The organism is Agromyces neolithicus (genome assembly GCF_039529735.1).
In the GTDB taxonomy this organism is placed as follows: domain Bacteria; phylum Actinomycetota; class Actinomycetes; order Actinomycetales; family Microbacteriaceae; genus Agromyces; species Agromyces neolithicus.
Genome location: NZ_BAAANJ010000001.1, coordinates 1 through 113,783, shown reverse-complemented (window position 1 = coordinate 113,783; position 113,783 = coordinate 1). Strand labels below are relative to the sequence as shown.

At 70.3% G+C, this 113,783-nt stretch carries 106 protein-coding genes (1 of these 106 running past the window's edge); 56 read left to right on the top strand and 50 right to left on the bottom strand.

Annotated elements, in window-relative coordinates; all coding sequences use genetic code 11:
* The 7 genes from ABD164_RS00525 to ABD164_RS00495 all read right to left on the bottom strand — a co-directional run.
* On the bottom strand, positions 1-905 hold the 5' portion of the coding sequence (locus ABD164_RS00525; RefSeq protein WP_344292322.1) for a hypothetical protein. 325 nt of this gene lie to the left of the window's left edge; 905 of the gene's 1,230 nt are visible here — the first part of the coding sequence; its start codon is at positions 903-905; its stop codon lies off the left edge, out of view.
* The gene (locus ABD164_RS00520) at positions 895-1,458 is read right to left on the bottom strand and encodes an RNA polymerase sigma factor (RefSeq protein WP_344292320.1); all 564 of its coding nucleotides are present in this window, start codon (positions 1,456-1,458) and stop codon (positions 895-897) included. The genes ABD164_RS00525 and ABD164_RS00520 overlap by 11 nt, the downstream gene beginning before the upstream one ends.
* A gap of 134 nt (positions 1,459-1,592) precedes the next feature.
* Positions 1,593-2,360: a Gmad2 immunoglobulin-like domain-containing protein gene (locus ABD164_RS00515; protein WP_344292318.1), complete on the bottom strand. Its 768-nt coding sequence runs from the start codon at positions 2,358-2,360 to the stop codon at positions 1,593-1,595.
* A gap of 193 nt (positions 2,361-2,553) precedes the next feature.
* Positions 2,554-3,837 carry a serpin family protein gene (locus ABD164_RS00510; RefSeq protein ID WP_344292316.1) on the bottom strand — a complete coding sequence of 428 codons (1,284 nt, stop codon included), beginning with the start codon at positions 3,835-3,837 and terminating at the stop codon, positions 2,554-2,556.
* A gap of 67 nt (positions 3,838-3,904) precedes the next feature.
* Complete coding sequence (locus ABD164_RS00505) at positions 3,905-5,326, bottom strand: aldo/keto reductase (RefSeq protein WP_344292314.1); 1,422 nt, start codon at positions 5,324-5,326, stop codon at positions 3,905-3,907.
* 291 nt (positions 5,327-5,617) lie between these two features.
* Positions 5,618-6,637, bottom strand: coding sequence for a chaplin family protein (locus tag ABD164_RS00500; RefSeq protein ID WP_344292312.1), 1,020 nt, complete (start codon positions 6,635-6,637; stop codon positions 5,618-5,620).
* Positions 6,638-6,737: 100 nt separating this feature from the next.
* Complete coding sequence (locus ABD164_RS00495) at positions 6,738-7,676, bottom strand: hypothetical protein (protein WP_344292310.1); 939 nt, start codon at positions 7,674-7,676, stop codon at positions 6,738-6,740.
* Positions 7,677-7,851: 175 nt separating this feature from the next.
* On the opposite strand from ABD164_RS00495, the gene ABD164_RS00490 reads away from it, so the two are divergent.
* Entirely contained in the window at positions 7,852-11,190 is a 3,339-nt protein-coding gene (locus ABD164_RS00490) for an efflux RND transporter permease subunit (protein WP_344292308.1), read from the top strand.
* Positions 11,191-11,265: 75 nt separating this feature from the next.
* Here the strand turns inward: ABD164_RS00490 and ABD164_RS00485 are convergent, their stop codons facing one another.
* The 3 genes from ABD164_RS00485 to ABD164_RS00475 form a co-directional block, all read right to left on the bottom strand.
* Positions 11,266-12,576, bottom strand: coding sequence for an RNA polymerase sigma factor (locus ABD164_RS00485; protein WP_344292306.1), 1,311 nt, complete (start codon positions 12,574-12,576; stop codon positions 11,266-11,268).
* Between the two features lie 22 nt (positions 12,577-12,598).
* A complete protein-coding gene (locus ABD164_RS00480; protein ID WP_344292304.1) occupies positions 12,599-13,030 on the bottom strand; it encodes a YciI family protein in 432 nt (143 codons plus the stop codon).
* Between the two features lie 233 nt (positions 13,031-13,263).
* Positions 13,264-15,477: a heavy metal translocating P-type ATPase gene (locus tag ABD164_RS00475; RefSeq protein ID WP_425545893.1), complete on the bottom strand. Its 2,214-nt coding sequence runs from the start codon at positions 15,475-15,477 to the stop codon at positions 13,264-13,266.
* A 292-nt stretch (positions 15,478-15,769) separates the two neighbouring features.
* Here ABD164_RS00475 and ABD164_RS00470 point away from each other — a divergent pair, with 292 nt between their 5' ends.
* The 8 genes from ABD164_RS00470 to ABD164_RS00435 all read left to right on the top strand — a co-directional run bounded on the left by ABD164_RS00470 (position 15,770) and on the right by ABD164_RS00435 (position 20,975).
* Positions 15,770-16,756, top strand: a complete 987-nt coding sequence (locus ABD164_RS00470) for a Rossmann-fold NAD(P)-binding domain-containing protein (protein ID WP_344292301.1) — start codon at positions 15,770-15,772, stop codon at positions 16,754-16,756.
* 105 nt (positions 16,757-16,861) lie between these two features.
* Positions 16,862-17,404 carry a GNAT family N-acetyltransferase gene (locus tag ABD164_RS00465; protein ID WP_344292299.1) on the top strand — a complete coding sequence of 181 codons (543 nt, stop codon included), beginning with the start codon at positions 16,862-16,864 and terminating at the stop codon, positions 17,402-17,404.
* A gap of 107 nt (positions 17,405-17,511) precedes the next feature.
* Positions 17,512-18,468 (top strand): arginase family protein, encoded by a 957-nt coding sequence (locus ABD164_RS00460; RefSeq protein ID WP_344292297.1) that lies wholly within the window; start codon positions 17,512-17,514, stop codon positions 18,466-18,468.
* A gap of 55 nt (positions 18,469-18,523) precedes the next feature.
* Positions 18,524-19,009 carry a SixA phosphatase family protein gene (locus ABD164_RS00455; RefSeq protein WP_344292295.1) on the top strand — a complete coding sequence of 162 codons (486 nt, stop codon included), beginning with the start codon at positions 18,524-18,526 and terminating at the stop codon, positions 19,007-19,009.
* 22 nt (positions 19,010-19,031) lie between these two features.
* Positions 19,032-19,622: a sulfite oxidase-like oxidoreductase gene (locus tag ABD164_RS00450; RefSeq protein WP_344292293.1), complete on the top strand. Its 591-nt coding sequence runs from the start codon at positions 19,032-19,034 to the stop codon at positions 19,620-19,622.
* Positions 19,619-20,389: a ferredoxin reductase gene (locus ABD164_RS00445; RefSeq protein ID WP_344292291.1), complete on the top strand. Its 771-nt coding sequence runs from the start codon at positions 19,619-19,621 to the stop codon at positions 20,387-20,389. The genes ABD164_RS00450 and ABD164_RS00445 overlap by 4 nt, the downstream gene beginning before the upstream one ends.
* Positions 20,389-20,667, top strand: coding sequence for a DUF6510 family protein (locus ABD164_RS00440; RefSeq protein WP_344292290.1), 279 nt, complete (start codon positions 20,389-20,391; stop codon positions 20,665-20,667). The genes ABD164_RS00445 and ABD164_RS00440 overlap by 1 nt, the downstream gene beginning before the upstream one ends.
* 11 nt (positions 20,668-20,678) lie before the next feature.
* Positions 20,679-20,975: a DUF503 domain-containing protein gene (locus tag ABD164_RS00435; RefSeq protein WP_344292288.1), complete on the top strand. Its 297-nt coding sequence runs from the start codon at positions 20,679-20,681 to the stop codon at positions 20,973-20,975.
* A 23-nt stretch (positions 20,976-20,998) separates the two neighbouring features.
* On the opposite strand, the gene hutI is transcribed toward ABD164_RS00435, so the two are convergent.
* The 4 genes from hutI to hutH form a co-directional block, all read right to left on the bottom strand.
* Positions 20,999-22,249 (bottom strand): imidazolonepropionase, encoded by a 1,251-nt coding sequence (gene hutI, locus ABD164_RS00430; protein ID WP_344292286.1) that lies wholly within the window; start codon positions 22,247-22,249, stop codon positions 20,999-21,001.
* A gap of 134 nt (positions 22,250-22,383) precedes the next feature.
* On the bottom strand, positions 22,384-24,081 hold the full coding sequence (gene hutU / locus ABD164_RS00425) for a urocanate hydratase (protein WP_344292284.1): 1,698 nt from the start codon (positions 24,079-24,081) through the stop codon (positions 22,384-22,386).
* Between the two features lie 87 nt (positions 24,082-24,168).
* Positions 24,169-25,620 carry a M23 family metallopeptidase gene (locus ABD164_RS00420; protein WP_344292282.1) on the bottom strand — a complete coding sequence of 484 codons (1,452 nt, stop codon included), beginning with the start codon at positions 25,618-25,620 and terminating at the stop codon, positions 24,169-24,171.
* A 279-nt stretch (positions 25,621-25,899) separates the two neighbouring features.
* Positions 25,900-27,471, bottom strand: a complete 1,572-nt coding sequence (gene hutH, locus ABD164_RS00415; protein WP_344292280.1) for a histidine ammonia-lyase — start codon at positions 27,469-27,471, stop codon at positions 25,900-25,902.
* 205 nt (positions 27,472-27,676) lie between these two features.
* Here hutH and ABD164_RS00410 point away from each other — a divergent pair, with 205 nt between their 5' ends.
* Positions 27,677-28,468 carry an IclR family transcriptional regulator gene (locus tag ABD164_RS00410; protein WP_344292279.1) on the top strand — a complete coding sequence of 264 codons (792 nt, stop codon included), beginning with the start codon at positions 27,677-27,679 and terminating at the stop codon, positions 28,466-28,468.
* A 130-nt stretch (positions 28,469-28,598) separates the two neighbouring features.
* Here the strand turns inward: ABD164_RS00410 and ABD164_RS00405 are convergent, their stop codons facing one another.
* Together ABD164_RS00405 and ABD164_RS00400 are read right to left on the bottom strand one after the other, a co-directional pair.
* A complete protein-coding gene (locus ABD164_RS00405; protein ID WP_344292277.1) occupies positions 28,599-29,198 on the bottom strand; it encodes an antibiotic biosynthesis monooxygenase in 600 nt (199 codons plus the stop codon).
* Positions 29,199-29,251: 53 nt separating this feature from the next.
* Positions 29,252-29,500, bottom strand: a complete 249-nt coding sequence (locus ABD164_RS00400) for a hypothetical protein (RefSeq protein ID WP_344292276.1) — start codon at positions 29,498-29,500, stop codon at positions 29,252-29,254.
* 162 nt (positions 29,501-29,662) lie between these two features.
* Here ABD164_RS00400 and ABD164_RS00395 point away from each other — a divergent pair, with 162 nt between their 5' ends.
* On the top strand, positions 29,663-30,073 hold the full coding sequence (locus ABD164_RS00395) for a DUF4383 domain-containing protein (RefSeq protein WP_344292274.1): 411 nt from the start codon (positions 29,663-29,665) through the stop codon (positions 30,071-30,073).
* 9 nt (positions 30,074-30,082) lie between these two features.
* Positions 30,083-30,646 (top strand): hypothetical protein, encoded by a 564-nt coding sequence (locus tag ABD164_RS00390; RefSeq protein WP_344292272.1) that lies wholly within the window; start codon positions 30,083-30,085, stop codon positions 30,644-30,646.
* Positions 30,647-30,656: 10 nt separating this feature from the next.
* Here ABD164_RS00390 and ABD164_RS00385 read toward each other — a convergent pair whose 3' ends face one another.
* The 3 genes from ABD164_RS00385 to ABD164_RS00375 form a co-directional block, all read right to left on the bottom strand.
* A complete protein-coding gene (locus ABD164_RS00385; RefSeq protein ID WP_344292270.1) occupies positions 30,657-32,018 on the bottom strand; it encodes an acyltransferase family protein in 1,362 nt (453 codons plus the stop codon).
* 197 nt (positions 32,019-32,215) lie between these two features.
* Positions 32,216-32,887, bottom strand: a complete 672-nt coding sequence (locus ABD164_RS00380) for a response regulator (RefSeq protein WP_344292268.1) — start codon at positions 32,885-32,887, stop codon at positions 32,216-32,218.
* Positions 32,884-34,167 (bottom strand): sensor histidine kinase, encoded by a 1,284-nt coding sequence (locus tag ABD164_RS00375; protein WP_344292266.1) that lies wholly within the window; start codon positions 34,165-34,167, stop codon positions 32,884-32,886. The genes ABD164_RS00380 and ABD164_RS00375 overlap by 4 nt, the downstream gene beginning before the upstream one ends.
* A gap of 174 nt (positions 34,168-34,341) precedes the next feature.
* Between ABD164_RS00375 and ABD164_RS00370 the strand changes: the two genes are divergently transcribed.
* Positions 34,342-35,937 (top strand): sodium-dependent transporter, encoded by a 1,596-nt coding sequence (locus ABD164_RS00370; protein WP_344292264.1) that lies wholly within the window; start codon positions 34,342-34,344, stop codon positions 35,935-35,937.
* A complete protein-coding gene (locus ABD164_RS00365) occupies positions 35,934-36,101 on the top strand; it encodes a methionine/alanine import family NSS transporter small subunit (RefSeq protein ID WP_344292262.1) in 168 nt (55 codons plus the stop codon). Before ABD164_RS00370 ends, ABD164_RS00365 begins: the two co-directional genes overlap by 4 nt.
* A 59-nt stretch (positions 36,102-36,160) precedes the next feature.
* On the opposite strand, the gene ABD164_RS00360 is transcribed toward ABD164_RS00365, so the two are convergent.
* The gene (locus ABD164_RS00360; protein WP_344292260.1) at positions 36,161-37,198 is read right to left on the bottom strand and encodes an alpha/beta hydrolase; all 1,038 of its coding nucleotides are present in this window, start codon (positions 37,196-37,198) and stop codon (positions 36,161-36,163) included.
* A gap of 123 nt (positions 37,199-37,321) precedes the next feature.
* Here ABD164_RS00360 and ABD164_RS00355 point away from each other — a divergent pair, with 123 nt between their 5' ends.
* Together ABD164_RS00355 and ABD164_RS00350 are read left to right on the top strand one after the other, a co-directional pair.
* Positions 37,322-37,594 (top strand): antitoxin, encoded by a 273-nt coding sequence (locus ABD164_RS00355; protein ID WP_344292258.1) that lies wholly within the window; start codon positions 37,322-37,324, stop codon positions 37,592-37,594.
* Complete coding sequence (locus tag ABD164_RS00350) at positions 37,591-37,953, top strand: type II toxin-antitoxin system PemK/MazF family toxin (RefSeq protein ID WP_344292256.1); 363 nt, start codon at positions 37,591-37,593, stop codon at positions 37,951-37,953. Before ABD164_RS00355 ends, ABD164_RS00350 begins: the two co-directional genes overlap by 4 nt.
* Positions 37,954-37,988: 35 nt before the next feature.
* On the opposite strand, the gene ABD164_RS00345 is transcribed toward ABD164_RS00350, so the two are convergent.
* Positions 37,989-38,522, bottom strand: coding sequence for a GNAT family N-acetyltransferase (locus tag ABD164_RS00345; protein ID WP_344292254.1), 534 nt, complete (start codon positions 38,520-38,522; stop codon positions 37,989-37,991).
* Between the two features lie 271 nt (positions 38,523-38,793).
* Between ABD164_RS00345 and ABD164_RS00340 the strand changes: the two genes are divergently transcribed.
* The 6 genes from ABD164_RS00340 (at position 38,794) to paaZ (ending at position 47,184) form a co-directional block, all read left to right on the top strand.
* A complete protein-coding gene (locus ABD164_RS00340; protein ID WP_344292252.1) occupies positions 38,794-40,917 on the top strand; it encodes a DEAD/DEAH box helicase in 2,124 nt (707 codons plus the stop codon).
* A 250-nt stretch (positions 40,918-41,167) separates the two neighbouring features.
* Positions 41,168-41,887, top strand: a complete 720-nt coding sequence (locus ABD164_RS00335; RefSeq protein ID WP_344292250.1) for a hypothetical protein — start codon at positions 41,168-41,170, stop codon at positions 41,885-41,887.
* 163 nt (positions 41,888-42,050) lie between these two features.
* Positions 42,051-43,247 carry an acetyl-CoA C-acyltransferase gene (locus ABD164_RS00330; RefSeq protein ID WP_344293345.1) on the top strand — a complete coding sequence of 399 codons (1,197 nt, stop codon included), beginning with the start codon at positions 42,051-42,053 and terminating at the stop codon, positions 43,245-43,247.
* 153 nt (positions 43,248-43,400) lie between these two features.
* The gene (locus ABD164_RS00325) at positions 43,401-44,177 is read left to right on the top strand and encodes an enoyl-CoA hydratase/isomerase family protein (protein WP_344292248.1); all 777 of its coding nucleotides are present in this window, start codon (positions 43,401-43,403) and stop codon (positions 44,175-44,177) included.
* Positions 44,174-45,061: a 3-hydroxyacyl-CoA dehydrogenase family protein gene (locus ABD164_RS00320; RefSeq protein WP_344292246.1), complete on the top strand. Its 888-nt coding sequence runs from the start codon at positions 44,174-44,176 to the stop codon at positions 45,059-45,061. The genes ABD164_RS00325 and ABD164_RS00320 overlap by 4 nt, the downstream gene beginning before the upstream one ends.
* Before the next feature lie 26 nt (positions 45,062-45,087).
* Positions 45,088-47,184: a phenylacetic acid degradation bifunctional protein PaaZ gene (gene paaZ / locus ABD164_RS00315; RefSeq protein WP_344292244.1), complete on the top strand. Its 2,097-nt coding sequence runs from the start codon at positions 45,088-45,090 to the stop codon at positions 47,182-47,184.
* Positions 47,185-47,226: 42 nt separating this feature from the next.
* Here paaZ and ABD164_RS00310 read toward each other — a convergent pair whose 3' ends face one another.
* Together ABD164_RS00310 and ABD164_RS00305 are read right to left on the bottom strand one after the other, a co-directional pair.
* Positions 47,227-47,637 (bottom strand): type II toxin-antitoxin system VapC family toxin, encoded by a 411-nt coding sequence (locus ABD164_RS00310; protein WP_344292242.1) that lies wholly within the window; start codon positions 47,635-47,637, stop codon positions 47,227-47,229.
* On the bottom strand, positions 47,637-47,921 hold the full coding sequence (locus tag ABD164_RS00305; protein ID WP_344292241.1) for a ribbon-helix-helix domain-containing protein: 285 nt from the start codon (positions 47,919-47,921) through the stop codon (positions 47,637-47,639). The genes ABD164_RS00310 and ABD164_RS00305 overlap by 1 nt, the downstream gene beginning before the upstream one ends.
* A 7-nt stretch (positions 47,922-47,928) precedes the next feature.
* Here ABD164_RS00305 and ABD164_RS17990 point away from each other — a divergent pair, with 7 nt between their 5' ends.
* Both ABD164_RS17990 and ABD164_RS00300 read left to right on the top strand, forming a co-directional pair.
* Positions 47,929-48,165 carry a DUF6228 family protein gene (locus ABD164_RS17990; protein WP_425545873.1) on the top strand — a complete coding sequence of 79 codons (237 nt, stop codon included), beginning with the start codon at positions 47,929-47,931 and terminating at the stop codon, positions 48,163-48,165.
* Positions 48,166-48,192: 27 nt separating this feature from the next.
* Positions 48,193-49,137, top strand: coding sequence for a DUF1254 domain-containing protein (locus ABD164_RS00300; protein WP_344292239.1), 945 nt, complete (start codon positions 48,193-48,195; stop codon positions 49,135-49,137).
* 305 nt (positions 49,138-49,442) lie between these two features.
* On the opposite strand, the gene ABD164_RS00295 is transcribed toward ABD164_RS00300, so the two are convergent.
* Both ABD164_RS00295 and ABD164_RS00290 read right to left on the bottom strand, forming a co-directional pair.
* Positions 49,443-51,590 (bottom strand): RecQ family ATP-dependent DNA helicase, encoded by a 2,148-nt coding sequence (locus ABD164_RS00295; RefSeq protein WP_344292237.1) that lies wholly within the window; start codon positions 51,588-51,590, stop codon positions 49,443-49,445.
* 108 nt (positions 51,591-51,698) lie between these two features.
* On the bottom strand, positions 51,699-52,778 hold the full coding sequence (locus tag ABD164_RS00290; RefSeq protein WP_344292235.1) for an LLM class flavin-dependent oxidoreductase: 1,080 nt from the start codon (positions 52,776-52,778) through the stop codon (positions 51,699-51,701).
* 82 nt (positions 52,779-52,860) lie between these two features.
* Here ABD164_RS00290 and ABD164_RS00285 point away from each other — a divergent pair, with 82 nt between their 5' ends.
* The 5 genes from ABD164_RS00285 to ABD164_RS00265 all read left to right on the top strand — a co-directional run bounded on the left by ABD164_RS00285 (position 52,861) and on the right by ABD164_RS00265 (position 55,729).
* A complete protein-coding gene (locus tag ABD164_RS00285; protein ID WP_344292234.1) occupies positions 52,861-53,313 on the top strand; it encodes a DUF2871 domain-containing protein in 453 nt (150 codons plus the stop codon).
* 94 nt (positions 53,314-53,407) lie between these two features.
* Positions 53,408-53,581, top strand: coding sequence for a hypothetical protein (locus ABD164_RS00280; RefSeq protein WP_344292232.1), 174 nt, complete (start codon positions 53,408-53,410; stop codon positions 53,579-53,581).
* Between the two features lie 26 nt (positions 53,582-53,607).
* The gene (locus ABD164_RS00275) at positions 53,608-54,189 is read left to right on the top strand and encodes a TetR/AcrR family transcriptional regulator (protein ID WP_344292230.1); all 582 of its coding nucleotides are present in this window, start codon (positions 53,608-53,610) and stop codon (positions 54,187-54,189) included.
* Entirely contained in the window at positions 54,186-54,932 is a 747-nt protein-coding gene (locus ABD164_RS00270; protein ID WP_344292228.1) for an ABC transporter ATP-binding protein, read from the top strand. Before ABD164_RS00275 ends, ABD164_RS00270 begins: the two co-directional genes overlap by 4 nt.
* The gene (locus ABD164_RS00265; protein WP_344292226.1) at positions 54,929-55,729 is read left to right on the top strand and encodes an ABC transporter permease; all 801 of its coding nucleotides are present in this window, start codon (positions 54,929-54,931) and stop codon (positions 55,727-55,729) included. The genes ABD164_RS00270 and ABD164_RS00265 overlap by 4 nt, the downstream gene beginning before the upstream one ends.
* Positions 55,730-55,763: 34 nt before the next feature.
* On the opposite strand, the gene ABD164_RS00260 is transcribed toward ABD164_RS00265, so the two are convergent.
* The 3 genes from ABD164_RS00260 to paaI all read right to left on the bottom strand — a co-directional run bounded on the left by ABD164_RS00260 (position 55,764) and on the right by paaI (position 58,310).
* Positions 55,764-56,393 carry a TetR/AcrR family transcriptional regulator gene (locus ABD164_RS00260; protein ID WP_344292224.1) on the bottom strand — a complete coding sequence of 210 codons (630 nt, stop codon included), beginning with the start codon at positions 56,391-56,393 and terminating at the stop codon, positions 55,764-55,766.
* 37 nt (positions 56,394-56,430) lie between these two features.
* On the bottom strand, positions 56,431-57,690 hold the full coding sequence (gene paaK, locus ABD164_RS00255) for a phenylacetate--CoA ligase PaaK (RefSeq protein ID WP_344293343.1): 1,260 nt from the start codon (positions 57,688-57,690) through the stop codon (positions 56,431-56,433).
* A gap of 158 nt (positions 57,691-57,848) precedes the next feature.
* Positions 57,849-58,310 (bottom strand): hydroxyphenylacetyl-CoA thioesterase PaaI, encoded by a 462-nt coding sequence (gene paaI / locus ABD164_RS00250; protein WP_425545872.1) that lies wholly within the window; start codon positions 58,308-58,310, stop codon positions 57,849-57,851.
* Between the two features lie 140 nt (positions 58,311-58,450).
* Here paaI and paaA point away from each other — a divergent pair, with 140 nt between their 5' ends.
* The 6 genes from paaA to ABD164_RS00220 all read left to right on the top strand — a co-directional run bounded on the left by paaA (position 58,451) and on the right by ABD164_RS00220 (position 63,452).
* Positions 58,451-59,434 carry a 1,2-phenylacetyl-CoA epoxidase subunit PaaA gene (gene paaA, locus ABD164_RS00245; protein ID WP_344292222.1) on the top strand — a complete coding sequence of 328 codons (984 nt, stop codon included), beginning with the start codon at positions 58,451-58,453 and terminating at the stop codon, positions 59,432-59,434.
* On the top strand, positions 59,434-59,739 hold the full coding sequence (paaB, locus tag ABD164_RS00240) for a 1,2-phenylacetyl-CoA epoxidase subunit PaaB (protein ID WP_231045818.1): 306 nt from the start codon (positions 59,434-59,436) through the stop codon (positions 59,737-59,739). The genes paaA and paaB overlap by 1 nt, the downstream gene beginning before the upstream one ends.
* Entirely contained in the window at positions 59,736-60,602 is an 867-nt protein-coding gene (gene paaC, locus ABD164_RS00235) for a 1,2-phenylacetyl-CoA epoxidase subunit PaaC (protein ID WP_344292220.1), read from the top strand. The genes paaB and paaC overlap by 4 nt, the downstream gene beginning before the upstream one ends.
* A gap of 158 nt (positions 60,603-60,760) precedes the next feature.
* A complete protein-coding gene (paaD, locus tag ABD164_RS00230; protein WP_344293338.1) occupies positions 60,761-61,261 on the top strand; it encodes a 1,2-phenylacetyl-CoA epoxidase subunit PaaD in 501 nt (166 codons plus the stop codon).
* Positions 61,261-62,535 carry a 1,2-phenylacetyl-CoA epoxidase subunit PaaE gene (gene paaE / locus ABD164_RS00225; protein ID WP_344292218.1) on the top strand — a complete coding sequence of 425 codons (1,275 nt, stop codon included), beginning with the start codon at positions 61,261-61,263 and terminating at the stop codon, positions 62,533-62,535. The genes paaD and paaE overlap by 1 nt, the downstream gene beginning before the upstream one ends.
* Positions 62,536-62,666: 131 nt before the next feature.
* Entirely contained in the window at positions 62,667-63,452 is a 786-nt protein-coding gene (locus tag ABD164_RS00220; protein WP_344292216.1) for an enoyl-CoA hydratase/isomerase family protein, read from the top strand.
* A gap of 91 nt (positions 63,453-63,543) precedes the next feature.
* On the opposite strand, the gene mnhG is transcribed toward ABD164_RS00220, so the two are convergent.
* From mnhG to ABD164_RS00190, 6 genes are read right to left on the bottom strand one after another with little or no spacing between them, the layout of a single operon-like run.
* A complete protein-coding gene (mnhG, locus tag ABD164_RS00215) occupies positions 63,544-63,897 on the bottom strand; it encodes a monovalent cation/H(+) antiporter subunit G (RefSeq protein WP_344292214.1) in 354 nt (117 codons plus the stop codon).
* Positions 63,898-63,949: 52 nt separating this feature from the next.
* Positions 63,950-64,222, bottom strand: a complete 273-nt coding sequence (locus tag ABD164_RS00210; RefSeq protein WP_344292212.1) for an MrpF/PhaF family protein — start codon at positions 64,220-64,222, stop codon at positions 63,950-63,952.
* Positions 64,219-64,872 carry a Na+/H+ antiporter subunit E gene (locus ABD164_RS00205; protein WP_344292210.1) on the bottom strand — a complete coding sequence of 218 codons (654 nt, stop codon included), beginning with the start codon at positions 64,870-64,872 and terminating at the stop codon, positions 64,219-64,221. The genes ABD164_RS00210 and ABD164_RS00205 overlap by 4 nt, the downstream gene beginning before the upstream one ends.
* Positions 64,869-66,455, bottom strand: coding sequence for a Na+/H+ antiporter subunit D (locus tag ABD164_RS00200; RefSeq protein WP_344292208.1), 1,587 nt, complete (start codon positions 66,453-66,455; stop codon positions 64,869-64,871). The genes ABD164_RS00205 and ABD164_RS00200 overlap by 4 nt, the downstream gene beginning before the upstream one ends.
* Positions 66,452-67,003 (bottom strand): NADH-quinone oxidoreductase subunit K, encoded by a 552-nt coding sequence (locus tag ABD164_RS00195; RefSeq protein WP_344292206.1) that lies wholly within the window; start codon positions 67,001-67,003, stop codon positions 66,452-66,454. Before ABD164_RS00195 ends, ABD164_RS00200 begins: the two co-directional genes overlap by 4 nt.
* A complete protein-coding gene (locus ABD164_RS00190; RefSeq protein ID WP_344292203.1) occupies positions 67,000-70,065 on the bottom strand; it encodes a Na+/H+ antiporter subunit A in 3,066 nt (1,021 codons plus the stop codon). Before ABD164_RS00190 ends, ABD164_RS00195 begins: the two co-directional genes overlap by 4 nt.
* Before the next feature lie 117 nt (positions 70,066-70,182).
* On the opposite strand from ABD164_RS00190, the gene ABD164_RS00185 reads away from it, so the two are divergent.
* Positions 70,183-71,400, top strand: coding sequence for an ATP-binding protein (locus ABD164_RS00185; RefSeq protein ID WP_344292201.1), 1,218 nt, complete (start codon positions 70,183-70,185; stop codon positions 71,398-71,400).
* A gap of 93 nt (positions 71,401-71,493) precedes the next feature.
* On the opposite strand, the gene ABD164_RS00180 is transcribed toward ABD164_RS00185, so the two are convergent.
* From ABD164_RS00180 to ABD164_RS00160, 5 genes are all read right to left on the bottom strand, one after another.
* Positions 71,494-72,198, bottom strand: coding sequence for an ABC transporter ATP-binding protein (locus ABD164_RS00180; RefSeq protein ID WP_344292199.1), 705 nt, complete (start codon positions 72,196-72,198; stop codon positions 71,494-71,496).
* Entirely contained in the window at positions 72,195-74,243 is a 2,049-nt protein-coding gene (locus ABD164_RS00175; protein WP_344292197.1) for a branched-chain amino acid ABC transporter ATP-binding protein/permease, read from the bottom strand. The genes ABD164_RS00180 and ABD164_RS00175 overlap by 4 nt, the downstream gene beginning before the upstream one ends.
* Before the next feature lies 1 nt (position 74,244).
* Complete coding sequence (locus ABD164_RS00170) at positions 74,245-75,114, bottom strand: branched-chain amino acid ABC transporter permease (RefSeq protein ID WP_344292196.1); 870 nt, start codon at positions 75,112-75,114, stop codon at positions 74,245-74,247.
* A 10-nt stretch (positions 75,115-75,124) separates the two neighbouring features.
* The gene (locus tag ABD164_RS00165; protein ID WP_344292194.1) at positions 75,125-76,321 is read right to left on the bottom strand and encodes an ABC transporter substrate-binding protein; all 1,197 of its coding nucleotides are present in this window, start codon (positions 76,319-76,321) and stop codon (positions 75,125-75,127) included.
* Positions 76,322-76,566: 245 nt separating this feature from the next.
* On the bottom strand, positions 76,567-77,364 hold the full coding sequence (locus tag ABD164_RS00160) for a class I SAM-dependent methyltransferase (protein WP_344292192.1): 798 nt from the start codon (positions 77,362-77,364) through the stop codon (positions 76,567-76,569).
* Positions 77,365-77,487: 123 nt separating this feature from the next.
* On the opposite strand from ABD164_RS00160, the gene ABD164_RS00155 reads away from it, so the two are divergent.
* Positions 77,488-78,471, top strand: a complete 984-nt coding sequence (locus ABD164_RS00155) for an FKBP-type peptidyl-prolyl cis-trans isomerase (protein WP_344292190.1) — start codon at positions 77,488-77,490, stop codon at positions 78,469-78,471.
* A gap of 73 nt (positions 78,472-78,544) precedes the next feature.
* Here ABD164_RS00155 and ABD164_RS00150 read toward each other — a convergent pair whose 3' ends face one another.
* On the bottom strand, positions 78,545-79,447 hold the full coding sequence (locus ABD164_RS00150) for an energy-coupling factor transporter transmembrane component T (RefSeq protein ID WP_344292189.1): 903 nt from the start codon (positions 79,445-79,447) through the stop codon (positions 78,545-78,547).
* Positions 79,444-81,168 (bottom strand): ABC transporter ATP-binding protein, encoded by a 1,725-nt coding sequence (locus tag ABD164_RS00145; protein WP_344292187.1) that lies wholly within the window; start codon positions 81,166-81,168, stop codon positions 79,444-79,446. Before ABD164_RS00145 ends, ABD164_RS00150 begins: the two co-directional genes overlap by 4 nt.
* A 303-nt stretch (positions 81,169-81,471) precedes the next feature.
* On the opposite strand from ABD164_RS00145, the gene ABD164_RS00140 reads away from it, so the two are divergent.
* A complete protein-coding gene (locus tag ABD164_RS00140) occupies positions 81,472-81,888 on the top strand; it encodes a transferase (RefSeq protein ID WP_344292185.1) in 417 nt (138 codons plus the stop codon).
* 64 nt (positions 81,889-81,952) lie between these two features.
* Here the strand turns inward: ABD164_RS00140 and ABD164_RS00135 are convergent, their stop codons facing one another.
* Complete coding sequence (locus ABD164_RS00135; protein ID WP_344292184.1) at positions 81,953-83,002, bottom strand: LLM class flavin-dependent oxidoreductase; 1,050 nt, start codon at positions 83,000-83,002, stop codon at positions 81,953-81,955.
* A gap of 235 nt (positions 83,003-83,237) precedes the next feature.
* Between ABD164_RS00135 and ABD164_RS00130 the strand changes: the two genes are divergently transcribed.
* From ABD164_RS00130 to ABD164_RS00120, 3 genes are all read left to right on the top strand, one after another.
* Entirely contained in the window at positions 83,238-84,746 is a 1,509-nt protein-coding gene (locus ABD164_RS00130) for an FAD-binding oxidoreductase (protein WP_344292182.1), read from the top strand.
* Positions 84,747-84,832: 86 nt separating this feature from the next.
* Positions 84,833-86,020, top strand: a complete 1,188-nt coding sequence (locus ABD164_RS00125) for a hypothetical protein (protein WP_344292180.1) — start codon at positions 84,833-84,835, stop codon at positions 86,018-86,020.
* A gap of 322 nt (positions 86,021-86,342) precedes the next feature.
* Positions 86,343-86,549 (top strand): cupin domain-containing protein, encoded by a 207-nt coding sequence (locus ABD164_RS00120; protein WP_344292178.1) that lies wholly within the window; start codon positions 86,343-86,345, stop codon positions 86,547-86,549.
* A gap of 59 nt (positions 86,550-86,608) precedes the next feature.
* On the opposite strand, the gene ABD164_RS00115 is transcribed toward ABD164_RS00120, so the two are convergent.
* A complete protein-coding gene (locus ABD164_RS00115; protein WP_344292177.1) occupies positions 86,609-87,766 on the bottom strand; it encodes a PucR family transcriptional regulator in 1,158 nt (385 codons plus the stop codon).
* A gap of 127 nt (positions 87,767-87,893) precedes the next feature.
* On the opposite strand from ABD164_RS00115, the gene ABD164_RS00110 reads away from it, so the two are divergent.
* From ABD164_RS00110 to ABD164_RS00075, 8 genes are all read left to right on the top strand, one after another.
* A complete protein-coding gene (locus tag ABD164_RS00110) occupies positions 87,894-89,216 on the top strand; it encodes an MFS transporter (RefSeq protein ID WP_344292175.1) in 1,323 nt (440 codons plus the stop codon).
* A gap of 21 nt (positions 89,217-89,237) precedes the next feature.
* The gene (locus tag ABD164_RS00105) at positions 89,238-90,566 is read left to right on the top strand and encodes an ArgE/DapE family deacylase (protein WP_344292172.1); all 1,329 of its coding nucleotides are present in this window, start codon (positions 89,238-89,240) and stop codon (positions 90,564-90,566) included.
* Between the two features lie 225 nt (positions 90,567-90,791).
* Entirely contained in the window at positions 90,792-92,171 is a 1,380-nt protein-coding gene (locus ABD164_RS00100) for an MFS transporter (protein ID WP_344292171.1), read from the top strand.
* Entirely contained in the window at positions 92,168-92,557 is a 390-nt protein-coding gene (locus ABD164_RS00095; RefSeq protein WP_344292169.1) for a RidA family protein, read from the top strand. Before ABD164_RS00100 ends, ABD164_RS00095 begins: the two co-directional genes overlap by 4 nt.
* Positions 92,550-93,215 (top strand): RraA family protein, encoded by a 666-nt coding sequence (locus tag ABD164_RS00090; RefSeq protein ID WP_344292166.1) that lies wholly within the window; start codon positions 92,550-92,552, stop codon positions 93,213-93,215. The genes ABD164_RS00095 and ABD164_RS00090 overlap by 8 nt, the downstream gene beginning before the upstream one ends.
* Positions 93,212-94,933: a thiamine pyrophosphate-dependent enzyme gene (locus ABD164_RS00085; protein WP_344292164.1), complete on the top strand. Its 1,722-nt coding sequence runs from the start codon at positions 93,212-93,214 to the stop codon at positions 94,931-94,933. Before ABD164_RS00090 ends, ABD164_RS00085 begins: the two co-directional genes overlap by 4 nt.
* A 35-nt stretch (positions 94,934-94,968) precedes the next feature.
* Positions 94,969-96,273: a M20 family metallo-hydrolase gene (locus tag ABD164_RS00080; RefSeq protein ID WP_344292162.1), complete on the top strand. Its 1,305-nt coding sequence runs from the start codon at positions 94,969-94,971 to the stop codon at positions 96,271-96,273.
* The gene (locus ABD164_RS00075; RefSeq protein WP_344292161.1) at positions 96,270-97,655 is read left to right on the top strand and encodes an NAD-dependent succinate-semialdehyde dehydrogenase; all 1,386 of its coding nucleotides are present in this window, start codon (positions 96,270-96,272) and stop codon (positions 97,653-97,655) included. The genes ABD164_RS00080 and ABD164_RS00075 overlap by 4 nt, the downstream gene beginning before the upstream one ends.
* Before the next feature lie 9 nt (positions 97,656-97,664).
* On the opposite strand, the gene ABD164_RS00070 is transcribed toward ABD164_RS00075, so the two are convergent.
* Positions 97,665-98,006, bottom strand: coding sequence for a hypothetical protein (locus ABD164_RS00070; protein ID WP_344292159.1), 342 nt, complete (start codon positions 98,004-98,006; stop codon positions 97,665-97,667).
* 125 nt (positions 98,007-98,131) lie between these two features.
* Here ABD164_RS00070 and ABD164_RS00065 point away from each other — a divergent pair, with 125 nt between their 5' ends.
* Positions 98,132-99,136, top strand: coding sequence for an LLM class F420-dependent oxidoreductase (locus ABD164_RS00065; protein ID WP_344292157.1), 1,005 nt, complete (start codon positions 98,132-98,134; stop codon positions 99,134-99,136).
* A 21-nt stretch (positions 99,137-99,157) separates the two neighbouring features.
* Positions 99,158-100,042 carry a hypothetical protein gene (locus ABD164_RS00060; RefSeq protein WP_344292156.1) on the top strand — a complete coding sequence of 295 codons (885 nt, stop codon included), beginning with the start codon at positions 99,158-99,160 and terminating at the stop codon, positions 100,040-100,042.
* Here the strand turns inward: ABD164_RS00060 and ABD164_RS00055 are convergent.
* The 4 genes from ABD164_RS00055 to ABD164_RS00040 form a co-directional block, all read right to left on the bottom strand.
* Positions 100,013-100,579, bottom strand: a complete 567-nt coding sequence (locus tag ABD164_RS00055; protein ID WP_344292154.1) for a hypothetical protein — start codon at positions 100,577-100,579, stop codon at positions 100,013-100,015. The two genes, ABD164_RS00060 and ABD164_RS00055, sit on opposite strands and share 30 nt — an antisense overlap.
* Positions 100,580-100,727: 148 nt before the next feature.
* Complete coding sequence (locus tag ABD164_RS00050) at positions 100,728-101,009, bottom strand: glutaredoxin family protein (protein WP_344292152.1); 282 nt, start codon at positions 101,007-101,009, stop codon at positions 100,728-100,730.
* Between the two features lie 89 nt (positions 101,010-101,098).
* Positions 101,099-101,407: a hypothetical protein gene (locus ABD164_RS00045; RefSeq protein ID WP_344292150.1), complete on the bottom strand. Its 309-nt coding sequence runs from the start codon at positions 101,405-101,407 to the stop codon at positions 101,099-101,101.
* A 97-nt stretch (positions 101,408-101,504) separates the two neighbouring features.
* Positions 101,505-104,366: an AAA family ATPase gene (locus tag ABD164_RS00040; RefSeq protein WP_344292148.1), complete on the bottom strand. Its 2,862-nt coding sequence runs from the start codon at positions 104,364-104,366 to the stop codon at positions 101,505-101,507.
* Between the two features lie 244 nt (positions 104,367-104,610).
* Here ABD164_RS00040 and ABD164_RS00035 point away from each other — a divergent pair, with 244 nt between their 5' ends.
* Entirely contained in the window at positions 104,611-104,934 is a 324-nt protein-coding gene (locus ABD164_RS00035) for a hypothetical protein (protein ID WP_344292146.1), read from the top strand.
* 43 nt (positions 104,935-104,977) lie between these two features.
* Entirely contained in the window at positions 104,978-105,412 is a 435-nt protein-coding gene (locus ABD164_RS00030) for a YdeI/OmpD-associated family protein (protein WP_344292144.1), read from the top strand.
* Positions 105,413-105,624: 212 nt separating this feature from the next.
* On the opposite strand, the gene ABD164_RS00025 is transcribed toward ABD164_RS00030, so the two are convergent.
* Both ABD164_RS00025 and ABD164_RS00020 read right to left on the bottom strand, forming a co-directional pair.
* A complete protein-coding gene (locus ABD164_RS00025; protein WP_344292142.1) occupies positions 105,625-109,173 on the bottom strand; it encodes a TM0106 family RecB-like putative nuclease in 3,549 nt (1,182 codons plus the stop codon).
* Between the two features lie 297 nt (positions 109,174-109,470).
* Positions 109,471-110,103 (bottom strand): TetR/AcrR family transcriptional regulator, encoded by a 633-nt coding sequence (locus ABD164_RS00020; RefSeq protein ID WP_344292140.1) that lies wholly within the window; start codon positions 110,101-110,103, stop codon positions 109,471-109,473.
* Between the two features lie 90 nt (positions 110,104-110,193).
* On the opposite strand from ABD164_RS00020, the gene ABD164_RS00015 reads away from it, so the two are divergent.
* From ABD164_RS00015 to ABD164_RS00005, 3 genes are all read left to right on the top strand, one after another.
* The gene (locus ABD164_RS00015) at positions 110,194-111,783 is read left to right on the top strand and encodes a purine-cytosine permease family protein (protein WP_344292138.1); all 1,590 of its coding nucleotides are present in this window, start codon (positions 110,194-110,196) and stop codon (positions 111,781-111,783) included.
* Entirely contained in the window at positions 111,780-112,814 is a 1,035-nt protein-coding gene (locus ABD164_RS00010; RefSeq protein WP_344292136.1) for an agmatine deiminase family protein, read from the top strand. Before ABD164_RS00015 ends, ABD164_RS00010 begins: the two co-directional genes overlap by 4 nt.
* 107 nt (positions 112,815-112,921) lie before the next feature.
* A partial coding sequence (locus tag ABD164_RS00005; protein ID WP_344293336.1) for an amidase family protein occupies positions 112,922-113,783 on the top strand: 862 nt, incomplete at its 3' end.

Sequence of the window (113,783 nt, the reverse complement as noted above, 5' to 3'; positions counted from 1 at the left end):
CAGCCTCCGGAGCCGATCATCACCTGCGCGCCCGGGGTGGAGGTGATCGAAACCACCTGGTCGACGGGGATGATCGCGTCGCAGTCCTCAGGCCCTGGCAGGGTCATCCGCTCGGTGACGGTCGGTGCGGTAGCCGGCCCGGCCGCGCCGACCGCGACGATGACCGCGTCGACGAGCGACTGCCAGCCCGACGCGTCGGCCGCGAGTTCGGCTCCGCCGTACGCCGAGAGCGTGACCCAGGCGTCGCCGACCGCTGAGCTCGCCCAGCACCACGTGTCGGCGCACTGACTCTCGTCGGCAGGCATCGCGTGCTGGGTGGCGTACTCGCTCCAGCCGGCGGCCGGGCGGGGGACGACCGCGATCGTCACGCCCACGTAGTCGGGCTCGACGCCGTACTGCTCGTTCATCGGCACGCCGTTCGACCACTCGCACACCGAGCCGCCGACGGCGAGAATCGCCGCTCGCCTCGGAATCGCGATGCCGACCCCCGACTCGGACACGATCGGGTCGACCGCAGCGACCTCGCTGCCGAACAGGCCCGACACCAGCGCGGGATCGACCAGGGCGGCGCAGTCCAGGCCGTATCGTGAGGCCGGCTGGCCCGGCGTGACCGCGTATTCGCTCGCCGCGGGCGCGGTCGGCTGCGACGCCGTCGACGGCGTGTTCGGGGCATCCGTCGCCACGGTCGCCGCGTCGTCATCGGGTGCGGTGATCACGCCGAGCGCGAAAGCGGCTCCCGCCCCGACACCGAGCAGCGCGGCGACACCGAGCCCGAGCCCGAAGATGTGGCGCGCAGACTTCCGCTTCGCGGGTGCTGGTTCCTGTGCGACCCGTTCGAGCACGTTGCGCTTCATCGAGCCGAGGAGGCGCGTCAGTTCGTCTCCGGTGGGAGGTTCAGACTTCATCGAGGGTCACCGCCTTCTTCAATCTGGCCCGGCTTCGGGACACGCGTTGCTTGACAGCGCCGACACTGAGGTCGAGCCGCTCGGCCGCCTCGGCGTAGGGCAGGCCTTCGACCAGGCAGAGCTCGCACACCTGCCGGTCGATCGGTTCGAGTCGTTCGATCTCGTCGAGGACCCAGCGCAGGTCGTCCCGCGCCGCCTCGGCATCGTGATGTTCGCGGACGACGTCGGCTCCGCCCTGCGGGGCGTCGTCGTCGAACTGCTCGGCCCGAGCGCGGGCCGCCTTCCTCACGGCGTTCATTCCGAAGTTGCGGCACGTGACGAGGAGCCACGGAAGCAGCGACGCCTCAGCGATCATGATCTCCGCCGCCTTGCGCCAGACCGTGAGGAACGTGTCCTGCACGATCTCCTCGACGTCCATTCGGCTCGGCGCGATCGCCCACGCGTACCGCGTCACCGCCGGGGCATGCCGATCGAACACGACCGCCATCGCCCGTTGGTCGCCGCTCGCCAGGCGCTCGAGGAGCTCGGCGTCGGTGCCATCGCTCTCGTCCACGTGCACACCCCCCTTCACTCTAGGAATGTCGCGTCATGAGGAAAGGTCACAAAATGGCATCAAGTTGGCGGGCCGGTGCGGGACCGTACCCTGCTCGAGAACGCGCGCGCTCCGCCGCAGCATTCATGCCAGACCTACCCGCGGATCTCGATCTGCACCGGGAACTCGTTCTCGACCCTGCCGTCCTTCGCGCTCAGGCTGTACGCCACCACGTCGTAGAGGCCGGGCCGAATGTCATCAGGCAGCATCAGCCTCGAGTCGAAGTTCGACTCGACGCAGCACTCTTCGGCCGTCACCTGAAGCGTCGCGACGGTCGTGCCCGACGCATTGCGCACGTCGACCGTGAGCGCGGCTTCGAAGAGGTTCGCCGTGCCGGTCACCAGCATGAGGCCTCCTACGTCGTACACCTGACCGCATGAGGGACTCGTCATGATGATCGGCGGCCGATCGGGCGAGACGGTGATCGGATACTCGACGAGATCGACGACCGAGCCGTCCTTCGCGCTGTGCGTGTACGCCCGCAGCATGACGGGCAGGGCGTTCTCCTCCGGCCCGAAGGCGAGTGTGGCCTCCCACGTGCCGGGGGTGCCGGACCCCGACGTCGCCGTGACGTGGCGCACACACGCCACCATGCCCGACTCGTCGACGGCGTCGACGGTGAGCGCCGCCTCGAAGGTGTTCGCGGTGCCGCTCACGGTGAACGGTACCGAGACGGTCGCGTCAGCGACCGGGCTCCCGATGGTGATCTGCGGAGGCTCCGACGGGGTCGGGGCCGTGGACGTCGCCGGGTTCGAGACGGGCGACGGACTCGGGTCGGGGCCGGACGTCGGACCGGACGCGCACGCGGTCACCGCCAACACCACGGCAACCACAGCGAACGTGTGCAGTGAACGGACCACCATGATCGATCACCTCTCCCCTGTGCGCTTCGCACTCGCGGACACGCGATGTCGTTTGCCGCCGCTTTCGTCCGCGGGCCCTCTCACTGAGGAATGTCGCCGAACCCGCAGAAGGTCACAACATTCCAGGATTGTCGCTGACAGCGAGGTAGACGATGGTCAGGGTCCCTGATTCAGGAGCCCTGGTGATGGCGTGTCAACCGCGGGGATCGTGAACGCTGCCGAGGAAGAGCACGGCGCCGGTCTCGCGGTCGCTCACGGTGAACGCGAACGGCCGGTCGACCCGGAATGGCGGCGGTCCCGCGGACTCCGCCATGACCCCACCCGTGACCGCCGCCGCCTCGGTGCCCTTCTCGTCGACCCGGATGTGGGTCTTCTGCACGACGGTGTCGAGGAACGGGTCGGCCGACGACATCGGGGTGAAGTCCCCGCCGCCGAACGCAGACACCATCCCGAGCGATTGCAGAACCCCGTTGAGGTTCGCGTCCCACTCGAGCTCGAAGCGCGGCAGCGCGATCTCGGAGAGGGTGGCTGTCTCGAGGCCGTCGACCGCGTTCTGCCAGACCTCGGCGTCGAGGTCGTCGAGAAGCTCGTCGAGGGCCACGTCCTCGTCGGGCAGCAGCACCTCCATGCCGAAGCGCTCGTCGTCGCCGTAGGCAAGCCGGAGCATCTGGAAGCCATCACCGAACGACGTCTCCACTTCGGCGGCGCTGCGATGCATGGTGGGCACCACCACCTCATCGCCGCCGGCCAGGGCGAATGGCGTCGCGCGGGTGTCGCCCTCGTCGAATGCGGTGGTCCAGGTGCCCATGAAGTACACCGTGTTGAGCAACACCAGCACCGCCTGCGGGTCGGGCAGGCCGAGATCCGCGGCGATCTGATCGATCAGCCCCTCGGTGCCTTCATCGACCCAGTCGTCGATGGCGTCGGCGGCATCCTGCGAACCGAGGTCGACCTCATCGAGCGTCGCCCCGTAGGTGTCCTGCACGAACGAGACATAGTCGTCCTCGAACGGATAGCCTTCGGCCGCCCACAGCGAGTTGGCGATCGCCAGCGTGACGTCATCGGTACCGACCAGATCGGCGAGCAGAGCCGCATTCCGTACGTCACGCGGGCCGTCGAGACCCAGCAGTTCGGTCATCTCCTCGGCGTTGTCGCCGCCGGCGCCGGCGGCCACCATCGCCAGCAGCACCGACGCCGACAGTGGCGAGGTGACCGTGTTGTCGCCATCCTCTGCGACGGCGGTGTGCAGATCGAAGCCGAAGGCGTTGACCGCGTCGGCCGCCGCGGCAGCGTCCTCGGCCGACAGGCTGCCCGCGAGATCGGCGTCCACGCTGTCTCCGGCGCCCCCGCCCGGCTGGCCGACGACCCCGCCACAGGCGGTGAGGACGAGCGCGACCGCCACGGCGAGCCCCGCCCGCCACGCGTTGCTGTGTCCAGATACGCGGAACTCTGCGGCAGCCGGGGCATCTCGGGTCATACCCAGATTGTGTCGAAAGGTCGGTGATGCTTGCAGTGATCTTGTCCACAGCACCTGACGGCCCGAGTCACGTCCAGTCGCGCGCGCCGCGCGCCGCCCAGTAGGCCCATGTATTCTCAGCGAGCGCGGCGAGGGCCGCGGCATCCATCGACGGGGCTCGCGACGCGAGGTTGGAGTCGAGCTGACCCTGCGTGACCGCACCCGAGAGCACGAGGTCGCACCACGGCCGCGACCGGGCGACGCCGATCGCGAACGCGTCGACCGACTGCCCGTCGGATGCCGCGACCGCAGCCGCCGCCGGCTCGTCGGCCGCGCCCTCGGGGCTCAGCCGGCCGTTGGCGACCGCCTCCTTGACCACGACGAACCATCCGGCGTCGTGCGCTCGGGCGAGTGCCGGCCCGGCCGACGGTTCGAGCAGGTTCCACGTCGCCTGCACGGCGCCGAACGGCGAGCTCTCGAGCTCGCGGGCGGCGTCGAGCGCATCTGCCTGATGCGGGCCGCTCGTCGAGATGCCGACGCGCACGCCGATCGCCGCGAGCGCGCGCAGTTGGTCGAGCAGGGCTGCGTCGCCGAGTGCCGGGCTATCGGGCGTGAGCGAGTGGATCAGGTACAGGTCGGGTGCACCGCCGAGCGCGGCGAGCGTCTCGGGCCACTGCCGCTCGAACATGTGGAGCGAGTGCTCCTTGCGCTCGTGCACCTCGGCGTCCATGCGCCATGCACCGACGTATTCGTAGCCCCACTTCGACTCGATCGTGAGCTCGGCGCGCCGCTCGGGGTGCTCGGTGAGCCACGACCCGAGGAACTGCTCGGCGAGACCGTACGAGCGCGCAGCATCGAAGAAGCGGATGCCGCGTGCCCATGCCGCGTCGAGCATGGCGTGGGTGTTCTCCCGCATCGAGGCCACCGTGCGGTCGCCGCCGAGGTCGACCCTGCGACCGGTCGTGATGTACGCGGGGCGCCCGAGCGCGGCCAGGCCGAGGCCGAGCGGGGCGAGCACGGTGCGAACCATGCGGATCACGCGCACGCCGAACTCGACGCTCACCGTCCCGTCCGCGACGAACCCGTGCTTTCGATAGAAGGCCTGCGCCCGGGGGCTCGGATCAGCGACCCACAGCACCGCCGATTCCCGCGGGCCGAGAACGGCATCCAGCAGGGCGGCGCCCGCGCCCGACCCGTGCTCGACCTCGACGACATACAGCACGTAGATCTGTACCCCCCACGCCGAATCGGAGTCCTGCGGAGGTGCCGCCATCGCGATGCCGATCAGGTCGCCGCCGCGTTCGGCCACCGCGACGCGGTTCGCTCGGTAGCGCTCGTCGGTGAGGATGTCCCTCCAGAACTGTTCGCGGATTCCCGGCAGCTCCGGGTCATCGAGCACCTCGTCGCGCATCACTCCGCGGTACGTCTCGCGCCACGACCGCACATTCACTCGCGCCATCTCGGCAGCGTCGTCGACTCGCGCGGCTCGAACGCTCAGCGGGGAGCCCATGCCGGAACCCTACTCGTCGATGACCCGGCGCGCGGCCGGCGGCGCGGCAGGTGAGTCGCCGATCGATCGGGAACGGGGTGGCCGACGTCGATGGACGTCGACCACCCCGTTCGTGCCGCGCCGACCCGTGCGGCCTGGCCGAACGCCCACCCGAAGACGATCGGCGCCTGCACGTTCCCCCAGGGCGCGGCGTTCCGCGCGGCCGGCCCGAATCGGCGGCGCGGAAGTCGTTTGCGTCGTGCGTGCTGGTCGGCGACCCGGCGCCGGTAGGGCGGCGCCGGGTGCGCCCGACTAGCGGCGGATTGCGAAGCGGCGCAGGCCCATGAGCAACAGCCCGCCGAGCAGTGCACCGAACGCGAGCCACAGGCCCGTGAGATCGGCGCCCGTCGAGGCGAGCGTCGAGCCCGAAGCCATCACCGTGGCGCCACCCGTTGCGACGGTCGTGCCGTCGCCGTCGTCGCCCGGGCTACCGGGGTTCGTCGGGTCCGTCGGATCCGTGGGATCCGTCGGGTCCGTGGGATCGGTCGGGTCCGTCGGATCCGTCGGGTCCGTGGGATCGGTCGGGTCGGTCGGGTCCGTGGGATCGGTCGGGTTGACGATGGTCGTCGCCCCGTCGGTCACACTGTCGCCGATCACCGAGATCGCGTTGCCGCTGATCGTGATGGGCAGGGACAGGTTCGGAATGAGCTGTGTTCCTCCGAGCAGCCCATCAGACCCATCCGTCACCGCGGAACCGCCCCCGGTTCCCGGAGCCACGACCGTCGTGGCGTCCTTCGACGTGCTGTCACCGATCCCCGAGATCGCGTTGCCGGCGATCGTGATCGGCAGGTCGAGATCGCCGATCAGCTGGGTGCCGCCGAGGATCGAGTCCTCGCCCGAGGTGGTCGCGGTGCCGCCGTCGGCAGTGCCGGAGTCGCCGGTTGCGACCTCGGTGGTCGCGTCCTCGCTCGTCGAGTCGCCGATGATGCTGATGGCGTTGCCGCTCACCGTCACGGGAATCGCGACGTCGATGAGCGCCTGCGTACCCGAAGCGATGCCGCCGTCGCCCGACGTGACCGCGACCGGGTCGGCGCTGCTCGCGCCGTCCGTCGACACTTCGGTCGCGGCATCCGTCGACGACGAATCGCCGATGATCGAGATGCCGTTTCCGCTCACGGTGACGGGGAGTTCGATCGAGATCGCGGCCTGCGTTCCCGAGAGGATGCCGTCGTCGCCGCCCGTTTCGGACGCGTGTGCAACGCCGGCCCCGAGGAGCGTGAGCCCCCCGGCGAAGAGGGTCGCGTACAACGCCCTCAATGCCAATTTCTTCATGATCCAGTCCTCCTGACTGATGGGAGATGTCGCTCCCGGGCAGGGAGCGATGACCGTGTCCGCGAGTGCACGCCGAGTGCGTGCAGGCGGAACGGCCCCGTCAGTCAGGGGTGGAATCGGTGTCGTAGACCGGCGACGACGGCAGCGCGTCGTCGACCGAGTGCAGCACCAGCGACGCGCGCGCGTCGAGTTCGAGGGCGGCGAACGCCGTGTCAGAGCTGGCGGATGACCCGCCGGGGCCCGAGCCGGACGCGCCGGTGCCGGTTGAACCACTGCCGGGTGGCGCGAGCGCGGGTGGCGCGTCGCCGGGTGAGCCCACGGGACTGGCCGGCGAGGTGGCGCTGCCGATGGCGCCCGAGAGTGGCGCGCCGACGAGGTCGACCCCGCCAGCGGAGCTGGTCGAAACGCCAGCGACGACGGGGATCGGCGCCGCCGTGGCGGCGGGGTCGAGGCTCGCGCCGGGTGCGGGCGACTCGCCCGGTAGCTGGGGGGTCGAGCCCGAGTCGCCGCCGGGAAGGTCGATGGGCGAACCGACGATCGTGCCGAGTGCGTCGTCGACGATGCCCGTGACGGGTGAGACGACGCTGCCGACCGTGTCGTCGCCGACGATGCCGCCGACGATCGGCAACGATCCGGCGACCTGGTCGACGATGTCGACGAGGGGCTTCGTGAGTTCGCCCACGCCTGCGGGCACGACGGCCTCGACGAGACCGCCGACGGGTGCGGGCACAACGGTCTCGACGACCGGATCGACGACGGCGGCCACCGGCGCGAGCACCGGCTCGACGACCGCGTCGACCGGCTCGATCACCGTGGCGACGACGTCTCCGAGGGCGTCGCCGGGCGTGCTCGAGGTCTGCGAGACACCCCCGACGACGGAGCCGAGGGTGCCGAGCAGCGACGACGGCTTCGCCTCGTCGGCCGATGCGCTCGACACGCTCGAGAACAGGCTGATTGCGAGCCAGAGGGCCGAGAAGGCGAGTGCGAGCAGGGCATAGCGAAGCCACCGGCCCCGCCACGCGTCATCCGCCCTGATCATCGCCCCCGCCTTGCACGTTGATCAGCAACATACCGACTCAGCGGTCGCCGTGGCTACCCGTATCGCGAGTGTCGCGTGAGGGACCTATGAAGTATTCCGCTCAGAGCGCACCGGACGTGCTCGGAAATCTCCATGCGATGACATTCGTTGCGGTCATGGCTGCGAGAATCGTCGAATGCACCTGCTCGCCGCGCTCAGCATGAAGAATCGCGCGCTCATCGCCCTGATCACCATCGTCGCCGCGGTGTTCGGCGGCATCGCGCTGACGAACCTGAAGCAGGAGCTCGCCCCGTCGATCGCGTTCCCGCAGCTCTCGATCGTGACGAGCTACCCCGGAGCCTCGCCCGACATCGTGAACACCGACGTGTCGACGCCGATCGAGACCGCGATCCAGGGCATCACCGGGCTCGAGTCGACCTCGACCACGAGCTCGACGGGGCTCTCGCGGGTCACGGCGAGCTTCACCTACGGCACCGACCTCGCGTTCGCCGAGCAGAAGCTGCTCTCGTCGGTCAACCGCATCGCCGGGCAACTGCCCGAAGACGTCGACCCGCAGGTCATCGCGCTGAGCCTCGACGACTTCCCCGTGCTGCAGGTCGCGGTCACCGGGGTCGACGACATCAGCTCCCTCTCCGACGAGATCGAGCGCACCACCCTCGGCGAGATCACCGACGTCGACGGGGTGCGCGACGCGACGCTCATCGGCGAGATCGGCCAGCGGGTCACGATCACGCCCGCACCCGAGCAGCTCGCCGCGTTCGGCATCACCCAGCAGGCGATCCGCGATGCGCTCGCGCAGAACGGGTTGCTCGTGCCCGCCGGCTCGATCACCGAGGGCGACTCGACGTTCGCGGTGCAGACCGGCTCGCGGCTCGGCAGCGTCGACGAGATCGCCGCGCTGCCCGTGCTCGGGGCCACCGAGACGGCACCGCTGCCCGACGAGGAGTTCCCCGAGCCCTTCGAGGGCCCGATCCCCGAAGGGGCGACCGACGCAGAGCTCCCGTCAGCAGGCCCGGTGAGCAGAATCCCCGCGGCCGCGACGATCGCCGACGTCGCGACGGTCGAACTCGCCGACAACCCGGTGACGAGCATCTCGCGCGTGAACGGTGAGCCGGCCCTCACGATCTCGGTCACCAAGCTGCCCGCCGCGAACACCGTCGAGGTGTCGAACGCGGTCACCGCACTGCTGCCCGGCCTCGAGGCATCGCTCGACACCACCAACCCGGGCGCGTCGTTCACCGTCGTGTTCGACCAGGCGCCCTACATCGAGCAGTCGATCGAGTCGCTCGCGACCGAGGGCATGCTCGGCCTGCTCTTCGCGGTGCTCGTGATCCTCGTGTTCCTGCTCTCGGTGCGCGCGACCCTCGTCACCGCGATCTCGATCCCGACGTCGGTGCTCATCGCGTTCATCGGGCTGCAGGCGGCCGACTACACCCTCAACATCCTCACGCTCGGTGCGCTCACGATCGCCATCGGCCGTGTCGTCGACGACTCCATCGTCGTCATCGAGAACATCAAGCGGCACCTCGTCGAGGGTGTCGACAAGGCGGCCACCATCGTGCACGCGGTGCGTGAGGTCGCCGGAGCCATCACGGCTTCGACGATCACCACGGTCGCCGTGTTCCTGCCGCTCGCGCTCGTCGAGGGCGTGACGGGCGAGTTGTTCCGCCCGTTCGCGTTCACCGTGACGATCGCGCTCGTCGCCTCGCTGTTCGTGTCGCTCACGATCGTGCCCGTGCTCGCCTACTGGTTCCTGAAACCCGCCAAGCTGCACAAGCACGAAGACGAGGCCGAGGTCGCCGCCGCCGCGTTCGTCGACGACGTGTGGCTCGCCCCCGAACTGCGCGGACCCGACGGCGAGACGGGCCTCGCCGGCGGACGCGACGGCGAGACGGGCCTCGCCCAGGCCCGCTCGGCCGACGAACTCGAGCACCCGTCGCGCCTGCAGCGCGGCTACCTGCCGATCATCGAGTGGACCCTCAGGCACGGCGTCGTGACGATCATCGTCGCGGTGCTCATCCTCGGCGGCACGGTCGCGCTCGTGCCGTTCATGAAGACGAACTTCCTGGGATCGTCGGGGCAGAACACGTTCCAGGTCTCGCAGGTGCTGCCCGTCGGCACGAGCCTCGACGCCATGGACGCGGCATCCGAACCCGTCGAAGGCGCGATCCGCGCCACCGAGGGCGTCGAGATCGTGCAGACCTCGATCGGCACCGGCTCGAGCCCGCTCGCGGCGGCATTCGGCGGGGGCGGGGCGACCATCACCTATTCGGTGACCACCGACGACGACGCCGACCAAGAGGCGCTGCAGGCCTCGGTGCGCGAGTCGGTCGACGAACTCGACGACGTCGGCGAGGTCACCCTCACGGCGGCGAGCGGGTTCGGCGCGTCGAACGACATCGACGTCGACATCACCGCCTCGAACGCCGAAGACCTGCAGACCGCCACCGACGCGGTCGTCGAAGAGCTCGACGGCGTCGACTCGATCACGCAGGTCTCGTCGAACCTCTCGGAGTCGCGCCCGTACATCGCCGTCGAGGTCAACCGAGCGGATGCCGCGGCCGCGGGTTACTCCGAGGTCGCACTCGGCGGCTTCGTGTCGGCCGCGATGGCGCCGCAGACCGCCGGTTCGGTCGTGATCGACGAGAAGAACCTCACGATCTACCTGGCCACCGAGAACCCGCCGACCACGATCGCAACGCTCTCGGCACTCGAGGTGCCGACGCCCACTGGGCTCGTGCGGCTCGACACCCTGGCGACGGTCGCCGAGGTCGACGGGCCCGCCTCGGTGACGACCGTGCAGGGTCTGCGCAGCGCCACCGTGTCGGCCACCCCTTCGGGCGATGACCTCGGCACCGCGAGCACTGCGGTCTCGTCGGCCGTCGCCGCGGTCGACCTGCCCGCGGGCACGACGGCGTCGCTCGGTGGTGTCACCGCCGACCAGACCGAGTCGTTCTCGCAGCTGGGCATCGCGTTGCTCGCGGCGATCCTCATCGTGTACATCGTCATGGTGGCGACGTTCCGTTCGCTGCTGCAGCCCCTGCTGCTGCTCGTGTCGGTGCCGTTCGCGGCCACCGGCGCGATCGCGCTGCAGGTCATCACCGGGATTCCGCTCGGCGTGGCGTCGCTCGTCGGCGTGCTCATGCTCGTCGGCATCGTCGTGACGAACGCGATCGTGCTCGTCGACCTCGTGAACCAGTACCGGGATCGGGGCATGAACGTGCGAGATGCGCTCGTGCACGGGTCATCCCGACGACTGCGCCCCATTCTGATGACCGCCCTCGCGACGATCTTCGCGCTGCTGCCGATGGCCATCGGCCTCACCGGCACGGGCGGGTTCATCTCGCAGCCGCTTGCGCTCGTCGTGATCGGCGGACTCGTGTCGTCGACCGCGCTCACGCTCGTGGTGCTGCCGGTGCTGTACGACCTCGTCGAGGGCGGGCGCGAGCGGCGTCGGGCGAAGCGTGCGGCACGCGCCGAGGTCGCCGGTGCGGCGGAAGCGTCGGTCGAGTAGGCGCGCCGGCGGCGTATCGAGACCCGGTGACCGCCTGTCGAGACAGGGTCGGGGTCTCGATACGCTCCTTCGTCGCTACTCGACCGACGCCTCGAGCGCGGCGGCCTTGGCGAGCAGCGCGGCCCGTTCGCGCTCGTTGCCCGTGAGGCGTGCCGCGAGCTCGAGCTCGGCGCGGGCCTCGTCATTGCGTCCGAGGCGTGCGAGCAGCTCGCCGCGCACGGCCGGCAAGGGCGCATAGCCGGCGAGCTTGCCGCCGACCGCGAGCTCGTCGACGATGCGCAGCGCCGAGGCCGGCCCCGTCGACATCGCCACCGCGACCGCCCGGTTGAGCTCGACCACGGGTGACGGTGCAAGGCGTCCGAGCGCCTCGTAGAGCAGCGCGATGCGCGCCCAGTCGGTATCGGATGCCGTCGGCGCGACAGCATGGCACTCGGCGATCGCCGCCTGCAGCCCGTACGAAGCCCGGCCCCGCCCGATGCGATCGGCCCGGGCGAGGGCGGCCGAGCCGCGAGCGATCTGCGCACGGTCCCACCGCGAGCGATCCTGCTGGTCGAGGGGGATCGGCGTTCCGTCGCGCGCCGTGCGCGCAGCGAAGCGGGACGCCGTGAACTCCATGAGCGCGACGAGTGACTGCGCCTCGGGCTCCTTCGGCATCAGCCCCGCCACGACGCGCGCGAGCCGTAGGGCCTCGCCCGAGACATCCGGTCGCACCCACTGCTCGCCCGAGGCGGGCAGGTATCCCTCGTTGAAGATCAGGTAGAGCACGCTCAGCACCGATCCGAGCCGTTCGGTGTACTCGTTGGGCTTGGGCACCTCGAACGGCACCTTCGCGGCGGCGAGGGTCTTCTTCGCACGCACGATGCGCTGCTGAATGGTCGCCGTCGGCACCAGGAACGCCCGCGCGATCTCGTCACTCGAGAGGCCGCCCACGATGCGCAGCGTGAGCGCGATCTGCGCCTCGCGCGAGAGCACCGGGTGGCACGAGACGAAGATCAGTCGCAGGATGTCGTCGTCGATCGTGTCGGGGTCCCAGAACATGTCGGATGCCTCGCCGCCCCGCTGCTCGAGGTCGCGGGCCATCGCCGCATATCGCTCGTCGAGGCGCTCGCGCCGGCGCCACCCGTCGATCGCCCGGCGCTTCGCGACCGCGGTGAGCCAGGCTCCGGGGTTTCGCGGCACACCCTCGTCGGGCCACTGCTTGAGCGCCTCGACGAGGGCCTCCTGCGCGAGGTCCTCGGCCTGGCCGACATCGCCGACGAAGCGGGTGAGCGTCGCGACGATGCGCGCCGACTCGATGCGCCACACCGCGGCGACCGTGCGCCGGGCGCGGTCGGCGACGTCGGTGTTCGGCGCATCGACCGTGCCCGGGGCATCCGTCTCGTTCATGGGTTTTCTGGGAGCCGGGCGGTCAGCCGTTCGTGCCCGCCTTGTGCTCGAGCTCCTCGCGCCAGCCGGCCTCCTTCTGGATCCACTCGTTGTCCTGCGGGAAGTCCTCGAGCTCGGTGACGCGACGCACCTCGAGGCGCGTTCCGGGGCCGAGCGGGCAGCGCTTGGCCCACTCGGCGGCCTCCTCCTTGCTCGAGACCTGGATGATCCAGAAGCCGTTGAACAGCTCCTTCGCCTCGGCGTAGGGACCGTCGGTGACCACTGGCGGCGTCGAGTCGAAGTCGACGACGAAGCCCTCCGCCGCGTCGGTGAGCCCCTCGCCCGCGAGCAGCACGCCCGCCTTCATGAGCGACTCGTTGTAGGCGCCCATCGCGGCGATGATCTCGTTGAAGTCCATCTCCTCGTATGCCGCGGTCGCCTCGTCGGTCGCCCGCATGATCAACATGTACTTCATGGTCGTTCTCTCCTTGTTCGGGAGCGGGCGCGAGTGCCCGCCTCACTTCGACGTCGAACGGGGATGGGCCCGATCGACATCGGTCGGGAAGTCTCCTCGATCCATGCTGGCATGGTGGTCGCCGCAGGACATCCGCAACTCAGGAGAATGGGCCCGATCGCCGCTGTGAGCGCGGGATGGGGCCCAATCTCCTCAGCCGTGTACGGCAGCCGCGCGGATGTCGCGGGCGGCGCTCAGCGCGCCCGCTCGAGCACGTCGCGCGTCGACGCCTCGGGCCGCAGGTCGAGCCGGCGCAGCAGCTGCGCGTTCGCGGCGACGATGATCGTCGAGAGCGACATGAGGATCGCGCCGACCGACATCGGAAGCACGAACCCGATCAGCGCGAGCACACCCGCGGCGAGCGGTACCGAGATGAGGTTGTAGCCCGCGGCCCACCACAGGTTCTGCTTCATCTTGCGGTAGCTCGCGCGCGACAGCTCGATGACCGAGAGCACCGACCGCGGGTCGGATGACGCGAGGATGACGCCCGCCGACGCGATCGCGACATCGGTGCCCGCGCCGATGGCGATGCCGACATCGGCCTGCGCGAGCGCGGGGGCATCGTTCACGCCGTCGCCGACCATGGCCACCGACAGGCCCTCGGCCTGCAGCTCCTGCACCTTCGCGGCCTTGTCTTCGGGGCGCACCCCGGCGAAGACCCGGTCGATGCCGAGCTGTGCGGCGACCGTGCGGGCGACGGGTTCGGCGTCACCGGTGATCATGACGACCTGCACCCCGATGGCGTGCAGCGCCTCGACGGCCTGCTTCGATTCGGGTCGCACCTCGTCGGCGAGCGCGATGGCGCCTGCCACCTCATGCCCGACGATCACGTGCAGCACCGTGGCACCGGCGTCTGCCCAGGCGACGGATTGCGGCAGTGGGTCGGCGCCGCGGCCCGCGAGCAGCGACGGCCCGCCGACGTGAACGGGCACGCCGGCGACGATCGCGGTGACGCCGAGGCCGGGTGCAGCCGCGAAGTCGGTGACCGCCGGGATCTCGAGTGCCTTCGCCTCGGCGTGCGCGACGATGGCACGGGCGAGCGGATGCTCCGAATCGCGCTCGACCGCGGCCGCGATCGCGATGACGCCGTCGAGATCGAAGCCTGGAGCGGACGCGGCATCGGTCACCGCCGGCTCGCCCTTCGTGAGCGTTCCGGTCTTGTCGAACAGCACCGCGCCGACCGTGCGCATCGTCTCGAGGGCGAGGCGGTCGGTGATGAGCACGCCACCGCGCGCCGCGCGCTCGGTCGCGATCGACACAACCAGTGGAATGGCCAGGCCCAGCGCGTGCGGGCAGGCGATGACGAGCACGGTGATCGTGCGCACCACGGCATCGTCGGGGTTGCCGAGCAGCGTCCAGACGATCGCCGTGGTGACGGCGGCGGCGAGCGCGAACCAGAACAGCCAGCCCGCAGCGCGGTCGGCGAGGCGCTGCGCGCGAGAGCTCGAGGCCTGCGCCTGAGCGACCAGGCGCTGGATGCCCGCGAGCGCCGTGTCGTCGCCGATCGCGTCGACCTGCACCCGGATCGCGGTGTCGGTGGCGACGGTGCCCGCGACCACGTGGCCACCGGGGCCGCGGCTCACGGTCGTCGACTCGCCCGTGATCATCGACTCGTCCATCGCGGCCGTGCCGTCGACGACCTTGCCGTCGGCGGGAACCCGTGCGCCCGGCCGGACGATCACGATGTCGCCGAGCGCGAGGTCGGCCGGCGAGACGGTCTCGGTGCGAGGCGTGCCGTCGGCGCCGTCGGTGACCCGTTCGGCCTCGTCGGGGAGCAGGGCCGCGAGGGCGTCGAGCGCCGACGAGGTCGCGGCGATGGAGCGCATCTCGATCCAGTGGCCGAGCAGCATGATGACGATCAGGAGCGCGAGCTCCCACCAGAAGTCGAGGTGGTGGTCGAGCAGGCCGAGGGTCGCGCCGAGCGACGCGAAGTACGCCACCGTGATGGCGAGGCCGATGAGCAGCATCATGCCGGGCTTGCGGGCCTTGAGCTCCGACCAGGCGCCGGTGAGGAACGGGCGGCCGCCCCAGAAGTACAGCACCGTGCCGAGTACGGGCGAGATCCACGGGATCAACGCGTTGTCGGGCAGCGAGTAGCCAATGATGTCGGCGAACATCGGGCTGAAGATGATCGTCGGGATGGCGATGACGAGCATGATCCAGAACAGGCGTCGGAACTGGCCCACGTGATCGCCATGGCCGGCGTGGCCGCTCATGTCGTGGCCGGCGTGGTCCGCGTTCATGTCGTGGCCGGCGTGCCCGCTCATGTCGTGGCCGGCGTTCATGTCGTGGCCGGCGTGCCCGCTCATGTCGTGGCCCGCGTGGTCCGCGTGCGTGTCGTGCCCGGCGTGCGTGTCGTGATCGGCGTGCGCCTCGTGATCGGCGTGCACCTCGTGCCCCGCGTGCATCTCGTGATCGGCGTGCACCTCGTGCCCCGCGTGTATCTCGTGATCGGCGTGCACCTCGTGCCCGTCGGCCGCTTGGGCGTCGTGCCCCGCGTGCATGTCGTTGGTGTCGCGCTTCATATTCATCGATCGTCCTCCCTCTCGCCATTCTGAACCATATACCCCACTGGGGTATTCCGAACCGCCCGGGGTCCCCAAACGCCGTATCCCTTGCTCGCGGCTCGAGTCCCCCCGCGGCCGTTCGCGCTACGAGAACACCCGCGCCCGCGGCATCCGATCATGCTGTGATGGCGGGATGGACGTGCTCATCCTCGGTGGAACTCAGTGGCTCGGTCGTCGGCTCGCGCAAGAGGCCATTGCTCGGGGGCACCGGGTGACGGCCCTCGCCCGTGGCGAGGCCGGCCCGATCGCCGACGGGGCGGTGCTCGTGCGTGCCGATCGCTCGCAGCCCGGAGCGTACGACGAGGTCGCGCGCCACGAGTGGGGTGCCGTCATCGACGTGACCCGCCAGCCCGGGTTCGCACGTCGCGCCGTGGCCGAACTCGGTGCGCACGCCGCACATTGGACGTTCATCTCCTCGGGCAACGTGTATGCGGTGCAGAACGAGCCGGGCACCGATGAGTCGGCCGCACTGATGGCGCCGCTCGAGGCCGACGAGTCGACGCCCGAGACGTACGGCGAGGCGAAGTCGGCGATCGAGCTCGCCTATCGCGAGGCGCTCGGTGACCGGCTGCTCGTGATCCGGCCGGGGCTCATCGCCGGCCCCGGCGATGCATCGGGTCGCGGTGGCTACTGGGTGGCCCGGGCAGCGCGCGACGACGAACCGATGCTCGTGCCCGACATTCTCGCCACACCCGTGCAGGCAATCCATATCGATGACCTCGTGCGCTTCGCGCTCGACTCGGTCGAGCAGCGAGTGACCGGCGCGTTCAACGCGGTCGGTGATCGGGTGACATTCGGTGACTGGCTCGAGGCGTCGCGTGAGGTCGGCGGGCACCGGGGCGAGGTCGTCGCAGTCTCGCCCGACTGGCTCGAATCGCAGGGTGTCGCCGAGTGGTCGGGGCCCGAGCCACTGCCGCTCTGGATCATCGACCCCGAGTGGAACGCGTTCCAGAATCGTTCGAACGTGGCGGCCGTCGCCGCAGGACTGCGCCTGCGACCGCTCGAGCAGCTGCTCGCCGAAGTGCTGCAGTGGGAACGCGGCGAGGGGCTCGACCGCGAGCGCGGCGCCGGGCTCAGCGCCGCGCGCGAGCGTGAGCTGCTCGCTGCGCTGCCGGGTTGAACCGCGCTCGACGTCTGCGCGAACCCGTCGGGCCGCTGACCTGTCGGGCCGCGCGCAACGAGAGTACGCTGCCGGCATGATCCAGCGGCGGTGCGGGGTGGCACGATGCTGACCGGCGATCGAGTGGTGCTCGCCCCGGTGCGCGAGGTGGATCTGCCGGCGTTCTATGCGGCGCACGTCAACATTCGCAATCGCGGCGCCTACTTCCCGCTCGGCGTGCTGTCGGAGTCGACCTTGAAGTCGCGGTTCGCGCAGACCGGATTCTGGGAGAAGGAGGAGGGCACCCTGCTGATTCGCAATGCCGAAGGGCAGCTGGTCGGCCACATCGAGTTCTTTCCGCCGGTCGGCTACTGGGACGCGTTCGAGCTCAGCTACCAGCTGTACGACGACGCGTACTCGGGCCGCGGATACACGACCGAGGCGGTGCAGCTGCTCGTCGACTACCTCTTCGGCGCGAAGAAGAAGCATCGCATCCAGCTCGTGATCGTCCCTGGGAATGCGGCGAGCACGCGGATCGCCGAGAAGTGCGGATTCGTGTACGAGGGTCGGGTTCGGGGCGCGTTCTTCAACGACGGGCGCAACCACGATGTCGATCTCTTCGGCCTGGTGCGCACTGACCCGCGTCCCTGGCACGCGACGGGTTCCTGATTCGCGCGGCCCGCCCGCCGCGCCGGCTTCCACCGTGTCCGGGATCGCAGACGCGTTCGGTGACGGATGCCTCGCCGCCGGGCATCCCGCATTGCTAGCTTCGAGGCATGTCGACGCTCTCGCACGATCCCCTCTGGCCACGCGCGGGCGGCTGGCCGCCGCTCAATGAACTCGAGCCCGGGGCCGCCGTCGATCTCGCGATCCTCGGCGTGCCGGCGTGGCGCACGTCGCTCTCGCCGACCAACGCGCACGCGACTCCCGCGGCGATCCGGACGGCCCTGTTGAGGTACAGCCCCGCACTGATGCCCGATCGGCGCCCCGCCGTCGACCGCGGCATCGGCGCCGGGGCATCCGACCCGATCGATCTGGGCGAGCTGCGCGTCGCCGACGCCGGTGACATCGACGAACCCGACGGGCCCGAGGGTGAGGCGCGCACGATCGCCGCAGTGTCGTCGGCGCTCGACCTGGCCACGGCGCTGATCGCCCTCGGCGGCGACAACTCGGTGACCGTCGCGACCGCGCTCGGGGCATGGGGCGGCGACCTCGCGACTGCCGGACTCGTGACGATCGACGCGCACTACGACCTGCGCGACGGCGTGAGCAACGGATCGCCCGTGCGCCGGCTCGTCGAGGCAGGGCTCGACCCGCGCCGCATCGTGCAGATCGGCATTGCCGACTTCGCCAACTCGGCCGCGTACGCGCGACGCGCCGCCGACCTCGGCATCACAGTGATCCACCGCGACGAACTGCACGGCCGCGACCTCGCCGGCGTCATGGCCGAGGCGATCGAGATCGCCGGCGCCGCCGGCGGGCCGGTGCACCTCGACGTCGATGTCGACGCGTGCGACCGTTCGGTCGCGCCGGGATGCCCCGCCTCGGTGCCGGGCGGCCTCGCGGCGTGGGAGCTGCGGGCGCTCGTGCGTGCCGCGGCGTCGGACGCGCGGGTGCGCAGCGCCGACCTGGTCGAGATCGACGCGACCGCCGACGCCACCGACGGGCGCACCGTTCGGCTCGCGGCGCTGTGCGTGCTCGAGTTCGCGGCCGGACTGCGCGCACGAGCCTGACGCATCGCACAGGCGGCCCTCGCGCGATCTTGCGCACGGTGGCAGACTCGGCACCATGAAGACGCTCGTACTCGTGCGTCACGCGAAGTCGAGCTGGGACGAGCCCGGCCTCGACGACCATGAGCGCCCGCTCAACGAGCGTGGGCTGCGCAACGCGCCGCTGATGGGCCACCGGCTCGCCGAGCGCGGTACGGTGCCCGACCTCATCCGATCGAGCACGGCCGTGCGAGCGCGCAGCACCGCGCAGCTCATGGCCCGGGCGATGGGGCTTGTGCACGAGCACGTCGAACTCGACGAACGCCTGTACGGGGCGTCGCCCGAGACGATCCTCGACATCGCCGGCGAGGTCGACGACACCGTCGGCACAGTGATGATCGTCGCGCACGACCCCGGCCTCTCAGACCTCGCGTATTCGCTTTCCGACAGCACCATCGAGCACATGCCGACCTGCGCGGTCGCGGAGTTCCGCTTCGACGTCGAGAGCTGGCGAGACGCGGTCGAGGCTGAGCCAGTGGACTCCTGGTTCGACACGCCCAGATAGCCACGACGCCCCGAGGAGCCCCATGTCATTCATCACCCGAGGATTCAGCGGGCGCAGTCGTGAGCGCGACGACCGGCTCCCGCCCGGGCAGACGCTCGTGCACGACTTTCCGGTGCTCTCGGCGGGGCCGACCCCCGACATCGATACCGCAGACTGGGAGTTCACCATCCGCACCGAGACGGGCTCGCAGTCGTGGAACTGGGACGAGTTCATGGCGCTCGACATCGACGAGGTCTCGACCGACATCCACTGCGTCACGCACTGGTCGAAGCTCGGCACGAGCTGGCGCGGCGTCTCGCTCGACACCATCTTCGATCACGTCGAGACCGAGCTCGACTACGTCATGGCGCACAGCTATGGCGGCTACACGACGAACGTGCCGCTCGACGAACTGCTCGACGGCAAGGCGTGGGTGGCGTTCGAGTTCGACGGCGAACCGCTCGAGGCCGAGCACGGCGGGCCCGCGCGTCTGCTCGTGCCGCACCTCTACTTCTGGAAGAGCGCGAAGTGGCTGCGCGGGCTCGAGATGATGTCGAGCGATGAACCCGGGTTCTGGGAGCAGAACGGCTACCACATCCACGGCGACCCGTGGAAGGAAGAGCGATATTGGTGAGCGACGCCGTCGGCACGGCGCCGCCCGCCACCACGGTGCCCCGTGCCGGATGGCACGTCGGCACGGTCACTGCCGCGAACCGCGAGACGCCGAATGCGGCTCGCCTCGAGATCGAGGTCGACGGATGGCCCGGCAACGCGCCGGGGCAGCACCTCGACGTGCGGCTCACCGCCCCCGACGGGTACACGGCCACCCGCTCGTACTCGATCGCGTCGTCGGGCGACGCGTCACGCGTGGTGCTCGCCGTCGACAGGCTGCCCGACGGCGAGGTGTCGCCGTTCCTCGTCGACGAGGTGCGAGCGGGTGACAGGCTCGAGGTGCACGGCCCACTCGGCGCGTTCTTCGTGTGGCGGCCGGGGGCCGACCCGCGCCCCGTGCAACTCATCGCGGGCGGCTCGGGCGTCGTGCCGCTCTACGCGATCGCGAGCGCACGCGCAGACGCCGGCGACGAGACGCCGTTCCGGTTGCTCTACTCGGTTCGAACGCCCGACGACGTGTACTTCGCCCGCGAGCTCGAGGCCCTGGCCGGGACATCCGCCCCGCTTCGCCTCGATCTGGTCTACACGCGCCGCGCGCCCGAAGGCTGGCCGCACCCACCTGGGCGCATCACCCGCGAGCGGCTCGAGGACGCGGTGCTGCCCGCGGTGCAGTATCCGCTCGTCTACGTGTGCGGTTCGACGGGATTCGTCGAACGCGTCGCCGGCTGGCTCGTCGACGCCGGGCACGATGCGCGGTCGATCCGCACCGAGCGATACGGAGGCACGTGATGCAGCATCTCGACGGCAACGCGCTCGCGGGGCCACTGGCGGAGTTCTTCGCCTTCGACGTGACCATGGCGGTCGCGAAGTGCGAGGGCTGCGGTTCGATCGCCGAGCTCGCGCGGGCGATGGTCTACCCGAGCGGCGCCGGCACGGTCGTGCGATGCGGCTCGTGCGGCCGGGTGCTCATGACGCTCGTCGAGTCCGAGGATCGCGCCTGGATCCGGTTCACGGGGATGGGCGCGATCGAGGTGCGGCGGGGCGCTCCTGTCGTGCCCGAGGGCTGAGGGTTCGCCCGATGTGGATCGGCTGGATCGAGTTCGACCTGTTGCTCGGCGATGTGCACTCGCTGAAGGAGAAGCGGGCCGTGCTGCGACCGCTGCTGGCCGACCTGCGGCGCACGACCGAGGCGAGCGTGGCCGAGGTGAGCGATCACGACCTGCACCGGCGCTCACGTGTCGGCGTGGGTGTCGTCGCGGCGCACGCCGAACGGGTGACCGACGCGCTCGACGGTGCCGAGCGACTCGTCGCCGAGCGTCCCGAGATCACGCTGTTGTCGGCCCGCCGGCGATTGCGCCGCAGCGACGACGACTGACGGCGAGGCCGGGCCCCGGGCGGCTACGCGACGAGTGCCCCGTCCTTCCACACGGAAGCCACGAGCGGCACACCCGGCCGATACGCGAGGTGCACGTGGCTCGGCGCATCGAGCAGCACCAGGTCGGCGCGGGCTCCCGGGCGGATCGCGCCGACATCCGTTCGCCGAAGCGCCGCTGCGCCGCCCGCCGTCGAGGCCCACACCGCCTCGGCCGGGGTCATGCCCATGTCGCGCACGGCCACGGCAATGCAGAACGGCATCGAGCTCGTGAAGCTCGACCCCGGGTTGCAGTCGCTCGCGAGTGCGACGGTGACCCCGGCGTCGATGAGCCGACGCGCATCGGGGTACGGCTGGCGAGTCGAGAACTCTACGCCCGGCAGCAGGGTGGCCACGGTGTTCGATGCCGCGAGTGCCGCGACATCGTCATCGCTCAAATAGGTGCAGTGGTCGACGGATGCCGCGTCGAGATCGACCGCGAGCCGCACGCCCTCACCGGGGCCGAGCTGGTTGCCGTGCACCCGCACGCCGAGCCCCGCGGCGGCGCCTGCTTCGAGCACGCGTCGTGATTGCTCGGCCGTGAACGCGCCGCGCTCGCAGAAGGCATCGACCCAGCGGGAGTGCGGGGCGCATGCGGCGAGCATCTCGCCGACCACGAGATCGACGTAGACGTCGGCGGCGCCGTCGCCGAGCGCAGGGTCCTCGCGGAACTCGAACGGCACGACGTGGGCGCCCAGAAAGGTCACCTCGTCAGTGACTTCACCGGCGAGCCGCACGAGACGCGCCTCGTCGGCGACGCTCAGTCCGTAGCCTGACTTGATCTCGAACGTCGTGGTGCCCTGGGCGTGCAGTTCGGCGACGAACCCGGCGAGGCGGGCCCGCAGCTCGTCATCGGTGGCGGCCCGAGTCGCGGCGACGGTCGAACGAATGCCGCCCGCGGCATATCGCTGACCCGCCATGCGTGCGGCGAACTCATCGGCCCGGTCGCCACCGAAGACGAGGTGCGTGTGCGAATCGACGAATCCCGGAATCACGGCGCGGCCGCCGGCATCGACGACGCTCATCGCCGAGTGGGCGAAGTCGGCGGTTTCCGTGGCATCCGAGCCGCCAAGATCGCCCACTCGACTGGCAGCGTCGGCGGTGCTGCCGACCCAGGTGACGACTCCGTCCTCCACGAGCACGGCGGCGTCGCGGATGATGCCGAGCGGGCCGTCGTCGCGGCCTTCGGCCGGGTCGTTCGTGACGAGCTCTCCGATGTTCGTCAGTAGCAGGCTCATGATCCCTCGCATCCGTGACATGGCGTCGCCGATCGTAGTCGAGTGAATCGAGTGGGCAGAGATGGTGCTTCATCGGCGACTAGAAGGCCGATATCCGCCCACTCGATCGGGGTGGTGGTCGCGGGGCGTCGCGCCTACTCCATCATCGGCACGCGCAGGCCCCGCTCGCGAGCGACCTCGACCGCACGCTCGTAGCCCGCGTCGACGTGCCGCATGACGCCGGTGCCCGGGTCGTTCACGAGCACGCGCGCGATCTTCTCGGCCGCGAGATCGGTGCCGTCGGCCACGATCACCTGGCCCGCGTGGATCGAGCGGCCGATGCCGACGCCGCCGCCGTGGTGGATCGACACCCAGGTCGCACCCGACGCAGTGTTCAGCAGGGCGTTGAGCAGCGGCCAGTCGGCGATCGCGTCGGAGCCGTCGGCCATCGCCTCGGTCTCACGGTACGGGCTCGCGACACTGCCCGAGTCGAGGTGGTCGCGCCCGATCACGACAGGGGCGCTGAGCTCGCCTGTGGCGACCATCTCGTTGAACTTCAGCCCCGCGAGGTGGCGCTCTTTGTAGCCGAGCCAGCAGATGCGCGCGGGCAGCCCCTCGAAATGCACCTTCTCGCCGGCCTGGGTGATCCAGCGGCGCAGGTGCTCGTCGTCGGGGAACAACTCGAGGATCGCGCGGTCGGTCGCCGCGATGTCGGCCGGGTCGCCCGACAGCGCCGCCCACCGGAACGGGCCCTTGCCCTCGGCGAAGAGCGGGCGGATGTACGCGGGCACGAAGCCCGGGAACGCGAACGCGCGGTCGTGCGCCAAGCCCCCGAGCTCGGCCTCGGCGCGGATCGAGTTGCCGTAGTCGAACACCTCGGCGCCGGCGTCCTGGAAGTCGGCCATCGCCTGCACCTGCTTGGCCATCGATGCGCGGGCGCGATCGGTGAAACCCTCGGGATCGGATGCCGCGAGCTCGTGCCACTCGTCGACCGTGACGCCCTCGGGCAGGTACGAGAGCGGGTCGTGCGCACTGGTCTGGTCGGTCACGATGTCGATCGCGACGCCGCGCGCCAGCAGCTCGGGGAACACGGTCGCCGCGTTGCCGACGAGGCCGACGCTGAGCGGGGTGCGCGACTGCTTCGCCGCGAGCACGCGGGCGGTCGCGTCGTCGAGGTCGTCGGTCATCTCATCGAGGTACCCGTGGTCGACGCGCCGCTGCAGTCGGGTCGCGTCGACGTCGACGATGAGCACGACGCCCTCGTTCATCGTGACGGCGAGCGGCTGCGCGCCGCCCATGCCGCCGCAGCCGCCCGTGAGCGTCAGCGTGCCGGCGAGCGTGCCATCGAACGACGCGCGGGCGATCGCCCCGAAGGTCTCGTAGGTGCCCTGCAGGATTCCCTGCGTGCCGATGTAGATCCACGAGCCCGCCGTCATCTGGCCGTACATCGTGAGGCCCTGCTGCTCGAGCCGGCGGAACTCGGGCCACGTCGCCCAGTCGCCGACGAGGTTCGAGTTGGCGATGAGCACGCGCGGCGCCCACTCGTGCGTGCGGAACACGCCGACGGGCTTGCCCGACTGAACGAGCAGGGTCTCGTCGGCCTCGAGGCCCTCGAGGGTGCGCACGATCGCGTCGAACGCCTCCCAGTTTCGGGCCGCCTTGCCCGTGCCGCCATAGACGATGAGGTCTTCGGGGCGCTCGGCGACCTCGGGGTCGAGGTTGTTCATGAGCATGCGCAGCGGCGCCTCGGTCTGCCAGCTCTTGGCGGTGAGCTCGGAGCCGCGCGCGGCGCGCACACTTCGGCCGGGCTCGGTGCGGACGGTGCGTGCGGGGGCGGTGGGTGCGTCGGTCATGATCCGATCACACACCACACCGCTGCCGCCGACAACGGATGTCGCGTGCCTCGCGTCTGGGATACCGGACGTGCGGTTTGGGCGTGGTCAGCCGAGCGCCACGCCGCGCGCGGCCATGAAGGGAACCGCATCGACCGCGGTGCCGTCGATACGCACCTCGAAGTGCAGGTGGCAACCCGTGGAGGCGCCCGTCGAGCCGACGGCCGCGACGAGCTGCCCGGCCGCAACGGTCTGCCCGGGCGTGACGACGGTGCCGCCGTCGATCAGGTGGGCGTAGCCGGTGGAGATGCCCGAGCCGTGGTCGATGCGCACCCAGTTGCCGTAGGTGCCGTTGGGACCCGTCTCGACGACCGTGCCCGCTGTCGCGGCGAACACGGGCTCGCGGCATCCGGCGCTGATGTCGGTGCCGCGGTGGAACTCGTTCACTCCGGGCAGCGGCTTGTTCGGTCGCGGGCCGAAGCCATCGGTGAGGTCGCCTGTCACCGGCACCGACCAGCCCTGGTCGCTCAGGAGCCCGGAGTCTTGTGGGAGTGTCTGCAGGAACTCCACACTCGCCGACGCGACTCGCGTCTGCAGTCCCGAGAGCGCCCGCCGGGCCGAGGTGACTGCCCGCTCAGCCCGGTCTACCTTCTTCTCGAGGGCCTCGATGTCGATCTCGTCGACCGCGGCCCATGCCTCGACCGCGCGCGCTTCGGCCGCCTCAGCCTCGGCGTCGCGCTCGGCGGTGATCTCGAGCAGTTTCTCGGCGTCGCCGGCGATCTGGGTGACGCGGGCGACACCGCTGAGGCCGGCCAGGAGATCGCGCCCCTGACCGAACGCCGCCTCCATCGAGTTCAGCGATGCCTCGCCGCCCTTCGATGCGGCGAGATAGGCGCGTGCGGCGGCGTCGGCATCGACCCGGGCAGCGTCGGCGAGGGCCTGCATGTCTTCGGCGATGCCACGGGTGACCTCACGGGTCGAGCGCGCCGCCGTGAGTTCGGCCTCGGCGTCGCGGAGCGAGGCGACCGCGCGATCGAGAGCCGCACGGGCCCTGGTCATCGCCGCGAGATTCGAGGATGCGCCCGTCGTCGACGTCGACACGATGCGCGCGACCGGCCCGTCGCCCACGAGGATGACCGGGGCGCTCGGTGTGCCGACCGGTATGGAGGTGCCCGGTGTGGGCGTCGGGGTCGGGGTCGGTGTGGGCGTCGGTGTGGGCGTCGGGGTCGGGGTCGGGGTCGGTTCGGGCGTCGGTGTGGGCGTCGGCTCAGGCGTGGGCGTGGGCGTCGGCTCAGGCGTGGGCGTGGGCTCAGGCGTGGGCGTGGGCTCAGGCGTGGGCTCGGGGGTCGGCGACGGCTCAGGCGATGGCTCGGTCGTCGGCTCGGTCGACGGCTCAGTCGTCGACCCGGAATCGGTCGTCGGTTCTGCGGGGTCGGTCGGCTCTGTGGCGACCGTCGCCGAATCGGTCGTGCCGGACTCTGTCGGAAGTACCTCTTCGGCGCTGGCCGGCGCAGCCCCAGCGACCCCGAGCACGATCACCGCTGCGAGAGCGGTGACCATGAGCCCACTTGGCCGGGCACGGCGCGCTCGGAACCACTCACGGCCCGCTGGGGCGTCTGGGTTCCACTTCATAGAGCTTCCGTTCGGATCGGCGGCCACACCTGACGGGTCGGGTCTCCGCTCGACTCCCCACAGTCTGACACCGCCATCGCGAGGTCACAACACCCATCTGGGGGTGCCAGGCTGCGCCGGCGCCATGGCGGCGCCATGGCGGCGCCATGGCGGCGCCACGCCGGCGCCACGCCGGCGCCATCGGAAGCCGCGACGCGGCACCATCTGTCAGTCGAGTGGCCCCGCCACGACCGCCGCTCGCGCGGCCAACTCACCCGACGCGACGGCCTCGGTGATCGCCTCGATCTCGGGCGAGAGGAACCGGTCGGGCCCGGGTACGGCGCCGACCGACGCCGCGAGCGACACGACCGCGCCGGTCGCCGCTCCCGGCGAAAGGGGTGCCCGCAGCGCGAGCCCCCGCGCGGCGGTCATGACCTCGATCGCGAGCACGCGCGTGAGCCCGTCGAGCGCGCGGCGCAGCTTGCGGGCGGCCGCCCAGCCCATCGACACGTGGTCCTCCTGCATGGCCGACGACGGGATCGAGTCGACCGATGCGGGCACGGCGAGGCGCTTGAGCTCCGACACGATGCCCGCGGCCGTGTACTGGGCGATCATGAGGCCGGAGTCGACGCCGACCTCGTGGGCGAGGAACGGCGGCAGGCCCTGATTGCGGGCGCGGTCGAGGAACCGGTCGGTGCGCCGCTCGCTCATCGACGCGACATCCGCCACCGCGATCGCCAGGAAATCGAGCACGAAGGCGACCGGCGCGCCATGGAAGTTGCCGTTCGACTCCACGCGTCCGTCGAGGGTGAGCACCGGGTTGTCGACGGCGCTCGCGAGCTCGGCCTCGGCGACGGATGTCGCGTGCGCGAGCGTGTCGCGCGCGGCACCGTGCACCTGCGGGGCGCAGCGCAGTGAGTACGCGTCTTGCACGCGGGTGCACTCGGGGCCCTTGTGGCTCGCCACGATGGGGGAGCCTGCGAGCAGGCGCCGCAGGTTCGAGGCCGAGACCGCCTGCCCGCGCTGCGGGCGCAGCGCGTGCAGGTCTTCCGCGAACACGGCGTCGGTGCCCATGAGACCCTCGACGCTCATCGCGGCGGCGATGTCGGCCGTGGTGAGCAGCAGGCGCAGGTCGTCGATCGCGAGGGCGAGCATGCCGAGCATGCCGTCGGTGCCGTTGATGAGGGCGAGGCCCTCCTTCTCGCCGAGACGCAGGGGGGTGATGCCGGCGGCCGAAAGCGCGGTCGAGGCATCCGTCGCCTCGCCGCGCACGTCGCGCACCTCGCCCTCGCCCATCGCCACGAGCGCGCAGTGCGCGAGCGGAGCGAGGTCGCCCGAGCACCCGAGCGAGCCGTACTCGCGCACCACGGGCGTGATGCCGGCATTGAGTATGGCCGCGTACGTCTCGGCCGTCTCGCGGCGCACACCGGTGCGGCCGGTCATGAGTGTCGAGAGCCGCAGCAGCATGAGCGCGCGAACGACCTCGGTCTCGACCTCGGCGCCCGAGCCGGCGGCGTGCGAGCGCACGAGGCTCGCCTGCAGCTGCGCCCGGCGGTCCTCGGCGATGAAGGTCGTCGCGAGGGCGCCGAAGCCCGTCGAGATGCCGTAGTGCGGCTCAGGGTCTGCGGCCAGCGCCTCGATGATCGCGCGGCTCGCCGCGACGCCGTCGAGCGCCGCCGGGTCGAGCACGACGGATGCCCCGTGGCGGGCGACCGCGACGACGTCGGCGATCGAGACGGGGCCGGTGCCCACGGTGACGGATGTCGCAACGGGGCTGGGTGCAGGCGCGATGGTGCTCATGCTCCGATTCCACACCGCGCCCACGCGCGAGGGAACGCCGTGGCCGGGACATCCGTCTGTGATCCCAGACTCGGCGTACGCTGGGGGTACCCGGCCCACGGCCGGATCGCGTGGGAGCAAGGTTGGCCGCCGGGCGCACACTTCGAACATTGCGCCCAGCGGACAACTTTGCTCCCACGAACCACGGCAAAGGATGAGGAGCGCGATGCAGCCGTCGAAGGTGCCCGCGGCCGACCAGACGCTCGCGATCCTCGCGCACCTCGCGACGCAGCGCGGGCCCCTGCCGGCCGCGACGATCGCGACCGCGCTCGACCTGCCGCGCTCGACGGTCTACCACCTGCTCGCGGTCATGCAGGAGCGCGGGTTCGTCGTGCACCTGCCCGAAGAGCGCCGTTACGGCCTCGGCATCGCCGCGTTCGAGCTCTCGAGCGGGTTCAGCAGGCAGCAGCCGCTGGCCAGGCTCGGGCGTCCGCTCGTCGCGGGGCTCGTCGACCGACTGGGCGAGTCGGGGCACCTCGCCGTGCTGCACGGGCGCGACGTGCTCTACCTCGTCGAGGAGCGCGCCCCGCGCCGACCGTCGCTCGTCACCGACGTCGGCGTGCGGCTGCCCGCGCACCTCACCGCGACCGGCCGGGCGATGCTCGCCGAACTGCCGCCCGCGCAGCTGCGCGCGTTGTATCCAGATCGGGCGGCGTTCGAATCACGGCAGCCGCAGGGCGAGTCGGATGTCCCTGACTGGAGTTACGGCCGCCTGAAGCGCGTGCTCACCGAGGTGCGCACGCGCGGCTGGGCCGACGAAGACGGAGAGGTCACGGTCGGGCTCGCCTCGGCCGGGGCACCGGTGGTCGACCACCTGGGATGGCCGGCCGCTGCGATCGCGGTGACGTTCCCCGACGACGCGTCGGCGCAGCTGCGCGAGTCGGCCGTGGCCGGGGTGCGCGAGGCCGCCGCGACCCTCTCGCGCCGCATCCGCGGCACCCGAACGCCGGTCGAGTAGGCGCGTCAGCGCCGCACCGAGGCCCCGTGGGTGGTCTCGATACGCTCCTCCGTCGCTACTCGACCGACGGGTGCGGGTGCACCCTCGCCGGTCGAGACCCCGTGGGTGGTCTCGATACGCTCCTCCGTCGCTACTCGACCGACGGGCGAGGGTGCAGCCAGCGGCGCAGCCAGTGGGTGACCCACGGCAGCACCCAGAACACCATCACCGGCGTGAGCACGAGGGTCGTCACGAGCACACGCAACCAGATCGGCAGGTCGCCCCAGCCCGGGACGGATGACGTCAGGTAGGTGAAGAGCAGGTTCACCGGGAAGAAGCCGAGCCAGATCGTGACGGCCTGCTTCCACCTCGGCGGCGCAGGCACAAGCGTGTCGGAGATCGCCGCGCCCGAGGCATCCGTCACCGGGATCGAACCCGTCGCAGGGTCGTCGAACCAACCCTCGATGCCGGTGCGGCGCTTCACCCGCTCGGACCGCACGAAGCGCTCGCCCATCGACAGCCACCAGGCGCGCTCGGGCGAGCGCTCCCAGGTGTCGAGGGCCTCGTCGCTCGCGAAGCGGTAGAGCATGTGCCACACCTGCGAGGTCTCGCCCGCGCGCACCCACCCCGAGCCGAGGAACCCCGGGTACTTGTTCGCGAGGTTCACGCCGGTCTGCACCCACGCGGTCGCCTCGGAGATGTGCGCGGGGTCGACCTCGCGGCGGATCGAGACGGTGATCGGTTCGGACATGCCACCATCTCACCGCATCGGCGTTTCATGCCGGTAACGGAACTGGGTTGGGCCTACTGGTCGCGGCGAACGAACTTGCCGTGGCGCTCGCTCGTCGGGTGCGTCGGCCCCTCGTCGTTCGCGTCGGTATAGCTGCCCTCGCGGTCGGCCTCGGGCCCGTCCTTGTCACTGCGCGTGTACTGGCCGTGTACGGTTCGCTCGGGAACCGGCTGGCCGTTGGACTCGGTGTACTCGCCCTCGAGGTTGTCGATGGGGCTCTCGTTCTGCTCCTGCTCCCATGAGCCGGGTTCGTGCGCGTTCATCGTGTGCTCCTCTCGCCGAACTGACGGTCGAGCTCTCCTTCCACCATACGACCGGAATCGACCGAGCAGCCTGTGAGACCGCACAACCAATCCACCCGTGCGGGTGCTCCGAACCCCTGTTCAGACGCGCGACCGCCGCGCTCTGAACAGGGAGGTACCCCCATGCGAAACTCTCCGAACCGCATCGTCGCGACCGTCTTCGGTGCCGTCTACGTACTCGTCGGCCTGCTCGGCTTCGCTGTCACGAGCGGTGTCGGCTTCATCGCCACCGAGGGCGGGCTGCTGCTCGGCGTGTTCCAGGTGAACCCCTTGCACAACATCGCCCACATCCTCATCGGCGCTGCACTGCTCGTCTCCGGCCTCATGTCGGCAAGCGCGGCGAAGGCCGTCAACGCGACCGTCGGCGCGGTCTACCTGCTGCTCGGCATCGTCGGGTTCTTCCTCGCCGGCACCGCGGCGAACATCCTCGCGCTGAACACGCCCGACCACTTCCTGCACCTCGCGAGCGCGATCGTGCTGCTCGGAGTCGGCCTCGGGTTCGAGCGCTCGTCGAGCCGCGTGGCGACGGCATAGGGGCCGGCCATGCGTGCACTGGCGGCGGCGACCCGCAGTTGGCCGATGCTCGCCGCCGTCGGCGCAGGGCTCGTGCTGCTGGCCGTCGCCGCCGGTGCCGGGGGGATCGTCGGGCCCGTGGCCGCGGCCTTCGGCGTGGCCGCCCTGGCGTGGAGCATCCTCGCGCTGCGCGCCGGGCGGCTCGTCGCGCCGGCCGCGACGCTGGTCGTGGGCAGCGCATCGCTCGTGGGGGCGGGCGCGTTGGTGGCGACCGGCTGGGCAGGGCGATCGGATGTCGCGGCGGGACCCATGGCCGCGGCATCCGTGTTCCTCGTGGTCGTCGCAGCATCCTGCGCGCTCGCGCTGCGGCGTGCGCGCGTGACGACGACCGCGCCCGCGCGGGCGGCCCGACCCGATGGGTCGCCCGCCGCGGGGTCGCCTGCCGCGGGATTCGACCGGCGGTCGCTCGTCGGGCTCGTCGCGGGCGCCGCGCTCGTGGCTGCGCTGGCGACCCCCGCGCTCGCCGCGACCCCCGCAGGAGGCCAGGCGGTGCCGCACGGCGAGCACGTCGAGCAGTCGCGCCACGGGCACTGACGGTCCGAACTCAGGAGATTGGTCGCGATGGTGTGCTCAGAGCGAGCATGGCGCCCAATCTCCTGAGCTGCGGACGCCACGAGTGAAGGTGCCGGCTGCCGACCAGGGCAACGGTGAGCAGCGCGATCGCGATCAGCGCCGGCGGCCCGAAGCCGGCCACGAGCAGCACTGCGATGCCTGCGACGCCGCAGATCGCGTCGACTGCTGTCGAGGCGGGGGATGTCGCGGCCGGGGCCCGCCCGGAATCCCCGCGCCGCCCCCGCTCGAACCGAGCGAACACGAGCACGACCGGCACGACCGCCGCGGCCGCGACCACGAGCCACACCGGCCGCGTCACCCACCACTCGAGGCTCAACGGCCCGGGCAGCGGCAGCGCGATCGTGGCGTTCGCGACGAGGCTGAGGCCTGCGAGCGCGACGAGCACGGGCATGTGCCACAGGTACACGGTCATGGCCCGCTCGCCGACCGCGGCGACGAGCCGCGAGGCATCCGCTCGCTCGACGAAGGCACGGATGCGCGGGCGCGCCAGCTGGAACAAGGCGAGCTGGGCGACGCCGAGCACGACGAGCGTCATGGTCGGCGGGTTGAGGTTCACGAACATGTCGGGGGGGTACGGACCGGCGACGGTGAGCGTCACCAGAAGGGCGAGTGCGCCGCCGGCGGTGCCCCAGAGCGCGCCGCGGCTGAGCCGGTCGAGGCCGCCGTCGGCGAGGTGGAATCCGAGCTGCTGCACCAGCAGCCACACGAGCAGCAGGTTGAGGAACCCGATCGGCTCGGCACCGGTCGTGAGGCGGGTGATGTCGACCGCGACGACCGCGGCCAGCAGCACGACCGGGGTGAGCAGCCGTGCGCGCTCGTGGGCGCGCACCATGACCGGCACGAGCGCCGAGATCGCGATGTACACGCCGAGGAACCACAGCGGCTGGCCGATGCGGAAACCCGCGGTCGCGACGAGCTCGGCCGGCAGGCCGGCGACGGCGAGCGCGGCGAGGCCGGCGGACACGACGACCACGAGCGCGAGCGCGGGGCGCACGAGCCGATCGAGGCGCGCACGCACGTAGTCGGATGCCGTCGCGCCGCGCGACCGCATCGATCGCCAGTGGTGGAAGCTCGAGAACCCGCCCGCGATGAAGAACAGGGGCATGATCTGCACCACCCAGCTGATCGGTGCGAACCACGCCTGCCCCTCGAGGGCGTTCTCGAGCACGGGCCCGGCGGCGCCCACGCTGACCCCGCACATCATGGCGTGCAGCGCGAAGACGACGACGAGCAGCACGATGCGGATCGCGTCGACGCTCGAGTCGCGCGCGACTCGGGTGCGAGTGCCGTCGGATGTCGCGTGGCGGGCCTGGAGCGTGTGTGTCGTAGCCATGCCGGCAGGTTAGGAACGCGGTTCGGGCGGGGACATCACCCGGCGGAGCCGTTCCGCACCCCTACCGCGGTACGGGTGCGGGCCGAGGGTCGAGTAGGCGCGCCAGCGCCGTATCGAGACCTGGTGGGCGAATTCGGCGACCCGGTGGCGAGGTCTCGATACGCTCCTTCGTCGCTACTCGACCGACGAGGCGTGGCCTAGGCGCCCGGTTGCACGAGTCCGGTGTCGTAGGCGAGCACGACGGCGTGCACTCGGTCGCGCAGCCCGAGCTTCTGCAGGATCTTCGACACGTGCGTCTTCACGGTCTGCTCGGCGATGAACAGCGCACCCGCGATCTCGGTGTTCGACATGCCGCGGCCCACGAGCGTGAGCACCTCGAGCTCGCGCTCGGTGAGTGCCGCGAGCCGGGTGCCCGACGGCTTCGGCGGCGGCGATGACCGGGCGAAATCCTCGATGAGCCGGCGGGTCACGCTCGGTGCGAGCAGCGCGTCGCCGCCCGCGACGATGCGTACCGCCGTGACGAGCTCTTCAGGCGTCGCGTCCTTCAGCAGGAACCCGCTCGCCCCCGCGCGCAGCGCGTCATAGACGTACTCGTCGATGTCGAAGGTCGTGAGCATGAGCACTTTCGGCACGTAGTCGGAGCTGCGCGGCGGCGTCTGCAGCGCGCGCGTGGCCTCGATGCCGTTCTGCCCCGGCATGCGCACGTCCATGACGATCACGTCGGGACGCAGCTCGTGCGCGAGCGACACGGCTTCGAGGCCGTCGGCCGCCTGCCCCACGACCTCGATGCCCTCGTGCGCAGCGAGCACCGCGGCGAATCCGGCGCGCACCATCGCCTGGTCGTCGGCGATGAGCACCGAGATCGTCATGCCGTACTTCCTCCGTGGCCGTGGCGGGGGTCGTGCCCGTCGCCGCCGAGCGGCAGCGTCGCGAGAACACGATAGCCCCCGCCCGGCAGCGGCCCGTGCTCGGCGCGCCCGCCGAGCAGGGCGGCCCGCTCGTCGATGCCCACGAGACCGTGGCCACCGCCCTTCGCGTCGGGCCCCGGGACATCCGTCGCCTGGTCATTCTCGACGCTGATCACGAGGTCGCCGGCGAGCACCTCGACCGAGACGTGAGTGGGCGCCCCGGGTGCGTGGCGCACCACATTGCTGAGCGCTTCTTGCACGATGCGGTAGGCGGCGGTCGAAACGAGCTTGTCGGTCGCCAGGTGCGTGCCGAGTTCGAGGGTCACCGGCACGCCGGCACGTTCGACGGATGTCGCGAGCGAGCCGAGCTCGCCGAGGCCCGGTTGCGGCGTGGTCTCAGCCGCGGAGCCCGAACTGCGCAGCACCCCGAGCAGCTGGCGCATCTCGGTCATCGCGGTGCGCGACGTCGCGGCGATCTCGGCGAACTCGGTGCGCACGTCGTCGGTCAGGTCGGTGAGGCGGTAGGGCGCACTCGTCGCCTGCACGTTGATCACCGACAGGCCGTGCGCGACGACGTCGTGCAGTTCGCGCGCGACTCGGGTGCGCTCTTCGACGAGCACCCGTCGCTGCTGTTCCTCAGCCGAATGCTCGCGCTCGCGGAAGAGCTCGGCGCCGATCTGCCGGCGCTGGGCGATGAGCAGGGCGATCGCGAGCGCGAGCGACGTCACTGCGGCGGCCGTGATCCAGTTCGCGAGCGCGCCGCCATCGACGAGCGCGAACGGCATCGTGACCGCCACCGGCACGAACCACGCCGCGAGCACGCCGATCCAGTTGAGGCGCAGCAGCCCCAGCACGACGAGCAGGGCTCCCTGGCTGATGATCGTCGTGACCGGCCACGGCCACGGCGCCCCCTCGGAGCCGGCCGAGAGCAGGGCGAAGACGACGATGCCGACGACCGAGAGCCCCGCCGCGACCCACGGCCACTTCACCGCGAGCGGCAGTGCCCCGGCGAGCGCGAGGCTCGTGGCGAATGCCGCCAGCAGGTGCACGCCGTACAGCGTCGCCGCGAGCGGCACTGAAACGGCGACGAGCGCGAGCGCGAGCAGCGATGTCGTCACCCACAACCACGCCCGGAACTCGCGCTCGTCGATATTGCGCACGCTGCGCGGGGTCGGCGGAGCCGGAGCCTCCGGCGGTTCTGCCGGGGCTGAGGTCTGATGCGGCACTCTGAGGTCGTCCATGATGCCAGTCACTCTGGCACGGCCCCCGCCCCGCGACATCCCCCCGGCGAGCCATTCGCCTCTCGTACCGTCGTAGGGGCCGGGGGGCTCGCGGCTCGGGCGCGACCGCTGCTACGGTGCCGCTAACGGACGAGGTTCGTGCAGTGGCGCGCGAACCGCTCGAAAGGGGTCACCGTGTCTGATGCACAGGTCGACGCCGCCGCACCGCGGCCGCGTGAGCAGTGGACGGGTCAGGTCGGGTTCATCCTGGCGGCGATCGGGTCGGCGGTCGGGCTCGGCAACATCTGGCGGTTCCCGGGCGTCGCCTACGAGAACGGCGGCGGGGCGTTCATCATCCCCTACCTGATCGCGCTGATCACGGCGGGCATCCCCATCCTGTTCCTCGACTATGCGATCGGCCACCGATTCCGCGGGTCGGCGCCGATGGCGTTCCGCCGGCTCGGCGGCAAATGGCTCGAGAACCTCGGCTGGTTCCAGGTGACCATCTGCTTCGTCATCGGCCTCTACTACACGGCCGTCATCGCGTGGGCGCTCAGCTACTTCGTGTTCTCGTTCGACCTGCGCTGGGGCGACGACCCGGCCACGTTCCTCACTGCCGACTTCCTGCAGGTCAGCGACCCGGGCATCAGCTTCGAGTTCGTGCCCGGCGTGCTCATCCCGCTCGCGATCGTCTGGATCGCGACGATCGCCGTGCTCGCGGCCGGCGTCGCCAAGGGCCTGCAACGTGCGAACGTGATCTTCCTGCCGCTGCTCGTGGTGGCATTCCTCGTGCTCGTCGTGCGCGCGCTGTTCCTCGACGGTGCAGCCGAAGGCCTGAACGCCCTGTTCACGCCGAACTGGGAGGCGCTCGGCGACCCCGACGTCTGGATCGCTGCGTACAGCCAGATCTTCTTCTCGCTGTCGATCGCATTCGGCATCATGATCACGTACGCGTCGTACCGCAATCGCAAGGCCAACCTCACGACGCCGGGCCTCGTGGTGGCGTTCGCGAACTCGTCGTTCGAGATCCTCGCGGGCATCGGAGTGTTCGCCACGCTCGGCTTCTTCGCGTTCCAGCAGGGGGTCGCGATCGACGAACTCGAGGGGCTCACCGGCGTCGGACTCTCGTTCATCACTTTCCCGGCGATCGTGTCGCAGATGCCGGGCGGTCCGATCTTCGGCGCCCTCTTCTTCGGGTCGCTGACCATGGCCGGGTTCACGTCGCTGATCTCGGTGATGCAGGTGGTCTCGGCCGGCTTCCAAGAGAAGTTCGGGCTCAGCGTGCGCCAAGCCGCCATCCGCGTCGGCGGCGTGGCCGCGATCCTCTCAATCCTGCTGTTCTCCACGACCACCGGGCTGCTCGCGCTCGACGTCACCGACCAGTGGGCGAACAACATCGGCATCGTCGCATCGGCCATCCTCACCTCGGTGCTCGTGCTCTGGGTGCTGCGACGCGGACCCGAGCTGCGCACCCACCTGAACGCGGTGTCGACGTTCAAGGTCGGGCGCATCTGGCTCGTGCTCACCAGTGTGCTCGCGCCGATAGTGCTCGGATACATGCTCATCTCGCGCATCGTCACGCTCACCGTCGAGGGCTACGGCGGACTGCCCGGCTGGTACATCGTGGCCCTGGGCTGGGGTTCGATCATCGCGATGCTCATCGGCACGTTCGTGCTCAACGCCCTGCGGTGGCGGCAGGATCCCGACAAGTTCACCCCGTGGCCCTCGTACCCGCCGGGCGGCGCGGCCGCCACGACAGGTCGCAACGCTTCTGACGGAGGTGCATCATGACCGCCACCGCGATCATCTTCCTCGTGCTCGCCATCGTGCTCGTGTGGGGCGGGCTCATCGCGAGCGTGCTGTTCCTGCGCAACCGGCCCGAACTCGAGCAGTACCCGGCCGGCGGCGACGACGACCATCGCGAGGACGACGCGCCGATCATCCACGACACGTAACGCGAGCGGATGACCCGGCAGGTCTCGTGGCGCCGAGCTCTGCCGTGCGGCCGCGCCGCTCAGCCGAGGAGCGCGTGCAGGAACGCGGCGACCTTGGCGCGCAGCCGCTCGTCGAGGATGCCGATCGAGTGCTCGCCACCGGGCACGATCGCGAGCTCGACCGGCACGCCCGCGGCCGAGAGGCTCGTCGCGAAGCGCTGTGACTGCCCGAGCGGCACCACCTCGCTCTCAGCGTGCCCGATGAAGACGGGCGGGTCGCTCACGTCGGCATGGGTCGCGGGCGAGGCATCCGCCGCCTGCGGGCAGTTCGCATCGCTCGCGCCCGGTTCGCAGCCCAGGTACGCACCGATGATGCCGCGAAGCCAGACGGATGCCCCGTCGGCGGCCAGTTCGGCCGCACCGAGTCCTACCGGGCCCGAGAGCTCGGCGACCGCCGCCACCCGCGATCCCGCATCGAGCGGGCCCTCGCCGCGCGTACCGAGCAGCGCCGCGAGGTTGCCGCCCGCCGAACCGCCGAAGGCGCCGATGCGTGCGGGGTCGATGCCGAACCGGTCGACCTGCTCGGGGGCGCGCAGCCATTCGACGGCGAGGGCGACATCGTCGATCGCCGACGGGAAGATCGCGTTCGGCACGAGCCGGTAGTTGACGGAAGCCGCGACGAAGCCCTCGCTCGCGAGCCACATGCACACGTTGCGCCAGTCGGTGTTGGCCTTGTCACCCCGGGTCCAGCTGCCGCCGTGGATCGAGACGACGGCGGGCAGCGTGGCGGCGACGTCGACGGTCGAGACCGACGCGATCGGGGCGGCGGGGCGGCACACGTCGAGGGTCAGCAATGTGCCGTCTTCGCGGGTGCCGTACTCGAGGTCGGCCTCGACCCGGATGCCTGCGGGCGGCGTGAACGTGCGGATGCCGACGACCTCGTCGGTGACGACCTCGCTTTCGGCGTTCGACCCCGGCGGGTCGATCTCGCGCAGCTCGAGATGGAAGCCCGTGAGCGCGCCGACACCCGCGATGGCGGCGACGATGGCCGTGGCGGCCGCTGCAACCCGCCGTCGTCGCCGGGTGCCGGGGCCACCTGTGATTCGGGTCGAGTTCACACCGGGCTCCGGGTTCAGGGGTGCAGTGATGCTAACTCACGTTGCGACGATGTGGAAACGCTCTCTCACGGAGGTGGACGCATATGGGGTCGTGGACGGCGATTGCTGCGGTAGCATCGGGGTATGACCAAGGTGAGCATCAGCCTTTCGTCGGTCGATCTGGCCTTCATCGACGATGTTGCGGTGCGGTACGACGGCAACCGCTCGGCGGCGATCCACGAGCTGGTGCGGCTCGGGCGCGAGCTCGCGGCATCCGATGACTATGCGGCTGCGTTCGATGAATGGGAGTCGTCGGGTGATGCCGAAGCCTGGGAGTCCGTCGCCGTCGATGGGCTCGGCATATCAGGCCGGCAGGCCGACGTCGACGGGTCGAGCGCCGAGCGGCGCGCTCAGTGAGACGCGGCGACGTCGTCCTCGTCTCGCTGGACCCTGCGCCTCACGGCGAGGCTGCGAAGCTGCGCCCCTGTGTACTGGTCAGCAACGATGGCGCGAGCGGGGTTGCCGAGCGACTCGGTCGAGGTGTCGTGACCGTGGTTCCGATCACGTCGAACGTCGCGCGGGTGTACCCGGGCTTCGAGGTGGGCATCTTCGATGGCGACACGTTGTCGGTCATGGGTCTCGGCACCCCGTCGAAGGCGCAGGCCTCGCAGGTGCGCACGCTGTCGATCGCGCGAATACGAGGCGCGATCGGGCATTGCCCGCCCGCCGTGCTCACTGAGCTCGACGCTGCCATCCGGTTCCACCTGTCGCTGTAGTCGGGCGACGGCGAAGCGAGACGCGACCGGTGCGTCTACGAACGGCAAGCGGGTCGGTTCGTTGCCGTGTCGAGCGATTTCGCGAAGCACACCGAGTGCGCCTCGCCGACGTACTGGCCGAACTGCGGGATCTCGCGATAGCCGTGACGCGTGTACAGCGACTGCGCGGCGTCGTGCAGGTCGCCGGTCTCGAGCACGATCTGGCGAATGCCGCGAGCCTCGGCATCTGCCTCGATGCGGGTGAGCAGGGCGGCCGCGACGCCCCGGCCACGGGCCGACGGGTCCACGAACATGCGCTTCAGTTCGCCGCGGGCCGGAGCCGGGGCATCCGCTCGATCGTCTGAATCGGCGGCAGTCTCGACGACGAGGGCCGCGATGCCCACCGCGCGTTCACCGTCGCGCGCGACGTAGAAGGCGACCTCTGGGCGTTCGAGCGTCGAGATGTCGAGCAGGAAGTTGCTCTCGGGCGGGTAGAGGCTCTGCGCATAGGCGGTGCTGCCGTCGAGCAGGCGCTCGACCCCGGGTTGGCGGGGCGGTTCGATCGAGACGGTGACGGATGCTTCGGGCACGCGCCGAGCGTACGTGGCGCGTGTTACGTGGGGGTTTCGGGGCGTGCTCGGGGCTTTCCCAGCCGATTTCCGGTATCGTTGCCGAGTCGGTTCTGGACACCGCACACGTCGTGCGGATGGGTTTGTGAGTCCAAAGGGCCGGTTTCGGGGCAGTCGCCCTCGAATAGTCACCGTATGTGAACGGCCCCGGTCGACGATGTTCCGGGTTCTCAGTGTGCTGCGCTCGCAGTGGCGCTGCCATGTACTCAGTACAACCCAGGAAGTCATCACCATGCCCAAGAACAAGAAGCCCAAGGGCGGCAGACCCGCCCGCAACTTCGATCCGTCGTACGCGAAGTCCAGTTCGAAGAAGCCCGGCTCGCGCAGCGCCGGTCACCGTGGCTACCGCCCCGAAGAGACGGATGCCCCGGCCAAGACCCGTTGGTCGCGCGACGAGCGTGTCGCTGCCGGTCGCAGCCCGCACCGCGGTGATCGCGAGGGGCGTTCGTACGACCGCGACGACCGCGCCCCTCGTACCGGTGGCGAGCGTGGCGGCCGTTCGTTCGACCGCGACGACCGCGCCCCTCGTACCGGTGGCGAGCGTGGCGGCCGTTCGTACGACCGCGACCGCAACGAGCGGGCTCCTCGCTCGTTCGACCGTGACGACCGTGGCCCCCGTCGCGAGTACGGCGACCGCCCCGCACGCCCGCACTATCGCGAAGACCGCCCGGCTCGTTCGTACGACCGTGACGATCGTGCCCCTCGTCGTGACCGTGACGACCGTCCGGCCCGATTCAATGACCGCGACGACCGTGGCCCCCGTCGTGACCGCGACGACCGCGCGCCTCGTTCGTTCGACCGCAGCGACCGTGCCCCCCGTCGTGACCGTGACGACCGTCCCGCTCGTTCGTACGACCGCGACGACCGCGCGCCCCGTCGTGACCGTGACGACCGCCCGGCGCGTTCGTTCAACCGTGACGACCGAGCGCCGCGCCGCGACTTCGACCGTCCCGGCTTCCGCGACTCCGAGCGCCGCCCGTCGAGCTTCTACCCCGCGAAGAGCACCACGACGCACTTCACGCCGGCCGACGACGTCGTGCTCGAACGCCTCGAAGCCGAGGCCATCCAGGCCGACGAGGTCGACGGCGTGAGCTTCGCCGACCTCGGACTCGGCAACAACGTCGTCCGTGCGCTGAAGGACCTCGGTGCCGAGTCGCCGTTCCCGATCCAGGCCGCGACCATCCCGGTCGTGCTCGAGGGTCGCGACGTGCTCGGCCGCGGCAAGACCGGATCGGGCAAGACCATCGCCTTCGGCGCCCCCACGGTCGAGCGCCTTATGACGCTTTGGGCCGAGAGCGGCAAGGCCGGTGGCAAGCGCCAGATGGGCCGAAAGCCCCGCGCGCTCATCCTCGCCCCGACCCGCGAGCTCGCCCTGCAGATCGACCGCACGGTGCAGCCCATCGCGCAGAGCGTCGGCCTCTTCACCACGCAGATCTACGGCGGTGTGCCCCAGGGTCGCCAGGTCGGCGCGCTGCAGCGCGGCGTCGACATCGTGATCGGCACGCCGGGCCGCATCGAGGACCTCATCGAGCAGGGCCGCCTCGACCTCAGCGAGGTCGTCGTCACGGTGCTCGACGAGGCCGACCACATGTGCGACCTCGGATTCCTCGAGCCTGTGCAGCGCATCATCCGCCGCACCTCCGAGGGCGGGCAGAAGCTGCTCTTCTCGGCCACCCTCGACCAGGGCGTCGCGATGCTCGTGGACGAGTTCCTCGTCGACCCGGCAGTGCACGAGGTCGCCGGCGAAGACCAGGCCTCGTCGACGATCGACCACCGCGTGTTCGTCATCGAGAACCGCGACAAGCGCGACATCGTGGCCCAGCTCGCGAACCGCGACGGCAAGACCCTCGTGTTCAGCCGAACCCGCGCGTTCGCCGAAGACCTCACCGATCACCTCGAGGACTACGGCATCCGCGCCGTCGCCCTGCACGGCGACCTCAACCAGTCGCGCCGCACGCGCAACCTGCAGCAGCTGACTTCGGGCCGGGTCAACGTGCTGGTGGCCACGGATGTCGCAGCCCGCGGCATCCACGTCGACGACATCGATCTCGTGATCCAGGCCGATGCGCCCGACGAGTACAAGACCTACCTGCACCGCTCGGGCCGCACCGGCCGCGCCGGCAAGCAGGGCCGGGTCGTCACGCTCATCCCGCGCAACCGCCAGCGTCGCATGACCGAGCTGCTCGACCGCGCCGAGATCGACATCGACTTCGTCGACGTGCGCCTCGGCGACGACCTGCTCGGCCAGCTCGAAGGCGACCGCGCGGCCGCCGAAGTCGAGGTCACCGAGGTCGAGGCCATCGAAATCGCCGAGATCGACGCCGATGCTGAGGCCGACGAGGAACTCGCCGGCTGAGGCATCCGCTCGCTCGAACGCGGAGCCCGCGCCCTCACGAGCGCACCCGCCCATGACTCCGACACTGATGCCACCTGGCATCAGTGTCGGAGTCTGAGCGTTGGGGCGCCTGTCCGCCCGGGTGCCGGCGCCGGGCCGGATCGGCGTGGGGCTGTCGCCGGGCGGGGTGCGCCGATACGATGAGCGCGACGCGCGGGGTCGTCAGGTGGCGACCAGACATGGTCCGGGCGTGAGGCCTGGAGGGTTCGCCATGACCGATGACCGCAACCCGCAGGGTGCTGCGCCGCAATCTTCGCCTGCGCCGGCAGCGACCGCGGCAGCAGCGACTGCGCAGCCCGCGACAGTGAGCCGCGCGATGCTCATCTGGTTCGGCGTCGGCATCGTCGTGCTGTCGTTCGTCGCGGCGTTCCTCGGCTCGACGCTCGCGAGGTCGGGCGATCCGACCGCGCCCGTCGCCACGCAGGCCCCGGTACCGACGATCGACGAGGACGACCGAGCTGCCTACGAAGAGGCGATCGAAGAGATCCTGCCCGCCGGCGCCGCGGTGCGAGCCGGCACCGGGGCGCCCGAGTCGGGCAAAGGTTTCGACGGCGAACTGTACATCGACATCTCGACGTCAGACCTCTACCTCTTCGCGGACGATGACTGGACGCTCGTCGGCAACATCCGTGCCGAGGCCGCCGAGAACCTCACCGGCGCGACCGGCGCCGCGGGTGCGACCGGCGCGACGGGCGCCACGGGTGCGACCGGCGCCACCGGATCGCAGGGTGAGGCCGGTGCCCCCGGCGCTCCCGGCACGCAGGTGAACCTCGGCGTCGGTGCGCCGCAGAACGACACGTGCACGGCCGACGGCGACGTCTACATCGACACCGAGACCGTCGCGTTCTACCAGTGCACCGCCGGCTCGTGGGTGCTGTTCGGACCTGCGCCTGTGCAGCCCATGCCGACTGCCGAGCCCGAGGAGGGCTGATCCGCGGTCGGGTCGAGTGGCGCCCGGGACATCCGTTTGCCATAATTACTTGCTGAACGGTCGGTCAGGAATTCCGACCGTGCGGATGCCGCGGACTCCTGCCTACGCTGGGAGCAGCGTTCCACAGACAGTGCGGTCAGGAGGCAGTGCCATGAACAGCGGCATGGCGGAGGCATATCTCGTCAGCGGTGTGCGCACCCCGGTCGGGCGCTACGGCGGCGCGCTCGCGGGCGTGCGGCCCGATGACCTCGCGGCGCTCGTGGTCGGAGAGCTGGTGCGGCGCACCGGGCTCGACCAGGCCGGCGAGCTCGGTGCGATCGACGAGGTCATCCTCGGCGGTGCCAATCAGGCCGGCGAAGACAACCGCAACGTCGCGCGCATGTCGGTGCTGCTCGCCGGGCTGCCCGACGAGGTTCCCGGCATCACCGTGAACCGGCTCTGCGCGTCGGGCATGTCGGCGATCACGATGGCCTCGCAGGCGATCCGCGCGGGCGACGCCGACCTCATCATCGCGGGCGGTGTCGAGTCGATGACCCGCGCGCCTTGGGTGCAGGCGAAGCCCGAGAAGCCCTGGGCCCGCCCCGGCGCCGCCTACGACACGTCGATCGGCTGGCGGTTCCCGAACCCGAAGCTCGTCGCCCGCGACAAGGCCACGTTCTCGATGCCCGAGACCGCCGAAGAGGTCGCCCGCGTCGACGGCATCACCCGAGACGAGGCCGACGCGTTCGCGCTGGGATCGCAGCAGAAGGCGGCGGCGGCGATCGCCGCGGGTCGCTTCGAGGCCGAGATCGTCGGTGTGCCGACCCACCGCGGCGAGGTGCTCGTCGACGAGGGGCCGCGGCCCGAGACCACCCTCGAGGTGCTCGCCGGGCTGCGGCCGGTCGTGCACGGCGGGTCGGTCGTCACCGCGGGCAACTCGAGCGCCCTGAACGACGGCGCCTCGGCGATCCTCGTCGCGAGCGCGGCCGCCGTCGAGCGCTACGGGCTCACGCCGCGCGCCCGCGTGGTCGTCGGGTCATCAGCTGGGCTCGCGCCTGAGATCATGGGACTCGGGCCGGTTCCCGCCACCGAGAAGGCGCTCGAACGCGCCGGCATCGACCTCGACGACATCGGCTCGGTCGAGCTCAACGAGGCGTTCGCCACCCAATCGATCGCGTCGATGCGCCGGCTCGGACTCGACCCCGCGCGGGTGAACGTCGACGGCGGAGCGATCGCGCTGGGACATCCGCTCGGCTCATCTGGATCACGACTCGTCGTGACCCTGCTCGGACGTATGGAACGCGAGCAGTCGCGCTACGGCCTCGCGACCATGTGCGTCGGCGTTGGCCAGGGCACGGCGCTCATCGTGGAGCGGGTGTGATGGGGCGGCTGCGAACATGTGCGTCGGCGTCGGACTGCGCTCGACACGGCACGGCGCTGATCGTGGAGCGGGTGTGATGGGTCGGCTGCGAACATGTGCGTCGGCGTCGGACTGCGCTCGACACGGCACGGCGCTCATCGTGGAGCGGGTGTGATGGGTCTCGATACGCTCGCTGGCGCTCGCTACTCGACCGACGGTCCGCTGCTCGTCGAGCGGCGCGACGACCGCGTCGTGGCGACCCTCAACCGGCCCGACGTGCGCAACGCGATCGACCAGGCCATGATCGACGCGCTGCACGTGCTGTGCGCCGAACTCGAGGCGATCCCGCGCACGCTCATCCTCGCCGGCGCGGGCGGCGTCTTCGCGTCGGGTGCCGACATCGCCCAGTTGCGTGAACGGCGAGCCGATGATGCACGCCGGGGCATCAACGCGCAGGCGTTCATTCGCGTGGCCGAGCTGCCGATGCCCGTCATCGCCGCGCTCGACGGGTACGCGCTCGGCGGCGGCGCCGAGCTCGCCTATGCGGCCGACATCCGCATCGCGACGCCCGCGCTCAAGATCGGCAACCCAGAGACCGGGCTCGGCATCATCGCCGCGGCCGGAGCGAGCTGGCGCCTGCGCGAGATCGTCGGTGAAGCCCGCGCGGCCGAACTGCTGCTCACCGGGCGCACGATCGGTGCTGCCGAGGCGCTCGAGATCGGGCTCGTGAGCGAACTGCACCCCGCCGACGAGCTGCTGCCCGCCGCGCACGCGATCGCCGACCGCATCGGCCGCAACGACCGGGCCGCGACCATCGCGACCAAGCGCGTGATGCGCGCGCCGCGCGCCTTGCACCCCGCGGTCGATCTCGACGAACAGGCCGTGCTGTTCGAGAGCCCCGAGAAGCTGCGGCGAATGACCGAGTTCCTCGAGCGGAAGCAGAAGAAGTGAACGACGATCTCGAGACATCCCGACCCGCGAGCGGAGCGCCCGCAGATGTCGGCGTGCTCGGCGGCGGCCGCATGGGCGCGGGCATAGCGCACGCATTCCTGCTCGCGGGCTCGCGCGTCACCGTCGTCGAGCGCGACGCCGAGGCAGCCGCGGCCGCAGCCGCACGGGTGCGCGAGTCGGTCGAGGCGTCGATCGCGCGCGGCACCTCCGACAATGACGCGGCGACGCTCGCCTCGCGATTCGCGACGAGCACCGACGTCACCGACTTCGCCCCCTGCGACCTGGTCGTCGAGGCCGTGCCCGAAGACCTCGAACTGAAGATCGACGCCCTCACCCGCGTCGAATCCGTGCTGGCTTCCGGCGCCGCACTCGCGTCGAACACCTCGTCGATCTCGATCGACCAGCTCGCCGCCCTGCTCGACCGGCCCGGCCGGTTCGTCGGCATGCACTTCTTCAACCCCGTGCCGGCCTCGACGCTCGTCGAGATCGTGCGCGGCGAGGCATCCGCTGCTTCGCTCGTCGACGACGCGCGCGAGTGGGTGCGCGCGATCGGCAAGACGCCGATCGTCGTGGCCGATGCTCCCGGCTTCGCGTCGTCGAGGTTGGGGGTGGCGCTCGGGCTCGAGGCGATTCGCATGCTCGAAGACGGCGTCGCCTCGGCCGAAGACATCGACGCCGCGATGTCGCTCGGGTACAAGCACCCGGTGGGCCCGCTGCGACTCACCGACATCGTGGGCCTCGACGTGCGGCTCGGCATCGCCGAGTACCTCGCCTCGACCCTCGGCGAGCGGTTCGCGCCGCCGGCCCTGCTGCGGCGCATGGTGGCTGAGGGCAAGCTCGGCCGCAAGAGCGGCGAGGGCTTCTACCTGTGGGATGCCCGATGACCAGAACCGATCGAGAGGGAGCGACAATGACCGAGATGCTGCCGAGCTATGTGAACGGGCAGTGGTGGGTGCCGGATGCGGCGGCTGCGGCAGCCGCGACCGAGGTGCGTGATGCATCGACGGGCGAGGTCGTGACCCGCGTGTCGACCGAGGGACTCGACCTCGGCGCCGCGCTCGAGTACGCACGCACGGTCGGGCAGGCGAGCCTCGGTGAGCTGACGTTCCACCAGCGGGCGGTGCTGCTCAAGCAGATGGCCTTGGCCCTCACCGAGCGCAAGGCCGAGCTCTACGAGCTGTCGAGCCGCACCGGCGCGACCAAACAGGACTCATGGGTCGACATCGACGGCGGCATCGGCGTGCTCTTCACGTACTCGGGCAAAGGCCGCCGCGAGATGCCCAACGCCAAGGTCTACGTCGACGGCGCCGTCGAGAACCTCTCGAAAGACGGTTCATTCCTCGGACGGCATATCTACACTCGCCTGCCGGGTGTGGCCGTGCAGATCAACGCCTTCAACTTTCCGGTGTGGGGGTCGCTCGAGAAGTTCGCGCCCGCATTCCTCGCCGGCGTGCCGACGCTCGTGAAGCCCGCGACCCCCACGGGGTACCTCGCCGAGGCGTTCGTGCGCATTCTGGTCGAGTCGGGTCTGCTGCCCGACGGGTCGTTGCAGCTCGTCTCGGGCAGCGTGCCGACGCTCTTCGACCACCTGCGACTCGGCGACCTCGTGGGCTTCACCGGGTCGGCGTCGACCGCCGAGAAGCTGCGTGCGAACGACTCAGTGCAGACCGGCGGCGTGCGGTTCACCAGCGAGACCGACTCGATCAACGCGAGCGTGCTCGGCACCGACGCGGTCGACGGCACCCCCGAGTTCGACGCCTACGTGAAGCAGCTCGTCGTCGAGATGACCACGAAGGCGGGGCAGAAGTGCACCGCCATTCGCCGGGCGATCGTGCCCGAGGCATCCGTCGACGCCGTCATCGACGCGGTGCGCGCGCGCATCGCCGAACGCGTCGTCGTGGGCGACCCTCGTGCCGAGGGCGTGACGATGGGTCCGCTCGCGTCGACCGCGCAGCGCGACGAAGTGCTGCGCCAGGTCGGTCGCCTCGAGCAAGCCGGCGGGCAGTTGGTGATCGGGTCGACGGATGTCCCGGCCGTGACGCTCGCCGACGGCTCGACCGGCGCTGCCGCCGACGGCGCGTTCGTCGCACCCATGCTGTTGCGTTTCGCCGACGCCTCGAGTCCCGCCCTGCACGACGTCGAGGCGTTCGGCCCGGTCGCGTCGATCATCGGCTACGACTCGCTCGCCGATGCGACCGCGCTCGTCGCGCGCGGCGGTGGATCGCTCGTGACGAGCGTGGCGACGCACGACCCGTCGGTCGCCGTCGAGCTCGCGGCCGGCATCGCCGCCTTCAACGGCCGCGTGCTCTTCCTCGACCGCGACGACGCCCGCTCGTCGACCGGACACGGCTCGCCGCTGCCGAACCTCGTGCACGGCGGCCCGGGCCGAGCCGGCGGCGGAGAAGAGCTCGGCGGCATCCGCGCCGTGCTGCACCACATGCAACGCACCGCGGTGCAGGGGTCGCCCGAGATGCTCACCGCGCTCACCGGCGTGTGGCACGCGGGAGCGGCATCGCAGCCCGGTGGGGTGCACCCGTTCCGCAAGTCGCTCGCCGAGTTGCGGCTCGGCGACCAGGTGGTGTCGGCGTCACGCACGGTCACGCTCGACGACATCGAGACGTTCGCCGAGTTCACGGGCGACACGTTCTATGCCCACATGGACGAGGAGGCGGCCGCCGCGAACCCGTTCTTCCCCGGCCGGGTCGCACACGGCTACCTGCTCGTGTCGTGGGCAGCCGGGTTGTTCGTGGACGCCGCGCCCGGACCGGTGCTCGCGAACTACGGCCTCGAGAACCTGCGGTTCATCACGCCGGTCTCGCCGGGCGACTCCATTCGCGTGGAATTGACGGCGAAGCAGATCTCGCCGCGCGAGACCGACGAGTACGGCGAGGTGCGCTGGGACGCGGTGCTGAAGAACCAGAACGACGAGCTCGTGGCGACCTACGACGTGCTCACGCTGGTGGCGAAAGAGCAGGCGACGGCGTCGGTGTCGCCCTCGGTCGATTAGGGCCGGGCGAAACCGGACGCGTATCGAGGCCTGACACCCCGGCTACGCGGGCGACGCCGTGACGAGCCCGAGCCCGTCGGCCGCGTCGATCAGCCGTCGGTCGTATGCCCAGACTTCGTCGACGTCGAAGATGGTGGCGGAGGCGAGGTGGATCGCGTCAAGCGTGCGGAGCATCGGCGGCCCGATGCGGCGAGCGATGGATGCGACCTGTGCCGTAATCGGAATCTCGCCGACGCCTGAGAGGGCGACCTCGGTGAGTGCAGCGATCTCGGCGGGGGATTCACTGTCGAGGCGATTTCGCATTGCGCGAGACACTTCGATCCAGGCCAGCGTCGAAGAGACGAACTCATGGCCGGCGGCCAGTGCGGCCTGCATCGAATTGATGAACCGTATGGACTCCGCCTCGCGAACTGCGCGTTTGATCAATCCGCTGCTATCGACGTAGACGAGCATCAGATGCGGTCGTCTCGATCGAGCAGTTGCGACGTGGTCATCCCAGGCGGGAGCTCGAGGAGGCGATCAGCCACGGTGAACGGATGCCGCGGCGGCAGGATACCCGCCGGGCGGCGGCGCCCACCAGCAGGTGCTTCGTCACGAGCATTCGGCGGGCTGCCCTCGTGCTCGAGGAATGCGTCGAGCGCGCGTCGCAGGACCTCTTGCTGGCTGAGACCCGTGCGCGCCGAGTATTCCTGCAGCGCGGAAGCAGCATCTTCTCGGAGACGGAGATTTGTCGCCATGTTGTAAATGGTACCAGTCGGTACCGGATTGGTACACGCGCGTGCGCATGTTGAACGGCAACGCGAGCGCGGCCGGCAGGGAACGAAGACGTGGATCTCCCTCGAGGGAGATCTCGCCTTCACCGCCGCTCACTCGGGTTCTCATGTGAGCTTCTCCATGAACATCGAATCGCCCTCGGAATGGAAAGCTCAGGTTGAGCTGAGCATCGGTGCCGCCGAGGACCTTTCTGCCGGGATAGTGTGACAGGTTGAGCAGATGGGAAGCCACAGGATGAGCGCACTGACGGTCGATGTCGACAACTTCAAGCGGGTCGAGACCGACACGATGATCGAGCGGATGTTGCCGATCATCGGCGGTATCGGCGTGTTCCACCACGATCGAGCGCTCGCGCCCCTCGATGAGCAGCCGGTGATCCGGCAGAACCGCGACACGCTCTACTCGGTCGCCATCGTCGACCTCGGTTTGGGTCCGGTGACTCTTACGATCCCCGATGTCGGCGACCGCTACATCTCGGTCATGGTCATCAACCAGGACCACTACATCAACCGCGTCTTCCACCAGGCTGGCTCCTACGAGCTCACGACCGACGAGTTCGGAACGCAGTACCTGATCGTTGCCGCGCGAATTCTCTTCGACCCGAACCGCGACACCGACATCGCCGAGGTGCACGCCCTCCAAGACCGGATGACCCTCACCTCCCCGCGCGGGCAGGAGTTCTTCCACCCCGACTACGACCAGGAGAGCCACAAGCAGGTGCGCGACGCGCTGCTCGTGCTCGCCAAGACGATGGGCGGCTTCGCCGGCTGCTTCGGGTCGAAGGAGGACGTGGATCCGGTGCGTCACCTTGTCGGGACCGCGGCCGCCTGGGGCGGACTGCCCGATGCCGAGGCCTCGTACATCAACGTCGACCCCCAGCTGCCGATCGGCCGATATTCGATGACGTTCCGGGATGTACCGGCCGACGCGTTCTGGTCGGTGAGTGTCTACAACGCGGCCGGGTACTTCGAGCCCGGCCCTTCGGGCATCACGAACGTCAACTCCGTGTTCGCGACCGCCGATGCCGACGGGTCGACGACAGTGCACCTCGGCGACCATGACGACGACGTGCCGAACCGCATACCGCTTCCCGAGGGGTGGAATCTACTCATCCGCCTGTACCGGCCTCGACTCGAGGACCTGGCGTCATGGCAGGCGCCCGAGATCATCGCGGACTAACGAGCCATCTCGACCGTCGCGAGAGCCGGTCGGCGACCGCCCAGAGTTCCGGCCGAGCGCACGCTTGTCGTGTGCGAGTGTTGGTGCCCGCATACCTCGCCCCGTGAAGTTGCCCGCAGGGGCACGTCAAACGCAACAGACCTGTCAGTTGGGTATCCGAACGACCCCGCACGGAGGCGGATCAGCACGCCGACATCCTGGAGGGTGCTCGACGATTACGCAGAGACAATCCGCCGCTCCAAGGTGCACCGTTGTCCCACCTCCTCGGTCGCGCCCGATCACGGTGCGCCGGTGCGAGACCGCCGTCAGCCGCGCAGCGCGAGCACGAACGGCAGCACGTCGGTGGCCCCCGCAGCGCGCAGCGCACGGGCCGCAACCGTGAGGGTCCACCGGCTGTCGGCGAGGTCGTCGACGAGCAGGATCGGGCCGTCGGGCAGATCGAGACCATCGGCCGAGAATCGCCCCCACAGTCCGGCGAGGCGATAGGCGCTGTTGCCGCCCGGCTGCCCGCTCGGCCCGCCGTCGACCGTTGCGAGCGCCCCGAGGTACGGCAGCCGGCCCACGCCGGACAATCCGCGGGCGAGCGATTCGACGAGCATCGGCCGCGACCGCGACGGCACTGAGACGACTGCGACCGGACGTTCGGCCCACCCCCACTCGCCGAGCACCCGCACGCACGCGGCGAGCACGGCGGGCGGCACCGGGGCATCGGCGGCCCCGGGTGCGAAGATCTCACGCATGGCGTTGCCCCAGCCGAGGTCGGTGAGTCGTGCGAGCGCGCGGCCCTCGGCGGGTCGCTCGCCGGCGGGGATACGCCCCTTGACCCCCACGCCGAGGCGGTCGACGCCGGTCGGCCACTGCGCGCGCGGCTCGATCGGAACACCGACCCGGTCGAGGGCCCCCGCGGCCGTGGCGGCGGCCGACCCCGCGACATCCGTCGGGTACCAGGCGCCCGCGCAGTTGTCGCAGCGCCCGCAGGGAGTCGCCGTCTCGTCATCGAGCGAACGCTGCAGGAACTCCATGCGGCACCCGTCGGTGCGCTCGTAGTCGATCATGTGCTGCTGTTCGGCGACGCGTTCTGCCGCGATGCGTTCGTAGCGCTCGGCGTCGTAGAGCCACGGCTCGCCGGTCGCGACCCAGCCGCCCTGCACTCGCCGAACCGCTCCGTCGACGTCGAGCACCTTGAGCAGCAGCTCGAGCGGCGTGCGGCGGATGTCGACGAGGGCCTCGAGCGCCGGTGTCGACGTCGGGCGCTCGAGTTCGAGGGCGGCGATGACGCGCTCGGCGCGCTCGCGGTCGGGCATCGACGCAGTGGCGAAGTACCGCCAGATGTCGGGGTCTTCGGTTCCGGGCAGCAGCAGCACGTCGGCGTTCTCGGTGGCGCGGCCTGCGCGCCCCACCTGCTGGTAATAGGCGACCGGCGACGAGGGGGCGCCGAGGTGCAGCACGAAGCCGAGGTCGGGCTTGTCGAAGCCCATGCCGAGCGCGCTCGTCGCCACGAGCGCCTTGACCTCGTTGCGCTTGAGGCGCCCCTCGGACTCTTCGCGCTCTTCAGTCGGCGTCTGGCCGGTGTAGGCCCGCACGTCGTGCCCCGCTTCGCGCAGCAGCCGGGCGGTGTTCTCTGCCGCCGACACGGTCAGCGTGTAGATGATGCCCGAACCCGGCAGGTCGTCGAGATGGCTGAGCAGCCAGCCGAGCCGGGTCTTCGAGTCGGGCAGGCGCAGCACCCCGAGCCGCAGCGACGCACGCGCGAGCGGCCCGCGGATCGTCACCACGCCGCCGCCGTCGGCGCGCTCAGATGCCCCGCGGTCGCGATCGGATGCCTCGACACCGAGTTGCTCGGCAACGTCGGCCACCACCCTGCTGTTCGCCGTCGCGGTCGTCGCGAGCACCGGCACCCCCTGCGGCATGCGCGTGATGAGCTCGCGCAGCCGCCGGTAATCGGGGCGGAAGTCGTGGCCCCAGTCGCTGATGCAGTGCGCCTCGTCGACGACGAGCATGCCGATGCGGCGCACCAGCGCGGGCAACTGCTGCTCGCGGAACGACGGATTGTTGAGCCGCTCAGGAGATACGAGCAGCACATCGACCTCGTCGCGGTCGAGCCGCGCGAGCACGTCGGTCCACTCGTGCGCGTTCGTCGAGTTGATGGCCACCGCTCGCACGCCGGCACGCTCGGCGGCCGCGATCTGGTCGCGCATGAGCGCGAGCAGCGGCGACACGAGCACGGTCGGCCCCGCACCGTGCCGACGCAGCAGCAGCGTGGCCACGAAGTACACCGCCGACTTGCCCCACCCCGTTCGCTGCACCACGAGCGCGCGCCGCCTGCCGTCGACGAGCGCGGTGATCGCCTCGTACTGACCGTCGTGGAACTCGACGTCGTCGCGCCCCACGAGGTCGCGCAGCGCGGCGAGGGCGTCGGCGCGGGTGTCGGCGGTTGGCGCGGCGGAAGTCATGCCCTCACTCTGGCCCACACGACCGACAGACGGCTGGATGGGCGGGGTCTCGATACGGCGCTGGCGCGCCTACTCGACCGACGATGCCGTGTGCGCCTCCGAAGGTCGCTACTCGACCGACGACGCGGGCTCCCACCCGATGGCAGGCCCGACGTGCTCGGCGATCGAGGCGAGCAGGTGCGTGTTGTACTCGACGCCGAGCTGGTTCGGCACGGTCACGATCAGGGTGTCGGATGCCGCGACCGCGGCATCGTGCGCGAGCTCGGCCGCGATCGCATCGGGCTCGCCGATGTAGCTCTTGCCGAATCGCGCGAGCCCGCCGTCGAGGAATCCGACCTGGTCTTTCGTGTCGCCCACCATGCGCGGGCCGAAGATCTCGCGGTCGCGGTCGTTGACGAGCGGGATGACGCTGCGCGACACCGAGATGCGGGGCGTGCGCTCCCAACCGGCTTCGGCCCACGCGTCACGGTAGAGCTGGATCTGCTCGGCCTGCAGCTCGTCGAACGGCACGCCCGTGTCTTCGGTGAGCAGCGTCGAGCTCATCAGGTTCATGCCCTGTTGGGCCGTCCACTGCGCGGTCGCGCGAGTGCCGCTGCCCCACCAGATGCGGTCGGCGAGCCCGGGCGACTGCGGCTGGATCGGCAGGTTGCCGGTCGATCCCGTCATCTTCGGATCGGCGGGCGCGACGCCCGCGCCGGCAATGGCGGCACGGAACAGCTCGGTCTTGGCGCGTGCGAGGTCGGCGTCGGTCTGCCCCTCGGGTGGCACGAAGCCGAAGGTGTGCGCACCGTTGAGCGCGGGCTCGGGTGACCCGCGGCTCACGCCGAGCTGCAGCCGGCCCTCGCCGCCCGAGTGGGCGCTGATGAGGTCGGCCGCCGCGGCCTCTTCGGCCATGTAGAGCGGGTTCTCGTACCGCATGTCGATGACGCCCGTGCCGATCTCGATGCGGCTCGTGCGCGCCCCGATTGCGGCGAGCAGCGGGAACGGCGACGCGAGCTGCCGGGCGAAGTGGTGCACGCGGTAGAACGCGCCGTCGATGCCGAGCTCTTCTGCCGCGACCGCCAGTTCGATCGACTGCACGAGGGCGTCGCCGCCCGTGTTCGTCGCCGACTCGGGCGACGGATGCCAGTGGCCGAATGAGAGGAACCCGATGCGCTTCTTCATACGAAGTGCAGCAGCTTGGGACATCCGCTCATTCCCATCTCGAACGTTCGATTGATGCGGCGATTCCGCGCACGCGTCAGGCTCGACGCGACGAAAGGATCATGTCATGAATCGACTCTTCGCCGCCGCGTCGGCGTACCTCGTGCTCGGGCTCGGTGCCGGACTCTTCTACCGCGAGTTCACGAAGGCGAACGACTTTCCGGCGGGGGAGTTCACGCAGCTCGCGGTCGCGCACACGCACCTGCTGACGCTCGGGTTCCTCGTGCTGCTCATCGTGCTCGCGCTCGAGAAGGTCTTCACGCTGTCTGCGAGCCCGCTCTTCGGGTGGTTCTTCTGGGTCTACAACGCGGGGGTGGTGCTGACCTCGGCGATGATGGTCTGGCACGGCTCGCTGACCGTGCTCGGCGAGCAGGCGGGCGGCATGATCGCCGGTATCGCGGGCCTCGGACACATCGTCATCACCGCCGGGTTCGTACTGCTGATGCTGGCGCTGCGTGGTCGCATCACGGCGGCGAAGGTCGCGCAGTCGGCCGTGCCGGTGGCGGCATCCGAGGGCTGAGTCCAGCGGTATCGCGGGAATACGGCATCTGCCCGATGCCGTGGGGCTGCCTTAGCGAGGAGTCTCTCTGTCAGAGAGACGAACCGGAGCAGCCATGATGATCTCAGAATTCAGCTTCCCGCACCTGCAGGCGGCGCAGGACGCACGCCTGGCGCAGCAACTCGAGCGTCGTCGCGTCGCGCTCGAGCGGCGGGCCGAGCCGGTGCCGCGCCGTGCCGGGCGGCGCGCTGCGCTCTCGATCCGGGGTGCGAAGCCTGCATTGCGGTAAAGAATGTTAGAGGCTAACATTCTCGGGTGAGGAACAATGCCGCTGCAGTCTCCGTCATGCCGACGAAGCGCGAGCGCACTCAGGCCGCGCTCCTCGAGGCCGGCCTCGACCTGTTCGAGCGCCAGGGCTACGAGGCGACCACCGTGGCCGAGATCGCACGCGCCGCCGGCGTCACCGAGATGACGTTCTTCCGATACTTCGCCGCCAAGGAGCACCTTCTCCTCGACGACCCGTATGACCCGGTGCTGACTGCGGCGATCGCGCAACAGCCACGCGAGCTGGCGCCGTTCACGAGGGCCGCCCGTGGCATTCGCGCGGCCTGGCGGGCGCTGCCCGAACCCGCTACGCCGGTGATCCGGCGCCGAGTGCGCGTGGCCGCGCGCACGCCCGCGCTGCGTGGTGCCGTGTGGCGATCGACGGGCAACACCGAGCAGGCGATCATCGAGCAGCTCGTCGCTGACGGAGCAACGCTCGAGGTCGCGCGTGTCGCAGCGGCATCCGTGCTCGCGGCCCTCGTGGCGGGGCTCTTCACGTGGGCCGACGGCGAGCACCTGACACTCGCCGACGCGATCGAGCAGGCGCTCGATGTGATCGAGGTGGGCGCGTGACCTCGCACGAATGCACTCCGCCGCGGCTCGAGGGTCACGGGCTCGTCCGCCGATTCCGCGGCGGAGCCGGCCTTCGCGGCGTCGATCTCACCGTTTCAGCTGGCGAGATCCACGCGATCGTCGGCCTGAACGGCGCCGGCAAGACGACCCTCATGCGCGTGCTGCTCGGCATGCTCCGTGCCGATGAGGGCGAGGGGCGCGTCAACGGGGTCGGGCTGCGAGATGCGGATGCCGCGACGTGGGCCCGGGTCGGGCAGGTCGTCGAGCAACCGCTCGCCTATGCAGAACTCACCGCCCGCGGCAACCTCGAGATCGCCGCGCGGCTGCACGGAATCGAACCGGGCCGAGTCGCGGGCATCGTCGACCATGCGATCGAGGAGTTCGACCTCGGGCGCTATGCGCCGGTGCGCACGAGTCGGCTCTCACTCGGCAACCGCCAGCGTGTCGGCCTCGCGGCCGCCCTGCAGCATGGGCCGTCGGTGATCGTGCTCGACGAGCCGACGAACGCCCTCGATCCGGCCGGGGTGATCCTGCTGCGCGAATCGCTGCTTCGCCGCGCGGCAGCCGGTGCCGGCATCCTCGTCTCGAGCCACCACCTCGACGAGGTCGCACGCGTGGCCGACCGCATCACGGTGATCAACGACGGCCGTGCGATCGGCTCGCTCGACCCCGGCGGTCTCGATCTCGAACGCGCCTTCTTCGACCTCGTGCTCACTGACGACGAGGCGCGGAGGTCAGCGTGACCGCCGCCACTCCGACGAGCAGCGCCGCGGCGCCGCACGGCCTGCTGCGCGCCGCCATCGCCGTCGAAGCGCGCAAGGCGTGGTCGTCGCACGTGATGCTGTGGACCACCGTGCTGCTCGTCGTCGGCGTCGGCGCCCTGGCGCTGGGGATTCTCGCCGCCGTGGCATCCGGTGAGGCCCAGGTGATCGCCAAGCTCGGGCCGCTCGCGGGCGTCGGCGGCTGGGCCGGCCTCGTCGGCATCGTGGTGCAGGTCACCGCCGCCGGCGGGCTCGGTGCGTTCGGCATCGCCCTCAGCTGGATGTTCGGCCGCGAGTTCGCCGACGGCACCGTCGCCGCGCTGTTCGCGCTGCCGGTGCCGCGTGCGGCGATCGCCCTCGGCAAGCTGATCGTCTACGTGATCTGGGCCATCGCTGTCGCCGCGCTGCTCACGGTCGTCGTCGGCGGAGTGGGGCTCGTGCTGGGGTACGGCGCGACCGATGCGGCGGGGTTGCGCGAACTCGCCCGCCTGCCGGTGCTCGTGGTGCTCACGGCGCTGATCGCCGTGCCCGCCGCGTGGGCGGCGACCCTCGGGCGTGGCCTGCTTCCCGGTGTCGCCACGACGATCGGCATCATCGTGGTCGCGCAGGTGCTGGCCATCGCCGACGTCGGCGCGTGGGTGCCGATCGTCGCGCCGGCACTCTGGGCGATCGCGCCCGACTCGGTGCCGGCCGCGGCACTGCTCACCGTGCCGTCGGTTCCGCTGGTGTTCGGCGCGCTCTGCGGGGTGGCATGGGCGCGGCTGCAACTCGACCGGTGAAGGGTCTCGCCCGGTCTAGGTGGCGCGCACGGCGTCAGCCGAGCAGCTGCTGCACCCGGTTCGACGTCGGCATGCGCAGCCCGTCGAGGGCGACCGCGATGACGTCGTCGGCCAGCCGATCGGCGTCTTCCTTGCCGCCGGGGCGATACCACTCGACGATCGAGTTGATCATGCCGAAGGTGAGGCGCGACACGACGCTCGCATCGATGTCGCTGCGCAGCGACCCCTCGGCCTGGGCCTCGGAGACGAGCGACGTGACCTCCTTGTCGAAGGCCCGACGTCGGGCGACGGCGCGGCGCTCGACCTCGGTGTTGCCGCGCACGCGCAGCAGCAGGGTCACGTACGCGAGCTTGTCGACGAGCACGTGCACGGCGCCGCGGAGCACGAGGTCGAGCCGGTCGGCCGCACGGCCGCGCACGGCACCGGTCTGCTCGAGCACGCCCTCGAGGGCTCCCAGCGCCTCGTCGAGCGCGCGCTCGAGGATCTCGTCCTTCGAGGCGAAGTGGTGGTAGATCGCCGACTTCGAGAGTCCGAGCCGGTCGGCGAGCACGCCCATCGACGTCGCGTCATAGCCGTACTGGTTGAACGCGGCGACGGCCACGTCGAGGATCCCCTGCTGGTCATAGCCGGGACGGCCTCTTCGCATCGTTCCGTTGTCAGGCATCGGGCTCAGTCTCGCACCTGGGGGCCGCGGGATCGGATCACTGATTCCGCAGGTCGTAGACCCGCTTGTACTTGCCCTCGCTGCGCGGGAGCGTGCCCGGCTCCTCGAGCTTCACGGCGACGGATGACCCGATGAACTGCTTGATGCGCTCGGCGAGCACGACCGTCGCGGCCTCGCACGTCGCGACCGACAGGTCGGGGTGACGTTCGATGCGTACGGTCATCTCGTCCATCGTGCCCGTGCGGGTCAGCTCGAGGATGAAGTGCGGCGTGAGCTGCTCGATGCCCAGCACGAGCTCTTCGATCTGCGTCGGGAAGAGGTTGACGCCGCGCAGGATGATCATGTCGTCGTTGCGGCCGGTGATCTTCTCGATGCGGCGCATGGCGGGGCGGGCTGTGCCGGGCAGCAGCCGGGTGAGGTCGCGGGTGCGGTACCGGATCACTGGGAACGCCTCTTTCGTGAGCGACGTGAACACCAGCTCGCCCATGGTGCCGTCGGGCACGCGCTCGAGCGTGTCGCCGTCGACGATCTCGGGCAGGAAGTGGTCCTCCCAGATGTGCGGGCCGTCCTTCGTCTCGATGCATTCGTTGCCGACGCCGGGCCCCATGACCTCGCTGAGCCCGTAGATGTCGAGCGCGTCGATGCCGAGGCGGTGCTCGAGCTCGTGGCGCATCTCATTCGTCCACGGTTCGGCGCCGAGCACGCCGACCTTGAGGCTCGTCGAGCGGGGGTCGATGCCGGCATCCACCATCGCGTCGGCGATCGTGAGCAGGTAACTGGGCGTGCAGAGGATGGCGTCGGGCTCGAAGTCGCGGATCAGCTGCACCTGGCGTGCGGTCTGCCCGCCTGACATCGGGATGACGGTCGCGCCGAGCTTCTCGATGCCGCCGTGCGCGCCGAGGCCGCCGGTGAACAGGCCGTAGCCGTAGGCGTTGTGCACCTTCATGCCGGGCCGGATGCCGCTCGCCCGCAGCGACCGGGCGATCAGCGTCGCCCAGTGGTCGAGGTCGCCCTTCGTGTAGCCGACCACGGTCGGCCGCCCGGTCGTGCCCGACGAGGCGTGGATGCGCGCGACCCGCTGCATCGGCACGGCGAACATGCCGAAGGGGTAGGTCTGCCGCAGGTCTTCTTTCGTCGTGAACGGCAGCTTCGCGATGTCGTCGAGCGAACGGATGTCGCTCGGGTGCACTCCCGCGTCGTCGAACTTGGTCGTGTACAGCGGCACGTTCTCGTAGGCGTGCCGCACGGTGTGCTGGAGGCGCTCGAGCTGCAGCGCCTCGAGCTCGGCGCGCGACATCCGCTCTTCGGGGTCGAGCTCTTCGGGGGTGGGCGGCGTGAGGCCGGAGACGCTGGCACGGGAGGTGGTCGTCGTCGACACGGTGTGCTCCTCGAGGTCGGGTGGGCCCGTCGGGTCTCGATACGCTCGCTGCGCTCGCTCCTCGACCGGCGGGGGTGTCAGAAGGTGCGGTTGGTGGAGATCGACCGGCCGCGGAACTCGGCGACCGTGTCGCCGTGGTCGTCGACGACCGTGACGTCGTAGAGGCCCGTGCGGCCGCTCTTCGCGCGTCGCACCGCCGTCGCGGTGAGGGTCTGCCCGGCCACGGTGGACTTCAGGAACGTGATGTCGGCGCCGGCGGCGACGGTGACGTTGTTGTCTTCGTTGCACGCGATCGCGAACGCGGTGTCGGCCAGCGTGAACACGAGGCCGCCGTGCGTGATGTGGAAGCCGTTCGTCATGTCGTCGCGCACGAGCATCGAGACGACCGCGTGGCCCGGGTCGTCGCGCTCGACGACCATGCCGAGTGCGGCCGAGGCCAGGTCGCGATCCATCATGGCGCGGTTCACGCGCTGCGCCGCGTCGGTCGAGGCGTCGTCGGTCGCGGCTCGTGTCGCGGCATCGGTCGCGGCATCCGTCATCTGGAGCTCCTCATCGAGTTCGCGCGCCGTTGCTGCGACGCTCAGGATGACTATATACTAACTGAACGATCGGTTAGTAATGTTGGATCGCGCTGCAGATTGCAGTGCGCCCGCAGGCCGCGAACACACAGGAGTCGACGATGACCTCTCCCGCAGACCTCAGCGCGGTCGAGAACGAACGAGCGCAGGCGCTCTTCGACGACCTCATCGCGAAGGACTCGCGCATCGAGCCCCGCGACTGGATGCCCGATGCCTACCGCAAGACGCTGATCCGGCAGATCAGCCAGCACGCGCACTCCGAGATCATCGGCATGCAGCCCGAGTCGAACTGGATCACCCGGGCGCCGAGCCTCAAGCGCAAGGCCATCCTCATGGCGAAGGTGCAAGACGAGGCCGGCCACGGGCTCTACCTCTACTCGGCGGCGCAGACCCTCGGCATCTCGCGTGAAGAGATGATGGACCAGCTGATCACCGGTCGCGCGCGCTACTCGTCGATCTTCAACTACACGACGCCCACCTGGGCCGACATGGGTGCCATCGGCTGGCTCGTCGACGGCGCCGCGATCTGCAACCAGGTGCCGCTCTGCCGCGCGTCGTACGGGCCCTACGGCCGCGCGATGGTGCGCATCTGCAAAGAGGAGTCGTTCCACCAGCGTCAGGGCTTCGAGATCCTGCTCGAGCTCATGCAGGGCAGCGAGGCGCAGCGCGAGATGGCGCAAGACGCCGTGAATCGCTGGTACTGGCCCTCGCTCATGATGTTCGGGCCGCCCGACGACGAGTCGCCGAACTCGGCGCAGTCGATGGCGTGGAACATCAAGCGATTCTCGAACGACGAGCTGCGCCAGCGCTTCGTCGGCATGCTCGTGCCGCAGGCCGAGGTGCTCGGCGTGACCCTGCCCGACCCGAATCTTCGGTACGACGAGCAGACCAAGCAGTACGACATGAGCGAGATCGACTGGACCGAGTTCAACGAGGTGCTCGCCGGGCGGGGTCCCGCGAACGCCGAGCGCATCCGCCGTCGGCGCGACGCCCACGAAGAGGGCGCCTGGGTGCGCGAGGCCGCCGCCGAATACGCCCGCAAGCAGTCCGAACGCGAGTTCGCGGCATCCGGGGCGGTGGCGTGATGTCGACCCCCGGCGAGATGGGCACCGAGTCCTGGCCCCTGTGGGAGGTCTTCGTGCGTGCCAACCGCGGCCTCAGCCACGTGCACGTCGGGTCGCTGCACGCACCCGACTCCGACATGGCGGTGCGCAACGCCCGCGACCTGTACACGCGGCGCAACGAGGGCGTGTCGATCTGGGTGGTGCCCGCCGACGCGATCACCACGAGCGACCCCGATGCCAAGGGCGCGTTCTTCGAGAGCCCCGCGGGCAAGAACTACCGCCACGCGGTGTACTACACGAAGAGCGAGGGGGTGAAGCACCTGTGAGCGCCGACCTCGATCCGCACGGCGACGCCCACGGCGATGTCACCGTCGACCAGCTCGCGCTCGCCGACGAGCTCGCGGGCGTGGGCGCCGGCGGCGCGGGTGCGGTCGCATCGACGGATGTCGCGGAGTACGCCCTTCGGCTCGGCGACGACTCGCTCGTGCTCGCGCAGCAGCTCGGCATGTGGATCGCCAGGGCCCCCGAACTCGAAGAGGATGTCGCGCTCGGCAACATCGCCCTCGACCTCATCGGGCACGCCCGCTCGCTGCTGCACTACGCCGGAACCGCGACGGGCCGCAGCGAAGACGACCTCGCCTACTGGCGCGATGAGCCCGAGTGGCGCAACGCCTGGCTCTTCGAGCAGCCCAACGGCGACTTCGCGCACACCATCGCCCGCCAGTTCTTCGTCGCTGCCTACCTGTACGAGCTCTACGGCGACCTCAGCGCGTCGACCGACCCGACACTCGCCGCCATCGCCGCGAAGTCGGTGAAAGAGGTCGACTACCACCGCGACCACGCCATCCAATGGGTGCTGCGCCTCGCGGGCGGCACCGACGAGTCGAGACGCCGCATGATCACGGCGGTCGCCGACACCTGGCCGTACGTCGACGAGCTGTTCGTCGACGACGAGCTCGTCGAGCGGCTCGCGAACGACGGCGTCGCGGTGCTGCCGTCGAGCCTGCGTGGCGCGTTCGACGCCGCGATCGACGCGGTGCTCGCCGAGGCCGAGCTCGAGCTGCCCACCGGTCGCACCGCGTTCACCGCGTCGGGTGGCGGCCGATTCGGTCGCCACACCGAGCACCTCGGACCGCTGCTCGCCGAGATGCAGGTGCTCGCCCGCCAGCACCCGGGGGCATCATGGTGACCGCGGTGGCCGGTCGAGCGGTGGATCGAGTAGGCGCGCCAGCGCCGTATCGAGATCTCGCGAGCGCCAGTGAGCGTATCGAGACCCTCGCAGGTGGCCTCGATACGCGTCCTCCTTCGTCGGTCGCTACTCGACCGGCGGAGCACGTCGCCCGGCCGCTGCCGAGCGACCCGGCGGCCGCGCGCGCGTGGGACGTCGCCGCGACCGTGACCGATCCCGAGATCCCGGTGCTGACGATCGAAGACCTCGGCGTGCTGCGCTCGGTCGAGATCGCCGACGACGGCGCCGTGCGCGTGCAGCTGACGCCCACGTACAGCGGATGTCCCGCGATGGACGCGATGCGCGACGACGTGGTGCTCGCGCTCACGCACGCGGGTTACGACGACGTGCGCGTCGATCTCGTGCTCGCCCCGGCGTGGACCACCGACTGGATGAGCGACGAGGGCAAGCAGAAGCTGCGCAGGTACGGCATCCAGGCGCCCTCGGGCAATGCGGCCGTGCGCGGCTCGGGGCCGATCCGGCTGCAACTCGCGGTGAAGTGCCCTCGCTGCGACTCGCTCAACACGCGCGAACTCGCCCGCTTCGGATCGACGTCGTGCAAGGCGCTCTACGAATGCCGCGACTGCCTCGAGCCGTTCGACTACTTCAAGGTGCTCTGATGGCGGCCAAGAACCTCGGCTCGTCCTCCGCCGGTCGAGTAGGCGCGCCAGCGCCGTATCGAGACCTCGGGTCGGGTCTCGATACGCCTCCTTCGTCGGCTACTCGACCGGCGGCTCCCCAACCCACGGATGCCTCGGTCGCCGAGGCGTTCCTCGCCTCGACCGTCGGCGGCGAACACGTCGCCAAGCGGCACCGCGCCCGCTTCCACCCGCTCGAGGTCTCAGAGGTGCGGCCGCTCACCGCCGACGCCGTCGAGGTGACCTTCGCGGTGCCCGACGCCCTCGCCGACGACTACACCTACCTGCCCGGCCAGTACGTCGCGCTGCGCACCGAACTCGAGGGCCACGAGCGTCGCCGCAGCTACTCGATCTGCCGGCCGCCCGAGCGTGGCAGCCTCTCGGTCGCGATCAAGCGCGACCTGGGCGGCGTGTTCTCGACGTGGGCGAACACCGAGCTGAAGGCCGGCGACACGCTCGATGTGATGAGCCCGCAGGGCACGTTCACGTCGACACTCGACGCGCTCGACGGCAAGCACATCGTCGGCATCGCCGCGGGCTCGGGCATCACCCCGCTCATGGCGTTGGCGCACACGGTGCTGGCGCGGTCCGCGACATCCGAATTCGAGCTCGTCTACACGAACCGGTCGACGCTCGACGTGATGTTCCTCGAGGAGCTCGCCGACCTGAAGGACCGCTACCCGTCGCGGCTCGCCGTGCACCACGTGCTCTCGCGCGAGCAGCGCACGGCGCCGCTGCTGTCGGGGCGCATCGACGCGCCGAAGCTCGAGACGATGCTCGACCTGCTCATCCGGCCCGAGACGGTCGACGAGTGGTTCCTCTGCGGACCGTTCGAGCTCGTGCAGCTCAGCCGCGACACGCTCGCGGCGAAGGGCGTCGACCCCGCGCACGTGCGCTACGAGCTGTTCACGACCGACGCCGACCGCGTCGAGCCGCGCCATGGGCGGCCCGTCGTGGTCGAGCGGGGCGAGCCGACGGTGGCGATCGAGTTCACACTCGACGGGCAGTCGTCGACGGTCGAGAGCCCGCTGTCGGCGAACGAGTCGATCCTGAACGCGGCGCTGCGCATCCGTCCCGACGTGCCCTTCGCGTGCGCCGGCGGCGTCTGCGGCACCTGCCGGGCGCGGGTCATCGAGGGCAGCGTGGCGATGACCGAGAACTACGCGCTCGAGCCCGACGAGCTCGAGCGCGGATACGTGCTCACGTGCCAGTCGCACCCCAAGTCCGACCGCGTCGTGGTCGACTACGACGTGTAGCCCACCCGCCCCCGCCCGCCCCATCCGTTCCATCCATCGTTCCGGGGGTGCATTCCCGCAAGAATTGCCCCAGAAGGGGCATCCGAGTTGCGGATTTGCACCCCCGGAACGGAAAACAAAGAGGAGCAAGCATGATCGAGCTGACAGTGCACGACGGCGTCGCCGAGGTCGTGCTGAATGCGCCCGAGAAGCTCAACGCGCTCGACCCCGCGGCGCTCGCCGAGTTGAGCGACGCGTATGTCGAGGCCGAACGGATGACCCGGGCCGGCGAAATACGTGCGCTCGTGCTGCGCGGCGAGGGGCGCGCATTCTGCGCGGGCCGCGACATCTCGGGCGTCGACCCGCGTGACGACGACGTGCTCGGCTACCTCGGCGGCATCGTCGAGCCGCTGCTGCGCCGAATGTCGGAGTTCCCGGCGCCGACGTTCGCGGTCGCGCACGGCGCGTGCCTCGGCGTCGGCCTCGGGCTGCTCATCGCGAGCGACATCGTGTACGTCGCCGACACGGCCAAGATCGGCTCGCCGTTCGCGAACCTCGGCGCGACGCTCGACTCGGGCGGGCACGCGCTGTTCGTCGAGCGCCTCGGCGCGCACCGCACCATGGACCTCATCGTCACCGGCCGGCTGATGTCGGGCGCCGAGGCCGTGGCCGCCGGACTCTTCTCACAGGCCTTCCCCGCCGACGAGGTCACCGAGGCCACCCGCACCGCGGCCCGCGCCGCGGCCAACGGCGCGACCCAGGCGTTCGTCGCATCGAAGCGCCTCGTCGCCGCCCTGCGCGACGACCGCCTCGGGCTCTGGGCGTCGATGGCTGACGAGAACCGCGCGCAGGCTGCGCTCTGCGACACCGATGACTATCGCGAGGGCTTCGCCGCGTTCCAGCAGAAGCGCAAGCCGGTGTTCACGGGCCGCGGCTGACCGCGTCGACACGGCCCCAACCGCTGCCGAGTCACCCGAAAGAGTCGCCCCGAGCCGGACAGCGCGACCGTTCGGGGTGACTCGGCGTGGGCTACGCGCGCGGTTGCTCGTGCTGGGCGATGTCGTCGCCGAGGTCGTCCTCGATGAGCAGGTCGAACCGCACGTGGTCGCTGCGGTACGCGGCGCGGCCGATCATGTGCGCCGTCATCGGCTGGGTGAGCAGCTGGAACGTCAGCACGAGCACCGCCGTCGACAGCACGCCCCACGTCGGCACCTGCAGCACGATCGCGAGCAGCACGGTGGCGAGCCCGAGCACCTGCGGCTTCGTCGCGGCATGCAGTCGGGTGAGCACGTCGGGGAACCGTACGATGCCGATGCCGGCGGCCATCGAGAGGAAGGCGCTGATCAGGATCAGCAGCCCGGCGGCGATCTCGGCGGCGCTCATCGTCGGCCCCCCGCTCGAGCGAGCAGTGTGATCGGCGCGATCTCGGCGGCGGTCACGAGGCATCCTGCTTCGCCATGAACCGCGCGATCGCGATCGAGCCGACGATGGCGAACATCGCGAGCACGAGCAACACCACGAGCGTGTCGGTGTGCTTGTTGATCGCCATCTCGGCGCCGAGCGCGCACATCGAGATCGCGAGCAGCACGTCGGTGGCGAGCGCCCGATCGAGGATCGTCGGCCCCCGAATGATGCGAGAGACCGCGGCGATGGCGCCGATGCCGAACATGACGGCGGCGATGATGCCGACGACGGTGAGGAAGGTCACGATGCGCCTCCGTTCTGTGACGGGCCGTCGGATGTCCCGGGGTCGCGGCCGTGAGGTCTCGATACGTGCTTCGTGCCGCTGAGCCGGCGAGCGCGCCGCTCGGCACGCACGACCTCGGCCTGCTCACGTGTGCCGATGGCGAGCACGATGCGCTCTTCGGTGCCGAGCACGTGGCGGTAGGTGCGGTCGATGTCTGACTGGGTGCGGGTGCCGAGCGCGTGCAGGTAGAGCAGCCCGCGTTCGCGGTCGATGTCGACGACGACGGTGCCCGGCACGACCGAGGTCGCCTCGGCGGTGAGGGTGGTCACGAGGTCGGAGCGTGTGTGCAGCTGCACGGCGATGATCGAGTTCACGGGCTTCCACCACGGCCAGAGCGAGAACGCCGCGACCTGCAGCGACGCGACCGTGACGTCGTACATCATGCGCAGGCCGAGCAGCAGCCCACGCCACGGGTTGAAGCGGCCGCTGAGCAGCACGGGCGGCAGGTACAGCGCTCGCGTCACGCCGACGGCGAGCAGCACGCCGGTGACGACGGTGAGCACATCGATGTGGTCCCAGAGCAGCAGCCACAGCACGAGCAGCCCGACGAGCAGCGGCAGTTGCCGCCACACCGACCGCCAGCGCGAGACGTCGCGCGTCGCCTCGCTCATTGCACACCCCCGGGGAAGACGAGCGAGACGTAGATCGACGGGTCACCGAGTCCCTCGGCGGCACGGCCCGCGAGGTCGAACAGGGGTCCGGCGAAGACCGTGAGGCTCACGGTGACGATCACGAGCGTGGCCGTCGCCACGATCATGAGCACGGGCGTCGTGCGAGTGGCCGTGACCGTGACGCCCTCGGGCGCCTCGAGCACCGATTCGAGCAGCACCGACTCGTAGCCCTCGAGCTCGTCGCGGCGGCGCCAGAAGGCCATGTTCCAGAACCGGGTGAGCGCGTACAACGTGACGAGCGACGTCGCCGCGCCCGCCGCGATGACGACCCAGATGAGCCACGCAGGCCCGGATGGGGCATCCGCCGCCGTGCCCTGCGCCCCGGCGACGAACAGCCCCACCTTGCCGAGGAACCCCGAGAACGGTGGAATGCCGCCGAGGTTCAGCGCGGGGATGAAGAACAGCACGGCGAGCAACGGCGACGCCTTGAGCAGTCCCGCGAGCCGGTTGATCGAGGTCGCCCCGCCGAATCGCTCGATGAGCCCGGTGGTGAGGAACAGCGTCGTCTGCACCGTGATGTGGTGCACGACGTAGTAGATGGTCGCAGTGAGCCCCAGCACACTCGCGAGCCCGATGCCGAAGATCATGTAGCCGATGTGGCTCACCAGGGTGAACGAGAGCAGTCGCTTGATGTCGGCCTGCGTCAGCGCGCCGAGGATGCCGATGAGCATCGTGAGCCCGCCGATCACGAGGAACAGCCCCGACAGGTCGCTCGCGCTGAAGATCGACGTCTCGGTGCGGATGATCGAGTACACGCCGACCTTCGTGAGCAGGCCCGCGAACACGGCGGTCACCGGCGCGGGCGCGGTGGGGTAGGAGTCGGGCAGCCAGAACGACAGCGGGAACACCGCCGCCTTGATGCCGAACGCCATGAGCAGCAGCAGGTGCAGAATCAGCTGCACGTCGTCGGGCAGCTCGGCGAGGCGCACCGACAGCTGGGCGATGTTCGCCGTGCCCGTGGCGCCGTAGATGAGCGCGATCGCCGAGAGGAAGAACAGCGACGACACGAGGCTCGTGATGATGTAGGTGACGCCGGCGCGGATGCGCTCGCCGGTGCCGCCGAGGGTGAGCAGCACGTAGCTCGCGGCGAGCAGGATCTCGAAGCCGACGTAGAGGTTGAACAGGTCGCCCGCGATGAACGCGTTGAACACGCCCGCCGACAGGATCAGGTACGAGGGGTGGAAGATCGAAACCGGCGTCTCGCGGTGCTGGTCGGCGATGCCCTGGCCCACCGAGTACACGAGCACGACGACGAGCATGATCGCCGAGATCAGCAGCATGATCGCCGACAACCGGTCGACGACGAGGGTGATGCCCCACGGGGCATCCCACCCGCCGACGTAGACGACGGCCGGCCCGGTCGTGTCGACCATGACGAGCAGCACGGCCGCGATGGCGGTGACCGCGGTGAGCACGCCGACCGCGACGGCGATCTGGGCGCGGCGGTGCCGACCGAGCACGAGCGTCGTCGCGGCGCCGAGCAGCGGCAGCAGCACGACGAGGGGCACGAGTGAGGCGGTCATCGGTTCGCCCCCTCATCCGGTGATCGAGTAGCGCCCGACGAAGGAGGACGCGTATCGAGATCATCACGCGAGGATGCCTCGCGCTCGAGCTCTTCGTCGAAGTCGAACTCCTCGTCGCTCGCATCGATGATCGATTGGATCGCCGCGTCGTCGGCCGCGGACGAGCGGATGAGGTCGGCCGCCTCTTCGGCGTCTTCGACGAGTTCGGTCTCGTCGTCGACGAGGTCGCCCTTGGGGCCGAGGCGGGCCAGCCACCATGAGCGGTAGATGAGGGCGAGCATGAACGCGGTGATGCCGAGGTTGATGACGATCGCGGTGAGCACGAACGCCTGCGGCAATGGGTCGGAGATCTCGGTCTCGTCGACGCCGGGGGAGAGGATCGGCGCGAGGCCGGGGGCGCCGCTCATGAGGTAGATGAGGATGTTCACGGCGTTGCCGACGAGCAGGAACCCGATGAGCACGCGGGTGAGGCTGCGTTCGAGCATCACCGAGATGCCGGCGCCGAAGAGCACAGCCATGAGCACGACGAGGGTCAGCGAGGCGGTCATGCGCGCACCTCGCCTTCGGTCGGTCGAGTAGCGCCCGACGAAGGAGGACGCGTATCGAGACCCGCTGCGGTGGTCTCGATACGCTCCTCGGGCGCTAGATCTCGATATGGCGCTGGCGCGCCTACTCGATCCGACGCTCGACCGGCGGGTTCCTCTTCGGACTCCTCCTGGTGGCGGTCGACCTCGGCGCCGAGCGAACGCAGGATGTCGAGCACGAGGCTGACGACCACGAGGTACACCCCGATGTCGAAGAGCGTCGAGGTGCCGATCGAGAGGTGTCCGAGCACGGCGACGTCGGCCTCGAACCAGGTCGACTGGAACACCGTGGCGCCGAACACGAGCGGCATCGCGGCAGTGCCGGCGGCGAGCAGCAGGCCCGTGCCGAGCAGCCGTCCGGCGTCGACCGGCGCGGCCTCGCCGAGCTCGTAGCGACCCCCGGCGAGGTAGCGCGCGACGAGTGCGAGCCCCGCGAGCAGGCCGCCGGCGAAGCCGCCGCCGGGCGCGTTGTGCCCGACGAACAGCAGGTAGACCGACACGATGATCGCGGGGTGGAAGAGCAGCCGCACCAGCACTTCGATGAGGATCGACCGGTTGCGCGGCGACAGGGTGCGGCCGGCGAGCAGCCACGTCTGGCGGGTCTCGTGCGCTTCGGCCGCCTCGTCGGTCTCGTCGTCGACGTCGGCGAGCCTCGGGCGGGCCGCGCGCATGCTCGACGCGAGTTCGGGCACGGGCTGCAGGCGGTTGCGCCGGTCGGGCGACGCGTCGAGGCGAGGTGCGCCGCCGGTGCGGCCCGACACGAAGATGAGGCTCGCGACGCCGGTGGCGACGGCGACGAGCACCGAGATCTCACCGAGCGTGTCCCAGGCGCGGATGTCGACGAGCATGACGTTCACGATGTTCGTGCCGTGCGCCTCGATCGCGAGCGCGGGCAGCCCCTCGGCGATGGTCGGCTCGATGCGGGCACCGAGTGCCACGAGGCCGATGACGCCCATGACGAGGCCCGCCAGCAGGCCGATGACGACACGGTTCACGCGTCCGAGGGCAGTGGGGTGCGCTGCGCTCTGCTTGGGCAGGCGACGCAGCACGAGCACGAACACGACGAGGGTGAGGGTCTCGACGAGAGCCTGGGTGAGGGCGAGGTCTGGGGCGCCCGACATTCCGAACAGCAGCACGAGCCCGTAGCCGGTGACGCTCACGAGCAGCACCGACGTCACCCGTCGTCGAACGATGGCGGCCACGATCGCCGCGACGATCATGACCAGCGCGACGAACGGCTGCGCCGGATCATCCCAGAGCCGCACTGCATCGGGCCATGTCTGGTTCATAAGCGCCGCGCTGCCGAGCCCGCCGATGAAGACGGCGATGATGATCGCGAGATAGCCGGTGAGACCGCGCACCTGGAACGCCGTCGTGACCCACGCCGCGATGCGATCGACGACCGAGACGATGCCGAGGTACCCGCGTGCTGCATCGAGGGTCGGCGGCATCGCCGCCTGCATGCGTGCGACGCGCTGGCGCCCCCAGACGAGCACCGCCGCGATCGCGAACACCGCCGCCGACAGGGCGAGGGCGGGTTCGAGCCCGTGCCAGAGCGCCAGGTGGTACTGCTCGGAGCCGGGCAGGGAGTCGGCGTAGGCGGCGAGCAGCGGTTCGATGAACGGCACCGTGAACGCGAACACGACGCTCGCCGCCGAGAGCAGCGCCGGCGCGGTCGCGATGAGCGCGCCCTCGCGGTGCAGCGGCGTGGGCGCGACATCGGCTCGCGTGAAGAACGCGCCCCACAGGAAACGCGCACTGTACGCGACCGTGAGCACCGAGCCGAGGAACGCCGCGGCGAGGGCGACCCAGCCCCAGCCGTCACCCGTGACCGCTGCCTCGAGCTCGGCGGTGAACACCGCCTCTTTCGCGACGAATCCGAGCAGCGGCGGCAGCCCCGCCATCGATCCGGCGGCGACGAACGCGATCGTCGCGACGACCGGCATGCGACGGCCGAGACCCGAGAGCTTGCGCCAATCGCGGGTGCCCGCCGCGTGGTCGATGATGCCGACGACGAGGAACAGCGCCGCTTTGAAGATCGCGTGCGCGAGCAGCAGCGCGACGCCCGCGAGCGCCGCGTCGCGCGTGCCGAACCCGGTGACCATGACGAGGAAGCCGAGCTGGCTGACCGTGCCGTACGCGAGCAGCAGCTTGAGATCGTACTGCCGCAGCGCGCGCCAGCCGCCGACGAGCATGGTGAATGCGCCGAGGCCGATGACGATCGGATGCCACACCTCGAGTTCGGCGTAGCCGGGGGCGAGACGCGCAACGAGGTAGACACCGGCCTTCACCATGGCGGCGGCGTGCAGGTAGGCGCTCACGGGTGTCGGCGCGGCCATGGCAGCCGGCAACCAGAAGTGGAACGGCACGAGAGCGCTCTTCGACACCGCCCCGATGAGGATGAGGGCGATCGCCCACTCGCCCGCCGCACCGGTGACCGGGTTCGCGATGAGCTCGGCGAGCGACGTCGTGCCGCCCGCGACGGTGAGGATGACGAGGCCGATGAGCATCGCGAGCCCGCCGAAGGTGGTCACCGTGAGGGCTTGCAGCGCGGCACCGCGGCTCTCTTTGCGGCCCGTGTAGTGGCCGATGAGCAGGTACGACAGCACGCTCGTGGCTTCCCAGAACGTGAACATGATGTAGACGTCGTCGGCGGTGACGAGTCCGAACATGACGCCCGCGAAGGCGAGCAGCAGTGCGGCGAAGCGACCGAGCGCCGGCTCGTCGTCGCTGAAGTAGCGCATGCAGTAGAGCAGCACGAGGGCGCCGATGCCGGTGACGATGAGCGAGAGCAGCAGGGCGAGCGCGTCGAGCCGGAAGCTCAGGGCGATGTCGAGGGCGGGGATCCACGGCACGGTTTCGACGACGGGTGTGCCCGCGAGCACGCCCGGCACCCACGTGAGCAGCAGCACGAACACCGCGGCGGGCAGCAGTGCGATGACGGCGAAGACCCGGCGGCCGAGCAGCCTCGTGGCGTATGGGGTGACGAGGGCGAGAACCGCGAACGCAGCGAGGCTGGCGATCATTCAGCCTCCCAGCGGTCGCACTCGTTTCGTATCGATATTCTATCGGGGAGGGTTGTGGCTCTTAGTCCACTTTATGAAATCTCGATAAATCGGCCCAAGACTCCTAAACTCGCCAGCATGGACCGCATCAGCAACCCGTACACGCCGAACGCGGGCGCCGCGCCCGAGGTCGTCGTCGGCAGGGACGACCTGATCGAGGCGTTCACCGTGCTGCTGGGCCGGCTCGAACGACATCGCTCCGAGCAGTCGATGATCGTCACCGGCCTGCGCGGCGTCGGCAAGACCGTGCTGCTCGGCCGATTCGGCGAGATCGCCCGTTCGGCCGGTTGGGAGGTCGTCGAGATCGAGGCGAACAAGCACGACGACGCGCGGTTCCGGCAGACGATGTTCTCGCACCTGAGGGCGGCGCTGCTGCACCTGTCGCCCCGTGCCCGCTGGACCGAGCGCGGGCGGCGGGCCGCAGAGGTGCTCAGCGCCTTCGCGGTGTCGGTCGACCAGAAGGGCACGTTCAGCGTCTCGTGGGACGTGCCGCCCGCCGAGGGCGCAGGCGATCACGGCGACCTCTCGATGGACCTCACCGACGTGCTCGTGGCACTCGGCGAGGCGGCCGACGAGCAGCATCGCGGGGTCGCCCTGCTCATCGACGAGGTGCAATTCCTCGGTCGCACGCAGCTCGAGGCGCTCATCCAGGCCATCCACAAGACGGTGCAGCGCAGGCTGCCGGTCATATTCGTCGGGTCGGGGCTGCCGCAGATCGCCGAACTCGCGGGCGACGCGAAGTCCTACGCCGAGCGGCTCTTCACCTTTCCCGTCATCGGGTCGCTCGCGGGCGACGACGCCCGTGCGGCGCTCACCGAGCCCGCTCGCGTCGAGGGGGTCGTGTTCGACGACGACGCGGTCGACCTGGCGATCGAGATCACCCAGGGCTACCCCTATTTCATTCAGGAGCTCGGTCACGAGGTCTGGGCGGTCGCCGAGGGCCGCCGCGTGCACCGCAGCGATGTCGAGCTGGCCCGCGAGGCCTATGAAGCCAAGCTCGACGGTTCGTTCTTCCGGGTGCGGCTCGACCGGGCGACCCCGCTGCAGACCGCGTATTTGCGGGCGATGGCCGAACTCGGGCCCGAGCCGCAGAAGGCCTCCGATGTCGCGCGGGTGCTGGGGCGCGAGTCGACGCAGGTCGGGCCAACCCGGGCCGAGCTCATCGACATGGGGCTGCTCTACACGCCCGAGCACGGCTACGCCGCGTTCACCGTGCCCGACTTCGACGAGTTCATGAAGCGCGCGGTGCCCGAGCTCACGATCCCCGAGGTGAAGCGCCGGAAGGTCGACGACTGACGCGTGCAGCGGGTCTCGATACGCGTCGCCGCTGCGCGTCGGCGCTACTCGACCGGCGGAGCGGGCGTCGGCGCTGCTCGACCGGCGGTGCGCTCAGGCGGCCGCGCCGCCGAGGTAGGCGTTGCGCACCTCGGGCAGCTCGACGAGTTCGTGCGGCGTGCCCTCGAGCACCACCCGCCCGCGCTGCATCACGACCGCGCGGTCGGCGATGCCGAACGACGCGCGCACGTTCTGCTCGACGAGCAGCACCGCGAGCCCGCGCTCGCGCAGGTGGGTGAGCACCTTCATGATCTCGGCCACGACCTTGGGCGCCAGCCCGATCGACGGCTCGTCGAGCAGGATCGCCTTCGGGTCGGCCATGAGGCCGCGCCCGATCGCCACCATCTGCTGCTCACCGCCCGAGAGCGTGCCGGCGGCCTGGCCGAGGCGCGGCTGCAGCCGGGGGAACAGTTCGAGCACCGCGTCGAGGTCGCCCTTGCCGCGTCGCGTCCAAGCCCCGAGGTCGAGGTTGTCGCGTACCGACAGCGACGGAAAGCACAGGCGGTTCTCGGGGACGTGCGTGAGTCCGAGCGATGCCATCTTCTCGGTGGGTCGCCCGGTGATGTCGGTGCCGTCGAGCGTGACGCGCCCCGAGGTCGGCTTGAGGATGCCGTTCACCGCGCGCAGCAGCGTGGTCTTTCCGGCGCCGTTGGAGCCGACGACCGTGACGATCTCGCCCGCGGCGACCTCGAGGCTCACGTCGTGGAGGATCGCCAGTTTGCCGTAGCCTGCGCCGAGCGACTCGACCTTGAGCGTCATGACTGCTCCTCCAGTTCCTCGAGCTCGGCCTTCGCCTCTTCGGCGTCGGTGCCGAGGTAGGCGACGATGACCGCCGGATCGTTGCGCACCGACTCGGGATCGCCGTGTGCGATGAGCTCGCCCTCGTCGAGCACCGCGACGCTGTCGGCGAGCGCCATGACCTGCGCCACGTCGTGCTCGACGAGCACGATCGTGAGGCCGGCGTCGCGGAGTCGGCGAAGCAGGGCCGCGAGCATCTCGCGCTCGTGACCTGAGAGGCCGGCCATCGGTTCGTCGAGCAGCAGCAGCGCGGGCTCGAGGGCGAGCGCTCGGCACACCTCCATCATGCGCTGGCGGCCGAAGGGCAGGTCGCCGGCAGGAAGGCTCGCCACGTCGCCGAGGCGCATCGCATCGAGGATGTCCCGTGCGATGTCTTCGTGCGCGTACTGCTCTCGGCCCTGCAGGCCCAGCATGCCGCGCAGGATACCCGCGCGGCCCTTGCGGTAGCGGCCCATGTACACGTTGCCTTCGACGTCGGTCGACGAGAACACCTGCAGGTTCTGGAACGTGCGGGTGAGTCCGCGCACCGCGCCCACGTGCGGTTTGCGACCCTGCACCTCTTCGCCGAGGAACGAGACGGTGCCTGATGTCGGCGAGATGGCGCCCGTGATCATGTTGAAGCACGTGGTCTTGCCGGCGCCGTTCGGGCCGATGAGGCCCATGATGCGCCCGGCGGGCACCGTGAAGCTCACGTCGTTCACTGCGACGACGCCGCCGTAGCGCTTCGTGAGTCCGCGCACCTCGAGAATGGGTTCGCCCGCGGGCACGGGCGTCGAGACGGCGGGCAGGGCGGCCTCGGCGAGGTCGGAGCCCCCTGTGTCCGTCGCCGCGGCATCGGCATCGGCGTCTGCGTCTGCGTCTGTGTCGAAGAGCGCACCGGCGTCGCCCGGTTCGGCGGGCAGACCCCCGAAGGCGCGGGTGGGCACTTCGCCGACCGCGGCCCCTTCGGCTGCCGCACTCGCTGCCGCGGCATCGGCTCGCCGGCCGGCTCGCCCCCTGATGGCGGCCCACACCGTGCGCACGACCTGGTAGAGGCCGCCCGGCAGCAGCAGGATGACGAGGATGAGCACGAGACCGTAGCCGATCAGCTGCACCTCGCCGGTGGCGCCCGGGATGATCGCCGGGATCAGGTCGCGCAGCCCCTCGGAGAGCAGCTCCACGATGAACGCGCCCGCGATGGCGCCCCACACCGAGCCGAGCCCGCCGATGACGACCATGAGCAGCAGCTCGACCGACACGTGGAACTCGGCCACCTGCGGGGAGACGATCTGCACGTGGTAGGCGTAGAACACGCCGCCGAGGCCCGCGAAGCCGGCCGACAGGGTGAACACCTTCACGCGCAGGGAGTAGGTGTTCACGCCCAGCGACTCGGCCGCGAGCTCGGAGTCGTTGACCGCCGAGAGGGCGCGGCCCGCTCGGGAGCGCGTGAGGTTCAGGGCGAGGATCAGGCCGATGATCACGAACGGCGCGACGAACCAGAAGAAGAGGCCGTTGTTGTCGATCGAGATGCCGAAGACCTCGGGCCGGCCGAAGCCGTAGATGCCCGTGGTGCGGCCGGTGAAGTCCCATTCGCGCACCGCGATCATGACGATGAAGCCGAGGCCCAGGGTGGCGAGGGCGAGGTAGTGGCCGCGCAGGCGCAGCATCGGCAGACCCACGAGCAGGGCCGCGAGCATCGCCGCCACGACGCCGCCGATCGCGGCGACGACTCCGGGCATCTCGAACTTCTGCAGCAGGATCGCGTGCGTGTACGCACCGATCGCGAAGAACGCCGCCTGTCCGAGCGAGACCTGGCCGGCCAGGCCCATGAGCAGGGAGAGGCCGATCGCGGGCAGCGCGAAGATCATCGAGAACACCGCGATGTTCATCATCGAAGAGCTCGCGGTGAACGGCACGATCAGGATGATGACGGTCAACACCGCGATGCCGATGATGGTGGCGCGGTTGTTGGGCCAGAACCCGGTCTTCGACCGGACGGAGCCTTCGGTCTTGTCGAGGAGCGTCACGTCAGACCCTTACCGCGTTCGGGCGCAGCACGAGGCCCGCCGGCCGGATGATGAGCACGATGATGAGGATGAAGAACGCGACCGCGTCCTTCCACCCGGACGCCACATAGCCCGCGACGTACGACTCGAGGATGCCGAGCAGCAGCGCCCCGACGATCGCCGCGCGGAACGACACGAGGCCGCCGAGCACGGCCGCCACGAATCCCTTCAACCCGAGCAGCAGTCCGCCCGACCAGATCGAAAGGTAGATGGGCGACGAGACGACGCCCGCGACCGCACCCACGAAACCGGCGATGGCGAAGGCGATGATGGATGCCGCAGCCGGCGAGATGCCGACGATGCGCGCCGCGACGGGCTGCTCTGCGGAGGCGCGAAGCGCCTTGCCCCAGCGGGTCTTCTCATAGAAGAGCAGCACGCCGCCGCCGACCACGATGAGCGCGCCGAGCATCCAGAGTTCCTGCGAGCGGATGCTGACCCCGCCGATGACGAGGTCTTCGCCGGGGAACGCGGGCAGGCGCCTGGCCTCGGCGCCCCAGACGAGCAGCATGATCGCCTGCAGCAGCGTCGACACACCGAGCGTCAGGATGATCGACACGAGCGTCGTGAGGTTCTTGACGCGCGAGATCACGAGCCGCTCGATGAGTACCGAGGCGAGGGTGACGCTGACGAGTGCGACGAGGATGGCGAGGGGGAGCGGCAGGCCGGCGCTCACGAGCGAGATGCTCCCGAGGCCTGCCAGCATCGCGTAATCGCCCTGCGCGATGTTCACGACGTGCCGCACCGTGTAGGTGGCGATGAGGCCGACGGCGAGCAGGGCGTACACGGAGCCCTGCGACAACCCTGCCGCCGTCAGCTGGAGGAAATCGGTCAACGGACGCGGCTTACTCTTCGTTGAGGTTCCAGCGACCGCCTTCGGCGATCGCCATGATGAGCGCGTCGGCGGTGAGGCCCGAGTGGTTCTCGGGAGTCATCGTGAAGATGCCCGAGATGCCCACGAACTCGGTGGTCGCCTCGATCGCGTCGCGCAGTGCCTGGGGCTCGGTGCCGGCCTCTTCGATTGCCGCGACGCCGATCTTCCATGCGTCGTAGGCGTGGCCGGCGAAGCTCGACGGGGACTCGCCGAAGGCCTCGCTGTAGTCGGCGATGAACTGGTCGATGACCTCTTTCTGAGGGTCGTCGGCGGGCAGCTGGTCGGCGACGAGCAGGCGGCCCATCGGGGCGATGACGCCCTCTGCAGCAGGGCCGGCAGCCTCGAAGAACGCGTCGTTCGCGACACCGTGCGACTGGTACACGGGCTTGTCGACGCCGATCTGCACGTAGGCGGCCTGCGCGAGACCGGCCGACGGCGTGATGCCCCAGATGATGACCGCGTCAGCGTCTGCCGCCCGGAGGTTCGTCATCTGTGCGGTGAAGTCGGTCGCGCTCGGCTCGAACGCCTCGGTCGCGGTGAGCGTGATGCCGCGCTCGGCGCCCAGCTCGGTGATGATGTCGGCGATGCCCTCGCCGAAGCCTGTCGCGTCGCGGGCGAGGGCGATCTTCGTGTAGCCCTTCGACTCGGCGTCGTCGAGGATGCGCTCGAGCACGACCAGGTCGTTCTGCGCCGTCTTGAAGACCCACTCGGAACCGTCGACGATGGCGGCGTTCGCCGCAACCGAGATGGTCGGCATCTGGGCGGCCTCGACGAGCGGGCGCATGGCCAGGCTCGGGCCGGTGCGCGAGGCGCCGATGATGAGGTCGACGTCATCGTTCTCGATGAGCTGCGTCGTGGCGCGGGCGGCGCCGTCTTCGGTGGACTGGTTGTCTTCGATGATCAACTCGACCTCGCGGCCGTTGATGCCGCCGTCTTCGTTGAGCTGGTCGGCGAGCATGTTCAGGGTGTTCTGCTCGGGCACGCCGAGGTTGGCGCCGACACCGGTGATGTCGAGCACAGCGCCGATCTTGATGGGACCCTCTTCGGCGGCGCCGTCGCCGCCACCGTTGTCGCCGCCGAAGTTCGAGGCGGAGCATCCGGTGAATGCGAGTGCGATGGATGCCGCGACCGCGGCGGGAACGAGCAGACGGCGATGGGCACGGTGCATGGGGGGAACTCTCCTTTGAGCCTTCTCGGGTTCTCGCGCTGAGTGAGACCGACTTCATGACCGACCATTCGGTCACTATTTCGATGCTTACGAAGATACGTTGCGTCAGGAGGCATCCGCAAGCCATCGTGATGCAACCGAGACACGGATTCGCGCGTGCCCGATCCCGATCGACGGGGCGCTCAGCGCGAAGGAGACTCCGACACTGATGCCACACGGCATCAGTGTCGGAGTCGTCGGAGTCGTCAGCCAGGGCGGTGGCCGACGGCGATCAGCGTCGTGAGATCGACCGAGGTTGCGCCGCGCTCGGCGAGCGTCGCGAGGAAGCGCGCGCGCACCGCCGCGATGGCGTCGTCGTCGAGTTCACCGAGCGCGTCGCGCAGCCCGGTGCCGAGCACGACCGTCCAGGCGATCTCGTCGGTGAGGTCGAGGTGTCGCTGCACGTTCTCGGCGCGCACGCCGACGAGGCCGAGTCCCGTGAGCCAGTGTGCGAGGCTCCCGGGCGAATGCAGCACGTCGACCTCTGGTGCCGGCGCCGCGTCGTCGCCGGGCAGCACGCCCGTGAGGATCTCCCGCAGCGGCTCGAGGGCTCCGGGTGCCCACGTCGTGATCGCCACGCGCCCGCCCGGCGCGGCCCGTTCGATGAGGTGCTGCGTGCCCGCGTCGAGGTCGGTGAACGTGGTCACGCCGAGTACGCACTGCACGAGGTCGTAGCCGGTCGTCTCCCACGTGGTGGCGTCGGCGACGTGCAACTTCAGCTGGGGCATCCGATCGCCTGCGCGCTCGCGCGCGATGTCGATGAGCTCGGCAGACCCGTCGACCGCGTCGACCAGGCCACCGATGCCGACGAGCTCGGCCGTCGGCAGTGCGGATGCCCCGTCACGCGCGCACGCGTCGAGCACGAGTTCGTCGAACCGCGGGCGGGCCCGTGCCACCGCGGCCGTCGAGATCGGATTCCAGATCAGCTCGTCGAGATCGGCGATGGATGTCGCTGCATGCGCGAGACCCCCGACGATTTCGGGTTCGCCCGTCGTGTCCCCCATGCGCCCATTGTCGCGCGCCTGCCACCGGTTTCATGGGATTCAGGCAATCGAAAGGCGAACAGTGCAGACTTGGACGACCTGCGTTCAGCATTCTCGTCTCCGATCGAATCGAGCCTCACCCTCATGAATCGTGCACTGCGCCGTGCCGCGCCCATCGCGCTCGCCTCAGCCGCGGCCCTCCTTCTCGCCGGCTGCGCCGGCGGCACTGCCCCAGAAGCCTCCGAGACCCCGGCTGCAGCCGAGTGCATGGACGTCGCTTCGGGCTCGGTGAGCGAGGGCGTCACCGTCGAGGGCGAGTTCCCGGGGTCGCCGACCGCGACCTTCACCACCCCGCTCGTGACCGAGAAGCTCGAGCGCACCGTCGCCATCGAGGGCGACGGCGACGTGACCGAGGCCGGCCAGAAGATCAACGCCGTCGTCACCCTGTACTCGGCTGCCTCGGGCGACGAGCTCCTCTCACAGCCCGCCCAGATCACCGTGGGCGACGAGACGGTGTTCGACGCGTTCCGCGCGGGCATCGACTGCGTCCCGCTGGGCTCGCGCACCGTAACGGTCGCTCCAGCCGCAGCGCTCTACGACGGCCAGGGCAACGAGCAGATCGGCCTGCCTGCCGACGAGGACGTCGTCATCGTCATCGACGTCGTCGAGGTGCAGGAGCCGCTGAAGCCCGCCGAGTGGACCGAGAACGTGCCCGAGGTGAAGTTCGGCGCCGAGGGCGAAGCCCCCACCGTGACCCTGCCGAAGGTCGACGCACCGACCGAGCTGCAGATGAAGGTGCTCGAGGAGGGCGACGGCGACACGGTCGGTGAGGGCGACAGCGTCACCGTGCACTACCAGGGCATCAGCTGGGACACCGGCGAGGTCTTCGACCAGAGCTACACCCGCGGAGAGCCCTCGACGTTCACGACCGACGGTGTCATCCAGGGCTTCGGCGCCGCGCTCGTCGGCCAGAAGGTCGGCACGAAGCTCATCGTCGTGATCCCGCCGGAGTTCGCGTACGGCACCGACCCCGCCGCGCACGAGCTCGGTGGCCAGACGCTGGTGTTCCTCGTCGAGATCGAGGGCACCGAACCCCCCGCCGGGGGCACCGAGCCGCCTTCGCAGTAGCCGAGGCTCGTCGGTCGAGTAGACCCGCCGGCGCCGTGTCGAGACCCGGGTCTCGATACGCTCGCTGCGCTCGCTACTCGACCGGCGAGGACGCCACGCCGACCTGCAACGCCACCAGGTACACCGCGGCTCCAACGGCCCAGAACATGACGACGAACACCGTGTCGCGACTCCGCCACCGGCTGAGCGTGCGCTCGGTGCGGGTGTCGTGTGCGCCGAATGCCCGGGCGTCCATGGCCAGCGCCACCCGCTCGGCGTGGCGGATCGCACTTGCCAGCAGCGGGATCGAGTAACCGAGGCCCCTCCGCACCGCGGCGACGGGTCCGCGTCGGGTGTCGGTTCCGCGAACCCGGTGGGCGGCGCGGATCACCTCGAGTTCGTGCCCGAACCTCGGCACGAAGCGCAGCGCCGCGAGCGCCGTGTAGCCGACGCGGTAGGGCACCCGCAGGTTCTGCACCATCGCGCGAACGAACTCGGGTCCCGTCGAGGTGAGGCCCGCGACGAGCGAGAGCATGAGCAGCGCAGCAAGGCGCAGCGACGTCGCCAGCCCCACGAGGTAGGCGGCGAGGGTGAACTGCCACTCGCCGACGTGCACGAGCACCACCGATGCCGCGGCACTCGTCGCGTCGATGCGCGACGGGTCGACCCACACGCCGAACGTCACGCCGAGCGCGAGCACGGCGGCCGGCGTGCCGAGCACGAGCGCGAGCACACCCTTCGGTGTGAGCCGGGCCCCGACGAGCAGCAGTGCCATCGCGAGCACGATGAACGCGATCGGAACGGCGAAGCCCCGCGTGAACACGAGCGCGACCATGAACGGCAGGGGTGCGGCGAGCTTCGCGAGCGGGTTGAGCGCATACAGGAATCGGATGCCCCGTGCCGGGTGCTGCTCGGCGAACGGGTCGGGATGTGCGGGCGCCGGAGTCGTCGGAACGGGCCCCGTGTGTGCGGTGTCGTGAGTCGTCGGCGCACTCATGCCGCCGCCTCGGGCGCTCGCGGGAGTTGGGACATCCGGCTCACCCCATGCCATTCGGGGTGGTTCGCCAGGCCGCGCGTCGCCCTCGCGAGCGGGGGGTGACGCAGTCCGGCCTCGTCGATCAGCGGGCCCGCGAGCACCTCGGCCGAGGGGCCGGTGCCGAGGATGCGGCCGTCGCGCATGACGACGACGCGGGTCGCGTAGTCGGCCACGAGTTGCAGGTCGTGCGTGACGACGAGCACCGTCGTGCCCTGGTCGTTGAGTTCGCGCAGCATGTCGAGCAGCTCGGCGGCGCGCTCGCGGTCCTGGCCGAACGTCGGCTCGTCGAGCGCGAGCACCGGGGCGCCCGCGATGAGTGCGGTGCCGACCGACAGACGACGCTTTTGCCCGCCCGAGAGCAGGAACGGATGCTGGTCGCGCAACTGCTCGAGCCCGAAGCGGCGCAGCATGCGCATCGCGGCCTCGGGCCGGTCGGTCTCGGGGATGCCGTGCACGCGCAGGCCGAGCTCGAGCTCGCCGAGCACGCTGTGCGCGACGAACTGGTGCTCTGGGTTCTGGAACACGAACCCGATTCGGCGCGAGAGCGTGCGCGCGTCGGCGCGGGTGGGATCGAGGCCGAGCAGGTCGACCGTGCCGGCGGGCGGCGGGATGACGCCGGCGATCGCCTGCAGGAGCGAGGTCTTGCCGGCCCCGTTGGTGCCGACGATCGCGACGAAGTCGCCCGCAACGACGTCGAGGTCGACCTCGTGCACGACGACTGGACCCCGACGCCCGCCCCGGCGCACCGAGAGCCCTCGCACCGCGATCGCGGGCTCGCGTGCATTGGTTCCGACCTGAATCGCCGGCTGCGGGGCGGGGAGAACGGGGTGGGCGTCGAGCGCGGTCGCGAGCTCGGCCGGGGTGAGCGGCAGCGGGTCGAGGGTCACGCCGGCGTCGCGCAACCGCATCGCGGCGAGTGTCGAGACCGGCAGCCAGACGCCGAGCTCGAGCAGTTCGGCGGCGCGCTCGCGCAGCACGTCGCGTGCGGGCCCGTCGATCACGAGGCGCCCCGCGGCGTCGAGCACGACGACCCGGTCGACGATGTCGACGGCCGCGTCGAGGTTGTGCTCGACGAGCACGATGGCGTGGTCGCGATCGCTCGCGAGCTCGCGCAGCACCGCGTAGACCTCGTCGATGCCGGCGGGGTCGAGGTTGGCCGTGGGCTCGTCGAGCACGAGCACCGGCGCGGCCATGGCGAGGGCGCAGGCGATGGCGAGGCGCTGCCGCCCGCCGCCCGACAGCCGGTCGGGGTTCTCGTGACGGCGCTCCCACAGACCCACGAGCTTGAGGGCCCGCTCGGCGCGCGCCAGCACCTCGTCGACCGGCACGAGCTGGTTCTCGGGGCCGAAGGCCACCTCGTCGAGCAGCGTGGCGGTGACGACCTGCGCGTCTGGGTCTTGGAACACCATCGCCACGTGCTCGCTCAGCACGCCCACGCTGTGGTCGCGGCTGTCGAGTCCCGCAATGCGCACGGTTCCTGAAAGCTCGGCGGGCACGGCATGCGGCACGAGCCCGTCGAGCGCGAGCGCGAGCGTCGACTTGCCGCACCCCGACGGGCCGAGCAGCAGCACGACTTCGCCCGCCGAGATCGACAACGTCACTTCGTCTGGCGTCGCCCGCGTCGCGCCCTCGTGGCGGATGCGCACGCGCTCGAGTTCGAGCAACGGGGAATCGGCGGTCATAAGCGGTCCCGGGTCATGCCGGCGGGTGCGTCGGCGGGAGTCAACGCCGACGGCGTCGGCTTAGGACAGCCTAACTTGCGCGCGGCATCGCGGCTGCGGCGAGCTCCTGCTCGATGGCGGCAGCCACGCAGGGCGGCGACGGCATCGGTACTGGCACTGACAGTTGATCGAACCGCTGAACGCACCTCGAATGCTGCGCCGAACGCGCCGCTCGAACGGTGCGCACCCCCGGGAATGCCCCGGTCAGCTTCGATGTTGTACATATGTCCGGGCGTGGAGCCACCGCGCCGGAAGGAGGAGCACGTGGGCATCAGCTATGTCGAGTTCGAGGACGAAGCCGGGATCACGCGTCGCTACCGCAAGCACGTGAACGGCCGCGGCCTCGTGGCCACGACCGCCAAGGTCGACCCGACCGCGTTCGTCGACCCGAAGGCCTACGTCGACCCCGGCGCCGAGGTGCAGCGCGCCGCCCAGATCGGTCCCGGCGCGTGGATCGAGAGCGACGCCATCGTCGCCGAGCGCGCCGTCATCGGCGTGAACGCGCACATCGGCCGTCGCGCCGTCGTGGGCCGCAACGCCGTCGTGGGTCCCTATGCGACCCTCGGCGAAGGCGCACGCGTGCAGAACGGCGCGCGCGTACCCCGCGAGACCACGATCGCCGCGGGCGACGAGTACCACGCGTCGACGCAGGATCTGCGTCGCCTGGGTCTCGCCGCCTGACGGCCGAGAACAGACGAACGGATGTCCCGGGCGCGAGCCCGGGACATCCGTCATGTTTCGAGCGCTACGCGACCGCCCGTGCCGCGAGCAGCTCGAGCGTCTGCTCGCGGCCGGGCGCGGCATCGGCGGGTTCGGCGTCGAACGACCCGCCGATCGGCGACACCATGACCTCGTCGATGCCGTGCCGTTCGGCGAGGCGCCGGAGCTCGGCACCGGCCCCCGCGGCGTCCGCGATGATCCACCGCTTCTCCATCGCAGCGATGACCTCGTCGCCGATCGTGTCGGTGGGCGCGGACTGCGCCTCTTCGACGGTCTCGAGCGGGCGCATCGGACGGTTGGTGCGCAACCGCGCCATCGAGCGCAGCTGCGGCAGCGCCCGCGCCCGCGCCTCCTCGACGGTCGGTGCGACCGACGCATTCACGGTGAGGAACGTTTCGGGCACCGGGTGCGCTTCGCTCGCCTGGTAATCGGTGCGGTACAGCTCGAGCGCGCGCTCGAGTCCGTCGCCCGAGAAGTGGTTCGCGAACACGTACGGCAGGCCCAGCGACGCGGCGAGTTTCGCCGAATAGTCGCTCGATCCGAGCAGCCACAGCGTCGGGACATCCGTCGCCGCCGGCGTCGCCGTGATCGCGTACTCGCGCCCGCTCGTGAGCCGCAACGACGCGCCGTCGGGCTGAAGCAGCGACAGGATGTCGGCGATGTGGTCGGGGAAGCGGTCGACATCGGCGGTGGGCCCCGAGATGCGCAGCAGCTGCGTGATCACCGGGTCGCTGCCGGGCGCCCGCCCGATGCCGAGGTCGATGCGGCCGGGCGCGAGCGCCTCGAGCGCCGCGAACTGCTCGGCGACGACCAGCGGTGCGTGGTTGGGCAGCATCACGCCGCCCGAGCCGACGCGGATGCGTTCGGTCTGCGCCGCGATCGACGCGATCAGCACGGGCGGGGTCGTCGACGCGACGGCAGGCATGTTGTGGTGCTCGGCGAACCAATAGCGGGTGTAGCCGAGCCGGTCGGCGAGCTTCGCGAGGCGAACGGATGCCGCGACCGCCTGCCTGCTCGTCTGGCCCGAGCGAACGGGAACGAGGTCGAGAACCGAGAGTCGCAGCGCAGTGTCCATCCCAGATCGCAACCGCCACGAGGCATCCGATATTCCGGCGGCGCAACGCACGCCGTCGCGCCCTGCGAGCGTTGCGGGATATCCCTGACGCGATCGCAGGGGACTCACTGACGCGGCGCACCGGCGCCGGGCCTTGGATGGGGTCTCGTTGCGAGCGCCGTGCGATTCCGCCCGGCCGTCGAGTACCGGCCCCCGCCGTCCGGCCCGCGACTGAGTCCCCGAAAGGAACACCACCGTGAACTCCCCTGTGTCTGCTGCCGCGCAGCCTGCCACGCAGCCCGACCTCGACGCCATCGTCACCGACCTGTTCGAGGCCTCGCGCTTCAACGACGACGACTCCGACCTCACGCTGCACGAGGTGCTCGCGAACCTCGCCGCCACCGTCACCGGCCGCGTGCTGACCCCCGCCGATGCCGGCTGGAACGAAGCGCGATCCGCCTGGAACCTCGCGGTCGACCAGCGACCCGCCGCGGTCGTCGTCGCCGCGAGCGACGCTGACATCGCCCACACCGTGCGCGTCGCGAAGCGACTCGGCCTGGCGGTCGCCCCCCAGAGCACCGGCCACAACGCCGGGCCGCTCGCCGCTGACGACGGTCTCGCCGATGCGATCCTGCTGCGCATGCATGAGCTGCGTGGCGTCGAGGTCGACGTCGAGCGGCGCATCGCCCGTGCAGAGGCCGGTGCCCAGTGGGGCGACGTGGTCGCCGCGGCCGCCGCGCACGGGCTGACCGCACTCGCCGGGTCGTCGCACGACGTCGGCGTCGTGGGCTACACGCTCGGCGGCGGCATCAGCTGGCTGGCCCGCACCTACGGCGTCGCCGCGAACCACGTGGTCGCGATCGAACTCGTCACGGCCGACGGTGTTCGCCGCCGGGTCGACGCCGAGCACGAGCCCGAGCTGTTCTGGGCGCTTCGCGGCGGCGGCGGTGCCTTCGGCGTCGTCACCGCCATCGAGTTCAACCTCTTCGAGATCCCCGAGGTCGTCGCAGGCATGCTGCTCTGGCCCATCGAGCGCGCCGAAGAGGTGCTGCAGGCATGGGCGGGCTGGACCGCCGAGGCGCCCGACTCCGTGACCTCGGTCGGCCGTGTGCTGCGCCTCCCGCCGCTGCCCGACCTGCCCCCGTTCCTCTCGGGCCGGTCACTCGTGGTCGTCGAGGCCGCGATCCTCGAGTCGCCCGATCGCGCCGATGAACTGCTCGGGCCGCTGCGCGACCTCGGTCCCGAGATCGACACGGTGCACCCGCAGCCGACGGCCGAGCTGCTGCAGCTGCACATGGACCCGCCCGGGCCGACCCCCGGCATCGGCGACGGCATGATGCTCGCCGAACTGCCGCCGGCTGCGGTGCGTGCGTTCCTGGCCGCCGTCGGTGCGGATGTCGCGACCGACCTGCTGTCGGCCGAGATCCGCCACATCGGAGCGGGCCTGCGGCCCGAGGCCGCCGTGGCCCGTGCCGAGGCGACCGGCTCGGCGATGCCCGGCGTGACCGCCGGATTCGACGCGGAGTACCTCGTCTTCGCGGCCGGGATCGCGATTCCGGGTGCTCACGATGGCGTTGTGGCGTCGCTCGGCCGCCTGCTTTCGCGCATCGAACCGTGGCGCGCATCGCTCGATTACTTGAACTTCGCCGAGCACTCGCGCACGGCTGAGCGCTTCTTCGGCGCCCGGCTCGAACGGCTCCGTGCCGTCAAGCACGCGGTCGACCCGACCGGGGTCATGCGGTCGAACCACCCGGTCGGCCGATAGGTCTGCCAGAGGGGTGTCGCTCGCCTCCGGACCTTCATAGGCTGGAGGACAGCGACATCGTCGTCGCGCGATCGGGGGAGGAACGTATGACCGTCCACTACCAATTGCCTACCGCGGCCGACTTCGCCACTCTGGCAGGAACCCATCACCCGTCGATCACGATCTATGCGTCGACCTCGCCCGTCGTGAGCGAGCGTGAACGCTCGGCCGTGGCCGTGAAGAGCGCCTTCGACGACGCGATCGAACAGGTCAAGGCCTCGGGTGCGTCGAACGCCGAACTCGAGGCGCTGCGGGCCGAGCGCAACTCGATCGTCGGCGACCAGCAGTTGTGGGCGGGGCTCTCGCGTTCGATCGCGATCTTCGTCGGCCCCGACTGCAGCGAGGTGTTCGTGCTGCCCAACCGGCTCGATGACGCCGTGCACGTCGGCTCGCACTTCACACTCGGGCAGCTGCTTCGCGCACCGAGCCAAGACCAAGAAGCATATGCACTCACGGTTTCGGCCAACGAATGGTCGCTCTGGCACGCCACCCCCACCGATCGCGCGGTGAAGCTCGAGGTCGACACCGCGGCCGCTGCGAACGTCGAGGCGGCGACGCATCGCGAGCCGGGCGAGGTGCGACCGCGTGGCGGTCGCCTCCGCGGCGACCGCAGCCGGCTCACCGGCGACGAGGGCAAGAAGACACTCTCCGACATCTACGCCAAACGCGTCGCCGACACCGTTCGCGGGGAGCTCATGAAGCTCGACCCCGACCTGAAGGTGCCGATCTTCGTGTTCGCCACCGAACCGCTGCTCAGCCAGCTCATGGACCGCGCCAAGAGCGGGCGCCGGGTGATCCCAGTGCCCGGCAACCCCGACGAGCTCGGGGCCGCTGAGGTCGACGAGGCCATCCGCCTGCAGCTCGCCCGCCTCAATGTCACCGAGGCCGAGGCTGAACTGCGCGACCTCACCGAGGGCACGGCCGGGCGGGTCGAGCGCGACCTGGCGGCGATCGGCCGCGAGGCCGCCGACGGCGCGGTCGAGCGCTTCTGGTTCGACTTCACGTCATCGGTGAACGGGACTCTCGACCGCGAGACCGGTGCGATCGAGTTCGCCAGCGACCACGGATCGGGCCAGACGCTCGCCGACGGCACCCACGCCGGCGACCTGCTGCCGCAGCTCGCGCTGCTCGTCATCTCGAAGGGCGGCAAGGTCGTCACCGTGCGAAGCGACGACTTCGACGGAGGGGTCTGGGACGGCCCGGCGATCGCCGAGCTCAGGTTCGCACTGGCGTGAAGCGATGTGCACGACGGATGCCACAGGTCGTCCCCGTGGCATCCCGTATCACGAAGGTCGTGACGCCACCGTGAGGGCCGAGCGATTCCAAGTCGATCTTCGAGGCAGCGTCGGTAGCGTTGATAGCTTGCTCTGGTGCCCCCACCGCGGGACGGTGATCGATTCGCGCGCTCGGCTGGAGCACACCGACTGAGGAGTAGCGATGGCGATGCACGCACGATCCACGATCACCTCCGACGATTCGCGCTTGCGGATCACACGGTGGGAGTTCGCGAAGGACGGTGCTCGCACGGGGCCGCACACCCACGAGTTCGACTACATCGTGGTGCCGATCACCGGCGGCAGGCTTTCGGTGGAGCGCGAGGCGGAGACCCCGATCGAACTCGTCCAGGTTGCGGGGGTGTCGTATCTGGGTCAAGCCGGCACCTCGCACGACGTTGTGAATCTCAGTCGCGGTCTCGTCGTGTTCGTCGAAGTCGAACTGAAATCGGCTGGCGAAGGCGTCCGCGACTCCAGCGCCGTCTCGTGATGAGCCGTCACGGGTCCGGCGCGGTCAGGCCTCCCCGCGCCGCGCGGCACGCACCATCATCAGCCGGCTGAGCCGGACGCAACACTGCCGTCGGACACGGCGAGCACGAGCCGGATGGTGCCCGCGTCGTAGGGCACGGTCGGGTCGAGCCCGGTCGCCTCCGAGAACCGGTTCAACCGGTTGAGTATCGTGTTCCGGTGACAGTACAACGCCTCTGATGTGCGCGTGATCGACCCGCTCTCGAGGTACTGCTGCACGGCCTCGATCTGCAGCGCCCGCTCCCGGTCGGGCACTGTGGCGAGTGGCGCGAGCGCCTGCCGTGCGTATGCGCGGATGACCCGGTCCAGGCGATCTGCGGCCAAGCGGTCCCAGTGCCGGTCGAGCGTGGCCGCCTCGTCTGGGCGTTGCACCAGCGCGGCGAGTTCGCGCGCCGCCCGCCACATCGCGCCGAGTTCCTCGACGCCGGCAGCGATCGGCGACAGGCCCGTGGGCGTAGCGCGTAGCGCGGCCGCCATCTCCTCGCCCAAGGATGACGCTTCGATGATCGTGAACTCGACACCGCCGAGCCGGTCGATCGTCGCAGTCGGAAATGCGGAACGGATCGCAGCGCGGAATTCGCCAGCGTACTGCGAGCTGCCGACCGCGACCAAGAACTCCCCGTCGGGGTCGAGGTCCAACGTCTCAGCCGCCTGCGCGTACAGCCGCGGATCGTGGGCGGTCTCCTCGAGAAGGCGACGAAGCAGGAATGCCCGGGCGAGCTCGAGTTCACGGTCCATGTCGGCGAGCTCGGCCATGTACCCGGCGTGAACACTGATTGTGTGCACCTCGACCGCATCCCAGATGGTGACGACCTCATCTGAGAAGGCGGGCATCTCGGCTTCGTCGACGTATGTGCGCATGGCGTTCCACAGGAAGCGGAAGTCCATTCGCACCGCCCGTAGCAGCGAATCGAGAGGGATGCCCTGGCGCGCGCGGCGCCGACCGAGTGCATCGGAGTGCGCGGTCAACTGCGCATCGAGGTCTGCGCCGGCAATGAGGCCGAAGAGCATCTCGAGAGATGCCTTCGCGGCTCGGAAGAGTTCGTCGTCGTCGATCACCGAGTCGAGATACCCCGAGAGCTCGCGCACCTCGCGCACGTAGCGCCAGGCGATCGCGTCGATGTCCCGAAGGCAGGTCGTCGCGATCCGCCGCGCGAAGGACCCAGGTTCGTTATGCATCTGCACATCCTACGGCTCGATTTGGTGCGGTTTCACGGTTGTGGGGCACATCTTCGTCATTCACCATTGTTGAGGGACGATCACCTCCCGACCGCCGTGACGTTCGCCCAATTCAACGGAGAAACCCATGTCAGACAAAGCCCCCGTGCATTCGCCTGCGACGGCGATCGAGGTCAGCGGGTCCGATGCGGCGCGGATCGCGTGGGCGGCCTTCGTCGGTACCGCGCTCGAGTGGTACGACTACTTCCTGTTCGGCACGGCCGCCGCGCTCGTATTCAACCGGCTCTTCTTCACCGAACTGGATGCCACTGCGGCGACGCTCGCCGCGTTCGCCACGTTCGGGGTCGGCTTCGCCGCCCGGCCGCTCGGTGCGCTCCTGTTCGGGTACATCGGCGACCGCTACGGTCGTCGCCCGGCATTGCTCATCACGATCGTCATGATCGGCTGCGCGACCGGGCTGATCGGACTCCTGCCCGATTACCTGGCGATCGGCATCGCCGCGCCGATCATGCTCGCGGTGCTGCGCCTGATGCAGGGTCTCGCGGTCGGGGGCGAATGGGGCGGGGCGATGACCCTCGCGGTCGAGCATGCCCCGATCGAGCGGCGCGGGCGGTTCGCGGCGCTCATCCAGATCGGGTCGCCGGTCGGCACCTTGATCTCCTCGGGCGCGTTCGCGCTCGTGCTGCTGCTGCCCCCCGATGCGTTCGACGCATGGGGGTGGCGCCTGCCGTTCCTCGGAGCGTTCCCACTGCTCGCCGTCGCACTCTACATCCGACTCAAGGTCGAGGAGTCGCCGATCTTCAAGGACCTCGTCGCGCTCGACGAGCGCGCGAAGATCCCCGCCCTCGAAGTGTTCCGGAAGTCCGGCGGCCGGCTCCTCGTGGCCATCGCGGCGGCCCTGCTCGGCGTCGGTGGTTTCTACCTGATGACGACGTTCGTCGTGAGCTATGGCACGAACACGCTCGGAGTCGACCGCGGTGTGATGGTGAACGCGACGCTCGTGGCGGCCGTCTCCCAGATCGTCGTCACGGTGTTCGCGGGTCGATTCGCCGAGCGATTCGGACCCGGTCGCATGACCGTCGTCGGCGGACTCGCCACTGCCGCAGCGGCGTTCCCGCTGTTCTGGCTCATCGACACCGAGAGTCCGTTCGCGATCGTGGCGGCGGTGACGATCGGCATCGCACTCATCACCATCGCCTATGCGGTCACGGGCGCACTGCTCACCGACCTGTTCCCGCCCAGTCTCCGCTACAGCGGCGTCTCACTCGGGTACAACATCGCGGGCGCCCTGAGCGGCTTCCTCCCGCTCATCGCCACGGCATTCCTCGCGGCGACCGGAGGAGCGTCTTGGTCGGCCGCCCTACTGCTCATCGGCATCTCACTCATCACCGCGCTCGGCGGCGCCATCGGGGAACGCCTCCGCGTCCACGATAAGCCGATCGTGCACTGAACCCAGTTAGGACGAACACCCATGCAACTCCAGCCCGACCACGTCCGGCGTATCGTCGAGGCGGTCGACGCCGCGTTCGACGACCAGCTCGCATTCACCCAGGACCTCGTGCGGCACCCGTCGCTGCGGACGCAGGAGGCATCCGCACAGGATCTGCTCTACGACGCAATGCGCGCGCGGGGCCTCGAGATGGATCGGTGGGATCTCGACCCCGAGCAGCTCGCCACGCATCCCGGCGCAGGACGAATCGCAGTCTCGTACGAGAACGTGGGCAACGTGGTCGGCACCTACCGGCCGACCGAGGAGCAGGGTAGGTCGCTGATCCTCAACGGCCACGTCGACGTGGTGCCCGAAGGGCCGCTCGGCGAGTGGTCGCGATCGCCTTGGGATGCCCCCATCCTCGACGGGTGGCTCTACGGGCGAGGCAGCGGCGACATGAAGGCCGGCCTCGTCGCGAACCTCTTCGCCTTCGATGCGATTCGGGCAGCCGGGCTCGAGCCCACAGGGCGGATCCACTTCCAATCGGTGGTCGAGGAGGAGTGCACCGGCAACGGGTCGCTCTCGGCGCTGCAGCGCGGGTATCGCGCCGACGCGGTGTTGATCCCCGAGCCTGAGGAGGACATGCTCGTGCGGGCGAACACAGGAGTCATCTGGTTCACGGTCTGTGTGGCCGGCCGGCCGATCCATCCGCGGGAGATGAATGCCGGGTTCAACGCGATCGACGCCGCATACCACGTGATGGGCCGACTGCGCGAGCTCGAAGCTCGATGGAATGCCCAGAAGGGCGATCACCGGTACTTCGAAGATCTCGACCACCCCATCAACTTCAACCTCGGCGGAATCCGCGGCGGCGATTGGCCGTCGAGCGTGCCTGCATGGTGCGAACTCGACGTGCGTGTCGCGCTGTATCCGGGTGTCACGGCCGACGACGCGTGGGCCGAGATCAGCGACTGCCTCGCTTCGGTGACGGCGGATGACGCGGGGAACCCACTGGAGGCCACCGCGACGCGGAACGGGTTCTATTCCGAGGGATACGTGCTCGAGGAAGGATCCGACGCCGAATCGGCGCTGCGGGGCGCGCACCGCGAGGTCTTCCGAGACGAGCTCGCGTCCTTCACGACTCCCGGATATCTCGATGCCCGGGTATTCGCCCTGTACGCAGACACCCCGGCGCTCGTCTACGGCCCGATATCGGAGGCGATCCACGGGTACGACGAACGCGTCGATATCGAATCGGTCCGGCGCATCACGAAGTCGATCGCGTTGTTCATCGCGGAATGGTGCGGCGTAACCGCCTCGACGGGGGTTGAAGCTGTCTCGTCCGGGCGCGAGGCGGTGCCGGTGGCCTGACGCTGCGGGTGGATGCCCGGTGGCGGCGCCCCGCCAGCACGCGACGGCCGAGGAATGGGCGATTGCCTGATCCTCGGCCGTTGCATCTGCGTATTGTGGCGCACGCTGGCCTCAGCTTGTGCATATGCACACGAAGTCGCCGAATCCATGTGCGGTTTTCGATTGCATCCGTCGGCTCGGGCCGATGAGAGTAGACCAACCCTTTCAACAGACCTGGAGGATCTCGTGATCACCACCCCCACGCCGGCAGCGCCGCCGGCTGAATCCGGTCGCCTCGACCGCGCCAAGATGAAGAAGATCTCCCTTGCGAGCGTGATCGGCACCACCGTCGAGTGGTACGACCTGTTCCTCTTCGGCACCGCATCGGCGCTCGTCTTCAATCAGGTGTTCTTCCCCGACCTCGACCCCGCGGTCGGCACGATCCTCTCGTTCCTCACCTTCGCGTCCGCGTACCTCGCCCGCATCGTCGGTGCGATCCTCTTCGGCCACTTCGGCGACCGGCTCGGCCGCAAGTCGATGCTGCTGATCTCGCTCATCACGATGGGCGCCGCGACGTTTGCGATCGGGCTCATCCCCGACTTCGCGACGATCGGCCTCGCCGCCCCGTTCATCCTGCTCTCGCTCCGGCTGATCCAGGGTCTGGCCCTCGGCGGCGAGTGGGGCGGGGCCGTGCTCATGACGGTCGAGCACGCGCCGGCGGCCAAGCGAGGTTGGTACGGCTCACTCGTGCAGGTCGGCGTCCCGGCCGGCACCCTCATCGCCAACCTCGCCTTCCTCATCGTCGCCGCCGCCGTCGACAACGAGGCACTCGTTGCGTGGGCGTGGCGAATCCCGTTCCTCGCCTCGGCGATCCTCGTCGGCGTCGGTATCTACATCCGCCTCAACATCGAGGAGACCCCGAGCTTCCGCAAGGTGCGCGAGCGCGGCGCCAAGGCGAAGCTCCCGTTCGCCTACCTCCTCCGCCACTACTGGAAGCAGGTGCTCCTCGGGGGTATCGCCACTCTGTCGACGGGCTCGACCTTCACGCTCCTCGTCGCGTCGGGGGTCAACTACGGCACCGCCGAACTCGGTCACTCGAACAACCTGATGCTGTGGGCTGTGCTCGTCTCGTGCATCGTCGCGTTCGTGGCAATCCCCGCGTTCGGTCGTCTGTCCGACCGGGTCGGTCGCAAGCCGGTGATCGCCGCCGGTATCATCGCCGAAGCGGTGCTCGCGTTCCCCTTCTTCTGGATCCTCGACACCGGCAACGAGGCGCTCGTCTTCGTGGCGTATTCGCTCATGATGCTCGCGTTCTCGGCGAACTACGGTCCGATCGCCACCTTCCTCGCCGAGCTGTTCGGCGCGAAGGTGCGTTACTCCGGCCTCTCGGTCTCGTACATGCTGTCGGGGCTCCTGGGCTCGGCGATCACGCCCGCGATCACCGTCGCCCTGCTCACGATCACGGGACAGAGCTCGTCGATCGCCTGGTATGTCGGCGGTGCTGCGGTGCTGTCACTGGTCGCGCTCGTGCTCCTCGCAGAAGGCCGCTACCGCAACATCGATGTGGTCGACACGACCGATCCGGTCGACGCGGAGCAGGTGCCCGCCGAGGCGATCGCCCGATGAGCATCAGGAGGGTGCGGACCGTCGACGGGCTCGGCCAGCCGGTCGGCGCGTTCTCGCAGGCGGTCATTGCCAACGGTGTCGTGTACACCTCGGGTCAGATCCCCGCGGGAGCCGACGGCAGCATGCCGGCGGACTTCGACGGGCAGCTCGAGGCGACGCTCGAGAACCTCCGCACCCTCCTCGACGGCGTCGGCAGCGGCATCGACCACGTCGTCAAGGTGAACGGCTACCTGACCGACGCCGCACAGCTCGAGTCGTACAACCGCATCTACACCCGCTGGTTCGGCGACCACCTCCCGGCGCGCACGACCGTCTGCGTCGAACTCTGGGGGGTCGCCCTCGAACTCGAGTGCGTTGCACTGCTGAAAGAGGAATCGGATGCCTGAGGCAGCGCTTGCGCCCACCGACGCGCTGCTCGAGGCCCTCGCCGGCGTCGAGTTGCCCACACTCGGTCACTTCCTCGAGGACGGGTTCTGCGATCTGCGCCTCCGCCCGATCAGCGAGGTCTCGCGCATGGCGGGCCCGGCCGTGACCGTCGACCTGACCGAGCCCGACGCGATCGCAGTGAACCGGGCGCTGCTCCGGGTCCAGCCGGGCGACGTGCTCGTCATCCGGGTCCACGGAGGCCGTCACGCGCCCGTCGGAGCAGTCACCGCCGCGGCGGCGATCGCGCGCGGAGCGGCGGGCATCGTAGTCGAGGGCCCGGTCACGGATGTCGCGGCGCTACGCGCCACCGCGCACGTGCTCCCCGTTTTCGCAACCGGCATCACGCCGCTCACTACTAAACGACTCGGTACCGCGGTCGACGGCGTCGGCGCGCCCGTCGTCGTGGGCGGGGTCGCCATCGCGACCGGTGATCTCGTCGCCGGCGACGAGAACGGCGTGCTGGCGTTCGCGCCCGGGTCGGTCGACCCCGCCGTGTTCGCCGACGCGCTTCGCTCCGACCTCGACGAGCCCGAACTCATCAGCCGCATCCGCCGCCGCGACCCGCTGGAGACGCTCCTCGCCATCCAGCCCCCGATTTCCCGAAAGGCCACCCCATGACCAGCGCGACCACGACCCGACCGGTGCCCACGATCGATCGGGCGGCACCCGAGACGACAGATCCGCGCGGCACGCGCGCGGCATCCACCCTGCAGTCGGCCGGCCACCTGATCGTCGCCCAGCTCGAGCGGGAGGGTGTCGAACGTGTCTACGGCGTGCCGGGCGAGTCGTACCTCGACGTGCTCGACGGCCTGCACGACGCGTCCATCGAGACCGTCATCACCCGCCACGAGGGCGGCGCGGCGTTCATGGCGCTCGCCGAGGGGCGACTCACCGGCCGGCCGGGCGTCGCGATGGTCACCCGCGGCCCGGGCGCGGCCAACGCGTTCATCGCGGTGCACACCGCCTGGCAGGATGCCACGCCCATGGTGCTCTTCGTCGGGCTCATCCCGGTTCCCGACCGGGGCCGCGAGGCGTTCCAGGAGTTCGACCTCACCGGATGGTTCGGCAGCACCGCCAAGCATGTCACCACGCTCGACGACCCGACGTCGGCCGCGCGCGTCGTCTCGGACGCCATCCGGATCGCGAGGAGCGGTCGTCCCGGCCCTGTGGTCATCGGACTCCCGGAGGACATCATCCGACTGTCGGCAGAGGGCGCGACGACGCTCGAGCCTGCCCCGGCGGCGCGGCCTGAAGCCGGTCCGTCGGCCATCGCCGAGCTCGTCGGCCGATTCGACCGAGCCCAGCGCCCGCTGATCGTCGTCGGCGGCGAGGGGTGGTCGACCCAGACTGGTCGCGACCTCGTCGACTGGGCGGGCCGGCACTGCATCCCGGTCGTCGCCGACTTCCGAGCGTACGACGCCGTGCCGCACGACGGCGCGCACGGCGCATACGTGGGCGCGCTCGGATACGGCAGGAGCGATCACGCCGCCGCCCTCTTCGACGATGCCGATCTCCTCGTCTTCGTCGGCACGTCGCGCACCGACGTGCTGAGCGACGGCTACCGCCTCGGCCACGACGCCGAGACCGTGCTCGTCCTCGCCGGCGATCCCGTCGGGCACTCCGGGCGGCTCGACCAGCTGATCGCGTCGGATGCCGCGGGGCTCGTCGCGAACCTGCCGGCGACGCTCGGCCGCTCCTTCGACGAGATGCGCTTGCGTGCCGCCCGTGAGGCGCACGTCCGGTACTCGACGCCCTCCGCCGCCGGGCTCGAGAACGAGGGTCCGTACATCGATCTCACGGCTGTCATGTCCGTGCTGCGCGAAGAGCTCGCGCACGATGCCGTGATCACCTTCGGCGCCGGGAACCACGCGATCTGGCCGGCCCGTTACCTCGAGCACCGCGCACCTGCCACGCTCGTCGCCCCGCGTAACGGCGCGATGGGCATGGGCATCCCGGCGGCCGTCGCGGCAGCCCTCGCCTTCCCCGGCCGTGAGGTCGTCTCGATCGCCGGAGACGGGTGCTTCCTCATGAACGGGCAGGAGCTCGCCACCGCCGTCGGCTACGGGGCGCCGTTCATCGCGATCGTCGTCGACAACGGCGTGTATGCCACGATCCGCGAGCATCAGGAGGCCCACTACCCGGGCAGACCGTCGGGCACGCACCTCACGAATCCCGACTTCGCTGCGCTCGCGCGCTCGTTCGGTGGGTACGGCGAGACCGTCGCCGATACGGCGGACTTCCGCGATGCCTACCGGCGCGCTCGCGCGAGCCGCCTTCCCGCGGTGCTGCACCTGCGGCAGGACCCCGGGGTGCGCGCACCCTCGACCGCGGCATGAGCCTCACACCACCGTCCCGCCCAGAAGGAGTTCCCATGACCACCGAGATGGCCGAGACCATCGGCGCCGCGACCGTCACGCTCGAGCAGGCGGAGGCCTTCCTGCGCGACTTCGCGAAGATGAGCGAGTTCGGCGCCACCCCGAACGGCGGCGTCGACCGGCAGGCCGCGAGTGAGGCCGATATCGCGCAGCGGCGCTGGTTCGCGGGGTTGCTCGAGTCCCATGGCTTCCGGGTCGAGTACGACCGGATCGGCAACCAGTTCGGGCTGCTCGAACTCATGCCGGGCGCTCCGTACGTGGTGGTGGGTTCGCACATGGATTCGCAGCCCACCGCGGGTCGGTACGACGGCGCGTACGGCGTCTTGGCGGGTGCACACGCGGCATTCCGCCTCGCGGAGGAGTGGCGCGCCGAGGCGGTGATCCCGCGATACAACCTCGCGGTCGTCAACTGGTTCAACGAGGAGGGCTCGCGCTTCGTCCCCTCGATGATGGGCTCGAGCGTCTACACGGGAGTCCTCCCGGTCGGTCAGGCGCTCGCCACGACCGACCGCGCCGGCGTCTCGGTCGCCGAGGCGCTCGCACCCACCGGCTTCCTGGGCGACGGAGACGGCCCGCCCGCGGCGTTCTGCGCTGAGATCCACATCGAGCAGGGTCGCCTGCTCGAGAACGCGGGCACGACGATCGGGCTCGTGTCGGCGAGCTGGGCGGCGAGCAAGTACGTCGTGACGGTCGAGGGTGCGCAGGCGCACTCCGGCGCGACGATCATGGACGACCGCCAGGACGCCCTCTACGGTGCCGCGCTGCTCGTGGTGTTCGCACGCGAACTCGCCGACCGCTTCCCCGGCGCACTGCACACCGCAGTCGGCCAGCTCGACGTCTACCCGAACTCGCCGGTCGTCGTGGCATCGGAGGTGAAGCTCCTGCTCGATCTTCGGTGCGCCGACGAGGCTGTGCTCGCCGAGGCGAATGCGCTGCTGCACGAGCGGTTCGCCGAGATCGAGCGGGTCGCGAACGTCGGCATCAGCCAGACGTTGTCACACGAATGGGGCATCAACCCGTACCAGCCTGAGGGCGTCGCACTCGCGCGAGCGGCCGCCGAACGACTCGGGTACGCCCACGGCGAGATCCTCACCGTCGCCGGACACGACTCGATCAACATGAAAGAGATGGTGCCGACCGTCATGCTCTTCGTGCCATCCGTCGAGGGGGTCTCGCACAATGAGGGCGAGTACACGCGCGACGACGACCTGGTCGCGGGACTCGACGTGCTCACCGACGTCGTCCGACGCCTCGCGCATGGCGAGCTCGCGGCATCTGCCGGGATGAAGGTGCAGGCATGAGGGCCGCGACCGAGTACCGCGTCACCGACCCCACGACGAACCGAGTCGTGCGCCGAATCGAGACCGCGGGCGACGAGCAGGTCGACGACGCCGTCATTCGTGCCGACGTCGCGTACCGCACTTGGCGCCGTCGGCCGATCGAGGAGCGCGCGACGTTCCTCGCCGCAGTCGCGGCCGAGTACCGCGCCGACCGCGAACGGCTCGCCGCGATCATCACCCGCGAGATGGGCAAGACCACGGCGGAGGCGCTCGGCGAGGTCGATCTGGTCGCCGACATCTACGACTACTACGCCCAGAACGGCCCGGCCTTCGCCGCCGACAGGCGGCTCGACACCGCCCGGGGCGAGGCCGTGGTGCGCTCGGTGCCGATCGGGGTGCTGCTGGGCATCATGCCGTGGAACTACCCGTACTACCAGGTGGCCCGGTTCGCGGCGCCGAATCTGGTGCTCGGCAACACGATCGTGTTGAAGCACGCGCCGAGCTGCCCGGAGTCAGCTGCGGCGATCGCCGAGCTCTTCGACCGGGTGGGCCTGCCGACCGGCACATACGAGAACGTCTACGCCTCCGAGGCGCAGGTTGCCCGGATCATCGAAGCTCCGGCGGTGCAGGGTGTCTCGCTGACCGGATCCGAGCGGGCGGGCCGCGCCGTCGGCGAGCTCGCAGGTCGCGCCATGAAGAAGTTCGTGCTCGAGCTCGGCGGCTCCGACCCGTTCATCGTGCTCGCCGACGCGGATCTCGACGCCGCGGCGGCTGCGGCCGTCGCCGGCCGGATGTCGAATGCGGGTCAGGCGTGCACGGCGTCCAAGCGCTTCATCGTGCTCGACGAGGTTTACGACGCGTTCGTCAACCGGTTCGCACGTCGCGTGCAGGAGTTGCGCATCGGCGATCCGACGGATCCCGAGGTTGCGTTCGGGCCGTTGTCGTCGGAGGCAGCCGCTGCCATGGTGATCGAACAGGTCGCTGACGCGCTAATGCAGGGGGCTACCGCGCTCACCGGCGGCCGGCGCATCGATCGCGAGGGAGCCTTCATCGAGCCGACGATCCTCACCGACGTGCCGCCAGCCGCGCGTGCATACCGCGAGGAGATCTTCGGCCCGGTCGCCGTCGTCTACCGCGTGGCGACCGTTGATGAGGCGATCCATCTCGCCAACGACACCCCATTCGGTCTCGGCAGCGTGGTCTTTGGTGCCGATCCGGCGCTCATCGCCGAGGTCGCCGATCGCCTCGACGTCGGCATGGTGTCGATCAACGGGCCCTCGCAGACTCAGGCCGATCTGCCGTTCGGCGGCGTCAAGGCGTCCGGAGTCGGTCGTGAGCTGGGCGAGTACGGCATGGCGGAGTTCGTGAACCGCAAGTTGATCCGAACGCACACAGGGGTGTAGCGATGCGCTTCACGAGAACGAAGGCACGCGGTGGCGCAGCGGGAGGCTGAATCCCTCACGCCACCTGAAGCCGATGACGACCTCGCGGGCGCTCCGCCCCTCGATCATCGCCTCGAACGAGACGCGCGAACGCGAGCCCGTCCGGGGCTCCCGCGGGGGTGTCTCGCGCAGTTCGAGCACGATGGCTTCGGGCCGGTGCGCGGTGCCGATGCCACCGGCGACGAGTTCGAGTCGCCAACCGGGGGTGGGGCACACTCCGCGGCCGGTGACTCGGATGATTCGGGTATCGGAGGTCTCGACCACCGTGGCATCGAAATCGTCCGGGTTGATCTCGCAGTGGAGCTCGGTCATGCCACGGACCATACGGGGCTGACCCGCCGCCGTCATCAGGGGTAGCGCTGATTCGCAGAGGGAGGCGTCGCGGCGCCCCGACGGCGAGCCGCTCGCATCACGCCACCGGCCATAGGCTGGCGACCATGCGTTTCGGAATGTTCGTCCCCCAGGGCTGGCGTCACGACCTCGTCGGCATCGATACTCGCGACCAGTGGCAGGCGATGCACGGCCTCGCTGCGTACGCCGACGCCCCCGCCTCTGGGTGGGACACGATCTGGGTCTACGACCACTTCCACACCGTGCCGACGCCGTCGCTCACCGAGGCGACGCACGAGGCGTGGTCGCTCATGGCGGCGTACGCCGCGTCGACCAGCCGCGTGCGCATCGGCCAGATGTGCACGTGCATGAGCTACCGCGACCCCGCGTACCTCGCGAAGGTCGCCGCGACGGTCGACGTCATCTCGGGGGGTCGCCTCGACATGGGCATCGGGGGCGGCTGGTACGAGCACGAGTGGCGCGCCTACGGCTATGGCTTCCCGCCCATCCCCGAGCGCCTCGGCCGCCTGCGCGAAGGCGTCGAGATCATGCATCAGGCGTGGACGACCGGGCAGGCGACCCTCGACGGCGCGTACTACCAGGTCGACGGCGCGATCGTGCAGCCGCAGCCCCTGCAGGCCGGCGGCATTCCGATCTGGGTCGCCGGCGGGGGGGAGAAGGTCACGCTGAAGATCGCCGCCAGGTACGCCTCGTACACGAACTTCGGCGGCACGCCCGAGGAGTTCGCCCACAAGAGCGACGTGCTGCGCGGGCACTGCGAGACCCTCGGCCGGGATTTCTCGTCGATCACGCGATCGACCGAGTTCCGCGCCGTGATCGGCACCGATGCGGCGGATGTCGCGGCTCGACTCGATCGCATCGAGGCGCGGGTCGCGCCGTACCTCGGCCCCGAGGCGACCGCACGCTACATGGGCGAGTACCGCAACCGCAGCCCGCATACGCTCGTCGGCACGCCCGCCGAGATCGTCGCGCTGCTCGAGGAGCGCCGCGAGCTCGGGCTCGGCTACACCGTGATCTACAACCCTGAAGCGGCCTACGACGGCTCGGGCCTCGAGCTGTTCGCCGCCGAGGTCATGCCCGCGCTGCGTTGATGCGAGAGTGATGATTCCCTGATGCGCTGGGAACGGGATGTCTCGCGCGGAGCGTGGCTCGCCGACCGCGTCGCCGCGGCGGCGGGCGACATGCACGTCGCCGTGCCGATCGGCTTCGAGGCGTACGCGCGGGTGTTCCACCCGGTCACGGCCGATCGGCTGACCGGGATCTCCTGGACCGAGCTCGCCGATTCAGGCGAGTCATGGCCGGGAGACCGAGTCGAGACGCGCACGGCCGCGTGGGCCGAGGTCGCCGCCGAAAGCGGGGCCACGGTGCATCCCCTCATGCAATGGAGTGCGATCGGTGGCGGGCGCCTCACCGAGCTGCCCCAGGTCGGAACCGTCGGCGACTCCGGGTGGCGCTACTCGGCGCCCGAGTGGGGCAGGCCGGGTGCAGAGCTCGTTGCGACGCTCGCGCGAACGCTCGCCGGGCACACCGCGACGCCGACCGCCGGCGTCGCCGCCGTCTGGGAGGGCTGGGGTGGCCTGTTCGGCCAGGGGCGCCGATACCTGACGTTCCTTTCCGACGACGCAACGGATGCCCCGGCCCCGCCGTCGATCGTGGTGCCCGAGCCGGCGCTCGGCCCCGAGGTGCAGCACGGCCCGCGACTCGCGCTGCCGTGGCGCGAACACGTGCTCTTCGACGCCGGCATCGACGAGTTCGCCGACGCCGATTGGCCCGAGCGCGCGCTGTGGGTGGCCGAGCCGACCTGGCCGGAGTGTCCCAGCCTCATCTGGCCCGATGATCACGCCTGGGTCATCGTGAGCGAGATCGACTGGGACTCCACGGTCGTCGCGGGCTCGCGCGCCGCGATCGATGCCGTGCTCGAGGCATCCGGCATCGAAGCCCTCGAGATCTCGGAGCGCGCCGATCTCTCATCGAACGGCGACACCGTCAACCGGTGACGACGTCGACCTGTTCCCGCGCCATCCGCTGAGCGGGCGGGCGACGCCCGCGTCGTCGGTGACGGCGGCGTAGGGGAGCGCGATCAGGTCACCGGACGCAGTGTCGGCCGGCAGGTCTGCCGTTGTGGCGGGCGTGGGGTGACCGGACCCACCGCCGAGTGCCGTGCGGATCGCACGGGCGACCGACGCGCGGCCGATGAGGCGCGCCTCGGACCACACCGGGTCGAGGGCGCCGAGATCGGCATCAAGGGTGAGGGTGCGCGCCTGGCCGCCGAGATCCTCGGATGCCTCGACCACGCGCACGACGACGACACCGACCGGCATCGCCGGCGACGCGACGGTGTCGTTCGAGCCGGGCATCGAGGCGGGTGCGATGTGCACGGCCGGCGTTCCGCAGAGGTCGGCGAGCCGTACGAGCGAGATGCCGCCGACCTCGACGTCGCCGACGGTCGCGCGTGTCGCCTGTGGCCATCGATCGGGCGAGATGGGATCGGGGATCGAACGGCGAAGCGTCGGCATGATGCGGGTGAGCGTCATGCACGACCTGCCTGGGTCCAGCCGCAGGCCGCACGTGTTGCTGAGGGCCCTGTGGACGGCGGCATGGTTCAGTTGTACGCCGCGCGCGCCCACGCCGTGCGTTTGTTACGGAATCCGAACGGGTCGGATCCGGATGCTCATGGGACGCTTACGCGGCGCGCTCCTCGCCGAGCTTTGCGAGCAGCTCGGCGTCGGTGGGCTCGGTGAAGTGCGTGCCGTCGGGGAAGACGACGACGGGGATCTGGGTGCGGCCGCTGATGGCCTTCGCCCGGTCGGCGCCGTCGACGACGACCTCGAGGTCGACGTATTCGTAGTCGACGCCTTCGCGGTCGAGCAGTGCCTTCGAGCGGCGGCAGTCACTGCACCAGGCGGCGCCGTACATGGTGATGCGGGCAGGGTTCAGGTCTGAGACTGCAGGGGAGGAAGTCATGCATATAACCTACGTGGGTACCCTGTGTGGTATTCCCAGCCTCGTGATTCGCAGCCTCGTGTTCGGCGCGACGCAGCGCGCGGATGTCGTCACTCGGCGATGCGGTCGGCGGCGGCGCGTGCCGCGGCGTATTCGGTGAGGCGATCGCCTTGGGCTTCGGCGGCGCTGGGGCGGTCCCCCGATGGCTCGACGGCGGCGGCGTGTGCCGCGGCATATTCGGCGAGGCGATGGCCCTGCATGTCGGCGGCGGAGGTGTCGCCCGATGTCTGTCGCGTCACGCGGTCCTGATTCAACTCCTCCGACGAGCTGGGGGCGCCGGCGCCTCCCGCGCAGCCCGAGAGAACGAAGACGAGTGCGACGCCCGCGGCGACGGCCGAACTTTCCCTGGCGAACGACATGATGATGCCCCTTCCGTGCAGTGCGTATGCGCACACGCTAGGCATCCCGCGCCCGCGCGACATCGGGCGCGACCCCTCAGATCGGGGCGCGAAACCCTCAGATCGTGCGCGACCCTCGCGCCATGCGGGCGAGATCGACGCGGTTGGCCGCGCCCGTCTTCCGCAGCAGGTTCGACACGTGTGAACTCACGGTCTTCTCGCTGATCGTCAGCAGCGCGGCGATCTCGGCGTACGTCTGGCCGTCGACGAGGTAGGGCAGCAGTTCGTGCTCGCGACTGGTGAGCGGGGCGCCGGCGAGGTGGCGGGACTTGGCGTCCGCGGGCCGGTCGGCGTGCAGGCGGACGCGGGCCCACCGGGCGAGGGTCTCGAGTTCGGCTGCGAGCCCGTCGGCCTCGGTGCGACGGGCGATCACGGCTCCTCGTCGAAGCAGCGCGATCGCGACCCGTCGCCGCGCTCCGCCGTCGATGAGTCCCTGCTCGGCTCCCCTTCGGCAGGCGTACGCCTCTTCCCACGCGAGCTCGGCGACGGCGCAGCCGTCGGCCGCCTCGACCCAACGTTCGAACGCGTCGGCGCGGGCGCGGGCGCGGGCGCGCTCGGCCGAGTAAAGCGCGTCGAGCGCGTCGAGATCGCTTTGGTACGAGGGGCCCATGGTCCGCCTGATCACCTCGGGATGCTCTGTCTCGAGCGCGTCGAGCGCCGCGAGGGCCGATCGCACCGGCGTCAGTGCCTCGTCGCCGTCGCGCGCCGACGTTGCCAGGTCGGCGAGGGCTCGCGCGGCCAGGGGAACGAGCCATTCTGAGCCGATGCCGCCGGGGCCGGCTTCGATCATCGGCATGAGCGCTTCGAGTGCGCCCTCGGGGTCACCGCCGGCGAGGCTCGTGATGCCACGAGCGACGGTCTGCTCGAGCGCTGCGTAGGCGGGCGGTGCGGGGAATCGCTCGTTCGCGCGGTCGAGGTGCGCCTCGGCTTCGTCGACGCGTCCATGCAATGCTGCGAACCGGGCCGAGATGGAGCGCATGGTGAGTTCGACGTAGTCCGGCATATCCGCGGCCCGGACGACCCGAAGGGCATCACGCACAGCCGAGGTTTCGCCGATCGTCAGCCAGGCGGAGGCCTCCATCCCCGCGAGCGGGGCGATGCTGAGCCGACGTGCGCCGGCCGCCGCGAGTCGGTGCCGGAGTCCGCGCAGGCGTTCAGCTGCTTTCCGGTACCCGGGCATCGAGTAGGCGTCCCACATGGCGGCGAGCCTCGCCGGCTCGAAATGTCCGGCCGGCAGTGCGACCGCGAAGGTCTGTTCGGCCAGACGAGAGACGTTCGCGAGGTCGCGCGTCAACGCGGCAAGCTGCGCTGAACCAGCCAGGGCGTACGACAGCGCCTCGGTGTCGCCGAGCCGGGTCGCGAGCTCGACGGCATCCCGGGTGTGCTCTGCGCTTCGCGGATCGCCCTCGATGATCTCGGCATGGGCGAGTTCGCTGAGCGCGAGTGCGTACTCGCGGCTTTCGGGCGCGTGTTCGGCGAGCGCGAATGCCTCGCGCGCGGTTGCGGAGGTGCTGAGCTCACCGCCGAGTCTGAACTCGAGACGCCGGCGGTGCAGCAGCAGTTCGGCTCGCACGAGGTTGTCGTCGATACCATCCAATGCGAGCAGGGCGGTCACGGCGGCGTACTCGTCGTCGTCGGAGCCGGCAGCGGCGGCTGCTGCCGCCCATTCGGCGAGTAGCGCGGTTCGGCCGCCGTCGGTGCCGGGCTGTTCAGCGTGGAGTTCGACGCACCGGCGGATCAGGCGGAGCGATGTCGCCGGCCGGTCGGATCCGCGGAGCGCGTCGACGGCCTGCCTGCTCGCCGCGAGGCATCCGACGGTGTCGCCGGCCCCCGCGAGGTGATCGGCCAGGTCGACGAGCCGTTCTGGCGACGGGCCGATGACGTTGATCAGCCGTTCGAGGTCGCGGGCGATCGTCGCGTGCTGCTCGCGGAGCTCGACCTCGGGTATCGACGCGACCAGCAACTCGGCGATCAGGGGGTGGTGGAACCACACACGCCCGGCCTCGTCCTGCTCGAGCACACGCGTCGCGAGGGCGGGGCGGAGTTCGTGCGCCGCCTCTTGCCAGGCTGGGTCGAGCCCGGTGAGCGTGGTCAGGCGCACCGGCTTGCCGTGTATCGCCAGCAGGACGGTGAGCTCACGTGTTCGCGCGGGCAGCAGTGACCAAGTCTGCAGCAGGGCGGTGCCCAGATCGCCCGAAGTCGCCGGCGATGTGGGTGATGGCGCTGCGAGGGCGGTCGGATCGACGCCCTCGAGAAGCAGCTGTGCGTGGTACGGGTTGCCGCCCGTGCGGGCGAGCACGTCGCCGACCAGCGCATCATGCGGCGGAGCCCCGAGGAGAGCGGTGATGAGTTCGTGCATACCGAGCCGGTCGAGGGGCCGCACCTCGACGGAGCGGGCCCCGGGGAGGCGGAGCAGATCAGCCCTCCAGCGGTCGACGGCGCGGCCGGCGCCCGAGCGAACCGTGGCGAGGATCGCGAGTGGGCGATCCTCGGCCCCGCCCGCGAGGAACATCAGTGCATCGAGCGTGTCGGCATCGGCCCACTGCAGGTCGTCGATCGCGACGACGACCGGACCTGCCGTTGTGAGGCGCCCGATCGCCTCGTCGAGTCGAAGCGGGAGGGCCGGGAGGGGCGGGTGGATGTCGTTTCGGGGCGGGTGTCCGGCTTCGGCCTGGGCGAGAAGGGCTCGCACGGCGAGATTCGGCACCCTCGTCGTGAGCGGCAGGTTGCGTGCGGTGAGCACGTTCGCCCGATCTGTCACGGCATGGGCGGCCGCCTCCATGAGGGCGGTCTTGCCAACCCCTGCCTCACCGTGCAGCAGGAGAATGCGGGGCTCGCCGTCGAATGCCGCATCGAGCTCGAGCGAGACCGTCGCCAGTTCGCGTTCTCGCCCATGCAGACGGCTCGCGTCCCGCAGCATGAGGCCAGTGTTTCACGGGTGCGCCGGGACGTCGAGCGAACGGGAGCGGGGAGACACCCCCATGTCGAGGGGTGTCGGAGCGACGCGGCGCATGAACGCGCTGCTGCCGACGCGCTCGGCGCGGTGCGGCGGAGTGCGCGAACGCCTCACGCATCTGAGGAGTAATCAGCGGAATCTGAGGGTTCCCTCCGGATGTGGCGCGGCGACGAACGGACGAACGTTGACGCAAGCAGTGGAGGTCGCCATGGATCGCATCATCATCGCCGTCGTCATCGTGGGCGGCTATCTCGCCCTGGTGTTCGCAGCGTCGCCCGCGCCGGAGGGCGACGGAGTCGCCGACGAAGTCGCCGCCTCGGTGAAGGCGCATGCGATGGAGCGCCGGCTCGGCGCGGCGCAGGCAGAGGCCGCGTCGATCGCCGCCTCGGTGAAGGCGCATGCGATGGAGCGCCGACTCGGCGCGGCGCAGGCAGAGATCGCATCGGTCGCCGCCGTCACGGCGGATGCCGCAGAGCGGCTCCTCGCCGACTCTGCGCTCGATCGCCTGTCGAAGCTATACCCGCCACGCTGACCGGTATAGCCAGTTCGGAGATCACGGTGGCAGACTCGGGCGCATGCGGTTCGAGACGACGATGACCCTGACCGGCAACAACACCGGAATCGAGGTGCCGCCCGAGGTGATCGAGGCACTGGGCGCCGGGCGCAAGCCACCCGTGAATGTGACGGTCAACGGCTTCTCGTATCGGAGCACCGTCGCGGTGATGGGCGGGCGATACATGATCTCGTTCAGTTCCGACAAGCGGGCAGCGACCGGCATCCAGGGCGGCGACCCGATCACCGTCGATGTCGATGTCGACACGGCGCCGCGCACCGTGGACGTGCCCGCTGACCTTGCGGCGGCGCTCGATGCAGCACCCGGGGCTCGTGACGCGTTCGACGCGCTCGCGCCGAGCGCCCGCAAAGCGCATGTCACGAACGTCGAATCGGCGAAGACGGTCGAGACACGTGAGCGTCGTATCGCCGCGATCGTCACGAAGCTCAACGACTGACGAGGCGCCTCTACGTACGTCGCCCGAGCGGGAAGGCGATCGGTACCGACATGCAAGTTCCGTCTCGAGTGAGGGGGAACCGGCATACAGATTCCCGCGCTACACCGTGCCGCAGGCACGTCGTTGAAGCACGCCACCGGGGCCACGAAACCCGAATGCCCGCGCCCGCGCCACAGCGGTCGCACGCACGCGCGGCGGGGCGCCGAGGGCGGTCAGGCCCCGATTCGGGCGGGCAGTTCTGCCCCGACCAGGCGGATGAAGGCGCTCAACTGGGCGACGCCCTCGGCGCGGCGGGGCAGCCCGTTGAGCAGGGCCGGCGAGTACACGAGGTAGGCCGCCCACTTCGCGCGCGAGATCGCCACGTTGAGCCGATTCTTCAGCAGCAGGAACTCGAGGCCGCGGGGCACGTCGTCGGCCGACGACGCGGCGAGCGACACGATCGAGACGACCGCCTCTTGGCCCTGGAACTTGTCGACCGTGCCGACGGGCACGTCGATGAACCCGGCGGCATCGAGCGCCGCGCGTACGGTTGCGAGTTGTGCGTTGTAGGGCGTGACGACGATGAGGTCGGTCTGCGTGAGGGGTCGCGAGGCCGTGGGCATCGGGCCGGCGGCGGTGTCGACCGCATCTGACCACGGCCGGCCGAGCAGCGACCGCACGATCTCGACGACGACCTCGGCCTCTTCGGGAGACGCCGTGCTGTTGCCGGCGTGCGCGATCGGCACCGCAGAGAGGCCCGAGGCGACACCCTCGAGCCGACGTGCCGAGGCGATCGGATGCGAGTGCAGTGCGTTCTCGTAGGAGAGCCGTGACACCGGTGCGGCGACGTCGGGGTGCATACGGCGGCTCTCGGCGAGGAAGTACCCGTACTCGGGCGGCAGCACCTCGTGGCCGTCGGCCACCCAGCCGAGCGCCGACGTGTCGACGGGTTCGGGGTGCAGCGCCTGGCTGACCTGCGGCAGCTGCTGTGGATCGCCGAGCAGCAGCAGGTTACGGGCCGACACCGAGACCGCGATCGTCGACGCGAGCGAGAACTGCCCTGCCTCGTCGATGACGAGCAGGTCGAGCTCGCCGCGCGCGACGCGCGTGGTGTTGCAGAAGTCCCAGGCGGTGCCGCCGATGACGTAGCCGTGGCTGGCATGGTCGTCGGCGAACTGACGCAGGCGGTCTTTCTTGGCGAGGGCCGTGAACGTGAACCGCTCGATGTCGGCGGTGTCTTTGACGGCCTTGCCGACGCGCTCTTTGCCGAGTCCGGCGCCGATGACCGCATCGAGCACGTTCTCGACGACCGCGTGCGACTGGGCGACGACGCCGATGCGCCACCCATGCTCGGCGACGAGGCGGGCGATGACGTGCGACGCGACATAGGTCTTGCCGGTGCCGGGCGGGCCCTGCACTGCGAGGTACGAGTGCTCGAGCCGGCGCACCGACGCGACGACCGCGTCGACGTACTCGCCGCCGGGCACGTGCGGCACTAGCCCGCCGGTGGCGCGCGGCGCGAGCCGGCGCAGCACGTCTGTGGCCGGGTTGAGGGGCAGCGTCGGCTGCGCGCCGGGGATCGGGTCGGCCCATTCGGCGATCGCGTCGCGCAGGGCATTGGTGTTCGGGGGCCGACCCGGCGTGATCGCCATGGGCAGGGCAGACCAGGTCACGCCGGCCACGCCGCGCTCCTCGACGAGCACGCCGACCTCGGTGACCTCGAGGATGACCGCGTCGGTCGTGTCGCGCTGCCCGGGTCGTAGCGAACGTGCGGGGAACGGCGCCGGCCACTCGTAGAGCAGGAAGACGTCGCTGCCGGGCGAGAACCGCGAGCCGGGTGCGATGTCGCCGGTGAGCAGGATCTCGCGACGGGCGTTGCCCCACCGCGGCTCGCTGTGCCACGCCTGCGTCTCGCGGGAGGCGAGCGGATCGACCACGAGCACGTCGCGATGGTCGTGCCAACCCTCGACGGGCTGGTCGGTGCGCAGGAAGTGGCTCCACCAGAAGCTCTTCGCCTCGCGTGCGTGGTAGTCGATGGCGGCCGCGGCAAGCGCGAGTGCGGTGCGGTCGGCATCGCGCGCGAGGTCGGCCGGGCCGGCGAGCTCGCGTAGGTGAGCGGCGAGGGGTGACGGCTCGTAGACCTTGCCGTCGGCCTGCTCGATGAGTGCCTGCATCGGCACCGAGGGCACGCCCTCGCGGCGGGCGAGGCCGAGCAGCCAGTCGCGCAGTCGCAGCGTCGAGAGGCAGTCGTACTCGTTGTAGTCGGCCAGGTCGTCGAGGATCGCCTGCGCCTCGATCTCGGCGTCGGGGCGGCCCGAATCGGCCAGTTCTCGTGCCCGCACATACTCGGTGATCGAGTCGCCGCCCGACTTGACGTCGGCCTCGCGCTGCTCGGCGTCGCCCATGTAGAGCGGCTCGAGCTTCTTGATCGAGTACGAACGGCTGCCCACCCGCACCGCGCGCTTGACGATGGGATAGAGGTCGACGAGTACCCCGTCGGCGAGCAGTTGGTCGACGTCGGCCTCGCCGACGCCGTGGCGTGCGGCGATCGAGGTGAGGTGCGTGCGCTCGTAGCTCGCGTAGTGGTAGATGTGCAGGTCGGGGTGCACGGCTCGGCGCAGCTTGACGAACTCGAGGAACCTGACGAGCGCCTCGCGCTCTTCGGCGAACGAGTGCGCCCAGAAGGCCGTGTAGTGCTCGTCGGTGTCGACCATGCCCCACAGGTAGTCGAGGTTCCACCGGGTGCCGTCGCCCTCGGTGTAGAGCGGGTCGCCCTCGAAGTCGAAGAAGAGATCGCCCCGGCTCGGCTCGGGGATCGCGGCGAGCGCTCGCGCTTCGCGCACTGACACCGGGGGAGGCAATGGCGGGTCGTCGGGTGAGCGCGCACCGGCGACCTCGTCGGCGAGCTGCGCGGACTCGGCTTGAAGCTGCAGTCGCGCCTGCTCGCGCAGCCCGTCGAGGGTGGCGTCGAGCACGTGCGGCACGGGGCCGACCGATGACGCGAGCTTGTCGATGGTCGTGATGCCGGCGGCTGCGAGGTGCTCGCGCTGGGTGACGCGCAACCCGCCGACCATGAGCACGTCGCGGTGCGCCTGCACCTCGAGCTCGCACGTCGGGCAGCGGCCGTCGTGGTGGTAGCGCGGGTCGCCCCACGCAACGGGCCCGGTGTCGGCGACGCGGTCGTCGATGATCTCGCGCAGGCGGGCGACGCGATTGAGGTACACCGGGGTGATGTCGTCGCGGTGGTGCCGGCTCGTGGTGCCGTCGCCGAGCAGCAGTTCGACCTCGGGGTCGCAGGGGATGCCGATGCGGTCGAGCTGCTCGGCATAGGCGGCGAGCTGCAGCAGGGCGGTGACGCGGGCGTGGCGGGCGAGCTTGGAGTCTTGCACGCGGTAGCGACCGTCGGGCTGTCGCACGATGAAGTCGGCGAAGCCGATGAACCCGTCTTCGGCGAACGTCGCCTGGTAGACGACCGGCGCACCCGACTCGAGTGCCGCGACGGTGGCGGCGACGGCCGCGGCGACCGCCTCGGCGTCGCGCACGCTCGGCTGCTCGATCTCGACGACCGCTGCGCCGAACTCGGTGCGATAGCGCTCGAGCACCCGGTGCTCGTGCTCGTTGCCGAGCTGGCCCGCCCGCGCCATCATGGCGTCGCCGGCGGCCTCGAAGAGCGTGTCGCGGCCGAGCTTCACGTCGAGCTCACGCAGGAACGCGAACTCGCACTCGGAGGCCTTCTTGAGGTCGCTCGCGCTCGTGACGACGGAACCGTCGAGCAGGTACATGCAGAGCCCCTTCCGTCGTGGATTCCCACCGTAACCGGAGCCGCCGACATCGGTCGCCGGTCGAGTGGCGACGAAGGAGCGTATCGAAACCCGTCGTGTGGTCTCGATACGGCGCTGGCGCGCCTACTCGACCGGCGGTGGGCGGCGCTGGCGCACCTGCTCGACCGGCGGTGGGGCGGCGCTGGCGCACCTGCTCGACCGGCGGTGGGCGGCGCTGGCGCGCCTACTCGACCGGCGGTGGGGCGAGCGCCCTGTCGACGTGGAGGTCCCGATACGGCGCTGGGAGCGCCTACTCGATCAGCGGGGCGGTGGGGCGAGCGCCCCGCGTGCGAGCCCCAGCATGCCCTCGACGGCATGCGAGATGAGCGACCCGCGGTCGGCGGCGTCACCCCAGCGCACGAGAGCCTGGGCGTTCAGCCCGTCGATCATGCCCAGCAGCTGCCACGCGGCCGCGGCCGGGTCATCCGTCTCGAATTCACCCGACGCGACGCCCGCCTCGACGACGCCGCGGATCATCGCCTGCCACGCGTCCATCTCGTCCCGCACGCTCGCGGCGAGCGCCTCGTTGCGCCGGCCCAACGCCCACGCCTCGACCCAGATCACGGTGACGTCGTCTCGGCTGCCGTCGAGCAGCGTGGCGAGCATGGCGGCGAGACGTTCGCGCGGGGTCGGCAGCACGGCGACGAGGGCGTCGACCTCGGCGAGCTCGGCCGCGACGATCGACGAGAACGTCGAGGCGATGAGCGCCTGCATGTCGGGCTCGTAGTGCGCGACGAGCGCGGGCGCGACGTCGATGCGGGCCGCGACGGCGCGCAGCGTCACCGCCGAGAGCCCCTGCTCGAGGGCGAGGTCGTGCGCCGCATCGGCGATCTCGGCGGCGCGCTCGGCGGGCGACTTGCGGGCGGCCTTCTTGCGGGTGGGGCTTGACATCGTGACCTCAGTGTAGGTAACGTCACTGCATCTTATTGATCGTATGATCAATAGTAGATCGAGTCCCCGATCGTGTCGAGAGAGTCCTCAATGATGAGCAACTACACGCACACCCCCGAGCAGGCGCCGCCGACGCATGATGCCGCGCCCGCGACATCCGAAACCGCCGCACCGCCGACCGACCGCGCCGGCCATGTCGAACGCCACGGCATCGACGTCATCCCCGCCGCCGAGCGCCACGGCCGCCCGCGCGAACTCTTCTGGGTCTGGATGTCGGCCAACGTCATCTACCTCTACTTCGTGCTCGGCGGCGTGCTCATGCTGCTCGGCCTCTCGATCTGGGAGGCGCTCGCCATCACGGTCGTCGGCAACCTCTGGTGGGCGGCAGTCGGATGGCTCGCGGTCAGCGGCCCCGCATCGGGCACGCCGAGCGTCGCGATCATGCGGGCCATGTTCGGCGTGCGCGGCAACCGCGTCTTCGGCGGCGGTCTCGGGGTCGCCATCGGACTGTTCTACGAGATCATCAACATCGCCGTCGCCACGCTCGCGGCGAACGCGCTGCTCGGCATGCTCGGCGTGCCGCTGCCCGCGGGCGCCGAGTGGGCGGTGCTCGTGGTCGTCGCCGCCCTCAGCTTCGTGCTGAGCGTCTACGGCCACGCCACCATCTTGAAACTCTCGCCCTTCTTCTCGGCCGCGCTCGCCGTGGCCTTCGTGGTGCTCGCGGTCTTCGTGCTCGGCGCCGCCGACTTCACGTACACCCCGGCGCCCATGCCGGTCGGCGACCACTGGGCGATGGTGCTGCTCGGATACGCGATCGTCGCGGCCGGCCCGCTCTCGTGGGGTACGGGCGCCGACTACGCCCGGTACCTGCCGGCCGCGACCTCGAAGCGCGCGGTCATCTGGTGGACGGCGCTCGGCGGCTTCATCCCCGCCGTGCTCATCGGCGGACTGGGCGTCATCGCGGGCACGGCGATCGACATGACCGACCCGCAGCTCACGATCGGCGAGATCGTGCCGGGCTGGTTCACGCCGATCTTCCTCGCGATCGTCGTGCTCGGCAGCATCACGAACAACGTGCTCGTCGCCTATTCGACCGGCCTCTACGCGCAGGGCCTCGGGTTCCGGGTCTCGCGCGCGGTCACCGTGGTCGTCACAGGCGTCATCGCGACCGCCGCCGCGGGCTGGTTCGTCTACATCGCGCCGAGCTTTCTCGACACGCTCAACGCTTCGCTCGAGCTGAGCGTCACCGTGCTCGGCCCGCTCGTGGCGGTCTACGCGGTCGACATCGTGCTGCGCCGCAACCGGTACGACGGCGTCGCGCTCAGCGACGAGCGTCGCGCAAGCCCCTTCTGGTACTCGGGCGGATGGTTCTGGCCGGGCACCATCGCCATGGTGGTCGCAACGACGGTCGCGGTGCTCATGGCCAACACGACGCTCTACGTCGGGCCGATCGCGACCGCACTCGGCGGCGCCGACCTCTCGGCGTTCGCCGGGCCGATTCTGGCCGGGGCGATCTACGCCGCGCTCTGGCTGACGACCTCGCCCTACCGCGACCCCGCGCGACGTCCGGCCGCGACGGCGAACACTGCGCACGAGACATCCGTCAACGAAGCAGACCAAGATGAGACGACCGCGGATGTCGCGACATCCGATACCCGCATGACGGAGGTAACCGCATGAACTGGCGCATGCCCGCAGAGACCGCGCCGCACGAGCGCACGTGGATGGCGTTCCCGCGCGAGGGGCTCACCCTCGGCGACTCGGACGCCGAGCGCGAAGAGGGGTACGCGACGTGGACCGCGGTGGCGCACGCCGTCGCCGAGTTCGAGCCGCTCACGATGGTCGTCGATCCGAGCGAGATGGCGCGCGCCCGGCGAATGCTGGGCAGCGAGATCGAGATCGTCGAGGCGCCGCTCGACGAGTTCTGGATGCGCGACTTCGGCCCCACCTTCGTCGTCGACGACGAGCGCCCGGGAGTGCTCGGTGCGGTCGACTGGGTGTTCAACGGCTGGGGGGCGCCCGAGTGGGCCGAGTGGCGCCTGTCGGCCGAGATCGCCCGCTTCGTCGCGGCGCAGGTCGGGGCCGAGCTGGTCTCGAGCGTGCTCGTGAACGAGGGCGGCGGCATCCACGTCGACGGTGAGGGCACCGTGCTCGTCACCGAGACCGTGCAGCTCGATCCGCGCCGAAACCCCTACGCCGACCACGCGCGCGTCGAGGCCGAGCTCGCCCGCACGATCGGCACCAACCACACTGTGTGGTTACCGCGCGGGCTCACCCGCGACTACGACGACTTCGGCACGAATGGGCACGTCGACATCGTCGCGACGATCCCGTCGCCGGGCCGGCTGCTGCTGCACCACCAGCCGAATCCCGAGCACCCCGACTTCGAGGTCACGCGCGAGTTGCGCGAGCTGCTCGCCGGCACGACCGACGCCGCCGGACGCACCTGGGACATCATCGACCTGCCCGCGCCTGAGATCCTGCGCGACCACGAGGGCTTCGTCGATTACAGCTACGTCAATCACCTGGTCGTGAACGACGGCGTGATCGCGTGCGGGTTCGGTGAAGAGCGAGCGGATGCCTCGGCGCGCGAGATCCTCGCTGCTGCGTACCCTGGGCGCCGTGTGGTGACCGTCGATTCGCGGCCGATCTTCGCCCGCGGCGGAGGCATCCACTGCATCACCCAGCAGCAGCCGGTGGTGGCGCGATGAGCGGGAGCTTCCGTCGGTCGAGTAGCGACGAAGGAGCGTATCGAGACCACGGTGCGCCTGGCCTCGATACGGCTGCTCCTTCGTCGCGGCCTACTCGACCGACGGAGCTGTTCGACGTCGTCGAGGCCTCGATCGCAGACCTGCGTGCGGCACTCGAGTCGGGCAGTGCCTCTGCCGTCGAGTTGCTCGACGCCTACCTCGCGCGTATCGAGGCCTATGACCGTCCGGGCACCGCGACGGCGCTCAACTCGCTCGTCGTCATGAACCCCGAGGCCCGGGCCGATGCTGCGGCATCCGATGCCCGCCGCGCCAGGGGTGAGACCCTCGGGCCGCTCGACGGAATCCCGTACACCGCCAAAGACAGTTACCTCGCGCGCGGACTCACTGCGGCCGCTGGGTCGCCCGCGTTCGAGCACCTGGTCGCGCAGCGCGACGCCTTCACGATCGAGCGGCTGCGGGCCGCCGGAGCCGTGCTCATCGGGCTCACCAACATGCCGCCCATGGCGAACGGCGGCATGCAGCGCGGCGTCTACGGTCGCGCAGAGAGCCCGTACAACGCGGAGTACCTCACCGCAGCGTTCGGATCGGGCTCGTCGAACGGCTCGGGCACCGCGACCGCGGCGTCGTTCGCGGCGTTCGGGCTCGGCGAGGAGACGTGGTCGTCGGGCCGCGCACCCGCCTCGAACAACGCGCTGTGCGCGTACACCCCCTCGAGGGGTGTCATCTCCGTGCGCGGCAACTGGCCGCTCGTGCCGACCATGGACGTGGTCGTGCCCCACACCCGCACCATGGCCGACCTGCTCGAGGTGCTCGACGTCATCGTCGCAGACGACCCCGAGACCCGAGGCGACTTCTGGCGGGTGCAGCCGTGGGTGAACATCCCGCGAGCCTCCGAGCTGCGCCCGCCCTCGTACCGCGCCCTCCTCCCCGCCACCCCCACCCCCACCCCCACCCCCACCCCCACCCCCA

Coding starts and splice junctions, on each gene's coding strand:
- paaZ (WP_344292244.1), top strand. CDS start 45,088: ATGACCGAGATGCTGCCGAGCTATGTGAACGGGCAGTGGTGGGTGCCG.
- ABD164_RS00085 (WP_344292164.1), top strand. CDS start 93,212: ATGACCAGCGCGACCACGACCCGACCGGTGCCCACGATCGATCGGGCG.
- ABD164_RS00495 (WP_344292310.1), bottom strand. CDS start 7,676: ATGATCAGGGCGGATGACGCGTGGCGGGGCCGGTGGCTTCGCTATGCC.
- ABD164_RS00200 (WP_344292208.1), bottom strand. CDS start 66,455: ATGACCGCCTCACTCGTGCCCCTCGTCGTGCTGCTGCCGCTGCTCGGC.
- ABD164_RS00385 (WP_344292270.1), bottom strand. CDS start 32,018: ATGGCTACGACACACACGCTCCAGGCCCGCCACGCGACATCCGACGGC.
- ABD164_RS00305 (WP_344292241.1), bottom strand. CDS start 47,921: ATGGCGACAAATCTCCGTCTCCGAGAAGATGCTGCTTCCGCGCTGCAG.
- ABD164_RS00125 (WP_344292180.1), top strand. CDS start 84,833: ATGACCGTCCACTACCAATTGCCTACCGCGGCCGACTTCGCCACTCTG.
- ABD164_RS00165 (WP_344292194.1), bottom strand. CDS start 76,321: ATGCACCGTGCCCATCGCCGTCTGCTCGTTCCCGCCGCGGTCGCGGCA.
- paaB (WP_231045818.1), top strand. CDS start 59,434: ATGTCGACCCCCGGCGAGATGGGCACCGAGTCCTGGCCCCTGTGGGAG.
- ABD164_RS00510 (WP_344292316.1), bottom strand. CDS start 3,837: ATGACCCGAGATGCCCCGGCTGCCGCAGAGTTCCGCGTATCTGGACAC.
- ABD164_RS00115 (WP_344292177.1), bottom strand. CDS start 87,766: ATGCATAACGAACCTGGGTCCTTCGCGCGGCGGATCGCGACGACCTGC.
- hutI (WP_344292286.1), bottom strand. CDS start 22,249: ATGAGCCTGCTACTGACGAACATCGGAGAGCTCGTCACGAACGACCCG.
- ABD164_RS00185 (WP_344292201.1), top strand. CDS start 70,183: ATGGACCGCATCAGCAACCCGTACACGCCGAACGCGGGCGCCGCGCCC.
- ABD164_RS00470 (WP_344292301.1), top strand. CDS start 15,770: ATGGACGTGCTCATCCTCGGTGGAACTCAGTGGCTCGGTCGTCGGCTC.
- hutU (WP_344292284.1), bottom strand. CDS start 24,081: ATGACCGACGCACCCACCGCCCCCGCACGCACCGTCCGCACCGAGCCC.
- ABD164_RS00395 (WP_344292274.1), top strand. CDS start 29,663: ATGCGAAACTCTCCGAACCGCATCGTCGCGACCGTCTTCGGTGCCGTC.
- ABD164_RS00105 (WP_344292172.1), top strand. CDS start 89,238: ATGCAACTCCAGCCCGACCACGTCCGGCGTATCGTCGAGGCGGTCGAC.
- ABD164_RS00220 (WP_344292216.1), top strand. CDS start 62,667: ATGATCGAGCTGACAGTGCACGACGGCGTCGCCGAGGTCGTGCTGAAT.
- ABD164_RS00465 (WP_344292299.1), top strand. CDS start 16,862: ATGCTGACCGGCGATCGAGTGGTGCTCGCCCCGGTGCGCGAGGTGGAT.
- ABD164_RS00145 (WP_344292187.1), bottom strand. CDS start 81,168: ATGACCGCCGATTCCCCGTTGCTCGAACTCGAGCGCGTGCGCATCCGC.
- ABD164_RS17990 (WP_425545873.1), top strand. CDS start 47,929: ATGGTACCAGTCGGTACCGGATTGGTACACGCGCGTGCGCATGTTGAA.
- ABD164_RS00070 (WP_344292159.1), bottom strand. CDS start 98,006: ATGACCGAGCTCCACTGCGAGATCAACCCGGACGATTTCGATGCCACG.
- ABD164_RS00505 (WP_344292314.1), bottom strand. CDS start 5,326: ATGGGCTCCCCGCTGAGCGTTCGAGCCGCGCGAGTCGACGACGCTGCC.
- ABD164_RS00365 (WP_344292262.1), top strand. CDS start 35,934: ATGACCGCCACCGCGATCATCTTCCTCGTGCTCGCCATCGTGCTCGTG.
- ABD164_RS00435 (WP_344292288.1), top strand. CDS start 20,679: ATGTGGATCGGCTGGATCGAGTTCGACCTGTTGCTCGGCGATGTGCAC.
- ABD164_RS00095 (WP_344292169.1), top strand. CDS start 92,168: ATGAGCATCAGGAGGGTGCGGACCGTCGACGGGCTCGGCCAGCCGGTC.
- ABD164_RS00410 (WP_344292279.1), top strand. CDS start 27,677: ATGCAGCCGTCGAAGGTGCCCGCGGCCGACCAGACGCTCGCGATCCTC.
- ABD164_RS00160 (WP_344292192.1), bottom strand. CDS start 77,364: ATGGGGGACACGACGGGCGAACCCGAAATCGTCGGGGGTCTCGCGCAT.
- ABD164_RS00485 (WP_344292306.1), bottom strand. CDS start 12,576: ATGAACGAGACGGATGCCCCGGGCACGGTCGATGCGCCGAACACCGAC.
- ABD164_RS00330 (WP_344293345.1), top strand. CDS start 42,051: ATGGCGGAGGCATATCTCGTCAGCGGTGTGCGCACCCCGGTCGGGCGC.
- ABD164_RS00050 (WP_344292152.1), bottom strand. CDS start 101,009: ATGACTTCCTCCCCTGCAGTCTCAGACCTGAACCCTGCCCGCATCACC.
- ABD164_RS00300 (WP_344292239.1), top strand. CDS start 48,193: ATGAGCGCACTGACGGTCGATGTCGACAACTTCAAGCGGGTCGAGACC.
- ABD164_RS00375 (WP_344292266.1), bottom strand. CDS start 34,167: ATGGACGACCTCAGAGTGCCGCATCAGACCTCAGCCCCGGCAGAACCG.
- ABD164_RS00340 (WP_344292252.1), top strand. CDS start 38,794: ATGCCCAAGAACAAGAAGCCCAAGGGCGGCAGACCCGCCCGCAACTTC.
- ABD164_RS00480 (WP_344292304.1), bottom strand. CDS start 13,030: ATGAAGTACATGTTGATCATGCGGGCGACCGACGAGGCGACCGCGGCA.
- ABD164_RS00035 (WP_344292146.1), top strand. CDS start 104,611: ATGGATCGCATCATCATCGCCGTCGTCATCGTGGGCGGCTATCTCGCC.
- ABD164_RS00290 (WP_344292235.1), bottom strand. CDS start 52,778: ATGTCCCAAGCTGCTGCACTTCGTATGAAGAAGCGCATCGGGTTCCTC.
- ABD164_RS00060 (WP_344292156.1), top strand. CDS start 99,158: ATGCGCTGGGAACGGGATGTCTCGCGCGGAGCGTGGCTCGCCGACCGC.
- ABD164_RS00190 (WP_344292203.1), bottom strand. CDS start 70,065: ATGATCGCCAGCCTCGCTGCGTTCGCGGTTCTCGCCCTCGTCACCCCA.
- ABD164_RS00475 (WP_425545893.1), bottom strand. CDS start 15,477: ATGCACGCGGGGCACGAGGTGCACGCCGATCACGAGGCGCACGCCGAT.
- paaE (WP_344292218.1), top strand. CDS start 61,261: ATGGCGGCCAAGAACCTCGGCTCGTCCTCCGCCGGTCGAGTAGGCGCG.
- ABD164_RS00390 (WP_344292272.1), top strand. CDS start 30,083: ATGCGTGCACTGGCGGCGGCGACCCGCAGTTGGCCGATGCTCGCCGCC.
- ABD164_RS00150 (WP_344292189.1), bottom strand. CDS start 79,447: ATGAGTGCGCCGACGACTCACGACACCGCACACACGGGGCCCGTTCCG.
- ABD164_RS00440 (WP_344292290.1), top strand. CDS start 20,389: ATGCAGCATCTCGACGGCAACGCGCTCGCGGGGCCACTGGCGGAGTTC.
- hutH (WP_344292280.1), bottom strand. CDS start 27,471: ATGAGCACCATCGCGCCTGCACCCAGCCCCGTTGCGACATCCGTCACC.
- ABD164_RS00325 (WP_344292248.1), top strand. CDS start 43,401: ATGGGTCTCGATACGCTCGCTGGCGCTCGCTACTCGACCGACGGTCCG.
- ABD164_RS00260 (WP_344292224.1), bottom strand. CDS start 56,393: ATGCCTGACAACGGAACGATGCGAAGAGGCCGTCCCGGCTATGACCAG.
- ABD164_RS00045 (WP_344292150.1), bottom strand. CDS start 101,407: ATGTCGTTCGCCAGGGAAAGTTCGGCCGTCGCCGCGGGCGTCGCACTC.
- paaI (WP_425545872.1), bottom strand. CDS start 58,310: ATGACGGATGCCGCGACCGATGCCGCGACACGAGCCGCGACCGACGAC.
- ABD164_RS00455 (WP_344292295.1), top strand. CDS start 18,524: ATGAAGACGCTCGTACTCGTGCGTCACGCGAAGTCGAGCTGGGACGAG.
- ABD164_RS00205 (WP_344292210.1), bottom strand. CDS start 64,872: ATGAGCGAGGCGACGCGCGACGTCTCGCGCTGGCGGTCGGTGTGGCGG.
- ABD164_RS00450 (WP_344292293.1), top strand. CDS start 19,032: ATGTCATTCATCACCCGAGGATTCAGCGGGCGCAGTCGTGAGCGCGAC.
- mnhG (WP_344292214.1), bottom strand. CDS start 63,897: ATGAGCGCCGCCGAGATCGCCGCCGGGCTGCTGATCCTGATCAGCGCC.
- ABD164_RS00295 (WP_344292237.1), bottom strand. CDS start 51,590: ATGACTTCCGCCGCGCCAACCGCCGACACCCGCGCCGACGCCCTCGCC.
- ABD164_RS00515 (WP_344292318.1), bottom strand. CDS start 2,360: ATGGTGGTCCGTTCACTGCACACGTTCGCTGTGGTTGCCGTGGTGTTG.
- ABD164_RS00020 (WP_344292140.1), bottom strand. CDS start 110,103: ATGTCAAGCCCCACCCGCAAGAAGGCCGCCCGCAAGTCGCCCGCCGAG.
- ABD164_RS00065 (WP_344292157.1), top strand. CDS start 98,132: ATGCGTTTCGGAATGTTCGTCCCCCAGGGCTGGCGTCACGACCTCGTC.
- ABD164_RS00490 (WP_344292308.1), top strand. CDS start 7,852: ATGCACCTGCTCGCCGCGCTCAGCATGAAGAATCGCGCGCTCATCGCC.
- ABD164_RS00010 (WP_344292136.1), top strand. CDS start 111,780: ATGAACTGGCGCATGCCCGCAGAGACCGCGCCGCACGAGCGCACGTGG.
- ABD164_RS00075 (WP_344292161.1), top strand. CDS start 96,270: ATGAGGGCCGCGACCGAGTACCGCGTCACCGACCCCACGACGAACCGA.
- ABD164_RS00015 (WP_344292138.1), top strand. CDS start 110,194: ATGATGAGCAACTACACGCACACCCCCGAGCAGGCGCCGCCGACGCAT.
- ABD164_RS00280 (WP_344292232.1), top strand. CDS start 53,408: ATGATGATCTCAGAATTCAGCTTCCCGCACCTGCAGGCGGCGCAGGAC.
- ABD164_RS00090 (WP_344292166.1), top strand. CDS start 92,550: ATGCCTGAGGCAGCGCTTGCGCCCACCGACGCGCTGCTCGAGGCCCTC.
- ABD164_RS00310 (WP_344292242.1), bottom strand. CDS start 47,637: ATGCTCGTCTACGTCGATAGCAGCGGATTGATCAAACGCGCAGTTCGC.
- ABD164_RS00030 (WP_344292144.1), top strand. CDS start 104,978: ATGCGGTTCGAGACGACGATGACCCTGACCGGCAACAACACCGGAATC.
- ABD164_RS00180 (WP_344292199.1), bottom strand. CDS start 72,198: ATGACGCTCAAGGTCGAGTCGCTCGGCGCAGGCTACGGCAAACTGGCG.
- ABD164_RS00195 (WP_344292206.1), bottom strand. CDS start 67,003: ATGACCGCCTCGCTGACCCTCGTCGTGCTCATGGCTGTGCTCTTCGGC.
- ABD164_RS00155 (WP_344292190.1), top strand. CDS start 77,488: ATGAATCGTGCACTGCGCCGTGCCGCGCCCATCGCGCTCGCCTCAGCC.
- ABD164_RS00040 (WP_344292148.1), bottom strand. CDS start 104,366: ATGCTGCGGGACGCGAGCCGTCTGCATGGGCGAGAACGCGAACTGGCG.
- ABD164_RS00405 (WP_344292277.1), bottom strand. CDS start 29,198: ATGTCCGAACCGATCACCGTCTCGATCCGCCGCGAGGTCGACCCCGCG.
- ABD164_RS00380 (WP_344292268.1), bottom strand. CDS start 32,887: ATGACGATCTCGGTGCTCATCGCCGACGACCAGGCGATGGTGCGCGCC.
- ABD164_RS00110 (WP_344292175.1), top strand. CDS start 87,894: ATGTCAGACAAAGCCCCCGTGCATTCGCCTGCGACGGCGATCGAGGTC.
- paaK (WP_344293343.1), bottom strand. CDS start 57,690: ATGTCGCGCGCCGAGCTCGAGGCGCTGCAGCTCGAGCGCCTCCAGCAC.
- ABD164_RS00460 (WP_344292297.1), top strand. CDS start 17,512: ATGTCGACGCTCTCGCACGATCCCCTCTGGCCACGCGCGGGCGGCTGG.
- ABD164_RS00420 (WP_344292282.1), bottom strand. CDS start 25,620: ATGGTCACCGCTCTCGCAGCGGTGATCGTGCTCGGGGTCGCTGGGGCT.
- ABD164_RS00400 (WP_344292276.1), bottom strand. CDS start 29,500: ATGAACGCGCACGAACCCGGCTCATGGGAGCAGGAGCAGAACGAGAGC.
- ABD164_RS00335 (WP_344292250.1), top strand. CDS start 41,168: ATGACCGATGACCGCAACCCGCAGGGTGCTGCGCCGCAATCTTCGCCT.
- ABD164_RS00025 (WP_344292142.1), bottom strand. CDS start 109,173: ATGTACCTGCTCGACGGTTCCGTCGTCACGAGCGCGAGCGACCTCAAG.
- ABD164_RS00500 (WP_344292312.1), bottom strand. CDS start 6,637: ATGAAGAAATTGGCATTGAGGGCGTTGTACGCGACCCTCTTCGCCGGG.
- ABD164_RS00080 (WP_344292162.1), top strand. CDS start 94,969: ATGACCACCGAGATGGCCGAGACCATCGGCGCCGCGACCGTCACGCTC.
- ABD164_RS00135 (WP_344292184.1), bottom strand. CDS start 83,002: ATGGACACTGCGCTGCGACTCTCGGTTCTCGACCTCGTTCCCGTTCGC.
- ABD164_RS00355 (WP_344292258.1), top strand. CDS start 37,322: ATGACCAAGGTGAGCATCAGCCTTTCGTCGGTCGATCTGGCCTTCATC.
- paaA (WP_344292222.1), top strand. CDS start 58,451: ATGACCTCTCCCGCAGACCTCAGCGCGGTCGAGAACGAACGAGCGCAG.
- ABD164_RS00055 (WP_344292154.1), bottom strand. CDS start 100,579: ATGACGCTCACCCGCATCATGCCGACGCTTCGCCGTTCGATCCCCGAT.
- ABD164_RS00285 (WP_344292234.1), top strand. CDS start 52,861: ATGAATCGACTCTTCGCCGCCGCGTCGGCGTACCTCGTGCTCGGGCTC.